The organism is Aeromonas sp. Y318-3, assembly GCF_027706185.1.
Classification (GTDB): Bacteria; Pseudomonadota; Gammaproteobacteria; order Enterobacterales; family Aeromonadaceae; genus Aeromonas; species Aeromonas veronii.
On record NZ_JAPDCN010000001.1, the window covers coordinates 111,869 to 226,535 of the forward strand.

The window sequence follows — 114,667 nt, forward strand, 5'->3', positions numbered from 1 at the left end:
CAGCTTCGAGATCTTCGAGGGTGAAACCTTCGGTCTGGTGGGGGAGTCGGGCTCCGGTAAATCGACCATTGCCCGTGCCATCACCGGTCTCTATCCGCCTGATACCGGCAAGATTTTCTTCGAGGGGATCGATCTGACCGCTCTCAAGAGCGAGCGCGAGCGTCGCCCGCTGCGTCGCCAGATGCAGATGGTGTTCCAGAACCCCTATTCGTCGATGAACCCGCGGATGAAGGTGCGCGACATCATTGCCGAGCCGATCCGCTTCCATCAGCTGGCGAGCAGCGAGAGCCAGATTGAGGGGATTGTCGGGGATCTGCTGGATCACGTGGGTCTCGGTCGTGGTGCCGGGGTCAAGTATCCCCACGAGTTCTCAGGCGGTCAGCGCCAGCGTATCTCCATTGCCCGCGCCCTGGCCACTCGCCCGCGCTTCCTCATCTGCGACGAGCCGACCTCGGCGCTGGATGTGTCGGTGCAGGCCCAGATCCTCAACCTGCTCAAGGATCTGCAGCAGGAGCTCAAGCTCACCATGCTGTTTATCAGCCACGATCTGCCGGTGATCCGCCAGATGTGCGACCGCATCGGGGTGATGCAGCACGGTCATCTGGTGGAGGTGGCCGAGACCGAGAAACTCTTTACCAATGCCGAGCATGAGTACAGCCGCAAGCTGATCTCCCTCATGCCGGAGTTCAAGGGAATGTCCCGCGAGGGGCTGGAAATCGCAAGCTAGGAGAGCGCCGGTGCGCCGGTCTGCTTGTCAAAAAAAGTGTCATAAGAAAGCCAAAAGCATGGAGAACAAGATGAAGAAAGGATTGTCCAAGATTGCCCTGGCGCTGTTTGCCGCCGGTTTCGCCTTCAGTGTCTCAGCCGCTGATATCAAGGTGGGTGTCGCTTCTGACGCCACTTCGCTGGATCCGCAGGAGCAGCTCTCCGGTCAGACCCTGGAGATGTCGCACCTGGTATTCGATCCCCTGATGCGTTACACCCAGGACCTGCAGTTCGAGCCCCGTCTGGCCGAGAAGTTCGAGCGTGTCGATGACAAGACTGTCCGCTTCCACCTGCGCAAAGGGGTCAAGTTCCACTCCGGTAACGACTTCACCGCAGACGACGTGGTGTGGACCGTCAACCGCCTGAAATCCTCCGTCGACTTCAAGGCGATCTTCGATCCCATCAGCGAAGTGAAGAAAGTCGATGACTACACTGTCGATCTGATTACCGCCAAGCCGTTCCCGCTGGTGCTGCAGACCGTCACCTACATCTTCCCGATGGACTCCAAGTTCTACACCGGCAAAACCGAAGCGGGCAAAGACAAGGCCGAGATCGTCAAAAACGGCGACTCCTATGCCTCTACCCACGTCTCCGGTACTGGCCCGTTCACCGTCAAGTTCCGCGAGCAGGGCGTGAAGCTGGATTATGCCCGCAACGCCAACTACTGGGATAAAGCTTCCAAGGGTAACGTCGAGAACCTGACCGTGGTGCCGATCAAGGAAGATGCGACCCGTGTTGCAGCCCTGTTGGGTGGCGACGTGGACATGATCTATCCGGTTGCGCCGAACGATCTGGAGCGTGTGAAGAATGGCAAGGACTCCCAGCTGGTTACCCTGTCCGGTACCCGCGCCATCATCATCGAGCTGAACCAGAACACCAACCCGGCGCTGAAAGACAAGCGTGTACGTCAGGCCATCAACTACGCCATCAACCAGGTGGGTATCGTCGAGAAGATCAACAAGGGCTTCGGTACCCCTGCTGGTCAGCTGAGCCCGAAAGGCTATGCCGGTCACAACGAGGCGCTGGTGCCCCAGTATGATCTGGCCAAGGCCAAGGAGCTGATGAAAGAGGCCGGTTACGAGAAAGGCTTCAAGATGACCTTCATCTCCCCGGCTGCCCGCTACGTCAACGACGTCAAGATTGCCCAGGCGGTCTCCGCCATGCTGGCCAAGATCAACATCAAGGTGGATCTGAAAACCATGCCGGTGGCCCAGTACTGGCCCGAGTTTGACAAGTGCGCCGCGGACATGCAGCTGATCGGCTGGCACTCCGACACCGAAGATACCGCGAACTTCTTCGAGTTCCTGACCTTCACCAAGGACGCCAAGACCGGTATGGGTCAGTACAACTGCGCCGGTTACGCCAACGCTGAAGCTGACAAGCTGGTGATGGATGCCAACGCCGAGACCGATCCGGCCAAGCGTGCCGAGATGCTGAAGAAGGTGGAAGCCATGCTGATCGAAGATGCTGCCTACGTGCCGTTGCACTGGGAAGATCTGGCCTATGGCGCCAAGAAGAACGTCGACATCAAGCCGGTGGTCAACGTGATGAACTTCCCTTACCTGGGTGACCTGGTGGTCAGCAAGTAAGAGAACGTCGCAAGGAAGGACGGGGCGGGGTGGTCAGCTGGCCACTCCGCCCACTAACAGAAGCCTGTGCCACGACACAGGCCACGTAGAAGGACAAGCATGTTTACATTCCTGCTGAAACGGTTCTATCAGGCCGTGATAGTGATGTTCGTCATCAGCCTGGTCGCCTTCTCCATCCAGGACAACCTGGGTGACCCGTTGCGCGAGCTGGTGGGACAATCCGTCTCCGAAGCCCAGCGTCACGAGTTGCGCGAGAAGATGGGCCTTAACGATCCCTTCCTCATCAAATACAGCCGCTTTCTGAAAAATGCGGTGCATGGGGATTTGGGCACCTCCTATTTCTTCAAGCGACCCGCTCTCGAGGTGATCCTCGACAAGCTGGTGGCTACCCTTGAGCTGGTGTTTGCTGCCGCGCTCATCATCGTGGTGGTCTCCATTCCACTCGGTGTCTATTCGGCGATCCGCCCACGCAGCATTCCCACCAAGATCATCATGGCGGGGAGCAGTATCGGCATTTCGATCCCGGTATTTTTGACCGCCATCATGCTGATGTACCTCTTCTCCATCCAGCTGGGCTGGCTGCCGGCCTATGGCCGCGGCGAGACTCGTAACCTGCTTGGCTGGGAGTCGGGCTTCTTCACCTGGGATGGCATCCTGCATCTGATCCTGCCGGCGGTGTCCCTCTCTTCCATCATGCTGCCGCTGTTTATCCGGCTGGTGCGCTCCGAGATGCTGGAGCAGCTCTCCTCCGAGTATGTCAAATTCGCCCGTGCCAAGGGGCTGGATAACAACAAGGTCTACTATCAGCACGCCCTCAAAAACACCATGCTGCCGGTCATTACCGTCGGCGGGGTGCAGATCGGCACCATGGTGGCTTACACCATCCTGACCGAGAGCGTGTTCCAGTGGCCGGGCACAGGCTTCCTGTTCCTTGAGGCGATCCACCGGGTCGATACGCCCCTCATCACCGCCTACGTCATCTTCGTGGGACTGATCTTCGTGGTGACCAATACCCTGGTCGACCTGCTCTACGGGTTGATTAACCCGACCGTTAACCTGACTGCCAAGGGGTAAGCATGAGTAACGCTGTAACTGCAAGCCCAAGCCGTTGGGCACGATTCAAGAACTCTGACATCGTCTACTACTTCCTGCGGGACAAGGTAGCAATGTTCAGCTTTGCGGTGTTCGTGGTATTTGTGCTGGCGGCGCTGCTGGCGCCCTGGCTCGCCCCGCACAACGTCTATGACCAGACCAGTTTTGATCTGATGGATGCCGAGTTGCCCCCCTCCTGGCTCGAAGGCGGCGAGGAGCGTTTCTGGCTCGGTACCGACAACCAGGGGCGGGATATCTGGAGCACCATTCTCTATGGCGCCCGTATCTCCCTCACCATCGGCCTGTTTGCGGTGGCGTTGCAGCTGGTGCTCGGTATCGTCATCGGTCTGATTGCCGGTTATTTCGGTGGTCGTATCGACAACCTGCTGATGCGCTTTGCCGATGTGCAGCTGTCGTTCTCCACCATGATGGTGGCGATCATCATCTCCGCCATCTTTCAGGCAACCTTTGGCTCCGAGTTCTACTCGAAGTTCGCCATCATGATGCTGGTGGTGATCATCGGTATCGCCGAGTGGCCGCAGTATGCCCGTACCGTGCGCGCCTCTGTGCTGGCGGAGAAGAAGAAGGAGTATGTGGAAGCGGCCAAGGTGATGGGGTTCCGCGCCCCGCGCATCATGTTCCGCCACATTCTGCCCAACTGCCTGTCGCCCATTCTGGTGATCTCCACCGTGCAGGTGGCCAACGCCATCATGAGCGAGGCGGCGCTCTCCTTCCTCGGGCTGGGAATGCCGGTTGATCAGCCCTCGCTCGGTTCGCTTATCAGCGTCGGCTTCAACTACATCTTCTCCGGCTCCTGGTGGATCACCGCCTTCCCGGGTATCTGTCTGGTGGTGCTGGTGCTGGTCATCAACCTGCTGGGTGACTGGCTGCGGGATGTGTTTAACCCCAAGATCTACAAAGGTTAACGCGGGCCGACTCTGAGGCGCCGAGTCGCAGCTGTCAGGCCATTTGGATGAAAAAAATCCGAAACCGGTTTTGCCGGTTTCGGATTTTTATTGGTCTTGAGCAGACAGCTTGTTGATTGCACACCCATCAATAGTGCGGCGGCGGGGTCTCTTCGGCCATGCTGGCAATCTGGCTGGGCTGTACGCTTTGCAGTTTGTCGATCAGCAGCTGGATCTGGTATTTGAGTCGATCGAGTTCACGGCCCTGGGTGGTTACCTCGTCGTTGAGCTGCTCTATGGTGTATTCCGCATAGGCGAGACGGGTTTCCAGGGTTTCGATGCGATCGTTAAGTTGCTGACTCATGGGCCTTCGGGTCCTTACTTGATTGTCCAGATTTCGGCCAGACCACTGGAGCTGGCACTGACAAGGTGGCTATTGTCGCGCAAAGCGACGCCGTAGACCACTGCGCTGGGCGGTTTCACCTTGGGTTGCGGCGAGACGCGCCAGCTCTGCAGCAGGGCACCATCGCTCACTTGCCACAGGGAGAGCTGACGGGAAGGGGCGCCGGTGATGAGCCACTTGCCATCGTTGGCAAAGCGGGCGCTGGTGTAGACCTCGAAGCGGTGATCATATTGCAGCTGACTCACCTCCTTGCCGGTTTTCAGATCCCAGATGCTGGCCCGGCTGCTGTCGGCGGTGAAGGCGTAGCGGCCGCTCGGCTCCAGTCTGGCCATGATCACCCGGCCACCATGGTTGAAGCGCCAGATCACCTGCCCGCTACGGGTATCCCACAGATAGGCGCTGTAGTCGTTGCCGCCGGTCAGGGCGTAGCGACCGTTGGCGGAGAGATCGACCGTATTGACCTGTTCGGTGTGCCCCAGAAACTGCAGACGACGACCGCTTAGGGTATCGAGCCACTCGGCCTTGCCATCTTCCCGACCTATCAGCACATAACGACCGTCGGCAGAGAGCGCGATGTCCCTCAGCCTGGATTCAGGAAGTGAGTAGTAGCCTTGTGATTGCCCGTCGTTCAGCCGCCAGGTAGCAAAGGTGTCTGGGGTGGCGGTGACGGCATGGCTGTTGCCTTCGGAAAAGCGGGTAATGAATACCAGATCATCCGCCGAGTCGGATTGCTTCCAGCGCCAGCGTTGACGGTTCTGTTCCAGATCCCAGACGATGATGCCCTGGCTGATGCTGGAGACGATGGCCTGCTTGCCATCACTGGAGAGATCTGCGGTCAGCAGACCCGTGCTGGCGAGGGTCATTTGCTGGCTGGGTTGGGAGCTCTGCTCGCAACCGGTGAGCATTAAACAGAGGCTCACCAGATAAATGGCACTTTTTATCATTTTTGCGGTCTCACGCTTTTGTTACCTGCGATCACGGCGTTAGTATAAGGCGCTTATCACGATAAACCTCTCATTTCACGATGGAACCGAGAGCGGTATTTGGAGTTTGGAGAAACTGATGAACAAATTTCTGAAGGTGTCCCTGTTGGCGGCGGCCGTTGCCGTCGGTCTGACTGCTTGCCAAAAAGACGAGAAGCCTGCTGCGGCCAATACCGCCGAAGTGAAGGCAGAAGCCAGCAAGCCGGCAGAGGCGACCAAGGCCGAAGCCAAGAGCTTTGAAGAGCAATCTGGCTACGCAATTGGCCTCTCCATGGGTCGTTACATCGCCAATACCCTGGAGCGTCAGCAGGAACTGGGCATCAAACTGGACAACGCCGTGATCCTGAAAGGGGTGACTGACGGTCTGGGCAAAGAAGCCAAGATGACTGATGAAGAGATCCAGAAGGTACTGCAGGATTACGACGCCAAGATCAACGAGCTGACCAAGGCCAAGGCCGAGAAAGACGCCGTTGAGAATCTGAAGAAGGGCGAAGAGTTCCTGGCTGCCAACGCCAAGAAAGAGGGTGTTAAGAGCACTGAATCCGGCTTGCAATACGTGGTCGAGAAGATGGGCACTGGCGCCAAGCCGAAATCTACCGATATCGTCAAGGTTCACTACACCGGTACCCTGACCGACGGCACCAAGTTCGACAGCTCCGTCGATCGCGGCGAGCCGGCTACCTTCCCGCTCAACCAGGTTATCCCGGGTTGGACCGAAGGCGTTCAGCTGATGCCGGTTGGCTCCAAGTTCAAGTTCTTCCTGCCGTCCAAGCTTGCCTATGGCGAGCATGGTGCAGGCTCCATCCCGGCGAACGCCGTGCTGGTGTTTGACGTTGAGCTGCTGGCTATCGAGAAGCCGACTGCTGACGACGCCAAGAAGTAATCCCTTCTTGTAGTTAAAAACGGCTCCTTAAGGAGCCGTTTTTACTTGTGTATTCCCTGCAATCGCGGGATAACAGATCTGTCTTGGCGTTGGGTTTGCGCGCGAAAATAAGGCAAAATAGATTGCAGAATCAAATACAAGGATGAGTCCAGTGGCTGAAAATAAATCGCGTGTCCTGCTGGTGGAAGATACCCGTAGTCTGGCGGTGGTCTATGAACAGTACCTGCGCCAGGAGGGGTATGAGGTGGTGCTGGCCGACTGTGGCCAGCGAGCGTTGGCGCAGTTGCTGGCAAGTCCTCCCCCCGTGGTGCTGCTGGATCTGGAGCTGCCGGATATGTCCGGTATGGATATTCTGCAGATGATCACCGAACAGCAGTTGCCCTGCTCGGTGGTGGTGATTACCGCCCACGGCTCGGTGGATGTGGCGGTGGAGGCGATGCGCCTCGGTGCCTTCGATTTTCTGACCAAGCCGTTTGACAGCAAGCGGCTCTGCGCCACCGTTCGCAATGCCTTGAAACACCAGCAGTTGAGCTCGCTGGTTGCCCACTATCGGGAGAATTTCGAACGCAGCTCCTTCTTCGGTTTTATCGGTGCCTCCATGTCGATGCAGGCGGTCTATCGCATCATCGAGAGCGCTGCGCCCAGCAAGGCGACCGTCTTTATCACTGGCGAGAGCGGCACCGGCAAAGAGGTGTGTGCCGAGGCGATTCACCAGTGTAGTCCCCGCAGCGAACAGCCCTTTATTGCCCTCAACTGCGCCGCCATTCCCCATGATTTGATGGAGAGCGAGATCTTCGGTCATGTGAAGGGCTCTTTTACCGGTGCCCAGGGGGATCGCAAAGGGGCGGCCAGTCTGGCCGATGGCGGTACCCTCTTTCTCGACGAGATCTGCGAGATGGACCTGGATCTGCAGAGCAAGCTGCTGCGCTTTATCCAGACCGGGACCGTGCAGCGGGTCGGCAGCGGCAAGCTCGAGACGGTGGATGTGCGCTTTATCTGCGCCACCAACCGGGATCCGCTGGTCGAGGTGAAAGCGGGCCGTTTTCGCGAGGATCTCTACTATCGGCTCCACGTCATTCCGCTTACCCTGCCGCCGTTGCGGGAGCGGGGTGAGGATATCCTGCTGCTAGCGCGTACCCTGCTGCAGAGCTACGCCAAGGAGGAGAACAAACGCTTCAAGGATTTTGATGTCGAGGCGGCGCGAGTGCTGCTCGACTACCCCTGGCCCGGCAACGTACGCGAGTTGCAAAACGTGGTACGCAATATCGTGGTGCTCAATGACAAGGAGCTGGTGAGCCCGGATATTCTGCCGCCACCGCTCAATGGGGTTCGTCCCCAGCTACCGACTGCGATTGCGGCAGCGGTGGCATCGGCTCCGGCAGCCACCGGGGTGGCCAACGGGCCAATTCGTCCGCTCTGGCTGGTGGAGAAAGAGGTGATCGAACAGGCCATCGCCAGCTGTGACGGCAACATTCCCAAGGCGGCGGCCCTGCTAGAGATCAGCCCCTCCACCATTTACCGTAAAAAGCAGGGGTGGGAGGAGTCCAATCGGGCCTGAACCATCTTGCCAGCAGAAAGGGCGGCTAGCGTGCCGCCCTTGCTATTTTGGGGATCAGAGTTTGGCGAGGCGCTTGAGGCGGGCCAGTCGCTCCCCCTCGTTGGCGCTGAACCAGCGGTCCTGTGACAGCAGAAACCAGGCGCGGGAGAAGTATTCCGCGGCCAGCGGATCGTTCAGCACCAAGGCATTCTCCCCCAGCTCCTCGAACAGATAACCATCCTCAGGTTCGCCAGCCTCGGCCATATCGGCCTTGAGCTGGTGCAGCTCTGCCAGCGCCTGCTGGTGCTGACCCTGGGCCCGGGTCAGGCGAGCCAGACTCCAGCGAGCGATAAACGCCTTGGCCGGCTGGTTATGTTGCAGATGCCAGGCCAGACACTTCTGCTGCTGGATTTTCGCCTCATCAAAGCGGCCCAGTTCGAACAGGGTCCAGCCCTGATTGTTGTAAAGGGGGGCAAGCCAGCCACGCACCTTCTCGTCACTGCTGCGTTCCGCCAGCTCCATCGCCAGTTGATGCCAGCGGCTCTGCTCTTCCAGTGGTGCGGCGATGGCGATCATGTGAGCGGCGTCGATGGCGAGATAGGTTTCTTTCTCCTTGAGCCCCCACTGCCAGGCTTGTTCAAACAGCGGTTTGGCACTGGCTTTGTCGCCCGCCGAGTTAAAGGTGCGGCCTCGTTCCAGCAGGGCCCTGATCCGCGCTCTGGGGGTTTTATCGGTGAGGCGGGGCTCTATCTCGTCGAGCAGCTGATGGGCTTCGGCAAACTGGCGCTGCAGCGAGTGGGTGCGGGCAATTTGGGTCAGCAACTCCAGTTCGAGTTGCAGGTCGGCGGCGGCACGCGCTTCGGGAAGAAGGGTGTGAAAACGCAGGGCGCTGGCGGCGGGATCCTGATAATCCCACAGCGCCATGAAATCGGGCGGATTGTCCATCTGGCCTCCTTGCTGGTTATCCTGTTACCAAGATGCCTGCAGGCCATTGTTTGTACAAGGGGCGCCCGTCACAGAGCGCCCCTTGCATCATGCTAACTGCTGTGGCCGGTTGGTCAGTAGACCATGGCCAGGCTCATCAGCATCAGACCGAGGGCGGCAAAGGCCCCCTCTTTGATGGCGAGCCGTGGCACCAGCGCCTTGGGCAGGGCCGGAAACAGGCTCAGGGCAAAGCCAAGGCCCGGCATCAACCAGTGGAATGCCGGATCGCGCAGGGCGGGATCGGCGGCTCCATTGATGATGATCAGCAAAATAAACAGGGTGAAGGCGGGGAGGATAAACCAGCGTACCCCACCGGCGGCGACCGCCCGCAGCGGCGAAATGCGATAGAGCAGCATGGTCACAAGGAACAGTACAAAAGGGGCCAGCAGATAGAGCGGAGCGGGGTTCATAACATCTTTCCTGAAAACTGATCGTCAAAAAACAGGGAGTCCGGTGCAAGAGGCGCGGGATTTAATCACTCTTCGCAGGTAATCACCAGCAGCCCGGGCCCGGGCTGTGAAGAGGATCCCGGATAAAGGTTTGCTAGCGCATCTTAGTGCAACCAGAACCAGGCTGCTGCAAATCCCAGCCAGCTCACCACCAGCAAGATCCAGGGCAGGGGATGCTGATGGCTTACTTCAATCACTTCAAGCTGATCGTCTTGCTCTTCGGTTTGTGGCGCGCCCTGTGGCTGCCTGGCTTTGGCCTGCATTTTTTTCTGGCGGCTCGCTTCGCGGGCTCGCGCCTTCATCTGTTTCTTGTATTCGTCGATGCCTTTCTGGATCCCTTGCGCGATAAGCTGGGTCTGTTCCTTGGTCTGCCCCGGCTTCTGGTTGGCACGGGCAATTTTCATCGCCTCCTGCTGGGTCTCGGGGGAAATCTTGTCGTACTTGGCCATCAAATCATCTCCTCGGGCATGGCTGGCTGGGGAGTATGCCACAAAGGCGCGTCCGGGTGGCGCCTCCTTGGTGCGGGAGGGGAGCAAGTGAGTGACTGCTCAACAAAAAACCTGATAAATCAGCAGGAAGCCGGATGTTGGGCCGAAGATCACAATTAGCAGAATTTGTGAGTCATCGATGAAAAACGGTCATCTGTTGTTTGTTATATTGGCGCCCGACCCGCTGGACAGGGTTGATAAATAACAAAACAATCAAGGTGATATGGAAATGAATAATAACTTTATCAAAGGCGGCGTGGCACTGGCCGTGCTTGCTGCACTGACTGGCTGTAATACCTCGAGCAATGACACCGTTGCACCCTGCACCGAAAATGTCTGCAAACTGACCATCCTGCACACCAACGATACCCACGGCCGTTTCTGGCACAACGCTGAAAATGAGTACGGTATGGCTGCCCAGAAGACTCTGGTCGAACAGCTGCGAGCCGATGCCAAGGCTGCTGGCAGTGACGTACTGGTTCTCTCCGGTGGTGATGTGAATACCGGCGTGCCGGAGTCCGATCTGCAGGACGCCGAGCCTGACTTCATGGCGATGAACAACATTCGCTACGATGCCATGGCAGTGGGCAACCATGAATTCGACAACCCCCTCAGCGTGCTGGAGAAGCAGCGCAAGTGGGCCCAGTTCCCCATGCTTTCGGCCAACATCTATGACAAGGCGAGCGGCAAACACTACTTTGACCCCTACAAGGTGTTCAAGCTGGAGAGCGGTCTCAAAGTCGCCGTACTGGGTCTGACCACCGAGGATACCGCCCAGCTGGTTGATCCCAACAACGTGCAGACCCTGGAGTTCCGCGATCCGACCAGCGAGGCGGCCAAACTGGGCCAGCAGATCCGCAGCAACAAGGAGGCCAATCTGGTCTTCGCCATCACTCACATGGGCCATTACGAGAATGGTCAGCACGGCAGCAATGCGCCGGGCGATGTAGAGATGGCTCGTGCACTGCCGGCAGGGACTCTGGATGCCATCATTGGTGGCCACTCCCAGAATCCGGTCTGTATGGAACCGGGTACCACCAACAAGTACGCCAATTTCAAACCGGGTGATAACTGCCAACCGGACCAGCAAAACGGCACCTGGATCATGCAGGCCCACGAGTGGGGCAAGTATGTGGGCCGTGCCCAGTTTGAGTACCAGAATGGCAAGTTGACCCTGACCAGCTATGACCTGATCCCGGTCAACCTGATCAAGCGCAACGCCAAGGGCGAGGCGATCGATGCCAACGGCGCCGTAACCAAGGATCCGGCCAAGATGCAGTTCGTACAGGACGAGATCACCAAGGATCCCGAGCTGTATAACACCCTGCTGGGTTATCAGGAGAAAGGTCAGCAAGAGCTGAATGTTGTCATTGGCTCGGCAGATGGCTTGCTGGTTGGTGATCGCAACTCGGTTCGCAACAAGCAGACCAACCTGGGTCGCCTCATCACCACGGCGACCAGCAGCAAGCTGGGTGTCGACTTTGGTATCGTCAACTCAGGCGGCGTGCGTGACAGCATCCCGGCCGGTGATATCACTTACCGCAGCGTGCTGCTGGTGCACCCGTTTGGCAACACGGTCAACAAGGCTGTCATGAAGGGAAGCGAGCTGGCGACCTATCTGGGCCAGGTGGCAAGCAAGACCCGCAATACCGGTGGTTATGCCCAGTTTGGCGGTATCAACATGGCGGTGGATTGCCAAGCCAAGAGCGTCAATATCACCAGTATCGGTGGCAAGGCGTTTGATCCGGCAGCAACTTACAGCTTCGCGATCCCGAGCTTCAGCGCCTCCGGTGGTGATGGCTATCCGAAGATCGATACCATCAACGCCGGTTTGGTGGATGCTGCCGTGCTGAAGGAGTACATCGAGATCAAGAAGACCATCAACGTGGCCGATTATCAGCCAGGCAATGAGGTGAGCTATCTGAACTCAGCCTCTACCGAAGGGTGTAACTAAGCGCTGTCGATCCGGTATCGTCACAACAGTAGTCACACTCTGCTGTCTTCTTAAAAAAATCCCCAGGCATTACCTGGGGATTTTTTCGAACCGTTACTGAATTTTCCTGTCTATTGCATCACATCGTGTCTCGTCAGGCTTGCAGCCAGCTTTCGATACTGCGCTGGATGCCTGCATCGTCCAGACCGAGCAGGGCATAGATCTCCTGCTGGGTACCCTGTTCCACGAAGCGGTCCGGTAAGCCAAGGTTGAGCACCGGCTTGCACTGTTTGCTGCGCATCAGCAGTTCGTTCACCGCCGAACCGGCGCCGCCCATGATGGCGTTGTCTTCGATGGTGACGAAGTGATCGTGGCTGGCCGCCAGCGACAGCACCAGCGCCTCATCCATCGGTTTGACAAAGCGCATGTCCACCAGGGTGGCATCCAGTGCTTCGGCGGCCGCTTTGGCGTGGTGCAGCAAGGTGCCAAACGCCAGAATGGCAGTGCCCTTGCCCTCTCGCAGGATTCGTCCCTTGCCGAGCTCCAGTGCCTGCATTTCTGACGAGATGGGGGCGTCGCTCAGGCTGCTGCCGCGGGGGTAGCGCACTGCGGCAGGGCCCTGATGGAGATAGCCGGTATAGAGCATCTGGCGGCACTCATTCTCATCAGATGGCGTCATCACTACCATGTTGGGCACGGTGCGCAGGAAGCTGATGTCGAACGCCCCTTGATGGGTCGGGCCATCGGCGCCCACCAGACCGGCCCGGTCGATGGCGAATAGCACCGGCAGATCTTGCAGCGCTACGTCGTGGATCACCTGATCGTAGGCGCGCTGCAGGAAGCTCGAATAGATGGCCACCACAGGCTTCTTGTCGGCGATGGCAAGACCCGCGGCGAACGTGACCGCATGCTGCTCTGCAATGGCCACATCGAAGTAGCGATCCGGATATTGCTGGCTGAATTTTACCAGCCCCGAGCCTTCGCGCATGGCGGGGGTGATGCCGACCAGCTTTTCGTCTTTGGCGGCCATGTCGCACAGCCATTGGCCAAAGATGGCGGAGAAGGTGGGTTTGGCGCTGCTCGCCTTGGGCAGGGCGCACTCGTCCGGATTGAACTTGGGCACGGCGTGATAACCGATGGGGTCTTTCTCCGCCGGCTCGTAACCCTTGCCCTTCTTGGTTTTGACGTGCAGCAGCTGCGGGCCCTTGAGGTTGCGCATGTTGCGCAGGGTTTCGACCAGCGCCTCGATATCGTGACCGTCGATGGGGCCGATATAGTTGAAGCCGAACTCCTCGAACAGGGTGCCGGGCACCACCATCCCCTTGAGGTGCTCTTCGGCCCGCTTGGCCAGCTCCTTGACCGGTGGCAAACCCGCCAGCACCTTCTTGCCGCCTTCGCGGATGGTGGTGTAGAGCTTGCCGGACATGACCCGGGCCAGATGGTTGTTCAGCGCCCCGACATTCTCGGAGATGGACATCTCGTTGTCGTTGAGGATCACCAGCATGTCCTTGTGAACATCGCCGGCGTGGTTGAGCGCTTCAAAAGCCATCCCTGCGGTAATTGCGCCGTCACCGATCACGGCAACGACCTTGCGACCCAGCCCTTCACTCTCGGCGGCGACCGCCATACCGAGCGCCGCACCGATGGAGGTGCTGGAGTGGCCGACGGAGAGCACGTCGTACTCGCTCTCGCCACGCCAGGGGAAGGGGTGCAGGCCATCCTTCTGCCGGATGGTGTGGATCTGGTCACGGCGCCCGGTCAGGATCTTGTGGGGATAGGCCTGATGGCCCACATCCCAGATCAGCCGATCGAACGGGGTGTTGTAGACGTAGTGCAGGGCCACGGTCAGTTCGACCGTACCGAGACCGGAGGCAAAGTGTCCGCTGGAGCGGCTGACAGAGCGCAGCAGATATTCGCGCAGCTCGTTGCACAGCACCGGCAGCCGATCTTTGGGCAAGGAACGCAGCTCGACCGGAGTGTCCGCGAGGGCCAGGTTGGGGAAATTGCTAATATCAACGCTCATATTGTTACTGTTATCCAGCGTTTAGTGGGTTCGCTCGATGATGTAATCGGCAAACGCTTCCAGAATGTCGGTATTGTAGGGCAAGGATTGCAGGGCTGTTAAGGCTTTCCCATGCAGTTCGCGAGCCAGCTCACGGGCATTTTCGAGTCCGAGCAGGGCCGGATAGGTACTTTTCTCCAGCGCCAGGTCAGAACCTTGTGGCTTGCCCAGGGTGGCGGTATCGCCTGTGATGTCGAGGATGTCATCCTGCACCTGGAAGGCGAGGCCGATGGCGGATGCATAGGTTTGCAGTGCAGCCAGCGTGGCGTCATCGACATCGGCTTTGCACAGGGCGCCGAGTGCCACGGCACATTCAATTAGTGCACCGGTCTTGTGGCGGTGTACCTGCTCCAGCTCGGCTAGCGAGATCTGGCGCCCTTCGGCCTGCAGATCCAGCGCCTGACCGCCACACATACCCAGATAGCCGGAGGCGCGGGCGAGGGTACTCAGCATCCGCACCCGGTTGGCCATCAAGGTATCGGGCATGGGGTGATCGGCCAGAATGGAGAACGCCAGGGTCTGCAGCGCATCACCGGCCAGAATGGCGGTTCCTTCGTCAAACGCCTTGTGAACGGTTGGCTGACCACGACGCAGGTCGTCGTTATCCATGGCGGGCAGGTCATCGTGCAGCAGGGAGTAGGCGTGGATGCACTCCACTGCAGCCGCAGGGCCATCCAGCAGTTCGCTCTTGACGCCCAGCATCTCGCCGACCGCGTAGACCAGAAACGGGCGAACCCGCTTGCCGCCCAGCAGCAAGCCATAACTCATGGCATCGCGCAGGCGCGGCGCCATGGCGGGCAAGGATTCAAGTTGTGCTGACAGACAGTCGTCAATACGCTGACGATGCAGACGGGAAAAATGGTCCAGCGCCACTCACTCCTCTCCTTGTTCTGGCTGGAAGGGGGCGAGCTGGTCACTGCCATCGGCTTGACTGAGCAGGATCTGGATCTTCTGTTCGGCCAGTTCCAGCTTCTGCTGACCGGCCCGAACCAGATGAACGCCCTGCTCGAACTGCTTGAGTGCCTCTTCCAGGGGTAGGGAACCTTGTTCCAGCTGATGAACGATGGTTTCCAGCTCTTCCAGAGTGGCATCAAAACTCAGACGGTCGATTTTTTTACTGGCCATGTCCATCCTCGGGGATTGAAAAAAACGGCTTATATTAACATCGACCGTCCACAGGGGGGAGGCAGAAAAGCATTGCCCCCTCAAACTCTCGCTAAACTGGCCGATAATGAGCCATCATTCTCAGTGGATGCATGCTTGCCGCTAGGGTCGCAATAGCAGAAAATTCAACAAACTATAATTAGGCATAAGAACCGGTGACAGGAGTAGGGACGTGGATCTAGGGAGCTTGTTAGGTATCGTTTTAGGATTCGGTGTCGTGATTTACGGCATGATCCTCGGTGGCTCGTTGAGCATGTTTATCGATATGCCATCGGTCTATATCACTATTCTTGGCTCAATTTTCATTGCCATGATGAAGTTCAATATCGGGCAGTTTTTTCTGGCTTTCAAGGTGGCGGGCAAAGCCTTTATGTATAAGGGCGACAAGCTCGACGACCTGATCGCCAAAGCCGTTGAACTGGCTGACGCGGCTCGCAAAGGTGGCTTTCTGGCGCTGGAGGCCGCAGAGATCCCCAATGCATTTATGAAAAAAGGGATCGACATGCTGGTGGATGGTCACGATGCCGAAGTGGTGCGTGCCGTGATGGAAAAGGATATCGACCTGACAGCCGAGCGCCATGTCATTGCCATCAAGGTCTTCCGTACCCTTGGGGATCTGGGCCCAGCCATGGGGATGATAGGTACGTTGGTGGGCCTGGTGGCCATGTTGTCAAATATGAGTGACCCCAAATCGATCGGTCCGGCAATGGCGGTGGCCTTGCTTACCACCCTGTACGGAGCGATTGAGGCCAACATGATCGCTATTCCTATTGCTGACAAGCTGGAGCTGCGCAGCGGGGAGGAGAAGCTCAGTCGTACCCTGATCCTTGATGCCATTATGGGGATTCAGGATGGCCAGAACCCGCGGGTGATCCAGTCCATGCTGCAGAACTATCTGAGTCAGTCCAAACGCAATACCGGCGCGGAGTAGGCACCATGTCTGATTGCAAATGCCCCCCCCCCGGTCTTCCTGCCTATATGGGCACCTTTGCCGACTTGATGTCGCTGCTGATGTGCTTCTTCGTGCTGCTGCTCTCTTTTGCCGAGATGGACGTACTCAAGTTCAAGCAGATCGCGGGCTCTATGAAGAATGCCTTTGGAGTGCAGAACATCCTTGAGGTGAAAGATATTCCCAAGGGAACCTCGGTGATTGCCCAGGAGTTCAGGCCCGGTCGCCCTGAGCCCACGCCGATTGATACCGTGATGCAGCAGACCATCGATCTGACCCAGACCGAACTGGAGTTTCTGCCCGGTGAGGCGGATCAGGCCGGTGGTCAGGACAAGAGTGATGGGAAACAGACGGGGGGCGATACCGCGCAGGATGCGAAGAAGGCGCAAGAACAATCCAATACCCTGGCCAAAGCCCTCGCCGAGCAGATGAAAGATCAGATCCAGGACGGTGCCATCGAAATTGAGGCGCTGGGCCAGCAGATCATCATCCGGATCAGGGAAAAAGCGTCTTTCCCGGCCGGTTCGGCATTTCTGCAGCCCCAGTTTTGGCCGGTCATTCGCAAGGTCGCGACCCTGCTCAAGGATGTGCCGGGTGAAATCACCATCTCCGGTCACACCGACAACGTGGCGACCGAAGATGAGCTGTTCCAGTCCAACTGGGAGTTGTCGTCGCAACGGGCGGTGGCGGTGGCGCACCAGATGCTGAAGGTCCCCGGTTTTGATCAGGGGCGACTGGTGGTGCAGGGGATGGCGGATTCCCAGCCATTGGTGCCCAATACGACCCCGGAAAATCGTCGGATGAACCGGCGGGTGGAGATCGCCATCATGCAGGGCAAACCGACCGTTTCGGCCCCCATTTCCGTACCGGAAGGGAAGTAAGCGAGGGGAATGTCGATGACGCAAGTGGGATCTGCATCAGGGGGCTGACGTGGATTTTGTGTTGGCTTCATATTAAGATGCCTCATCCGAACCGATTGCTGCGGCCTCCTTGCAGATGGCCGCAGTTTCTATTTTCAAGCAACCCAGGTTTCGACTATGAATCATACTCCGATGACTGTTCGCGGCGCTGAGAAGCTGCGCGAAGAGCTCGATTATCTCAAGACCGAGCTTCGTCCCCAGATTATCGAAGCGATTGCCGATGCCCGTGAGCACGGTGATCTGAAGGAAAACGCCGAATACCATGCCGCTCGCGAGCAGCAGGGGTTCTGTGAAGGCCGCATTCAGGAGATTGAAGCCAAGCTCTCCAATGCGCAGGTGATCGATGTCACCAAGATGACCAACAACGGCCGCGTGATTTTTGGCGCGACTGTGACTCTGCTCAAGAGCGAGACAGAGGAAGAGGTGGTTTACCGCATCGTGGGTGACGATGAGGCTGATATCAAACAGAACCTCATCTCTGTCAACTCCCCCATTGCCCGCGCCCTGATTGGCAAGGAAGTGGACGATGTTGCAATCGTCAAGACCCCTGCTGGCGATGTGGAATACGAAGTACTGGAAGTCGCTTATATCTAAGCGAATGCTACAGACGATGAAACAGGGGGGCTGGTGCTCCCCTGTTTGTCTTTATCTATATGATTATTGATAAAAATCAGGACAGATACGCCTCGGTAAAGGCGTCCTGATGACGCTGAAACAGCCAGTGGCGCAGCCGTTCGATGTTGCTCTCGCTCATCTGAAAGCTCAGTGCCCAGGTTGCATGGTCGGCATTGGCTTTGATGCGCCTTACCAGTCGTCCCTGCAGTGGAAGAGGGGCCTCTTGCTCGATGCAGAGCTCGCCGTTGATGGGGGTATCGGCCACCATGTCGGTTGGCAAATTTTCCACGATGAGGCCGTTGAGGGAGAGGCTGAGTACCTGAAACAGGCCCAGTTCGCTGCATAGCTTGGCTTTTTGGGTGAGACGCCAGGCGCGCGGTTGGGCAAACCCCAGCTCCCTGATGACCGGTGCAGATAAGCGGGGCTCGACGAAGCCATCTTCCCCTTGGGTAAAGCTCAGGGGAAAACGCAGCTGATGGTCTGCGAAGCGGGCTTCGAGTACAAGGTGTTCGGCTTTTTGCAGCAAGCCAAGCATGGGGGTATCGAGGTGACCACTCAGAACATGGGTGTCCTGATTGCTCCCCAAGTCCCGCAGCATGGCCAGCTCATCGTCGGTCAGAATAGGATGGTGAGCCATAATGCGTGTCCGGAAGTATTCATCGCAGGTTAAGGGCTTTGCGACTACTTTGGCAAGCGACTCGGGAAGAAGTGGAATAAGGAAAGAGCGATGCTCTTTCCTTTTACTTGCGGGGCAGCTGGATTTTGGGTTCGTTGGCTTGACGATAAATGGTCAGCACATGACCCATGCTTTGCACCTTGATTGAACCGGTTTCACGGACGATAGCATCCATAACCAGTTGTTTCATTTCGCGATCTTCAGAGGCAACCTTAACCTTGATCAGCTCGTGATGGTTCAGTGCCAGATCGATCTCGGCCAGTACACCTTCGGTCAGACCATGCTGACCCAGCAGGACGACAGGCTTGAGGCTATGGGCAAGGCCCTTGAGGTACTGTTTCTGTTTATTGTTGAGAATCATCGCAATTTCTTCATAAGTCAGGGTTGAAAGGGGCGTATTCTACCCCCACTTAGCCCTTAATACTAATAACCCTTGTGGTTTTTTAAAGTCGATTATCATGACCCAGAAAAAACGTTCCGCCAGCTCCACCCGCTGGTTAAAAGAACATTTCGACGATCAATACGTCAAAAAAGCCCAGAAATTGGGGCTGCGTTCCCGTGCTGTTTTCAAGATCGACGAGATCCAGGGCAAAGACCGCCTGTTGAAAAATGGCATGACGGTAGTGGATTTGGGGGCTGCCCCCGGCGGCTGGTCCCAATTCGCGGTCGAGCAGGTTGGCGAATCGGGTCGGGTCATCGCCTGCGATATTCTGCCTATGGATCCCATTGCCGGTGTCGATTTCCTGCAGGGGGACTTTCGGGAGGAAACTGTACTCGGTGCCTTGCTGGAGCGAGTCGGACCCGACAAGGTCGATGTCGTGATGTCCGACATGGCCCCCAACATGAGCGGCACCCAGCAGGTGGATCAGGCTCGTGCCATGTATCTGGTCGAGTTGGCTCTGGACATGTGTCATCAGGTATTGCGCAGTGACGGCAGTTTTGTGGTGAAGGTGTTTCAGGGGGAGGGCTTTGATGCCTATCTGAATGAAATTCGGAAACTTTTCTCCGCCGTTAAAATTCGTAAACCAGACTCATCCCGCGCCAGATCACGGGAAGTCTACATTGTGGCTACCGGTTTTAAACTGTAGTACCCTAACCTTCATCGTTAACTGTCAGTCTGCGAGGTTACTGATTTGAGTGACATGGCGAAAAACTTAATCCTGTGGCTGGTCATCGCCGTCGTATTGATGTCGGTGTTCAATAGCTTCAGCCCCAGCGATACCACCAGTCGCCAGCTGGACTATTCCAGCTTCGTTAAAGAGGTGACCCAAGAGCAGATCCGTGAAGTGCGGATGGACGGTAAGGTCATTAATGGCGTCAAGCGTACTGGTGAACGATTCACCACCATCATCCCGGCGCCGGATCCCCAGCTGCTCAACGATATGCTCAATCACAACGTCAAGGTGATGGGCGAGAAGCCGGAAGAGCCGTCTTTGCTGACCTCTATCTTCATCTCCTGGTTCCCGATGTTGCTGCTGATCGGTGTCTGGGTCTTCTTCATGCGTCAGATGCAGGGCGGCGGTGGCAAAGGCGCCATGTCGTTTGGCAAGAGCAAGGCTCGCCTGATGAGTGAAGATCAGATCAAGACTACCTTTGCCGATGTAGCTGGTTGCGATGAAGCCAAGGAAGAGGTGAAGGAGCTGGTCGACTATCTGCGCGACCCGAGCAAATTCCAGAAACTGGGTGGCAAGATCCCGACTGGCGTACTGCTGGTAGGTCCTCCCGGTACCGGTAAAACCCTGCTGGCCAAGGCCATTGCGGGTGAGGCCAAGGTGCCCTTCTTCACCATCTCAGGTTCTGATTTCGTGGAGATGTTCGTGGGTGTCGGTGCCTCCCGGGTACGTGACATGTTCGAGCAGGCCAAGAAATCCTCCCCCTGCATCATCTTCATCGATGAAATTGATGCGGTCGGTCGCCAGCGTGGCGCCGGTCTGGGCGGTGGTCACGATGAGCGTGAGCAGACCCTTAACCAGATGCTGGTCGAGATGGATGGCTTTGAAGGCAATGAAGGGATCATCGTCATCGCTGCCACCAACCGTCCTGATGTACTGGATCCGGCACTACTGCGTCCGGGCCGTTTCGACCGTCAGGTTGTGGTCGGTCTGCCGGATGTCCGTGGTCGCGAGCAGATCCTGAAAGTGCACATGCGCAAAGTTCCGTTGGCGGATGACGTCAATCCGGCGCTGATTGCCCGTGGTACACCCGGTTTCTCCGGTGCGGACTTGGCCAACCTGGTCAACGAAGCAGCCCTCTTCTCTGCCCGTGAGAGCCGCCGAGTGGTCTCCATGGCCGAGTTCGAGAAGGCCAAGGACAAGATCATGATGGGTGCGGAACGCCGCTCCATGGTGATGAAAGAGTCCGAAAAAGAGATGACTGCATATCATGAAGCCGGTCACGCCATCATTGGTCGTCTGGTCCCGGATCATGACCCGGTTTACAAGGTCTCCATCATTCCGCGCGGTCGTGCGCTGGGTGTGACCATGTATCTGCCGGAGCAGGATCGCTGGAGCCACTCCAAGCAGCATCTGGAGTCAATGATCTCCAGTCTGTATGGCGGTCGTCTGGCAGAAGAGCTGATCTATGGTGCCGAGAAGGTATCGACCGGTGCTTCCAACGACATCGAGCGAGCGACCGACATTGCACGCAAGATGGTGACCCAGTGGGGTATGTCCGAGCGTCTCGGCCCAATGCTCTACGCGGAAGAAGATGGTGAGGTGTTCCTCGGTCGCAGCATGGCCAAGGCCAAGCACATGTCCGACGATACCGCTCGCGTTATCGATGCCGAAGTCAAGCAGGTCATCGACCGCAACTACGCCCGTTCCAAGCAGATCCTGCTGGATAATATGGACGTGTTGCACAGCATGAAAGATGCGCTGATGAAGTACGAGACCATCGACGCCAAACAGATCGATGATCTGATGGCGCGTCGCGAGGTTCGTGCTCCGAGCAACTGGCATGACGAGCACGGTGATACCCCGCAAGGCGGTTCCACCGTAGCTGCCGAGGCCAAGCCTGCCGATGAGGCTGCACCGGTGGCGGATGTCACTATCGACAAAGCCAACGACGCTCCGGCCAAATAATTGTGACTCTCCAAACCCCGGGCTTGCCCGGGGTTTTTCTTTATCAGATGGACGTGAAAATGCAGTTAACCAGCAAGGGGCTCAGCCTCTCCCTCGATCGTCCCCATGTGATGGGGATCCTCAATGTGACGCCCGACTCCTTCTCCGATGGCGGTAATTTCAACCAATTTGAACGGGCAATGGGCCATGCGCGCCAGATGGTCTCTGACGGTGCGACCCTCATCGACATCGGTGGCGAGTCTACCCGCCCTGGCGCACCCGATGTGAGCGAGCAGGAGGAGCTGGACAGGGTCATTCCTGTCGTGGAACAGATGGTCCGTGAGCTGGATGTGATGATCTCCCTCGATACCTCCAAAGCTGCGGTGATGCGGGAGGGTTGCAAGGCGGGTGCCCATCTGATCAACGATGTGCGGGCACTGCAAGCACCTGGAGCACTGCAAGCCGCGGCTGAGGCTGCTGTCCCTGTCTGTCTGATGCATATGCAGGGGCAGCCGCGAACCATGCAGGTCGAGCCGCACTATGACGACCTGATCGGGGAGGTACGTGCCTTTTTTGATGAACGCATTGCGGCTTGTCTGGCGGTCGGGATACGTCGTGAAGAGCTGTTGCTGGATCCGGGATATGGCTTTGGCAAGACCCTTGCACACAACTATCAGCTGTTGGCGGCTCAAAAGGAACTGCTTGATTATGACTTGCCGCTATTGGTGGGGATGTCGCGAAAGTCTATGATAGGCAACCTGCTGGGCCGTCCGGTGGATGAGCGTCTGGCGGGCAGTCTGGCATGCGCCCTTATCGGCATGCAGCATGGGGCCCGCATCATCAGGGTACACGATGTACGGGAGACCATGGACGCATTGCGCGTCGGTTGGCTGGCAATGACGGGACAAGATTTTATTTCCAGATAATAAAGAGAACAGACAATGGCAAGAAAGTATTTCGGTACCGATGGTGTGCGCGGCAAGGTTGGCGAATACCCGATCACCCCTGATTTTGTAATGAAATTGGGTTGGGCTGCCGGCAAAGTGCTCTCCAAGAAGGGCACCAAAAAGGTGCTGATTGGCAAAGATACCCGCATCTCCGGTTACATGCTGGAATCCGCGCTGGAAGCGGGGCTCTCTGCGGCAGGCCTCAAGGCCATTCTGATGGGACCCATGCCCACGCCAGCGGTTGCCTACCTGACTCGCACTTTCCGTGCCGAAGCTGGCATCGTCATCAGCGCTTCCCACAACCCCTTCTATGACAACGGCATCAAGTTTTTCTCCGCCGATGGCACCAAGCTGCCCGATGATGTCGAGCTGGCTATCGAAGCCGAGCTGGATCACGAGCTCAAGTGTGTCGAGTCTGCCGAACTTGGCAAAGCGGTGCGCATTGATGATGCCGCCGGTCGCTATATCGAATTCTGCAAGAGCACCTTCCCCTCCCACATGAATCTGGATGGGGTGAAAATGGTGGTCGACTGTGGCCACGGGGCGACTTATCACATTGCGCCTTCGGTTTTCCGCGAGCTGGGTGCTGAAGTGATCACCATGGGCTGCGCCCCGGATGGCCTCAACATCAACGATGGTGTCGGTTCGACTGCGCCTGACGCTCTGGTTGCCAAGGTGCTGGAGTGCAAGGCCGACCTGGGGGTTGCCTTTGATGGTGATGGTGACCGTCTGATCATGGTTGACCATACCGGCTATCTCATCGACGGTGATGAAGTGCTCTATATCATCGCACGCGATGCTCTGCGCAATGGTCGCCTCAAAGGCGGTGTCGTCGGTACCCTGATGGCCAACATGGGTCTGGAGCTGGCGCTGCAAACCCTGGGCATCCCGTTTGCCCGTGCCAAGGTGGGTGACCGCTATGTGCTGGAGATGATGGAAGAGAAGGGCTGGCGCATCGGTGGCGAGAACTCCGGCCACATTATCTGTCTGGATCAGACCACTACGGGTGATGGCATCGTAGCCGCCTTGCAGGTGCTTACCGCCATGCGCAGTGCCGAGATGCCGCTGGCCAAGCTGCGCTCCGGCATGAGCAAGTTCCCGCAGGTTCTGGTGAATGTTCGTTTTGCCGAAGGCAAGGATCCGCTGGCCGCTGATGCTGTCATGGCTGAGGTTGCCAAGGTGGAACAGGAGCTGGCTGGTCGTGGTCGCGTACTGTTGCGTAAATCAGGTACCGAACCGCTGATCCGGGTCATGGTCGAAGGGGAGCATGAACAGCAGGTACGTGACATGGCTCAGCGCATCGCCAAGCAGGTTGAATCGGCGTTTTAATGAACAACCGGGGCGGCTTTTTAGCCGTCCTGGTTGTATCTTGTTCAAACGATTCAAAAATTTAAAAATAGCACTTGTCAGCTGAGCATCCTCTGGATATTATCAGCCCCGCTTTCGCAAGGGAGTTGCCGATGGGACATCGCAAGCCGTTTGTAGCAGCCAACTGGAAGTTGCACGGTAGTAGGTCGCAGTTAGAGCAGTTTACGAGTCAGTGCCTAAACGGCGTTGACGGAAAAGTAGATGTGGTTCTCTGTCCTTCCCATGTGCATCTCGACTTTAGCGCTTCACTGCTCAATGAGCAGAAGGTAATAAAGTTGGGGGCTCAGAATGTGAGTCAGCACGCGACTGGCGCTTACACTGGAGAAATCTCGTGTCGGATGCTGGTAGAGGCAGGGTGTCGTTACGTATTGGTAGGGCACTCCGAGCGTAGGCGTCTCTTTGGTGAGACCAGTTTTATCGTCGCAGAGAAGTTTGCGGCAGCCAGAGCGGCAGGCTTGATTCCCATCCTCTGTTTAGGTGAATCAGGTGCGGCTAGGCAGGCGAGAAGAGCCTTCGAGGTGATCGCTGAAGAGCTGGATATCGTCATAGAGAAAAATGGCGCGATGGCTTTCGATAATGCTATCATCGCCTACGAGCCGATTTGGGCTGTAGGTACAGGTAAATGCGCCACACCCGAGCAGGCACAAGAGGTTCATTCCTTTATACGTGGTCGCTTGGCGGAGGATACTCCGGTAATAGGTGAGAAAGTTAGAATCATCTATGGTGGGAGCGTAACGCCGAGCAACGCGAGAGACTTGTTTGCACAGCCCGACATTGATGGCGGACTGATTGGCGGAGCAAGCCTCGATAGCGATGCGTTTTTAGGAATTGTTGAAGCGGCAAAGGGTGCAAGTTAAATGTACGAGATTCTTTTAGTCGTTTATCTGCTGGTTTCACTGGCTCTGATTGGTCTGGTGATGATTCAGCAAGGTAAAGGGGCTGATATGGGCGCCTCCTTCGGCGCAGGGGCATCGAACACAGTATTCGGCTCCGGTGGTTCAGGCAGCTTCCTGACCCGAACAACAGCAATTTTGGCTACTCTGTTTTTCGTTATCAGCCTAGTGCTCGGTTCTATGTCCAGCAACAAGGTCAAGCAGGGTAGTGAGTGGGAAAATCTGCAACAAACCCAACAGGTTGAGCAGACCAAAGCGCCAGTGAAGAAAGATACTGACGTTCCCGAGTAAGAGTTTTGCCGTGGTGGTGGAATTGGTAGACACGCTATCTTGAGGGGGTAGTGCTCTAGGGTGTGCGGGTTCGAGTCCCGCCCACGGCACCAATTAAGCAGTGAGCTCGGGAAACCGAGTGTATTATAGCCAGTCAGTCTTGTATCGAGAGAGTGAAGTGGCTATAATCTCGCACGATTTCGGACGCGGGGTGGAGCAGCATGGTAGCTCGTCGGGCTCATAACCCGAAGGTCGTCGGTTCAAATCCGGCCCCCGCAACCAAATTTCACGCATTTCCTACGCTCAGGAAGGCGGTCGCTGCGAGGCGACAATCAGGGTAAAGCGCCAAGCCCCGATTTGACATCGGGGCTTTTTGTTATGTGCAATTTACTCTGAATCGATATCTATCTGGGCTTTATGCCCTTTTTTTGTTTTTCGGAGGGTGACTTTGGCTACGTTGGAACAACGTTTGACCGATCTGCTCGAGGCTCCGGTCGTTGCCTTGGGTTTTGAACTTTGGGGTATTGAGTTTATCCGTGCGGGTAAACACTCCACCTTGCGTGTCTATATCGACGGCGAGCAGGGTGTGACTGTCGAGAACTGTGCTGAGGTCAGCCATCAGGTTGGCGCCATCATGGACGTCGAAGATCCCATCACCGAGGAGTATTACCTCGAGGTATCCTCCCCCGGCCTGGATCGTCCCCTGTTCAAGGTTGCCCATTTCGAAAAATACGTTGGCCAAGAGGCGGCGGTAACGCTTCGGATGGCAACAAACAACCGCCGCAAGTTCAAAGGCGTAATCAAAGCTGTGCAAGGCGACATGATCACCCTGACAGTAGATGGTAAGGACGACGTGTTGGCTTTCACCAATATCCAAAAAGCGAACATAGTGCCGAACTTTGGTTAACGAGGCTATCGGATATGAATAAAGAGATTTTGCTGGTCGTTGACGCAGTATCCAACGAGAAAGCGGTACCCCGCGAGAAGATCTTCCAGGCTCTGGAAACCGCGCTGGCGACTGCGACCAAGAAGAAATATGAAGGCGAGATTGAGGTTCGGGTCGAAATCGATCGCAAGACCGGTGACTACGACACTTATCGCCGCTGGGTAGTCATTGCGGATCAAGCCGCGATGGAGAACCCCTATGCTGAAATCACCCTGGAAGCGGCACAAATTGATCAGCCGGAAATCCAGATCGGTGAGTATGTTGAAGACCAGATCGACTCTGTGACCTTCGACCGTATCACTACCCAGACCGCCAAGCAGGTTATCGTGCAGAAAGTGCGCGAAGCCGAGCGTTCACAAGTAGTTGATCAGTTTAAAGATAAAGAAGGCACCATCATCAGTGGTGTGGTCAAGAAGAGTAACCGCGACAACGTCATCCTGGATCTGGGCAGCAATGCTGAAGCCGTGATCTTCCGTGATGACATGCTGCCGCGTGAAACCTTCCGCCCGGGCGATCGTGTCCGTGGTCTGCTGTATGCAGTGCGTCCGGAAGCCCGTGGTTCCCAGCTGTTTGTCAGCCGTTCTAGCCCGGACTTCCTGAAAGAGCTGTTCCGTATCGAAGTACCGGAGATCGGTGAAGAGATGATCGAAATCATGGGCGCTGCCCGTGATCCGGGTTCCCGCGCCAAGATCGCGGTGAAGACCAACGATCGTCGTATCGACCCGATCGGTGCCTGTATCGGTATGCGTGGTGCCCGTGTGCAAGCAGTCTCCGCCGAGCTGAGCGGTGAGCGTGCCGACATCGTGCTGTACGATGACAACCCGGCCCAGTACGTGATCAATGCCATGGCACCTGCCGATGTGGCCTCCATTATCGTTGATGAAGACAACCACACCATGGATATCGCCGTGGAAGCTGCCAACCTGGCTCAAGCCATCGGTCGCAATGGTCAGAACGTGCGTTTGGCCTCCCAGCTGACCGGTTGGGAGCTGAACGTGATGACCGTTGAGGACATGCGTGCCAAGCACCAGGCCGAAAACGACCGCATCATGAACCTGTTCACCAGCACCCTGGACATCGACGACGATTTCGCCGGTCTGCTGATGGAAGAGGGCTTCTCTACCCTGGAAGAGATCGCCTTTGTACCGGTCAACGAGCTGCTGGCTATCGACGGTCTGGATGAAGACATGGTCGAAGAGCTGCGCAAGCGCGCGAAAGATGCCCTGACTACCAAGGCACTGGCCAAAGAAGAGTCTTTCGATGGCGTTGAGCCGTCCGAAGAGCTGCTCAATCTGAACGGTCTGAGCCGCGAACTGGCTTACGCTCTGGCGGGCCGTGGCGTGGGCACCCTGGAAGATTTGGCTGAGCAAGGTATCGATGACCTTGCTGATATTGAAGGGCTGACTGCCGAGAAGGCAGGTGAGCTCATTATGGCTGCTCGTAATATCTGTTGGTTCGGAGAAGAGCAGTCCGAGTAAGATCAAACGGAGGAAAATGAATGGCAGAAGTATCAGTCAAACAACTTGCCACTGACATCGACACACCGGTTGATCGTCTTCTCCAGCAGTTTGTCGATGCCGGTATCAGCAAGAGCAAGGCCGACGACATGGTCAGCGAGTCTGAGAAACAGGCTCTGCTGGCACACCTGAAGAAACAGCATGGAGGTGACGAGGTCGCCGCTCCTGCCCGCATGACCTTGCAGCGCAAGACCAAGAGCACCATCAGTGTTCAGGGTACTGGCGGCAAGAACAAGGAAGTGCAGGTAGAAGTGCGCAAGTCTCGTACCTATGTAAGACGCTCGGCGCTGGAAGATGAACAGCGTCAGGCGGAAGCCGAGGAAACAGCGCGTTTGGAAGCAGAAGAAAAAGCTCGTCGCGAGGCCGAAGAGAAGGCTCGCCTCGAAGCTGAAGAGAAGGCTCGCCGTGAGGCTGAGCAAGCTCGTCGTGAAGCTGAGGAAAAGGCGCGGATCGAGGCACAATCAAAGGCTCGACAGGCTTCACAGCCCGCCAAAGCAGCCAGTAGCACAGCTCAGCAAGAGGCAGAAAAGATGGCCAAGCGCGAAGCAGAAGAACTGAAGCGCCAACAGGAACAAACAGCTTTGAAAAAAGCTGAAGAACTCGCCGCGAAGAAAGCCGAAGAGGCTCGTCTCATGGCGGAACAGAACGCAGCCCGCTGGGCTGAAGAAGAGGCCGCTCGCGCCAAAGAGAGCAGCGACTACCATCTGACCACCAACAAGCATGCGCAAGCCGCAGAAGACGAGTTGGATCGGAAAGAAGAGACCAGCCGCCGCACTGCCGCAGCTGCCAAGGCACCGAAGAAAGCCGGTCGTCGTGAAGATGATCGCGACTCTCGCAACCCGCGTGCCCGCAAAGGCAAGCGCGGCAAGGTCGCCATGCCGAACGCCATGAAGCACGGCTTCAACAAGCCGGCTGCCGTGGTGAACCGCGACGTCGTCATCGGCGAGACCATCACTGTGGCCGAGCTGGCCAACAAGATGGCCGTCAAGGGCGTTGAAGTCATCAAGGTGATGATGAAGATGGGTGCCATGGCCACCATCAACCAGGTGATCGACCAGGAGACCGCTCAGCTGGTCGCCGAGGAGATGGGTCACAAGGTTGTGCTGCGTCGTGAGAACGAGCTGGAAGAGGCGGTACTGTCCGATCGTGACGAGACCTCCGAAGCCAAGCCGCGCGCACCGGTCGTGACCATCATGGGTCACGTTGACCACGGTAAGACCTCGCTGCTCGACTACATTCGTAAAGCCAAGGTTGCTGCTGGCGAAGCCGGTGGTATTACCCAGCATATCGGTGCTTACCACGTCCAGACCGACAGTGGCATGATCACCTTCCTGGATACTCCGGGTCACGCGGCGTTTACCTCCATGCGTGCTCGTGGTGCCAAGGCGACCGATATCGTTGTTCTGGTTGTTGCAGCTGACGACGGCGTGATGCCGCAAACCATCGAAGCTATCCAGCACGCCAAGGCTGCCGGTGTGCCGCTGGTTGTTGCGGTCAACAAGATCGACAAGCCTGAAGCGGATCCGGATCGCGTCAAGACCGAACTGGCCCGTTACAACGTCATGTCCGAAGATTGGGGTGGAGACTGCCAGTTCGTGCACGTGTCCGCCAAGTCTGGCGAAGGCATCGACGACCTGCTGGAGGCCATCCTGATCCAGGCTGAAGTACTGGAGCTGAAAGCGGTGGTTGATGGCATGGCCAACGGCGTCGTGATCGAATCCTTCCTGGATAAAGGTCGTGGTCCGGTTGCGACCGTACTGGTTCAAGAAGGTACTCTGCGTCAGGGCGACATCGTTCTGTGTGGTCTCGAGTACGGCCGTGTTCGCGCCATGCGTGACGAACTGGGTCGCGAGATCAAGGAAGCGGGTCCGTCCCTGCCGGTGGAAATCCTGGGTCTGTCCGGCGTTCCCTCTGCCGGTGACGAAGCCACCGTTGTCCGTGACGAGAAGAAAGCCCGTGAAGTGGCGCTCTATCGTCAGGGCAAGTTCCGCGAAGTCAAGCTGGCTCGCCAGCAGAAGGCCAAGCTGGAAAACATGTTCGCCAACATGACCGAGGGCGAAGTGTCCGAAGTGAACGTGGTGATCAAGGCCGACGTACAAGGTTCTGTGGAAGCGATCTGCGATGCGCTGGTAAAACTCTCCACCGACGAAGTGAAGGTGAAGATCGTGGGTTCCGGCGTAGGTGGTATCACCGAAACCGACGCGACCCTGGCTGCTGCTTCCAGCGCCATCCTGGTTGGTTTCAACGTCCGTGCCGACGCATCTGCGCGCAAGGTCATCGAATCCGAGAGCCTGGATCTGCGTTACTACTCCGTCATCTATGACCTGATCGACGAAGTGAAGCAGGCCATGAGCGGCAAGCTGGCCCCTGAGTATCGTCAGGAAATCATCGGTCTGGCTGAAGTGCGTAGCGTCTTCAAGTCTCCGAAGTTCGGCGCAGTTGCCGGCTGTATGGTTACCGAAGGTGTGGTCAAGCGTTCCAACCGTATCCGCGTTCTGCGTGACAACGTGGTTATCTATGAAGGCGAGCTGGAATCCCTGCGCCGCTTCAAGGATGACGTCAACGAAGTTCGCAACGGCTACGAGTGTGGTATCGCGGTCAAGAACTACAACGACGTGCGCGAAGGCGACCAGATCGAAGTTTACGAGACTGTTGAAATCCAACGGACTCTGTAAGCCGAGAGTTAGACAAAATAGGGGGCCGCGGCCCCCTTTTATCGCAGGATAGAATATGGCCAGAGAATTCAGCCGGACCCGTCGGGTCGGACAGCAGATCCAGCGTGAAATCGCGCTGATCCTGCAGCGCGAGGTGAAAGACCCGCGCATCGGCATGGTGACTGTTTCCGATGTGGAAGTGTCCCGTGACCTCAACTATGCCAAGATTTACGTCACCTTCTTGCAGCTGGAAAATGATGCCGAGCGCATCAAGGAAGGCTTGCAGGGTCTGACCGAAGCAGCCGGATATATCCGTAGTCTGCTGGGCAGTGCCATGCGTCTGCGCGTGGTGCCCGAGCTGCGTTTCTACTACGACCAGACCCTGGTCGAGGGGATGCGTCTCTCCAACCTGGTGACCAACACTGTGCGTGAAGACAAGCGTCGCATGGCCGAATCTGGCCGTGACGAAGAAGCTGAATCCGCACCGGATGACACGACTGAGGATAAAGCCTGAGATGACCCGAAGACGTCGTTTCAAGGGCCGTGATGTGCACGGCATTCTGCTGCTGGACAAGCCGACCGGCCTGACCTCCAACGATGTGTTGCAGAAGGTCAAGCGCATCTACAACGCCGCCAAGGCCGGTCACACCGGCGCACTGGATCCGCTGGCGACCGGCATGCTGCCGATCTGCCTCGGCGAGGCCACCAAGTTCTCCCAGTATCTGCTGGAAGCGGACAAACGCTATGAGGTGACCGCCAAACTGGGCGAACGCACCAACACCAGCGACTCCGACGGTGAGGTGGTCTCCACCCGTCCGGTGAACGTGGCTGTCGGTACCCTGATCGAGGCGCTGGACCAGTTCCGCGGCCCCATCATGCAGGTGCCGTCCATGTACTCCGCGCTCAAGCACAACGGCCGTCCGCTCTACGAGTATGCCCGCGAAGGCATCGAGATCGAGCGTGAAGCCCGTCCCATCACCGTATTCGAGCTCAAACTGCTGAGCTTTGAAGGTGATGAGGTGCGCCTTGAAGTGCACTGCAGCAAGGGCACCTACATCCGCTCTCTGGTGGATGATCTGGGTGAAGTGCTGGGTTGTGGCGCCCACGTGACCCAGTTGCGTCGTACCCAGGTGGCCAGCTATCCGTACGAGCGGATGCTGACTCTGGAGCAACTCGAGTGCATCTTCGAGCAGGCCAAGGCCGAGAGCATCCCGCCGCGCGAGCAGCTGGATCCGCTGTTGCTGCCGATGGACACCGCCGTAGCAAGCTTGCCCGAGGTGAACATGCTGGCGGTTGTGGCTGCCTATGTGAATCAGGGCCAGGCCGTGCAGGTGGCAGGTGCGCCGCAAAGCGGTCAGGTTCGCATGACGGTCGGCCCGGAGCGCGAGTTCATCGGGGTTGGCGAGATTGATGATGATGGCCGCGTAGCTCCCAAGCGACTGGTGCGTTATCACGACGAGGAGTGATCCTCAGGCGGTATCAGCGCGTCTTTCCCGTTTCGCCTCTTTATCGTTGCGAAAAGGGGCGGGGACGATTATGATACCGCCCTCATTTCACGGCTGAATTAGAGATTGGCTGTGAACCTTTAAACACTCTACTGGAGTATTACCATGTCTCTAAATGCTGAGATCAAAGCTCAAATCGTTGCTGACAACGCTCGTTGCGCCAACGACACCGGTTCCCCCGAAGTGCAAGTTGCCCTGCTGACTGCCCAGATCAACCATCTGCAAGGTCACTTCAAAGAGCACTCCAAGGACCACCACGGTCGTCGCGGTCTGCTGCGCATGGTTTCCCAGCGTCGTAAGCTGCTGGACTACCTGAAGCGTAAAGATTCCGAGCGTTATGCTGCTCTGATCGCCAAGCTGGGTCTGCGTCGTTAATCGACCATCAGATTTCGCGAAAAAGGGGAACCGTCAGGTTCCCCTTTTTTATTGCTCTTCAAGCCGTTGCCTGCCTCACAGAATTCGCGTCGCCGCTTACCTTTTGCATCGAATCAAGTATACTTGTGCGCGAATTTAAAGAGCCAAATTGTAAAAAGGAAATTCACGTGAATCCTATTGTAAAGTCATTCCAGTACGGTCAACACACCGTCACTCTGGAAACCGGTGTGATGGCCCGTCAAGCCACTGCGGCCGTTATGGTCAGCATGGACGATACCTGCGTATTTGTGACCGTAGTCGGCAAGAAAGAGGCCGATCATGGCCGTGATTTCTTCCCGCTGACCGTCAACTACCAGGAGCGTACCTATGCTGCTGGTCGTATCCCGGGTGGTTTCTTCCGTCGTGAAGGCCGTCCGAGCGAAGGCGAGACCCTCATCTCCCGTCTGATCGACCGTCCTATTCGTCCGCTGTTCCCGGAAGGCTTCCTCAATGAGGTTCAGGTCGTTGCGACCGTAATGTCCGTGAATCCGGCCGTATCCCCCGACATCGTTGCCATGATCGGTGCCTCTGCTGCACTGGCCATCTCCGGTATCCCGTTTGGCGGCCCGATCGGCGCTGCTCGCGTGGGTTACATGAACGGTCAGTATGTGCTGAACCCGACCACCACCGAACTGCCGCAGAGCGATCTGGATCTGGTGGTTGCCGGTACTGCCAACGCGGTACTGATGGTTGAGTCCGAAGCGGCCATCCTCTCCGAAGAGGTAATGCTGGGTGCCGTGGTGTACGGTCACGAGCAGATGCAGACCGTGATCAATGCGATCAACGAGTTTGCCGCTGCCGTCGGCACCAAGCCGTGGGATTGGACTCCGCCTGCCGTCAACGAAGCGCTGAAAGCCAAGGTTGCCGAGCTGGCGAGCGCCGAACTGGGTGAAGCCTACCGCATCACCGAGAAGGCTGTTCGTTACGAAACCATCGCTGCCATCAAGGGTCGTGTGGTTGAGCAAGTTATCGCTTCTGGTGTGGAAGAAGATGCCAAGAAGATCGGCGAAGAGTTCCACAGCCTGGAAAGCCGCATCGTTCGTGGTCGCGTAGTACGTGGTGAGCCGCGTATCGATGGTCGCGATCCGGAAATGATCCGCGCCCTGAGCGTAGGTACCGGTATTCTGCCCCGTGCCCACGGTTCTGCCCTGTTCACCCGTGGTGAAACTCAGGCCATCGTGGTCGCCACTCTGGGGACCGAGCGTGATGCCCAGAACATCGACGAGCTGACCGGCAACCGTGCCGATCGCTTCATGCTGCACTACAACTTCCCGCCATACTGTGTCGGTGAGACCGGCATGATGGGTAGCCCGAAGCGTCGTGAAATCGGTCACGGCCGTCTGGCCAAGCGCGGCGTTGCCGCCGTGATGCCGAGCGCCGCCGAGTTCCCGTACGTGGTGCGCGTGGTCTCTGAAATCACCGAATCCAACGGCTCCTCCTCCATGGCGTCTGTTTGTGGTTCCTCTCTGGCGCTGATGGATGCCGGTGTGCCGATCAAGGCCTCCGTTGCCGGTATCGCCATGGGTCTGGTGAAGGAAGAAGAAGGTTTCGTCGTGCTGTCCGACATCCTGGGTGACGAAGATCACCTGGGCGACATGGACTTCAAAGTAGCCGGTACCACCGAAGGTGTGACCGCGCTGCAGATGGACATCAAGATCGAAGGCATCACCAAAGAGATCATGGAGATTGCGCTGAAGCAAGCTCGTGGCGCTCGTCTGCACATCCTGAAAGTGATGGATGAAGCTATCCAGGCTCCGCGTGCCCAGATCTCCGATTTTGCACCGCGTATCCACACCATCAAGATCAATCCTGAGAAGATCAAGGACGTGATCGGTAAGGGTGGTTCCGTGATCCGTGCGCTGACCGAAGAGACCGGCACCAACATCGAGCTGGATGATGACGGTACTGTACGTATCTCCGCCGTGGCCAACGAAGCCGCCATGGAAGCGATCCGTCGCATCGAGGCTATCACCGCCGAGATCGAAGTGAACCGCATCTATGAAGGTAAAGTTGTTCGTCTGGCCGATTTCGGTGCATTCGTCAACATTCTGCCGGGCAAAGATGGTCTGGTACACATCTCCCAGATCACCGATGCTCGCGTGCAGAACGTGGCTGACCACCTGACAATCGGTGACGTGGTCAAGGTGAAGGTACTGGAAGTGGACCGTCAGGGCCGTGTACGTCTCTCCATCAAGGAAGCGAACGCCCCGACCGAAGCAGCTGCACCTGCTGCTGACGCCGCTCCGGCCGCTGAAGAAGCGCCTGCTGCAGAGTAATCTACTCGCCTGATACCGGATTGGTTCCGGTTGATGTAAAAAGTCCGGCTCCCCAATGGGAGCCGGACTTTTTTATGGGCAAAACGCGCGATAAGGGATTACTTGCCGAGGATGGCGTACTGCATCTCTTGTAAGGGGAGCACATGGCGGGCGGCTCCCAGCTTGATCGCCTCCTTGGGCATGCCAAAGACCACGCAGGATGCCTCATCCTGGGCATACGTGTTGGCACCCGCATCCAGCATCTCGCGCAATCCCCGGGCTCCGTCATCCCCCATGCCGGTCATGATGATGCCGGTGGCATTCTTGCCGGCATATTTTGCAACGGAGCGAAACAGCACATCCACCGAGGGGCGATGGCGGTTGATAAGCGGCCCGTCGACTACCTCGACGTGATAGTAGGCACCGCTGCGTTTGAGCAGCATATGCTTGCCGCCGGGGGCAATCAGCGCCAACCCCGGTATCACCCGGTCATTGTTTCTCGCCTCCCGTACTTCTATCTGGCAGACCCCGTTCAGGCGTTCGGCAAACATGGCGGTAAATTTTTCCGGCATGTGCTGCACGATGACAATGCCGGGGCTGACCCGGGGCAAGGCAGTCAGCACGGCTTCCAGCGCCTGGGTGCCGCCGGTCGAGGTGCCGATGGCGATGAGCCGCTCTGTGGTTTGTGCCATGGCGTGCTGGTTGGGCGCCAGCATGGCATCCGCGTTGAGTTTGGTGCTGACCGGCACAGATGAGGGCTTGCCCACGCGCTTGAGGTTGGCCTGGGCCGCAGCACGTACCGCCATCGCCAGGTCGTGGGCAGATTCTTGCAGAAAGCTTTTTATCCCCATGGTCGGTTTGGTGATGATGTCCACCGCGCCGGCAGCCATTGCCTGCAGGGTGGTCTCGGCCCCCTTTTCGGTGAGGGAGGAGCAGATCACCACCGGGGTGGGATGCTCTGCCATGATCTTGGTGAGAAAAGTGATGCCATCCATACGGGGCATCTCCACATCGAGCACGATAACGTCAGGCCACTCTTTCTTCAGTTTTTCCTGTGCAAACAGGGGATCCGATGCCGTGGCGATCACCCGGATATCAGGCTCCTGCTCCAGCACTGCTTGCAATACCTGTCTGACCACGGCGGAATCATCCACCAGCATGACCCGGATCTGCTTCATTCTCGCGACTCCCGTTGATGTGGCAGACGATGATGGCGGAGCCAGACACTGCCGTTGCTGAGCTCAAAGAGCAAGCTTCGGTGGCCGCTATGGCCAAGATGATGAGCCTTGATATCAAGGCCAAGGTGTCGGGTCAGCTGCCAGGCTGCCTGAATATTTTTGGCGGCGACATTGTTGTCGCTCTGTGCGTATTGAGGCTCGGTAAACATGTTGCCACCCCCGAACAACTTGGCCTCATATTCATGGATAGGGGCGGGATAGTGACTGGCCGCTTGCAGCAGCAAGGCGAGGGCCTCATCGGCATAGCGCCCATCCAGCTTGGTTGAGGGATTGCGCCGACTTGGCAGCATGTAGTGACACATTCCTCCCTGTTTCTGCTCCGGATGCCACAATGTGATGGCAATACAGGAGCCCAGTACGGTTCTGACCACCACATCCTCCTTGCCAAAGAAGAGCTCTCCTGGTTGCAGGATCACCTCCCGTGCCATGACTTATCTCTTCTGATAGATGGAAGGAGAGACAAGCTGCAGGCCGTGGTGCAGGCCATGTAGGCTCTCGGCGTGGCTCACCAGCAGGTAGCCACCGGGTTTGAGTCTGGGTACCAGCCGCTGCAAAACTTGCCCTTTGGTCTCCTTGTTGAAGTAGATCATCACGTTTCTGATGAAGATGACGTCAAACATGCCGATGTCTGGCAGATCCTGATTGAGGTTGATCTGCATGAACTGCACCTTGTCCCGCAACTTGCGATCGATGATGAAGATGCCCTCCTGCAGGCCCACACCCTTGAGGCAATATTTCATCAAAAAGGGCAGTGGAATATTTTGCGCCCGCTCGATGGGGTAGCGACCGCTCATCGCCTGTTCCAGTACCCGGGACGAGATATCGGAGGCCAGGATCTCCCAGTTGAAGGTGCTGCGTTTTTCCGCGAGGGTCATGGCCAGACTGTAGGGCTCCTCGCCAGATGAACTGGCGGCACTCCAGACTCGCAGCGATTGCTCTGGCGGGAGGGTTGAGACTATCTCCCGCGTCAGAAACTCGAAGTGTTTGGGCTCCCTGAAAAAGTAGGTTTCGTTGGTGGTAAGGAGATCGAGCGCCAGCTGCAGTTCGCTGCTGCGATCGTTCATGATGAGCTGGAAGTAGTCGTCATAACTATCCAGCTCATAGTGGCAGAGTCGCTTCGCCAGGCGGCTGGCTACCAGCGCCTTCTTGGCCGGAGACAGCTCTATCCCCGCCGTTTGATGAAGCCAGCGTTGGAAACGGGAGAACTCATCATCATGCAGCTGGGTTTGATACAAAAACTATCCCTCTACCTGTGTTGTCGGAGATGGGAGAGGCAACGCCTCTCCCGTGACTAGAACCGGACAAAATCGCCATCGCCCGTGGGGCGTTGGACTGTGGTGGCTCGTTCCCGACTGTTGGCCGTGCTCTCGTTCATAAAGCGACCTCGGGTATTGGGGTGAAGATGCGAGGTGGCTGCTTTACCTTCTTTGGTGTGGGCCTCCAGGGTAAAGAACTCCATGGCCAGCTGCAGCTGTTCAGCCTGGCTGCTCATCTCTTCTGCTGTGGCAGCCAGCTCTTCGCTGCAAGAGGCATTCTGCTGGGTAACCTGACTCAGCTGGTTCATGGCCTGATTGATCTGGCTGACACCGGTGGATTGCTCAACCGAAGCGGCACTGATCTCCTGAACCAGATCCGAGGTCTTGTTGATTGAGGGCACCATTTGATCGAGCAGGCGACCTGCTTTTTCCGCCATCTCGACACTGCTGGAGGCCAGCTCGCCAATCTCCTGTGCTGCCACCTGGCTGCGTTCGGCCAGTTTGCGCACTTCTGCCGCCACTACGGCAAAGCCTTTGCCGTGATCGCCTGCCCGCGCCGCTTCGATAGCTGCGTTGAGTGCCAACAGATTGGTCTGGTAGGCGATGTCATCGATGATGCCAATCCGTCTGGCGATCTGCTTCATGGCATCCACAGTCAGTTTGACCGCTTCTCCTCCCTCTACGGCCTCTTTGGCTGCCTTGCTGGCCATGCCATCGGTGACCTGGGCATTGTCGGTATTCTGGTTGATGCTGGCGCTCATCTGCTCGATGGAAGCGCTGGTCTCCTCCATGCTGGAAGCTTGTTCACTGCTGGATTGGCTGATCGACTGGGCGGTCGCGCTTACCTGCTCGGCGGCACTGGAGAGGTTGTCAGAGGCGCCGCGCACTTCGGTGACGATGTTGGTGAGCGAAGCGATGGTCTTGTTGAGCGCATCCTTGGTGGTGCCAAACACGCCAGGGTAGTCCGCCTCAATCTGTTGGGTCAGATCACCTTTTGCCAAACATTGCACGACCCGGATGACGTCGTTGAGGGTGCTGTCGATCACTTCGGCAATCTGGTTGATCCCTTCTCCCATCGCCTGAAAGAAGCCGCTCTTGCCAGCAAGTTCCATCCTGCGGTGCAGCTCGCCATTGATCACGGCCTGCACAATGTCGGACATCTCTTTCTCTATCATCACCTCCTTGGTTCTGTCGGCCCATTCGACCACGGATCCCAACCGTTCTCCGGTATCGTTGAAGACCGGATTGGCGATCAGGGAGAAGGTGCGCCCCCCCAGCTGTATCTGGGTGCGGTAGGTGCTGTTGAGTTTGGCCAGCATGGCGCGCTGATGGCCGGGATTTTTATGAAAGCTGTCGATGTTGGCGCCCATCAGCTGATTGGCGTTGAAGCTGTATAGCTCTTTCTTGATGTCGGTCTCGGCCTGATTGAGCATGCCGGTCACTGCCTCGTTCATATAGATAATGTCGAGGTTGGTATCGGCAATCATCACGTTGGTGCTGGCGCAGTCGAGTGCTTTGCGAACCAGCTGGTTCTCATGGAGCAGCACCTGGTTCTTTTTAATGTCGTTGCGGCTCTGTTCCAGCTTGTCGCTGAGCAAGGTGACCACCTCGTTGATGGCATGTCCTACTTCACGCAAGGGGCTATCCATACCGGAAAGATCGAGTGGTGCTGGAACCTGCTCTGCCAGGACTGCGTGTTGCAGCTGGCCGATTGCGTCGAGTAACTGGGTCCGCTGCCTCACTTCGGTGGCATTGTCTCCGAAGAGTTTTCCTAAGAGTGATTGGGTCATGAGCGTTTCCTTATGCTGCATGTCGTGGAGTATGGAGGCCTGTTCAGGAGGGTTGCAGGTTGCCTTGTGGCAACCTTGCCTGTGGCTGGGCCAGTTCGTTGAGTTGAGCCATCTCATCGAGTGACAACACTTTCCCGGTATCGATGAGGATGACGAATTTTCCGTTGACCTTGCCCATGCCGCTGATGAAATCGGCCCGGATGCGGGCACCAAAACTGGGTGGGGGTTCGATATCTGCTTGTGGGATACCCAGTACTTCCGATACGGAATCCACCACAACGCCAATATCCTGACCTACAGGTTCATCGCCCTGCGGGGCCATCCCCTCAATAATGACGATGCAACTGCGGCGAGTGATGACCGAAGGTGCATTGCCAAAGCGGGCATTCAAGTCTACGACCGACACTACCGCTCCTCTGAGGTTGATTACGCCGCGAATAAAACCCGGCATCATTGGAACCGGAGTGATATTGCCGTATTCGATGATCTCTTTGACCCCCAGAATATTGATGGCGAACATCTCGTTGTTGATCAGAAATGTCAGGTACTGGGCATCGCCACTGCTCTCGTCAGCGGCCGCTGATGGCACCGTGATGTCGGTGGATGTATGCATGGTCGCCTCCGGTTAAAAGCGGACAAAATCCGCGTCATCAATGGAATGGGATGATGGTTGATTGGGCTGGCTGGCCCGTTGTGGAGGGGCGATGAAACTGCCTCTGGGAGGCATGCCCTTGTGGCCGGTTTCATGGGGCCTGGTGTTGAGCTGCGCACTTTTCTCCAGAGCAAAAAAGGCCATGGTTTGCTGCAGTTCGCTGGCTTGTGAACTCATCTCTTCGGCCGTGGCTGCCAGCTCCTCGCTGCTGGCTGCATTCTGCTGTGTCACCTGATTAAGCTGGTTCATGGCCAGACTGATCTGGTTGGCTGCACTGGCCTGTTCGCCTGAGGCGGCATTGATCTCTTGTACCAGGTCAGAGGTCTTGCGAATGGAGGGGACGATCCTCTCCAGCAGGTTGCCAGCCCGCTCTGCCTTGCTGACGCTGTCGGAGGAGAGCTCGCCAATCTCTTGTGCTGCGATCTGGCTGCGCTCTGCCAGTTTTCTCACCTCGGCAGCAACCACCGCGAAGCCTTTGCCATGCTCTCCGGCGCGAGCCGCCTCAATGGCGGCGTTGAGGGCAAGCAGGTTGGTCTGGTAGGCAATGTCGTCGATGATGCTGACTTTCTTGGCGATTTGCTGCATGGCGGTCACCGTCTGTTGAACGGATTGGCCCCCTTCGGTGGCCTCCAGCACCGAGTTGCTGGCCATGCTGTCGGTGATCTTGGCGTTCTCGGTGTTCTGATTGATGCTGGCGCTCATCTGCTCGATAGAGGCGCTGGTCTCTTCAACGCTGGCTGCTTGCTCGCTGGTGGCCTGGCTCAATGCCTGCGCCGTATTGCTCACCTGATTGGAGGCATTGGTCAGGTTGTCGGCGGCGTTGCGTACCTCTTCGATGATATTGGTCAGTGCAGTGATGGTCCGATTTAGGCCGTCTTTGGTCTGGCCGAAAATTCCTGGATAGGGCTCATCGATCCGTTGGGTCAGGTCACCCTTGGAGAGCGCGGTGGCAATGCGCATCACATCTTCCAGGCTGGTATCTGTCACATGGGAGAGGCGATTCAGCAGCTCGGATACCCGCTTGATGTAGCCCTGACGATCCTCCAGCGCAATCTTGTGGCTGAAGTCGCCTTGTTCGACAGCGGCAGTAACCAGCGTTTCGATATCCGTGATCAAGGCACCGAGTTTCTTGACCATGTTATCCATCGCCATCAAGAGCTGACCCGCTTCATCGTTGGACTCTATCTGGATCGATACATCCAGATTGCCCTCAGCCAGACTATTGGCCACGCGTAGAGCCTGTTCGATGGGGGTGATGATGCTTTTGATCAGCAGGGTGCCAAACCAGGCTGCGAGTGCGATGCCGACCGCGATAACCACCGCCATGGTTATCAGCATCACGTCATACCAGGATTGCGCTGCGGTATATTCCGACTTGGCCACATTGAGCTGCAGGTTGACCAGCTCGGTGATTTTGTTGCCTATCGGGTCGATGGAGCCATAGAGGGCACCGTCAAAAGTGTTCAGCATGCCAGTAATCATGCCGTGCTGGGTGGCGAGGTATTTCTCCAGCTTGCCAATATCGGTATCGGCCGCGTTGAACAGGGTTGTCGCCTCGGCTGACAAGCGTTGTTCATCCGGTGTGAGGGTGGTGGACTGGTAGTGATGCCACTCGTTTTTAATTGTCTGCTGTGCCTGTTGTATCTGCTTCAAAGCCTCTTCTGCCGGGATCAGCCCCGCATTGGCCTTGTTGAGGTTGTCGATGATCGAGACGGCATAGCTGTCGGAGATGGTCTTCAGCTGCTTAAGGGGAACCACCCTGTCGTTGTAAACGCGCTGCAACCCGGTATTGCTGCTCTGCATGTTGTATAACCCGAGGCTGCCAACGGCTAGCAGCAGTAGGCAGAGCATGCAGAGCAGTACAATAAGACGCAATTTGATGGTGGAATTTTTTAACATGATGGTCCCCTCAGTTGATGCTGGATTGAGGCAGGTTGCGCGACACTGTCAACCTGTTGAGCTGACAGGATTCCTGAGTGATTGCGTGCTGGATCAGCGAAGGAATGTCGAGGATCAGGGCGACCTCTCCCCCCCCCAGAATGGTTGAACCACTAATGCCCTGCAGGCGCTGGAACAATTTCCCCAACGGTTTGATGACGGTCTGGAATTCTCCCAGCAGTTCATCCACCACCAGTCCGGATTTTTTGCCTGCGTGGCTGACCACGACAATGTTCTCGCGCCGCCCCTTGCTGCCATTGGTATCGAAGTAGTGTTGCAGGCGGATAAAGGGCAGCACCTCGCCACGCAAATTGATGTAATTACGACCCTGGGTATCGGCCAGTGCACTCTGGGTCAATTCAACGCACTCGATCACCATATCGAGGGGAATGACGTAGTGGGTGTCGCAGACTCGCACTAGGAAGCCGTCGATGATGGCAAGGGTAAGCGGCAGGCGGATCTGCACACGGGTTCCTTTTCCCGGGATGCTGTCCAGATCGACCGTGCCGCGTAGGGCAGTGATGTTACGTTTGACGACATCCATGCCCACCCCGCGACCGGAGAGGTTGGTTATCGCCTCGGCGGTAGAGAACCCCGGCTCGAAGATCAGGTTGTATATCTCCTGATCCGTCAGCGTGGTGGTTGGGCTGATCAGACCGCGCTCGATGGCTTTTTGCTGGATCCTGGCTTTGTTGAGACCTGCACCGTCATCCCGAATTTCGATGACGATACTGTTGGAGTCGTGATAGGCATTGAGATTCAGGGTGCCACGGGGGGATTTGCCTGCCAGCAGCCGTTGCTCTGCCGATTCGATGCCGTGATCCATCGAGTTTCTGACCAGATGCATCAGCGGATCGCCGATCTTCTCTACCACCGACTTGTCCAGTTCGGTCTCAGCTCCGGAGATCACCAGAGTGATATCCTTGTTCAGTTCCTGACTGACATCGCGCACTACCCGTTGGAAGCGGTTGAAGGTATCACCGATAGGCACCATTCGCAGGCGCAGTGCACTGTCGCGGATCTCTTCCACCAGCATGGCAATGACCGAGGTGGCTTCCTGTAGCTGGCTTTCGCGGGTGCGTTGGGCCAGCAGATTGGCTCCTGAACTGGCGACTACCAACTCCCCGACCAGATTGATCAGATCGTCCAGCTTGTCGGCATGCACCCTGACGTAACGACCCTCTTTGCTCTTGCTCTCCTTGGTCTGGTTCTGTTTTTTCAGGGCGGCATCGACGACGGCTTCGTTGACGGCACCCTGCGCAATCAGGATTTCTCCGAGTCTGGGCGCTTGTTCTGCCGGGGTCGCTTGTTGTGCCTGCAGACCGCTGGCTAACTCCTCTGCAGTCAGGGCGCCGGTGTTGACCAGCAACTGCCCCAGCATGGCGCTATCTTCCGGCAGTGACTCGATCAGGTTGATGAACTCGGCGATCTTGCTGTGGGGCGGCAAGATGGTGATCTGGCAGTCATCTCTGACAAATTCAAAGACATCGCTGATGGCTGCCTTATCTGCCTGCGAGTCGAAGTCTATCTCGTAGCCGAGATAGCAATTCTCCGGATCGAACTGTTCCCAATCTGGTAGCGCCTGATGGATGGTCTCCACTGAACATATGGTTCCGAGGGTGCCGAGATAGCGCAGAAATGCGGCCGGATCCATGCCATTGCGCAGCACATCGGGGCCAAAACGCAGGGAGATATGCCACAGGGAGGCGGAGCTGGTAATTCCTCCCTCTTTTTCGATCTTGGGTTCCGGCGTATGCACAGTATCTGGCAGCGTGGCATGGGGGACGCACTGATGGCGGGTGAGGGTGAGCCTCAGCCGTTCATCCTGGTTGGCATCGCCCTCGCTTAACGTGCTGCCCTGCTCTGCAACGACACTGATGAGCGTCTGGATGTGGTCACAGCTCTCCAGCAGATCCTTGATCAGAGGAGAGGTGACGGTGAGCTGCTGATTGCGGATCTGGTCGAGCAGATCCTCGACGATATGGGTAAACCCGACGATTGGTTGCAGACCAAACAGGCCAGCCGACCCCTTGATGGTATGAGCAGCACGGAAGATGGCACCAATCAGCTCGCTATTGTCAGGGTCAGATTCCAGTGATAGAAGGGCTGACTCCATCTCTTCAAGCAACTCGCGTGCCTCGGCGATATAGGTTTGTAAAGCCTGATCAAGATCGATGCTCACGGTGACTCCTTGTCATGGTGGCTCAGGGCCGTTCGCCATGGGTGATGAGGGTGGGGTCGCCAAAAAAGGCCGAGAGCTGGCAGAGCTCCAGCAGTTCAAGCACAACATGGCTGTGCCAGACCAGTGCCAGGGAGGTGCCCTGCTGCAGAGCGGTTTTCTTCGCTGCCAGCAGCAGTTGCAGCCCGGCGCTGTCTATCTCGGATACCGTTGCCAGATTCAGCTCCAGTTCGTTCCCCTGATGCAATAAGGGTGAGAGAGCATCTTTCAGCTCGCTGACTGTATAAATGGTGATCTCGTCCGGCATGGTCACCACTACCTTGTTGTCGAGTAGCTCGCTCTGTAGTTGCATGATGCGCTCCGGATCACGGCATGATGAGCTTGGCGACTGCGGCAAGCATCTGTTCGGGCTGGAAGGGTTTGACCACCCAGGCTTTGGCTCCTGCGGCTTGTCCCTCCTGCTTCTTGCTGTCCTGAGATTCGGTGGTCAGCATGATGACAGGGGTAAATTTGTAGTTGGCCAGCTTTTTGGCCTCCTTGACGAAGGTGATGCCATCCATGTTCGGCATGTTGACGTCACTGATGATCAGGTTGATCTTCTTGCCATCAAGTTTGTTGAGCGCATCTTTGCCGTCAGAGGCTTCCATGACCTCATAACCGGCGCCCTTGAGGGTCATGCCCACGACTTGGCGAATAGTTGCCGAGTCATCCACGATCAGGATCGTTTTGCCCATATCTCTCTCCTAGAAAAATGTGATGTCGGCGCTGCTTGGCTGCGCGTTGACAGAACGGGTGGTGCGACCATGGTGAATATTGCGCTGTTCGTCGGTGGCGTATGAGAGCTCCATCTCTGCCAGCCAGCGATTGGCATCGATCTGGATTGGCCCTGTCGCATTGCTGCTCTGCTCCGAAGCAACCAGATGGCTGGAGAGGCTCTCCATGTTTTGTCTGACGTGGCTGAGGATCTGGCTGACCCTGTCTTGAAATTGCAGCGAGACAATGACGCTGGAAATTTCGCGATGGATATCGGTGCTCTCGTTTTGCAGCAGGGAGGCGGATTCCGCCAGGCTGTCAGTGGCATGGCGAAAACGGGCCAGTACCTGCTCAATTGTCTGCTCCGAATTGAGCGCCGAGGCGTGATCCCGTGCGGCAGCATTTTCGGCAATCTGGAAGGCGCGGCCGATAGCAGTATTGATGGTGTCTACCTTGTCGGTCATCTTTTGGGCGGTTTCGCTGGAGAGGCGGGAGAGGTTGCGCACTTCATCAGCGACCACAGCAAAGCCACGACCAGCTTCCCCAGCGCGAGCCGCTTCAATGGCGGCGTTGAGGGCCAGCAGGTTGGTCTGTGAGGCGATTTTGGCCACATCCATGGCCATGGTGTTGAGCTCTATGGTGTAGGTGGTCAGGCTTTTTATCTCACCCAGCATGGCGTCCCGATTGGCCTGGGCGGAGTGCAGGATGGCCACTACCTCATTGAGCTGCTGCTGGCTCTCGCTCAAGACTCCTGCCATGCCACGGGAATTGGCATCACCCAGTTCTCCGGCTGCCAGATGAGAAGCATTGACTGCTTCCTCCAGCTTGTTGGCCAAGCCGCTGAAGCGTTGGGTCAGGTCAATCATCGCGGCTTCGGTTTGTTGACGAGAGCTTTCAATTTGCTGGGACCAGATAGGTAGAGCCTTCTCGCACACCTGTTCGAGCCCGATGATGGAGTGGGCGAGAGGATCGGTCGCGACGGTTTGTTCCTCTCCTGCACGATGTCGGTGTGTGTGCTGGTGGAAGTGATTTGATGTCCAGAGCGCGGCGGCAATGGCAACCAGCACATTGAGCAGCAGGTAGAGAGGTGACAGCGCATCGGCAAGCTGCAGCAACAGGCAGCTCAGCAGAGCAAGCCCGATGCAGCAAATCCAGCAAACCGGTTCCCAAAGCGGTGTGTTCACGCCACTTTTGTGTTGTGCCATACGTAGCTTATCCCTGTGCAATTATTTGGTAAGAGGTAAAGGCGCAGGACCGAAACAGTCATGGTGCCCCTTGACGCTCTTTTCTTTATTTATAGTTGGCACAATAAGGTTAGCGGAAAAAAATTAATTGGCTGCAAATCGGAGTTGTTTGTATCAGCGATTGCCGTATCAAGCGGCTTGCGAAGTGGGGGAAGAGCCAGGTGGGGATGAAAAGGAGAGAAGGAGCCTGAGGATTCAGGCTCCTGATGAGGATCAAGCCTCGTTGGCGTGAGCCTTCTGGCAACCTTCTACGGCGTGGGCAATCAGTTCCAGCGCGCTCTGGTCGCACGGTGGCAGTTCAGCCTCGCACTTACTGATAGGGGTAACACGATCGCCCCACTTGATGATGGCGGCACCCCAGGTCAGGCCGGCACCGAAAGCGGCGGTCAGTAGATAGGAGTTCGGCTTGACGCGCCCCTGCTCCAGCGCTTCACACAGGGCGATGGGCACAGTGGCGGCGGAGGTGTTGCCGTAATTTTCGATGTTGACCATCACCTTCTCCATCGGCGCATTCATCCGTTTGGCGAGGGTCTCGATGATGCGGATATTGGCCTGATGGGGAACGATCAGGTCGACCTGCTCCGGTGCAATACCGGCCTGCGCCAGCACAGTACTGGTGGCTTCACCCATGCCGCGCACGGCGCGTTTGAAGATCTCCGGCCCTTCGAAGTTGAAGGTGAACAGCCCATCGATATCGGCAAAACGCACCCGATCGGTACCGAAGTTTGGTACGTGCAGGATCTCCCGCGCTTCGCTGTCACAGCCCAGCTTGTTGGCGATCAGGCCACACTCCTGCTCGCTCGCCTCGATTACCACGGCACCGGCACCATCGCCAAACAGCACGGCAGTATCGCGGCGCGCCCAGTCCAGCAGGTAGGTGAGGCGCTCGGCGCCGATCACCAGCACCTTCTTCATCATGCCGGTCTGCACCAGCGAGGTTGCGACGGAGAGGGAATAGACGAAACCGGTGCAGGCAGCATTGAGATCAAACACGGCGGCATTGACGGCACCGAGCTTCTTCTGCACCGCAGAGGCGGCACTTGGCAGCAGGTTGTCCGGGGTGGCGGTGGCCAGGATGATGCCATCGAGGTCGCTCGCTTCCAGACCTGCGCAGGCCAGTGCACGGCGACCGGCCAGGGTGGCGAGATCCGAGGTGCTGACATGGGAGATCCGGCGGGCCTTGATGCCGGTGCGCGGATAGATCCACTCGTCTGACGTATCCATGATGGTGCTGAGGTCGTCGTTGGTCAGCACGGAGGGAGGCAGGCATTTGCCCCAGCCGGTGATATTGGCGTATTTCATCTTGTTACCGCTTCTCAAAGTGGATCGCCCGCGGGCGGAAAATCGTGCAATTATGCCGTACGAGACAACCACTGTCATCTTGTGGTCATGGTTATGTGCGGGGGGCTCAGCTGTGCCATCTGGTCGCAAAGGGCTGCAACGTGCTGAGCATGGCTGGAAATTTTGCTTAAAACGCGGGACTCCTCTGCCCTAAGATAAGCGTTTCACCACCGATGAGGGGATCTCCTTGCTCAGAGCCAATCTCAACTTGTTGCCGACCCTCAAGGTGCTGCTGGAGACCCGTAATATCAGCCGCGCCGCCGAGCTGCTGCACCTGAGTCAGCCCTCCATCAGCAAGCAGCTTGCCCAGTTGCGCAACGAGTTTGATGACGAGTTGCTGGTGCGGGAGGGGCAACGCTGGCTGCTGACGCCGCGTGCCGAAGCGCTGGCCGCCCAGCTGGCGGATTCTCTCGGTGCGCTGGAGCGGCTCTACGAGGCCCCCGGGTTTGACCCTAGCCGCTGCGAGCGGGTATTTCGGCTCGCCTCCTCCGATTATGTGGCCCAGCATATCCTGCCCGATATCTGTGCCGCGCTCGCCAAAGAGGCGCCGTTGGCGGCGCTGGAGTACAGCCTGTGGGACAAGCGTCAGCTGCCGCAGTTGTGGCAGTCCGAGCTGGATCTGGTCTCTACCATCACCGAGCAGGTACCGGAGCAGATCCGAGGTCTGCATCAGGGGGAAGATCGGCTGGCGGTGCTGATGGGATGTCATCACCCGCTGGCAGGCAAGACGCTTAATCTCGATGACTATCTCGCCTGGCCTCACCTGCAGGTGAGTGGCGGTGGCGACAAGGACAGCCCGGTGGAGCAGGTATTGGCGCCGCAGGGACTGAGTCGGCGCTGGTTTGCCAGAGTCCCCTTCTTTCAGGCGGCAGTGGAGGTGTTGCTGCGCACCGATTGCCTGATGACCACCCCGGCCCATATCGCCTGGCAGCTTTCCTGCGACCATGAGCTCACCTTTGTCGATCTGCCCTTTGCTACCCGCGACCAGCAGTATCATCTGCTGTGGCATCAGCGCCACCATCAGGATCCGGCCCACCGCTGGTTTCGCGAGCTGGCCTACCCCTTCCTGCGGGATCATCTGCAACGCACCGTTGGCGAGAGTCACAAGCTGCTCGATCTCGGCGGTTAGCCCAGTCAGTTGTGTGGCACCATAGCCATTGGTTATGGAATCTATTCATAACTTTCACTACTGGCATAATGGCTCAGCCCGTACCCTGAGTGCAGGTCATCATATCGAACACAAAAGAGGAAAAGCATGGAACTGACGAGTTGGCTGGCACTGGCCGCAATCTGCGTGATGGGGGCCATCAGCCCGGGGCCGAGTCTGGCGCTGATCATCCGCAACACGGTGCAGGGCGGGCAGGGGCACGGCGTCGCCACTGCGCTCGGTCATGGCTTCGGGGTTGGTATCTATGCGCTGGTTACCGCACTGGGCCTCTCCATTTTGATCACCCAGACCCCGATCTTGTTTGATCTTATCCGCTACGGCGGTGCAGCGTTTCTTGCCTGGCTCGGGGTGAAAGCCCTGCTGGCAAAACCAGCCAGTGGTGAAGCGAGTGAAGAGGTGCACCAGCTGCGTGGTCGGCAAGGGGCCTTTGAAGGTTTTATGGTGGCCTTCCTCAATCCCCAGCTGGCGGTCTTCTTCATCGCCCTGTTCAGCCAGTTTGTGCGGGCCGATACCGGTTGGAGCGAAGGGGGCATCATGATGCTCACCGCTGGCGGGATCGATGCCGTCTGGTACGTGCTGGTGGCGCTGGTGCTCTCGCGCGGGCCTGTGCTGGCGTGGCTTAAAGCCAAATCCTTTGTCATCGACAAGGTGAGCGGCTTGGTGCTGCTGGGACTGGCACTCAAGGTGGTTATCTAATCCTGCATTTTGCGGATACCTTAAGCGGGATCAAGGCACGCAGGCGGTGAATGGGCTAGAGTAGCGCCCATTTGCTGTCCGCCCTGATCCCGAGACCATGCACCAGAACAAGCACCCGTTAAGCCACAACAACCGGTTGGAGCTGCTGGCTCCGGCCAAGAACCTCGCCTACGGCATCGAAGCCATCAACCATGGTGCCGATGCCGTCTACATGGGCGGTCCTGCCTTTGGCGCCCGCAGTGCGGCGGGCAACTCCATCGAGGATATCGAAGCGCTGGCACGTCACGCCCACCGTTTCGGCGCCCAGGTCTTTGTCGCCTTCAACACCCTGCTGCACGATCATGAGCTGGAGCAGGCCCGGCGGCTGACCCACCAAATTTACGAAGCCGGTGCCGATGCGCTTATCGTGCAGGATATGGGGCTGCTGGCGCTGGATTTGCCTCCCATCGCGCTCCATGCCAGTACCCAGACCGACAACCGCACGCCGGAGAAGGTGAAGTTTCTGCAGGATGTGGGTTTCTCTCAGGTGGTGCTGGCGCGCGAACTGTCTCTTGCGCAGATCCGCGAGATCAGTGCAGCGACCAATGTGCAGCTGGAGTTCTTTATCCACGGCGCGCTCTGTGTCTCCTACAGCGGCCAGTGCAACATCAGCCATGCCCGTACCGGTCGCAGTGCCAACCGAGGTGAGTGTGCCCAGCTCTGCCGTCTGCCCTGCTCGCTGCAAAAGCCGGATGGCGAAGTGCTGGTGGCCGACAGCCACCTGTTGTCGCTCAAGGATATGGATCAGACCGACAACCTGGAGGCCTTGATCGAGGCGGGGATCCGCTCCTTCAAGATTGAAGGGCGACTCAAGGGGCTCGACTACGTCAAGAACGTTACCGCCTGGTATCGCCAGAAGCTGGACGCCATTCTGGATAGCCGCTCCGATCTGGTGGCCGCCTCGGCAGGTCGTTGCAGCTACAGCTTCACGCCTGACCCCAAGAAAAGTTTCAACCGCGGCAGCACCGATTATTTCCTCCATGGTCGCCAGCAGGGTATCGACTCCACCAAAAGCCCGAAATATGTGGGCGAACCGCTGGGGCGTGTCACCAAGGTGACCCGTGACGGTATCGAGATTGATGGCAAACCGGTCACCCTCAACAACGGCGACGGTTTGGGCTTCTTCAAGCCGAACAACGAGCTGGTGGGGATGCGTCTCAACAAGGTCGAAGGTAAGCAGTTACTCCTGTCAGAACGCATGCCGGGGCTAAAGGTGGGCACCGAAATCTACCGCAACCACGATCAGGCGTTCAGCAAGATGCTGGAGAAGGCCAGCGCGGATCGCCGCATCCGGGTCGATATGGTGCTGGCAGAGTGTGATGAGGGATTGCGCCTCACGCTCACCGACGAGCAGGGCATCAGCGCCGCGGTGACCCTGCCTTGCGACAAACAGCCTGCCGACAACCCGGAGCGGGCGCTGCAACAGGCGCGTGATCAGCTTGGCAAACTCGGCAATACCCTGTTTGTGGCGCGCAAGATTGAGTTGGCAGTAACGAGGCCGCTATTTATCGCCGCATCACAGCTCAACGGTTTGCGCCGGGATGGCATCGCTGCGCTGGAGGCGGCGCGGGTGGCCAGCTACCAGCGCCCCGAGCGACGTATCGCCCTGCGGGATATCAACTATCCCCAGCACCGTCTCTCCTACCTTGGCAATGTGCTGAACAGCGCGGCCGAACAGTTCTTCCGTGAGCACGGGGTAGAGCGCATTGCTCCCGCCTATGAGGCGAACAAGGAGGAGCGGGAAGTGGTGCTGATGATCACCAAGCATTGCATCCGCTATAGCCAGAACCTTTGCCCGAACGAGGTGCCAGGTCTCAAGGCCGAGCCGCTGGAACTCAAGATGGGTAAAGACACCTTCCGCCTGCGTTTTGACTGTAACCGCTGCGAAATGCATGTGATGGGCAGCCTGAAACGCTGATCAATGAGCCCCTTTCTCCATCTGGAAAAGGGGCATTTTTTATCGCAGGTGCTCTACTCAGACTCCTTTAATTGCCCCTCTCCAGCGCCCGCAGTGCTTTTTTAATCTCCAATCCCCCCGCATAGCCGGTCAGGCTGCCGTTTTGGCCGATCACCCGATGGCAGGGGACGATGATCGAGAGCGGATTGCGGCCATTCGCCGCACCCACCGCCCGCACCGCATCGGGTTTGCCGATGGCGCGGGCAATATCGCTGTAGCTGCGGGTCTCGCCGTAGGGGATGTCGCACAACGCTTGCCATACCGCCTGCTGAAAGGCTGTGCCACGGGCGGCAAGGGGCAGGGAGAAGCGCTGCAAGCGACCGGCAAAATAGGCGTCAAATTCGGCGAGGAAGGGAGCCAGCGCTTCGTGATCTTGCTGCCAGCCACTCATATCGGGCAGTGCCCGCAGGCCCGCCACAAAGTCCACGTGCACCAAGCCATACTCGTTGATGGCAACCAGCAGATTGCCGCAGCGGGTCGGCAGGATATCGTAGCGGATCATGGGGTTATCTCCTGTGGTTGGTTATCTGGCTGTTGTTCGTTGCCGGTGGCATGGAGCAGCAAATTGGGCGCTTCACTCATGGCGTGCCACAGCCAGCTTGCCGCATAGCTGCGCCACGGCTGCCAGGCGGCGCTTTGCGCCAACACCTCCTTCACCGGCAGCTTGGTGCCACCCCCCAGCGCTTTTTGCAGCACCAGATCAGAGGCGGGGAAGGCATCGGTATCGAGCCCGCAGCGCAGCCGCCAGTACGAGACCGTCCAGGGGCCTATACCCGGTAGCGCCAGCAACTGCTCGTCACTGGCCGTAGTGAGGGTCAGCTCACCGCTGGCCAGTGCTTGTGCCACTCCCCGCAGAGTGCGAATGCGGCTGCCGGGCATGCCGATACCGTCGAGATCGAGTTCGCACAGCTGGGCGGGGGTCGGCAATTGCGTTACCCCGAATTGTGCCTCGGTGCGTGCCACCAGTCGCCCGAGTATGGTAATTGCTCCCTTGACCGAGACCTGCTGGCCGACGATGGCGCGCAGCATCACCTCGTATTCGTCCCAGCCTCCCGGCAGCCGTACGCCGGGCCAGCGTGTCTGCAAACGGCCCAGTAGCGGATCCTGACCGAGCCGATCGCCGATCCGCTGCATGTCGGCATCGAGGTCCCACATCCGGCGCACCCGGTAGAGCAGATCGGGCAGCGCTGCGAGCGGCAGATCATGGACTGTGAGTTGCAGGCTGTGCCCCTTGCCCTGCGCGATACGCACCAGCGCGACCTGATCGCCTACCCGGTAGCGCCGCTCGTACACCTCGCCATCTACCCGCTCCAGCCCGGGGATCGCCCGCAGCCGATAGAACGCCAGCATGGCCGCCACATCATACGGGGGGCGGTAGGGCAGCTGCAGCGTCAGGGTTGCGCCGCGCGGCTGCGCACTCATGTGCTCTGGCGCGTCATCGTGCTGCTCCTGTTGGCGCAGGGTGCGCGGGGCCAGTCCGTAGGCGTTGAGCCAGGCGTCATTGAAGCGACGGATGCTGGCAAATCCGGCGGCAAACGCAATGTCGGTGATGGGCAGCCCGGTTTCGGTCAGCAGCCTTTTTGCAAGCAGCAGGCGGCGTGTTTGCTCCACCTGTTTTGGCGAGGCGCCTAGATGTTGCTCGAACTGGCGGCGCAGGGTGCGTTCGCTGATCCCTGCCTCAGCGGCGAGTTCAGCGAGCGTGCCCTCAGCCAGCTCGCCGCGATCGATGCGCGCCAGCAGACGTGCCAGTTCAACCGGCAGATCGCCACGGGCGGCGGGGGCCAGCTCTGGGCGGCAGCGCAGGCAGGGTCGCAGCCCATACTGCTCAGCGGCCGCGGCGCTTTGGAAGTAGCGCACATTGTGCTCGTGCGGTGGCCGTGCCGGGCAGACTGGCCGGCAGTAGATGCCGGTCGAGAGCACGCCGGTAAAGAAGCGGCCATCGAAGCGAGCATCGCGGGCGAGCCGTGCGGCGTGACACTGCTCACGGCTGAGGGTGTTGATCACCTCATCTTGTGACGACTCTGGGCTTGGCTTTGCATTCATGGTGTTGGCGGCTTTGCTGGAATAGATGGCAAGAGAGTAAGGGGGCTCAGGGGCTGTGACTAGCCAGAAACGGACAGGGATAGCAAAAATTGGCCGAAGTTTTTTTTACTCTTTCATTGCACGGCCGGGTTTCACTCTTCGTCACGCTGTTATTCATATGTCTCGGCTCGACAGAAGGGATCATAACGGACGGTTCGTAGGCACGATTGGCCTAGCTTTATTTGCTTAGCGAGATTAGTGGCGGCGAAAACTGCTTAAAAATTAATAACAGATCACATAACTATCTTTTTTACATTGAGTGTGGCGATTTTGTGTTGTTCAATCGAGTCAGTTAATTTTTGATGATTATTAAGTCATCGCATTTGCGGCCCAGGGCCGACCAATAACAACACTTGCCAAGGATGATAAGTGAACGACTGTAAGGCATGGCCCCATTGCCGGGGGTTTAGTCTGATCGAGTTGTTGATCGCCATGACGGTTGTCAGCATTCTCGCGGCCATCGCGTTGCCAGCGTATCAGGGTTATCTGCAACAGGGACGTCGTTACGAAGCGCAACAGCAATTGCTGGAGCAGGCGCTCGCCCTCGAACGTATCTATACCCAACAGGGCCGTTATCCCGACACGTTTGCCACCCCTTCCAACACGGATTTCTACCAGTTCAGCTACAGCCAGCAAGATGCTGGCGACTACCTGCTCAAAGCCATTCCAACGACGCGTCAACAGGATGAGTGCGGCACACTGACCCTCGATCAGACCGGTTATCGCGCGGCCAATCGCCATGACTGCTGGGGATCATAAGATGAATGTGCGCGGATTTACTCTGATTGAGTTGATGATCACGGTCGGCATCGCCGCCATCTTGCTATTGGTCGGGTTGCCCTCCATGAGTCAGCGCCTCGCGGCTGAACGGCTCGATCGTAGTGCGACCGAACTCGCTTCAGCCTACCGCTTTGCCCGCAGCGAAGCGGTCAAGCTGACCCTGCCGGTGGTACTGCAGGGCACCGAGAACGGTGGCTGGGAGGTGATGGCTGACAGCAAGTTGCTGCGTCAGGCGGCAGCACCTGCTGGCGGTGTGGTGATCAAGCCGTTTGACCCTATCCAGATCGCGCCAACCGGCAGCAGCAGCCACGCCGAGATCACTCTGGCCAATCGCCTAGGTGAGCAGCGGGTGCTCTGCGTGGCCCCGAGCGGCCAGCTGCTGCAAGGGAGCTGCTCATGAGACACGCCGCACTTGCCCGCCAGCAGGGCTTCAATCTGGTGGAGATCATGGTCTCCATGGTGTTAGCGGTGATGGTGTTTCTCGGTCTCGCCAAGGGGCAGGTAGTCTCGTTGCAGCAGGCGCATTACAGCTTGCAGAGCACGCTGGCCACGATCGAGGCGAGCAACAGCGTGGAGCAGATCTGGAGCTCGCTGTGTGAAGTGCAGCGCAAGCCCGAGCGGTTCACCCAGGCCGATTTTCTTGCCCGCTTCACCCTGCAGGATGGCCACCGGCTGGTGCTACCGAACCGTTATAGCGACAATTTTGTGGTCGCTATCGAGTGGCAGGATGAGCGGGTCTCCGGCGCCAAGCGGGTGGAGCTGAACGCAGGATTTCCGCCTTTATGCTGAACGTCCCCTCACGGCAACGAGGCGTCAGTCTCGTCGAGCTGATGATCTCCATGGTGCTCGGTCTTATGTTGATGCTGGCGATTTTTGCCGGTTACGCCCCGATCAAGAGCACGGTCGAGCAGAGCAAGGCGCTGGAGCAGGCGAACGAGGTGTTGCGCTTTGCCACTCTCACCTTTACCAACAGCATCAAGCAGGCGGATCAGCTGATAGCCGTCACCCCTGATCGCCTGACGCTGGCCTTCAAGGTAGAGGGGGGCAGTCAGGTGCTCTCCTGCCTTGGCAACCAGAAAACCGCCGATTTTACCGAGCAGTACCGCTTCACGCCGCCGGTACTCAGTTGCGATGACGGAGATGGCCCGCGCCTGTTGCTGGCCCATCTTCAGGATCTTGAATTCGGCCAGCAGGGTGCACTGGTCAATATCCGCATCTTGCCCGAAGGGCTGCCCAGCTATCTGGCACCGGGAGTAGAGGTGCAGGTGGCCCGCCGCAAGGCGGTCTGGGCGGCAGCGTTGTCCACATCCGGTGCCAACGCCACAGCAGGGGGAGCGGGATGAACAAGGGATTGCAGGGGCAGCGGGGAGCCGTACTGCTGGTGGTGCTGGTGGTGAGCCTGTTGTCGAGTCTGCTGGTGTTTACCAGCATTCAGGAGAACCAGTTGCAGACTCGCCTGAGCGGCAATTTTCACAAGAAGATCAATGCACAGCTCAGTGCCGAACAGGGGATGAACGAGAGTTATCGAGCCCTGCATCAGGCCCTTGGCGCTGAACCACGGATAGAGTGGGCTCAACTGGTGCAGAAGGTGCCAAGCAAGGGCGAAGGGGCCATGGCGGGCAGCCGCTTCAGCATAGATCAGCTGGATGCCTCCGCCGGGAGCAAGCTGGCGTTGCAGAGCCATGGCCGCTATCTGGAGGGAAATGCCAGCCTTAATGCGCTGTTTGCCCTCAAGCGCGAGCCCGGCAATCTCATCTTTCAGGATTCGGTGGTGGCATGCGAAGGGCTCAGCCTCTCCGGTAGCGGTTTTATCGACAGCTACGATTCGCGCAAGGGCAAATATGGCGGCACCAACATTAAGCAGAATGCCAAGGTGGCGACCGTCAGTGACAAGGCCAATGTAGTGCTCGACGGCAATTCGCCAATTTGGGGCGATGTACGGGCGACCGGCTCCGTGACCCTGAACGGATCTTCTCCCATCTCCGGCAACGTGAATGCCGGGAGCGACGTCATTATCTCCCCCTCTTCGGACAAGATTGTCCGGGTTTCCGGCAATGTGAAAGGGAGCGGCAGTTTGACCCTGAAAGGGGGGCGCATCGGTGGTCAGGTGGCGGTCAATGGCAATGTCTCCATGGACTGGGGTACCAGTATCGACAGCGGCAAACTCAGTTATGGTGGTGCTGGCTTTTTTAAAGATCAGGAGAACCAGAAGTATCTGGATCCCGAGTATCGCAACGATCCCAAGCTGCCACCCGTGGCCGGGCAGGTGTGTGACCCGCTCAATGTGACCGCGCTGCCGAACTCTCCCAAGCTGGCCAATCTGCCGCTGAATGGCCCGTTGACGCTGGGCGCCACCCAGCAGATGGTGCTGACCACGGATCCTGCCACTGGCTCGGTCACCAGCAGCAACCAGCACAAGCCCGACCTGCCGCTACCCGGCAAGGGGGAGCTGTTTGGCAAGGAGCAGACCGTTTACAAGCTCGACAGCCTCAATATGGGGGCCGATGCCAGTCTCACCATCAAGGGGGATGTGGTGCTGCTGATCGACAAGGATTTCACCATGACTGGCAGCAACAAGTTGACGGTGAGCGAGGGGAGCAGCCTGACCCTGATCGTCAGCGGCAAGGTCGATCTCGGGGCCGGTGCCGAGGTGACGGCAGCCAAGCAGGGGCTGACCACTGGCGGTACGCCTGCTATCTCCCTCTATTCCGCGTATAGCGGCAAGGATGGGATCAAGCTGTCGGGCAATACCCCGCTCTATGCCGCCCTCTATGCCCCGCTGACCGAGATGAAGATCAGCGGTAGTGGCGGGCTGTACGGGGCGGTGCGGGCAAAACACCTGACCGAGAGCGGTGCTGGCGGTGTGCACTACGACGAGGCGCTGGGCATGGCAGATCTGGGGGACGATCAGGGGCCGCCTCCGACGCTGGCACTGCGGCAGTGGCACTTTGTGCAATGAGGCTGGTGAGCCGCTAAAAAGGATCGAATGGGGCGTGCAACTGTGAGAAGGTGGAGATCTGTCCACCCAGCCGTTCACTGTTGAGGAGTGCTCCATGCCAGGCCCCGCTCGCGCCGGTGCCCTGATCTATGCCAAGGATCCGGGCCTGCTGACCCACTTTTACCGTACCCTGCTGCAGATGGTGGTCTGCAATCAGGATGAGCAGCTGGTAGTGCTGGAAAACAGCGATATCCAGCTGCTGATCCATGCCATTCCTGAGCCTTATGCCGGGCAAGTCGTTATCAAGCGGCCGCCAGCACTGCGGGAAGAGGGGGCCATCAAGCTGTTCTTCACCGTATCCAGCCTCGCCTGGGCGGAAGCGAAGGCGGCGGATCTCGGCGGCGGTTTGCTGCCACAGCAGTGGACAGGGCCCGGCTTTGTGGTGCGCAACGCCTTCGACCCAGAGGGCAATATCCTGCAACTGCGCGAGTTGCTGGGTTCCCCGGACCCCCTCTGAACCCTCTCTTTTTACAGCATTGCCGTGACGGCGTGCTGTGCCATGCATCGCCATAAAAATGAACCGCCATAAAAAAGGGGGCCCTGTAGTGGTCAACTAAAAAGGGCCCCGTTCTGCTGTTAGCTTACTGCGCTCATTACTTCAGGTAGCGCTGTTCCAGATGTTGGCGCAGCCAGTGCGGGTTGAGCGCTTCACCGGTGGCGCGGCGCACCAGCTCGTCGGTGCTGTGCAGGCTCCCCTGTGACCAGATGTTGCGTCCGAGCCAGCCGAAGATCTCCGGCAGGCGGCCCGCCGCGATCACCTCACCCATGCTGCCCAGCTCTTTTTCGAGGGCAAAACGCAGCTGGGCGGCATACATGGCACCCAGGGTGTAGCTCGGGAAGTAGCCAAACGAGCCGTCGGTCCAGTGAATATCCTGCATGCAGCCATTGCGGTAGTTGCCCTTGGTGGAGAGCCCCAGCCACTGCTGCATCTTGGTGTCCCACAGCTCGGGGATATCGGCCACCTCGATCTTCCCTTCCACCAGATCGCGCTCCAGCTCGTAGCGCAGGATAACGTGGGCCGGATAGGTCACCTCGTCCGCATCAACCCGGATAAAGCCCGGCTCGACCCGGCTGTAGAGCTTGGCCAGATTGTCCGGCGCAAACGCTGCCTGTTCGCCGAAGTGGTGACGAATGCGTGGTGCCAGCAGTGCGAGGAAGGCCGGATGATGGCCCAGCTGCATCTCGCAAAACAGGCTCTGACTCTCGTGGATTGCCATGGAGCGCGCTTCGGCCACCGGCTGACCCAGCAGATGGCGCGGCAGCCCCTGTTCGTAACGGGCGTGACCGGTTTCGTGCACTATGCCCATGAGGCTGGAGACAAACTCCTGCTCGTTGTAGCGGGTGGTGATCCGCACATCGGTCGGCACGCCGCCACAGAAGGGGTGACTGCTCACATCGAGGCGGCCGTGAGCGAAATCAAAGCCGAGCAGTCCCATTACCTCCTGACCGAGCGCTTGCTGGGTCGGTATGGGGAAGGGGCCTTGCGGCAGCAGCAGGGCATCGCCCTTCTGCTGTTCACTCACGGTCTGGATAAGAGCCGGCAGCCAGCTGGCGAGATCGCCGAAGATCTGATCGAGCCGTGCGCTGGTCATGCCCGGCTCATAGAGGGCAAGCATGGCGTCGTAGGGGCGCACGCCAAGCGCATCGGCCCGCAGCTGCGCTACTTCACGGGAGAGTTTCACCACCTCCTCGAGATTGGGGGCAAAACCGGCCCAGTCGTTGTTCTTGCGCTGGCTGCGCCAGGCGTGCTCGCACTTGCTGCCAGCGAGCGACAGCGCTTCGACCAGCTCACCGGGCAGCAGGCTGGCATCTTGCCACTGGCGCTTGATCTCGCCGAGGTTGGCACGTTGCACTTCATCGAGCGGTTCGCTCTCGGCCCTGGCAATCCAGTCACCCAGCTCGGGAGCGGTACGCTTCTGGTGGATTAGCAGACCGAGTTCGGCCATCGCTTCGGCGCGGGCATCGTTGCCCCCTTCCGGCATCATGGCCGCCTGATCCCAGCCGCAGATGGCGGCGAGGTGGCTAAAGCGGTGGATCTGCTGCTGATGTTGTTCAAGCTTTTGATATGACATGGGATTGTCCTTGTTATCGTCCCTGATGGTATGCCGCCCCGTACCTGGCATGATCGGGGCCGTTCGATGCTAACACTGCCGCTGTATAGTTGACCACCTTCATGCTGGCGGGCAAAAGACGTGGGAGCGAAACGCGGATTAGCCGAGCCGCTTCTGGTGCCGTTCGCGGTTTTCCGCTTTTTTGCGTTCGCTTTTACGCAGCAGCACGTATAGAGCACCGCTGCCGCCGTGGCGACGCTCGGCGCTGTGGATCGCCATGACGGCGGGCAGTTGCGGCAACCAGGCGCTGACATAGCTTTTCAGCAGGGCGCGCGGTGTGCTGCGCTCCCCCTTGCCGTGCAGGATCAGCAGACAGCGGATATCCCGGACTTCACAATCCGCAATGAACTGCACCAGCGTCTGGCGCGCCTCATTGAGGGTTTTCTGGTGCAAGTCCAGACTTGCCTGCAGCTCATATTTGCCGAGCCGCAGCTTCTTGTAGACCCCCTCCTGCACCCCATCGCGTTTGAAGCCGACGATTTCGTGCGGATCGCGCATCTCTATGGCCTCCATGGTGAGGTGGTCGAGGGCGAGTTGTTCGGCAGTGGCAGCCTGGCGGCGAGCGAGCTGCGCCTCGGTCGGGGCGGATTTGGCCGCATGGGGATGGATGTTGTCGCTGCGAATGGGCCGCACGTCGGCCACTTCATTCATGAATAGCGAGAGTTCGTCGTTATGAGACACGGCAGGCTCCCCATAAGAAAAAGTGGGGGCCATTATAACGGCCGCAACCGGCACAGAAAACGGGGAAAGGGGGAGGGGATAAGGGGCGCCCAGCATGGACGCTGGTGCAGCCTGGCCCGGGAATCACAGTCGCGAACCATAAAACAGCACAGGCGGTCAGTGTGAACTGCCGCCTGTGGTCAGAGGATTATTTGCCCTCTTTGGGTTGTTGAGAATGGGGTTGCTGTGAATGAGGCGGTTGCGAGTGCATCACCTTGTAGATGAAGTAGGCCGCGTAAGAGCTGATGAGCAAGAAGGTGCCGATAATCACCAGCATCGACATCAATCCCACGCTGTTGCCAAACATCAGGTCCAGCCAAAAGTCCATTTTATTGCTCCTGTCACCCGGTTGATGACAGGCATGATAAATACCTCTTTGCCCTGTCCGGGATGATCCCGATCAACTCCCTTGCAGGTTGTTTAATAACCAGCGCGTTCTGTGATCGTTCTCACTGGACTCCTTGCTACCGAGCCTGCACCGGGCCCGGTGTGGTGAGCGGGGTAATGCGCCACCCTTGCTGCTCCAGAAGCGCCAGCAACCCCTGTTCGCCGTAAAGGTGCAGGGCGCCTACCACGATAAAGCTCTCGTTGGGCAGGGTGGACCATTTCTTCAGCCAGTTGTGGTTGCGCTCGGCCAGCAGGGTCTGCTTCATCCAGCTTTGTAGCGCGGGCGGGGCCATCTCCTCCTTGAGCAGATTGATGAGCGTCGCCTCATCTCCCTGCTGCCACGCTTTCATTACGGCGGCGAAACCTGTCTCCAGCATCGGCAGCTCATCCAGGGTGCTGGCGAGCATCAGGGTCTGGTTGTCACCCACGCTGGCCAGATAACCGAGTTGCTCCAGCAGGGTCTCAAAGCCCACCACCGGTTTGCTCTCTTTGGCGGCCCGGGTGGCAAAGTGCTGGTCTATCCCGAGTTCACTCTTGAAGTCGGAGCGGGCCATGGCGGCCTGGGTCAGGGTAATGGCGGCAAACCATGGGCGCAGGGTGGCGAGGGTCGCCTCGTCGATGCCATAGCGGGCCCCCGCCATCAGGGTGCGTTGATAGAGCTCGGCAGGCAGATGATCCTTGAGCGGTTTGCCATCCACCAGTCGGGTGAGGGAGCTGGTCTGTTGCCACTGATCCGGTGTGATGCTGTTCATGTCCACCTCCATCACCAGTGCGCGACTCTGGAGCCAGGCACGCTCCACCGGCTCGGGCAGAGGATAGAGGGCTGGCTTGCCCGCATGGATGGAGCCCAGCAACCAGTGTTGCTGGTTGCCCTTGCTCACCCGATAGAAGGCGGGATCGGCAAAGGCGTGCAGCGGTAGCAGCAGGCAGAGCAGGAAGGCAAAGAGGGTGCGATGAAATCTCATGGGGATCCTTAATGTGCGCCGGGTGACTTCTCTTGCTGACAATAACTCCTATGATAAGTCCTCATTTCAGATAACCAAGAGGTTTGCCATGCCCCATCTTCGTTTTCGCGCCGTGACGCTCGATACCCTGCAACAGGTGAGCGGCCCGCTGCTGGCCGAGCTTTGCGAGCTGACCGGCGGCAAGCCGGAGTTTGTCACCATGGAGCGGATTGATAGCTGCTGGATACGCAACGGTGAGCCAGAGACGGGTTTTCCGTTTGTCGAGCTGCACTGGTTCGAGCGGCCACAAGAGATGCAGGACGCCGCCGCGCGCCTTATCACGCGCCATTTGAAACGGGTGCTGGGGGAGCAGACCTATGTGGTGGTGCAGGTGATCCCTCTGGTCAAGAGCGCCTACTACAGCAATGGCGAGCACTATTGAAGAGAGGGACAAACCTGGTTGGCGGGTCGGGTGACGTCGTTACCCGGCTACTCCACCCGGGTGGCCGGATGCTTAGCGCCAATCAAGGGGTCAGGCCGATTTGGCCAGCAGTTTATCGAGCCAGCGAGTGGGCAATACCCGTCGCAGGAAGGCAAACAGCCGGGTTGGAGTGGTCACCGGATAGCGTGCCTTGGGATGGGCGTGGGTCAGCGCATGGAGCAGCGGCGGTAGGCAGGCTTCGCTCGGGAGGGTAAAGCCGCTGGTGGCCCCCTCTTTTTCCAGCCGCGTCAGGGTCTGGCGGTAGGCCGACTGATGACGGCTCTGGGCCGGATCGATGTGCCGCAAGAAGGCGCTGCGGGCATTGGCACGAAAACGGGTATCGATGGGGCCCGGTTCAATCAGGCTGATATGTACCCCGCTACCCGCCAGTTCAAGGCGCAGAGTGTCGCTATAACCTTCCAGCGCAAACTTGCTGGCGTTGTAGGCGCCGCGATACTTCATGGCAACCAGCCCCAGAACCGAGCTGTTCTGCACTATCCTCCCCTCTTTGGCCTCCAGCATCGGCGGCAGCACCTGACGGATCAGATGGTGCCAGCCAAACAGGTTGGTATTGAATTGTTCCCTGAGCGCCTCGGTGGGCAGATCTTCCAGCGCCCCGGGTTGGCCATAAGCGCCATTGTTGAACAGGCCATAGAGGCGCCCGCCCGCCAGATGGAGCGCCGCACTGGCACCCAGCTCGATGGAAGCAGGGTCCGCCAGATCCAGCTGTACCGCCAGCAATCCCTGTTGCTGCAAACGGGCCACATCTTCCGCCTTGCGTGCCGAGGCGATCACGGTAAAACCGTGCTGCCCCAGCGCCTGTGCGGCGGCGAGGCCAATACCGCTGGAACAACCGGTGATCAGAACAAAACGGGGCATGATGGCGTCCTTGTGACTGCTGACAAAAGCGTGTGGGTAGGTGAGCGGGTAAAATTCTTATCCGGCTCGCATGTTAGCTTGCCAACCGGCAAAAAGAAAACCGGGCCAAGTGACCCGGTTTGCTGACATCGTATTGCCTGATTACATGAAGGTAAGCGGCATGATGATGTGGAACTTGACGTCGTGCTCGGAGGCGAAGATGTTGGGGTAATCGGTCCAACCGCCGCCCTGGCTGATGTCGTTGTTGTAGTCGGTGTAGTGCAGTTTGAACAGGGTGCCTTTCAGCTTGCCATCCTGCACGGTATAGGTGACATCGAAGTTGGCTGCCCATTCGGTATCTTCACCGTTGGCTGCTTTCTTGCCTTGACCGGTTTCGATATCCCAACCGTAAGCACCGGATACACCGACGGACCAGCCAGGCGCACCAACCAGGTCATCCAGAGAACGGGTCACGCCGAAGAACAGCGCTTTCTCGTTGTTGGCGTTCCAGTCAGAGCGGGAGTCCCACCAAATTTCGTTGGCACCCTGGGAGTTGGCGTAGCCACGGGTCAGACGGGGCAGGTAGTTGCCTTCCGCACCTTCAGCCTTGGTCCACAGACCTTCCAGACGGAAGCCGTACGGGCCCATGCCCCAGGCAGCTGTCAGAGCTTGTTGCCATGCCAGACCGTCATAAGTCTCGATCTGGGAAGCGCCCTTGGTGTAGGTCTCGGTCTCGGAACCGTAGAACTGGTAGCTGGTGGAGAGGCCGCCCAGTACGTCAAACTTGTGAGCCAGTTTGAAGTGGTAGCTGTCCATGTAGCCTTCGGACTGACCGAAAGAACCGGTCACTGCAGTGCCATTTTCGAAGGTGTAACGGGCTGCGATACCGTGGATGTAGTCGATGACGTTTTCGTCAGCGAACGGATCCATCCACGCTTTGGCACGGGAGAAGACCTGAGTCTCTTTGTACCAGGGGGCCTTGTACTCGTCAGCGATGGCGTAGGTCAGGTAGAGGCCACCGAAGTTACCTTCAACTTGACCACCACGATAGGTACCCGGCTGATAAGACCAGTTAACACCGATTTGGCCAGGGACATACAGCTGGGTATAACCACCCTTGGCAGTGATGCCGCCGTCCAGGAATTTCAGCTTCATCGCTGCGTTGGAGAGGCTGAAACCACCTTCAGGGGAGCCATCTTTGGCGTTGTTGCCCCAAGAGCGGCCAGCGAAGGAGAATTCGTTTTCCTGGTTGACCGGGTGATTTTCGGTAACGGCCAGGTCATAGGCACCGAAGCCGCCCAGATCCAGACCTACGGTGTCCCAGGCATAACCGGAGTTGAAGTTAAGAGCGGCTTGAACGGTGGAATGGCTCAGATTGGACTGGTATTTGCCTTCTTTCTTGGCTGCAGTCGGGTCACCATCGATGCGCTGACGATCACGCTGGAAGTAGAACAGACCGCCGGTCAGTTTGGAGTCTTTAACGAAGGTTTCATAGGACTGGCCGTATTCCGGGCTCATCATATCCTGAGCTGCCAACGCCATACCGGGGGCGACCAGAGCGGCTACCACAGCGGCACTCAAAGCGGCGCGCTTGAAGATCACTTTTTCCATTTTTATTGCTCCTGATTTTATGGACTTAGCTTTTTTTCCGGCAGTTGGCATCGGGCCTACCGCTCGGTATTGGCATTGCAATCAAAACCCCGAAGGGCAAAAAATCTTGTCTTGGCTACCTGCAAACCCGGATGTCTTGGCACATCTGTAGTTGGCAGTCCTGATCATCACATGTTGTTTTTTTATGTTCCGATTCTTGGCTATCGGACAACCCCAAGAGTACGTTCGCGGTGCGAAATATCAATGAAAAGTTCCCTCAACGTTTCAAAAGTATGACCGAGTGCAAATAATCATGGGCAAGGTCGTAAACAGCCTCATGGCAGGTATCACGGTGATGAGAGCGTTTTCTTGAGGCCGCAGCCAGCGCCAGTGCGGGTTTTCATCCGGTACGGGGGAAGAGGTGTCAGTTAACCTGCCGATAACAGATAATTTTGTGCTACAAAAAAACTTTCCCTCTGGTCGAGGGAAAGTGAGCTGGCAAAGATTTGGGGCGAATAGGGTTCAGCCTTGCTGGCCGAGGATGCGGGGGATCTGCTGCGCCTGATGGTGGATATGGGAGGAGACCTGCACCGAGAGCTGACTCACCTGACGGGCATGCTGATGGATACGGGCGATCAGATCGGCAAAACTGGCCAGCTTGTGTTCCTGACTTTTGGCGTTGTCGGCGCCCTGCAGGGCGATCACTGCGGTGTTGCGGGCGATCTCCCGCACTGCCTGGGTAGTCTGGCGCAGTTGTTCCGCCTGCGCCCGCTGGCGGCTTGATTCGCTGGTGATCCGGTTCAGTACAGTGCCAAGTTGTTCGCCGGATTGGGTCAGGCGCCCCAGAATATCGGTGATCTGGTTGAGGGATTGCTGGGTATTGGCCGAGAGGTGGCGTACTTCATCGGCGACCACCGCAAAGCCCCGTCCCTGTTCCCCTGCGCGGGCCGCTTCGATGGCGGCGTTGAGGGCCAGCAAGTTGGTCTGCTGAGCGATATGACCGATCACATCGACAATGGCCGTCACATCGGCAACCGAGCGGGTGAGGGCTTGCAGCGCCTCATCGCTTTCGTCAATCGCCAGTCCGGTCTGATGAGTGGCGTGTAGCATGCTCCCCACCAGATCTTCGCTCTGGCTCATCGCCTGTTCGTTATGGTGGGCATGCAGGGCGATGTCGGCGGCGACCTGATGGACCTCTCCGGCCAGCTGGTTCAGCTCATCCATCATCTGGCCGCTCTCGTCGACCACCTGTTCGGTGGTGCGGGTGCTGTGGTGGATCTCGTCAACCTGACTGACCATCCCTTGCAGACTGAGGGATACCGCTGACAGCTGCCCCTCTTTTTGCTGTTGGTCCAGTTGCAGACGACCGATCAGCCGATTGTAGCTGGCAACAATATCGGCCAGCTCGTTGCGATCGCGCCCGGTAGGCAACGGCTCGGCCTGCCCCGTCTGATCGAGTTGCATAAAAGCTCCACGCAGTCGCAACAAGGGGGTGAGCAGCCAACGTCGTTGCACCAGCGCAAACAGCAGGGCGACTATCACCAGACAGAGCGCCAGCGTGCCGAGGATGGTGGCCAGCTCCTGATTGAAGGCTTGCCGTTCGCGGGCAAGTTGTTCCCCCATCTGTCTGGTCGCTTGCAACATCGCCATGATGTCTTGCTGCACGGTCTGGCGGCCAGCCTGTCGCTGTTGCAGCGCCGCACGGCTGTTGGCCAGCTCCTGTGGATAGCGGCCCAGCAGCGAGCGTAATTCGCTGCGCGGTTGATCTCCCAGCTCCTTGCGTACCGGCTCCCCCAGCGTGAACTCATCGGCGGGCGCCTCTTCATACAGGCCGAGCAGCGGTAAGGCTTGCAGCGCTTGGGCCTGTTTTTGCAGTGCCTCCAGCTCGAAGCGGATCCCTTCGAGCAGCTTCTCATTGCCCTGTTCCATATAACTTTGGCGCAAATGGGCGAGGCGCGGCAGGCTCGCCAGGATCTCGGTTGCACCGCGGCGATATTGCTGTGCTGCGGCAGATTGTTCCGTGCTGGCGCCTTGCTCCCCATAGCGGATCAGCGCCATGGCCTGGCTGCCCAGCTCACTCTCCGCATTTTGCAGTAGCAGCTGGCTGTTGCCCGAGAGCTTGCCTGCGGCCTGATAGTCGTGCGCGATGCGCTGCGCCATCTGCTCGAGTTGCTGCCTGAGCGGGGCCGCCACGGTATCATCCTGAGCGGCCAGCGAGGAGAGCGCTTGCTGACGGATCTTCTCCGCAGCTGTCAGTTGTTGCGGATCGCCGCTGTTGAGGTAGTCACGCAGGCTGTTTTGCAGGCTCACTGTCACCAGTTGTTGCAGCGTCTCGTGCTGATGCTGGGCCTGATTGGTATGGGCAAGCTGCTGCCAGCCGTGGTAGAGGGCCAGCGCCTGTCCTCCCGCAACCAGTAACAAAACAAGGGAGGATAGGGTGGCGTAATGGGCGATTTTCACGGGGTAATTCCTGTCAGCACAGACCATGGGGGAGCGTGGCCCGAGCCTAAACAGGGATGATGGCGTTTTTATGACAGCATGGTCAGGTAACCCTATCTTGCCAGCTTAACTGGCTGGGGATACCTGAGCACGGTTGCGTTGGCCAAGCATACCGAGCAGGGCGCCTCCCATGATAAGTGCACCGGCCAGCAGATGGCGCGAGGTCAGTGCTTCTCCATTGAGCAACACCAGCAGCAAGGTGCTCAGCAGCGGTGTCAGGTAGGCAAGGGCACCGATCCGGCGTGGATCGCCGTTTCGCAGTGCCAGATACCAGGTCACAAAGGCCGCCCCCATCGGGCCCAGCGCCAGCCCGATTATGAGACTCCAGTCACTGGTGGGGATCTGTGCGAGCGGCAGAGGCCCTTCGAGCAGACGAGCGAGCAGCAGCGCCAGCAAACCTGCGGGCAGGCAGGCTGCCGCAGTGACCACGGCAGGGGCTGGTGGCAGACGGCGTGATAGCACCGAATAGGCCCCCCAGACGACAGCTGCACCGAGCGCCAACAGGTATCCCGGCAGATAGGTCTGTTGCAGTTGCAGCTCGCCATTGACCATCACCAGCATGGAACCCGCCAGACCAAAGGCGCCAGCCAGCAGGTGACGGGCATGGAGTGGATGGCTGGGCAACAACAGCGGGGTGAACAGAATGATGCAGAGCGGCCAGAGGTAGTTGATGAGGTTGGCCTCGAGCACCGGGGCATGGCGAAAACTCATAAAGAGCAGCAGATGGTAGAGCAGCAATGCCGCAACCGTCACCAGCCAGGTAATAGGGCGAGCACGCCACTGGCGCCAGAACGGCAAGGCCCCGACCCCGCAGAAAAACAGCACCAGCCCGACCAGCACCAGTGGTGACACGCTGGTGACCCGTGACGTCAGCGCCGCCAGCGAGGCCCACAGCACAATGGTCAGCAAGGCAAAACCGGTGGATCTATCCCACCAGGAACATCCGGACATCCAACACTCCTTTGCAAGATGAAACAGGGCTTGGCCTCAAAGACAAGCCAAAGAGAAGCAGTCTATCAGAGAGCGCATGCTCTGAACGCAGAAAGGAGAGGGTAATTACGGTTGGATGGTCGGATTCATTGTCGCCAAAAACGACCAAGGGGTTAGCATCGTGAAGATGCTAATCCCTTGTTTTATATGGCGCTCCCGACTGGAGTCGAACCATTATGTACTATAGGTGTGATTTTTAGAGGTTTTATTTTTTTATAACAACTTAAAAATCAGCATCTTGATGTCACACCATGGCGCCAAATACTATTGCTCTAAGTGCAATAGTTGGTGCGAACCCCATAAATGCATACTTCTAATAGCTATGCCAATGAGCTGACGATAACGCTTTACCATTAAGGCAAGCAGCGGGCCGTTTGGGTTTATGCATTATTGTATGCACACTTGAGTCAGGCCACACGTAGTGTGTGGCCTGACTTGACTGGGACGTTGCCCCCAAGAGTGACTGCATACCATTGTCCGAGCCCGCATCGAGAAAACGGATTACCCCATTCCCTCCGAACTGTGTGCATCAATCCCCTGACGCTGAACGATTACATCAAGAGGCGCTTCTAAACGCAATTAACCCCCTCAAAAGCCTCTCCACGGCTTCCAGCCTGCCCCGCAAATCGCGACTCTCTGCAACGGTATTGTTGATGGCCCTGTCAATCGCTGGATCCAATATGGAGAAGTCCGCTTTTAACTCCTGGTACTCAGCGAGCATTGAATCACATTCCTGCAACCCCTTACGGTAGTGCTGTGCTCTCGCGATCAGTCCTTCCAGAACGGATTCATACGTTTCCGGCTCACGCTCCTTACCTGATTCCGTTACATGCGCACTCGGCCCAATAAATTCCTCCTTGAAATGCACTTCATCGAACTTGGGAGTCTTGATGAAATGAGAAAAGCGCTTCCCATCATCAACGTGCTTTCTCTTTAGGAGCCCCAAACGGACTAGCTTGATGAGATTCAAATAAATAATGCTATAACGCTTCCTATGTACCTTCGGTTCAGCCTTGGCACCAAAAACAGCACTTACGCACCCAGTCGCAGTGAAATCGTCCAACTGCAATCGAATTAGTGCGGTGTAGAGTGCGGTTGGTAGCCACACAGTCTGGGAGCCCATAAGTAATCCTCAGTCTCGAACGACAATAATTAGTGGAAATTAAAATCAAGTTGCGGATTATAGTCCGTGGCTGTAAGTCAGACAACCAGAGATAGTGCTCGCCAGAGAGAGGCGAGACATGCAAGATTTAGCAAAAAAGTTTGGTGATGCGGTACGTGAAAGACGGCTTCAATTGGGCGTATCACAAGATGCACTCGCACACGTTGCCGAGATTGATAGAAGCTATGTAGGAAGGATTGAACGTGGTGAGGTCAATATCACCCTGGAGAAAGCTTATTGCCTTGCTAGGGTACTGGGGTGTGACATTAGGGACTTACTTCCCTAATGAAGCATCCAAGAAGAACATTGTAGCCATGATAATCACTCCATAGTTTTCTCTAAACCACCTCGTCTTTCTTATACACCCAACGTATTCAAACAACCTGTAGAACGCACGGTATCAAAGACCAGACTACATCTATATATATCTCGATATTCGTTTGAAAATCATAGCAATCTTGGTAGTATCTTTTCTATCACTGGCTGATAGGCACTGTTATGGAAGCTTACCTTCAACCACAATTAAAAAACCATCAAGAAATAAAAAATATTTTAAAACAAGTAAATGTAACGCATGTTCTGAGTGATGGGCGAAAAGTTAAAACATTATTAGTCTACCTACCAATTAAAAATGGTGTTAGTAGTCATGACGAGTTTTTTGAAAAAATAAAAAATGGCATATTATATAATTTTGTGTTTTCTTGTCGTGAAATTGAGAGGAAGCTTGGTATTGAGGACACAAATAGCGCAAAGCGATTATTTGATCGTGCGATAAGAAAAATAAGCCAGAAAACAGCAAAAGGTGAATTAGGAGAGCTAATCCTGTTTACTCTTTTGGATGTTTACTTTAAAGCACCAAAGATACTAAGTAAGATATCCTTAAAAACAAATCCTAGAATGCCAGTTTTCGGTGCTGATGCCGTACATGGCCAGTATATAAATGGCGAATTCAGATTATATCTAGGTGAGTCAAAGCTTTATAAAAGTTTTAAAAGTGCAGCATCAGAGGCAGCTAAATCTATAAAGACTGCCAAAGATAAATATAGTGATGAGTTTGACTTATTGGAAAGTTACATGGACTTTCCTAATATAGATTCTGAACTAGAAGAAAAGCTTCTAAATCTGCTAGATCCGTTCTCTGAAAATGACATTTCAGAACTTATTCACTCCCCCTGCTTCATTGGATTTGCTGAGCCGGAGATCATTGGTCAAGCGGTTACAGAGGATGATTTTGTTGTAAAATATAGTGAGCTGGCTCTTGCCTATATTGGTGATTTTTATCATCAAGTTGAGCATCATGGCTCGAACATAGAAGAGGTAGCATTAATCATGCTTCCATTTTCTTGTGTCGATGTATTGGTCGATGATTTTAAAGCATATCTCGGGATAAAAAAATGAGTGACTTCTCTACTAAGCTTGCAGCTAAAATAAAAGGAAGTAATGGATATATAGAGGCAAGCAATAGTTTGTTCGGATCATATGTTTTATGGTTAACAGGAACTACCGAACTCGTAGAAAGAGAGGAAGTAAAAAAACTTATAACATCAGCTCAAGTATTCTATAAGTCTAGTGACGAAAAAATAAGAAATGAAGGTGCAATTATACTTTCAATTTTATTAGATATTTGTGCCGACCAGTATCCAGACTTAGTCCCCATCGCACGAAATATGTTCACTAACGCTGGGGATTTTCCGAATATCAAGCTCTTGAGTAAAAGATATCCTAGTGTGAATTTTTCATACAACTTTTATTCAGAGGCTCAAATGGATTTCAGAGAGCGTTTGAATACTGTCGACGACCTCGATTTTCCTTTAACTGACTATCAGCGCTCTTTATGGGTTAATCTATCTTCAGATGAAGATAGATTAACTGTTGCACCAACATCTGCTGGTAAGACTCATATTATTCTGAGCTATCTATTAAAGAGGCTCGCTGAGTCTGATGGCGCATTTGCAGCTATAGTCGTACCGACTAGGGCATTGATTTCGGAAGTTGCTGGGAAACTTTATAAATTAGCCCAAGATAACAATGTAGAGAACGATATTGAAATCTGTTCCGTACCTAAAGAAGGTGATTTTGGGAGCAAGACTTTCTTTGTCATGACTCAAGAAAGGCTATATGAGCTTCTACAGCGTGGTGATATATATTTCAACTATCTATTTATAGATGAAGCACACAATATCTCAGATAAAAGCAGGGGGGTACTACTCCACCTTGCGATAGAGAGGTTGCTTGAAGATAGCTTCCCCCAAGTAATCATCAGCATGCCAGCTGAAAACTACCAAGATGCATTTTCTACAATATTTGGAGAGATTGAATTCAAAAAAGAAATAACAAACCACTCACCAGTGTCGAAGATTTTAATATCGGTTATGCCGAAGGGGAAGTCTTTAGTTATATCTAGGCATAATTCAAATAATGTTAAAACAATACCCAAAGGATTCAAGGATAAAAACTTGGCGGATATTGTATTTAAGTTGGGGCATGGACATAGCAATATAATATACAGAAGCAGAACTGCTGATTGTGAGAAAATTGCAGATGACATTGCCAAACTGATTCCTCAAAATCTTGATAATGAATTGTTGAGTGAGGCTGCTGACTACGTAGAAAAGTTTATTCATAGTGACTTTTCACTTGCTAATAATCTAAGGAAGGGGGTTGCGTTTCACTATGGCCCATTACCTAGCTCTATTCGAATTATGGTAGAGAACCTAGCTAAAGATGATCATATAAAATATATAGCATGTACGAGTACCCTTGCTGAGGGTGTTAATCTGCCAGCTAAAAATCTTTTCATGAAGAATCCAATACAGCCAATAATGAATCAGAAATCAGAGCGAGTTGAAGATGTAAAAATTAACAATATCACGGGCCGAGCAGGAAGAATGCTGCAACACTTTTCTGGCAATGTATTTATGGTTCAGCCTGACGTTTGGCAGTTTGACGATTATTTTGATGATGAGCAAGGCAAAGAGGAAAAGATACCAACATATTTTAAAACTCTGAACGAAGACTTATCTAATGTCATTAGCGCTCTTCAGGGTAGGTATCCTCATGATGAAGAAAACCAATATCGTTACTACATGATATCTAATAAACTAATCAAAGAGTATGCTCGGGATGAATTGGATAAAACATTCAGTGCTAATGAACTTCAGTTAAGTCGGCAAGATTTATCCCTTCTTGAGCGAGAGATCAAGATGGCGTATGGTAAGTTACGAATCACTCCATTTACGCTTGAGGCTAGCCCTACTGTTGGCTATATTCAACAAAATAAGCTATTTGATTATCTAAACGCATTGTCGTCTTATGATGACTGGATTTTACCGCATCCAAAATCAGCAGAGTTATATGAAACATTACTTAGGGTTAGCAGTAAACTACAGCAGTTTGGCATCTACATCCCAACTGAAAACTATCCACTCGATTATATATGCCTAATAACAAAGAAGTGGATTAAGGGAAAAAGATTAAAGGATATTATAACAGAACAAATCAATTGGAATAGAGCCAATATAGAGCAAGCAACGAGCGTTAACACATCAGTTAGAAATGTAATAAGGGTTATCAATAACGACATAACCTTTCGTCTTTCAAATGCACTACGCTGCTATCAAGTATTGCTTTCAACAGTATTGTTGAAGAAAGGGGTAGACTTATCAAGCGTAAAACTTCACTCATTCATAGAGGTCGGTGCCAGTGATGACAGAATAATAAGTCTAATTAACTTTGGTTTATCTAGAGAGGCGGCAATTGAAATTCATCAAGTGCTTCCAAGAGATATTGAGTTACATTCAGCGAATGCTCTTCTAGAGCTTTATCATACTAACCAGATGTCAACCATTCATCCAATAATAAAGAAGGAATTACTTAAGTTGCTAGCTTCTGAATGACTTTCGATAGTCGAGCATGGCGGCATCTAACACTTTTATTGATGATTCTTCATCAATAAATTTTTGTCGTGTTTGAATTTCTGTCCGGTAGTTATAAAATGCGTTTCCAAAGTCTAAGCTTATTGGGGAGCCATCGCTACTGACACCTTTAACTTTTAGTACGGTACATCCATCATGCTCGGATAGATAGCTGACAATCTCAAGCAAGTTATCCTTTGAAAAGGCAGAATTTGATGACTCATCAAACACAAGGTCTAATGCCAACTGCATATTGCTCTCGATATAAGGAGCAGAACTTAAATCTCTGATAAGTTTTGGGGCGTCATCAGGCACATCGGATAATGATGAGGAATTTATTTTGAAGTGAAGACTGCTATATTCAGGTAACTCCTTCAGTGTGGAGAACTCTTTCTCCTTTGGAATGAAATTCAGCCTTATACTATTTCCTCGGTCATAATTGAACTGCTCTAATAAAGCCTTTCCGACCCCCTTTAGGCTGCCATTAGGGCCAGACGTAAATCCAAGTAGAATTTTTGCCTTTGGGGCGATAAAGAAAAAATACGGGTCACCAATTATACCCTGGTTTGATGCAGTGCCTGAAATTTTACCATCTCTACTTGCTTTAACTTGCCAAGTGTTTCTCTCTCTTACTACAGTTATAAAATATTCATCCCTTCCTGATGAGCCTGGGAGCATGGATGTTTTAAGCAGATACTTTTTATCCCTAACATTGAATACCCTTGTAGGAAGGGCGTTGTCCACATTCGCAATCACATTCGAAATGAAATCATTAAAAAAAGAGTCTTTGGCCTCTATGGAAAAGAAAAGAACACTTATAGCCTTCTTCATTTTACTCATAATTTTAACCTCGGACATATATCTTTCTAAAAAGATGAATTACTCAACAAGCGAGAGCTGTATAAATACACAGTGAATAGTAGCATGGGTATAGCTGATTGTAAAACATATAAGAACTATTTTTATAGTTTCATGTATTATGCAAATAACGCCTCTAATTTTACTCAAGACTTTTTGCTAGAATGAAAACATGAATGCACTTACATCCATCTATTTTAATCAAGTGCTTTTGTAGTTTCTATGAATATACTCTCAATTTACATCGAAATGTGTAAATATGTATGTAGCCAGAAGAGGCCAGCTATACGGCCTAGCGTCCGGTTTCAGAAGCTGGTTTGTTCTTCAACACTACAAACGCTTTGCCTACAAGCCATTTTTGACCGTCATTGAACTCAGCTATCCATTCCAAGGGGAACTAAAGTGAGCGCAGCAGTGAAGACAGAGAGAACATGGGTATTCGTGTTGTTCATGCTCTATCACCTCTTGAATGCATCGATCCTGTTCATTCAGCCTGTCTATGACTGGTTTAATGATGAATACTCACTGACTGGCCTATATGTACTGCTCATGCCCTATCTCTGGGGTTTGATAACGATACTGGGGGCGATTTTGTTCTTGTCAGATCGCTCTTGGAAATACCTGGCAGGCAATCTACTCGGTGGTTCTATCCTTCTCTTCTGGTGGCTTAGACTGGCATCTCAATATTAGTGAGTATCGTCAGGTATATGAATGAGTAGACCTAATGGCATCTTCTTGGGGGTGGCTTCATGCAGCGCAAGCTGCAAGCTCACAAGAACCATTAGAAACGAAAACGAGCTCCCGCCTTGTCTATCTACTGGTTGCTGTAGCGCCACACAGCAGCAATACATCCAGTTTTTCATTAGCTCCGGTCTGAGATTTTCAGCCTGTATCTCCATCCTCATTACCAGCTCTGCTGTTCTGCTGCATGTGTTATATTCGGCTCAAACATTGAGCTGAATGATGGGCAGGGTCGGCTCATTATTGAGACCCTAGCACGTTGGATGAGGAAATAATGGAACCATTTTGGATTTGGCAACAAGCTGACTGGCCCCATTTTCGTTGGCGGGATAGCGAGATATTGCCCAGATTACGGCGTGTTCAACGCAGGCTGGGAATTTTACTAGGTAGTCATTCCAGGTTGGGGAACCCCGACCAAACGTTAGATATGTTACTTGCTAACATCATCGCCTCATCCGCTATCGAAGGCGAACGCCTCAATGCACAATCCGTGCGTTCCTCTCTGGATAGGCGGTTAGGAGGTTCACAAACTCAGTCCTATCCAGTATCGGAGCGCTCAGAGGGGCTCGCGGCCATGATGCTGGATGCCATCGACAACCATGAACAACCACTGACAATTGAACGACTTTACCAATGGCATCGTTGGCTGTTCCCCGCCAACGAATGGTCGGTGCAGCGACTGAACGTAGGGCAGTTGCGAGGAGATGAGCCGATGCAGGTTGTCTCTGGGCGTGTTGATCGCCCCACAGTGCATTTTGAGGCACCACCCAGAGCAACTCTGGACGATCAACTGGCCGAGTTCATCCCCTGGTTTAACCAGACTCGGCATGACCCCACGATGGATCCCCTCCTTCGTGCGGCAATCAGCCATCTCTGGTTTCTGACCCTGCATCCCGTTGATGATGGCAATGGGCGGTTAGCGCGGGCACTGACCGATCTCGCGCTGTCACAGGCTGACAGCCACAGCATCCAGCTGTATGCCATGTCAGTTGCCATTCTAGAACTGCGGGGTGACTACTATCGAGCGCTTGAGTCAACACAGAAGGGCACGCTGGATATTACCTCCTGGCTATGTTGGTTCCTCGACACACTGGATTACTCCATAGAGCTGGCGTTACAGGTTATTGACCGTTCTCTTGCCAAAAAACATTTCTGGTTGCAGCACTGTCATGATGGTCTGAGTCCAGAGCAAACCAAGGTTATTAACCGTTTATTGGATGGCGGCCAACAAGGTTTTGAAAATGGCATCAACGCCAGCCAATATCAAAAAGTCGCCGGAGTCAGCAAGGCGACGGCTACACGCCATCTGGCCGAATTGGTGGGTAGGGGGTGCATTGAGAAATTACCTGGTGGCGGACGCAATACACGCTATCAGATCCGCTTGCACACCGAGGGAGTTTGAAAAAGCATCGCCATGGGGTGTTATTTTTATTTGGTAGATAAAATCTGCGATTAACGTACCAATGACGCTATTTAGTTAAATGTTGACGCCATGATGTGTGCCGTCAGGCATATGAACGAATAGACTTAACCGACAGTCATGGCTCTCAACTAATCTTTTGAGTGATAACAAACTATCGAGAACATCGGGATCTATTGTAGGAACATCACCAGGCCCGAGATTTGAAAGCAGTTTGGTCACACTGAGACGTACCAGTTGCTCTTCGGCCAGAGCCTTGGCTCTCTGGACAACCTCGGGTGATTCGGATGAAATCATATCCTCCAATGTCCTCCCCATACGGTGCTCCTACTACAGATAGAATTAAAGGCCCACGCCGAGCTGGCATGGGCTCTCAGCACTAGATCAAAAACTCTTCCAATGCACGACCATTAGCCACTGCTTCTGCGATGGTCTTGGGCATGCGACCTTGGCCAGTCCAGGTTTTCTCCTGACCGTCTTCGGTGTATTTGTATTTTGCAGGACGAGGAGCGCGCTTGCTCTTTACTGTACCCTCTGCTTTTGCAGTGGTTGCAGTACCAACAAGCTCACTCGGATCTATGCCCGCTTGTTTCAGCAGCTCGGTAAACTCAGCCAGTTTTTGCAGGCGTTCAGCGGACTCTTCTCTCAATTTGCTCTCTTGCTGCTCACGCTCAGCAAAAATCTCTTCGAATTTTTCTCTGATTTCGACCAGCTGCTCGAAAGAGAGCTCGCGCAATGCAGCTCGCAGACTACGAATATTCATCAGTATTTTCAAAAAATCGTTCATTTTTATCCTCATGTATCACATTTTTATATCAGGAAAATTATCTCTCAATCCCAGCATCAGCTCCACTGTTTTTGGCACCAAGATGATTCGAAAAAGCATCATTTAAAAATCCTGAGCTAAATTGCGTTTGGATCTACTTATTGGCCTAGCTCCAATCTGCTATGAAAATATGTAGCTAAAAATTAAATCCAAGTGGTAGTGAGCGTTGAGACCACCTCACCAGATGAGCCGATGAAGGATCTTGTTCGGCTCACGAAATGAGCCGATAGGACAATATCATTGGCTCACAGAATGAGTCGATGATAAGAAATTTTAGATTTGCCCCTTGAGGATCCAGACACTTCGCCCCTCTTAACTTAAGAGGAAGTCTTGGATGACTAGGCCACTACACATCCATGTCTCCAGAAAGCAAAAAACCCCGCAACGAGGCAGGGTTTCAGCATTTTTTCAACTTCGCACTCAGGGTAGCGACTCTCCCTTGTTTCAACTTCGCACTTAGGGTAGCGAATCTCCCTGTGCCTTGATTCTATGAAAGGTGAAGCCGCTAGTCAACATTATTACTGGCATAACCAGCATTGAGCACTTATTTGATATGTTATTTTTGGATGCCTTTGCACTCAAATTTTGGAGGTGTTTTCCAACCTGTAACGCGCCCGCTGCGTTTGTTGATCCTGCGGTATTCATTCCCCAACAGGATTTCCCATTCAGAGCCGTTCTCCGATAGAACCTGAAAAGTAGTCCCCAGCTCAATGCCTAAACCTGGTTCAGTACAGACCAACTCGGTCATCAGCCCTCCTCAATGCAGGGGCATTTGGTTGTTAATTTTCCACTCAAAACGACAGTTTGGGGTAGGATAGCTCATGAGAGGTCGTGTTTGTACAATGAGGAGTGCTACATGATGCCCTATGCAACCTATCATCCTAGTAGTGACGCAGTTACTCCGAACCGTCTCCTAGAAGGTCTTGGTATTCCTCGTGACCCACTAGGAGCACATCTATGGATCGTGGCTGGCGTTGCTCCTGGCATCATTCATCGACTGGCTGAATTGATGAGTGCAGACATAGGTTTGATATGCCGCTTAGCAGGCATTAGCCGCCACACTGTTGCTCGCAAGCTGAGGATTGGGGCTCCCCTATCAATCTCTCAGGGTGCCAGGGTATACGGCGTTGTACAGGCCCTCAATGCGGCACTATCCCTCAACAAGAACGATACTGCCAAGGCGTTGTCATGGCTAAACAGACCAGCCTGGGGCCTCGGTGGCGTGGCTCCAGCCACATTGCTGAATACACCGATGGGGGTTCAGGCTGTTGTGAATTTGGTGGGACGGATTCAGCATGGGGTGTGCAACTAAATCGAGGGTTCTGATAGGCGAATCCCCACAGAATGCTTCAAAAACAACCAATCTCATCATTTTTTGAAATTTATTTCATTTACCCCACTTGAAAAATTCGGAAAACTGTCCATTTACTAATTATGAGAGCTTCAATGAAATTTAAGCCGCTCACCATTATTCCGCTGCTACGCAGCGAAGATAAACCAGTTTTGTACACCCACGGCTATTATTTCATCAATAAACACTCATAATTGAAGGTCATAACAATCTAATAACGAATTCTATCGAAGGAGATACCCTTACAATAACTGGTTAAATTAGTGCCTAAGGCACTGAATAGTAAAACTTCAATTTATTTCTTGCATATATATCAATCATATGGGATTCACGCTACATGGTGTCATGAAGAGTAGTTATTGATATGCACTCGTAAATTCGATTCTTACCATCGCGTTTAGCGTTGTAAACCTGAATGTCAGCTGCATTTATAAGCTCTTTTGCACTAATATCTTTTTTACTAACAGCAACCCCACCACTGAGTGTTACTCGAAGAGCATCTTCACGCCAGTCCAGATGCTCAACACCATGCCTTAATGCCTCCAGTAAAGATATCGCCAAGTTCCCAGAGCCCACTTCAAACAATACAGCTAATTCTTCTCCACCATATCGACAGAACCAGCCATGCTCATAAAAAATTGAATTGCCAAGTTTCGCTACTCTTTTTAATACAGAGTCACCAGTTTGGTGTCCGAACGTATCGTTCACTTTTTTAAAGTCATCTAAATCTAACAGTGCTAAATAAAATGGCTCTTGCTTTTTTAATAGCTGAGAAAGCTTTATGTCAAAAAATCTACGGTTGTATAAACCTGTCAGTTGGTCAACATTAGCCTGTAAGCGAGCTTCTGATAATTCATGTGTCGATTTTGCCACTTCGTCATACACATGTGATAACTCAACCATTCTATTCTTAGGTGATTTTAATGAATTGTTACGACTTGACCTTATAACATTGTATAGCTCATTGAGCATGCGTTGAAAATAACGAGACCATGACAATGCGAGTAACAAATAAAGGATGCATGTTAGCGCGATGACACCTTGAACATTAAGCGACACACTCTCAATGACACCTTGTAATGTAGATTCTGGAACAACACTAACCAAGATCCAGTCTTGACCATCGACTTTGTTATATGCCACAAACATCCCAGATTCTTTATCATGGAATACGCCTTTTTCTTTTGTGAACTTTGAAAGCCAGGTCATATCTTTCATGGGAGTAAACATTAGTTCTTTATCAGGATGAACTAGCATCTTACCAGCCCCATTCACCAACATCTGATACCCAGCATCTTGCTTATAATTAAGCCACTTTGATATAGGTTGAAGTAATGTATCAATTGAAAAGACACCAACTAACTTCCCTGTCGGGTCTTCAATTGTTTTAGCTAATGAGAGGGATAGCGTTCCGTAAATGTAGTCATAATATGGTTCAGTCCAAACCATCTTGCCTTTATTTTTAACGGCAAGTTGATACCATGGCCTTATGCGTGGGTTAAAATTTGAGTCTGGTTGCCATTCAGGATGAACAAGCAATTGTCGATGCTCTGTGCCAACATAGATGTATTGTAGCCCAGCAGTTTCCTGATAACGCCGCCAGTCCTTTAAGTATTCAGACTGATGTTTGATCTTGTTATCTATAAAGTCTTTATAATCAACATTGCGATAGATAAGCTCAAACTGTGTTGTGAGGGTATCAATATATGGCTTAATCAAAACATTATGAAGTTGATCATTCTTGGATACTAACTGTTGCTGTAAATCACGTTGCAGAGTGACGGTCATATGATAGTAATAAATGGCCCCGAGAATTAATATGGGGACGAAAAGCAGAACTAACCCAAGACGCATGCGGGAAATCAATGACCATGTTTTCCACTGGGTTTTATCACTCATTACACAGACATCCTGTCTGAAAAAATCTGATGGGCTAACCATACCAGAAAGCTTTAAATGAGCCCATCATTGTGATCACCCTCCTCGAACCTGAACGAGCCCCCTCAGGACGACTTGCTCGATAACTACTTACTACCGTTCATACAATCTGAACGTTAAGGTTTGTCTACGATGAAGACGATGGCCTGAGCTTTAAAGTCATAAGTGTCTGAATATATTATATTTTCAATGGTATGTGTCACACTGCATCAAATTTATAGTAACAATAGCCAAAGCCCCGAACACATCTACAGAGACACCTTCAGGCACAGTGTTCAGATCTAATCGCCTGGCCTCCCCAAACAACCTAGTGGTGTGCTGTTCGAGAATCTCATCCAGCTCTAAAGATGAGATGGATCTTCTCCAGCGAGGGTGAGCCTTAAAGTCCTCTATAACGCAGTGTTGCAAGCATAAATGTGGGACTTCGACCCACCCGCCTGAGTCAACGGAGGTATGTACCTTGGCTTGAAAAATGACTCTGACCATCGTGAAACATCCAGATGCAAAAACTGGGAGACTTGATGATATGAGGTTAGTTCATTAATGACAAACAAGTTAACTGCGGAATGGCTTTTTGCTAGGATGGTCGAATAAAACTAGGGGGATTCTAGGCGAGCTCTTGTTTGTCGAGCGAGCGACAACCACGCTACCAAGAGTGCAAACACTGCTCCTGTCATCAAAGATGAGATGGCTCGAAATCATAGGTCTACCTACTGTAATATACTGTCAGTACATCAGATCTACAGATGCACAGTATATGTTGGCAGCGTACAGTGCCCACACAACAAGGAGATGTTGATGCAAAGCCCTGTAGTACCGGATAACGAACCGCTTCGCTTAGACGCATTGCGCCGTTTAGCGATACTTGATAGCCCCGCAGAGGAGCGTTTTGACCGGATTACCAGGATGGCTCGCAACATGTTTGATGTGCCCATCGCATTGGTTTCATTGGTGGATGAAAACAGACAGTGGTTCAAGTCATGTTGTGGGTTGCCGGTATTGGAGACACCGCGAGACATTTCTTTTTGTGGTCATGCAATTCTCGGTGAAGAACTGTTTGTAGTTGAAGACGCGGCCCAAGATCCACGATTTTCTGACAACCCCTTAGTCACGGGGGAACCACACATTCGCTTCTATGCAGGCCATCCACTAGAAGTTGGGAACGGTTTGAAGCTGGGTACATTGTGCATCATAGACTCTAAACCCAGGGGTTTTAGCCCACGAGACCAAGCGCTGTTAGCTGATTTGGCATCCATGGTTGAGAGTGAGTTACAAGCCGTTCAGAGAGCAACCATAGATGAATTGACGGGGATAACTAACCGTAGAGGATTCATGCTGCTCGCCGAAAAAAGTTTGAAATATGCATTTCGTGTAAAACACCCAGCGGCCTTACTTTTTTTAGATCTAAATCACTTCAAACTAATTAACGATAAGTTTGGTCATGACATTGGCGATGACGCGTTGCGACATATTGCCGAGTTGTTATGCCGAGTATTCCGCGATGCTGATATATTCGCTCGCCTTGGTGGGGATGAATTCGTTGTCCTTTTACCTGGCACTGGTAGTGAACATTGTCAGAGAATTAAAGAGCGGCTGAATCATGCAATAGATGACTTCAATAGTCATAGTGGTAAGCCATACCAGTTGTCATGCTCCTTAGGAATTGTTATTTACGATGCTAGTATTCCACCTGATTTAGATCAACTACTCCGGCAAGCAGATGAGGAGATGTATGTATGCAAAGGGCTGCGTTCATAATAGGCATCGATTCATTCTATGTCGTTCGGCGTTGTAACTCTAGATACAGGGCGTGCGAGTAATCTTTAAAGTTAAATATGTAAATATTACAAAGCAATCCAGTAGTCATCATATATTTTTCATTTAAAAATGAAGAAAGTTTAATTTTGAGCTATATTGAGCGTATGATATGTCAATGTGAGATCTATATGTTTTCACAAAACCTTATAAAAAACATATTTTATATTTTTTTCATTATATTCTCGCTAGGTGTAAGTGCTGTTGAAAACACTATAGTTTTGGTGAGTTCAGATGACACCTTCAAATCAAGGTATGGATGTTGGCTTCATAATATTTACAGCGAGGCATTCTCCAGACTAGGATATAAACTAATTTATCGTGGCGTTCCTGGTGGACGAGCCCCAATTCTGGCTGAGAATGGAAGTGTCGATGGAGAGATACATCGACCATTAGAATATCAGCAACAAACAAAAAATATGATTAGAGTGAACGAGTCACATTTTTATGTGACTATCGAGGCATATGTATATGATAAAAAGTTAGAATTTAATTCTTGGGATGACTTAAACAAAGATGGTTTAAAGATTGAGTTTAGAAGAGGTTCTAAGCGCGCAGGAGAGGTTCTCTCAAAGTTGATTAAACCATCTTTACTTACTGATGTGAATACGACAGAACAGGGATTGAAAAAACTGATAAAAGGGCGTACAGATATATTTATTGAGCAAACCCTTGTATTTGATAAAAACAAAAAAGACCTACTTGAAAGCTCACCAGAATACGAAAAAGTACATTCGGCTGGCGTTGTAGATAAATTAGAAGGCTATGCCTATCTTAATAATAGGCATTTTACGCTAGCACAAAGATTAGCCTCTACGCTAAACATGATGAAAGTGGAAAATAAGATTGAACAGTTGAAAGATAAATATTGCTACCATGATTAACTAGAAATATTTTTTGCCGCGCATTGTAATATCATCCTCCATGGTCTCCCCTTAGCCGCAAGGCTTCCATTGAGGCCGCTCATGATGTGATGCTGGCTTGGTCTCCTGTCGAGTTGAATCCCATGCGAGAAGCTAATGTGTTAACGATCACACTACAACTAAAATCCGTCATATGTAATGCTACATTCCATTCTGTTGCATCTCAAAGAATGCCATACTATTTGCGTTTAAAACCGATATGAAAAAAGGAAGCAAGGATGCAACCTCTTCATGAAACCTCAGATCCCGACTTTCTACGCCTAGATGCGTTACGCCGTCTTCAAGCACTTGATTCCCCTACAGAGGAACGTTTCATTCGTATAACAAGGATGGCTCGTAATATTTTTGACGTGCCTATTGCCCTAATATCCTTTGAAGATAATGAGCATGGATGGGCTAAACCTTGTTATGGTTTAAACATGCATGAACCACTTCCGAATATCTCCTTTTGTAAAAAAGGGTTTCTCACAAAGAGCATGCTTGTTATAGAGGATACAACTCAAGATCCCCTATATGCTGAGAATCCGATGGTTATTGGGGAGCCATATATTCGCTTCTATGCTGGACACTCATTAGTCATAACGAATGGACTGCACATTGGTTCCTTGTGCATTATAGATCGGAAGCCAAGGGTTTTTGGTGACAAAGAGAGACGTTTATTTACTGACTTAGCATCTACAGTTGAGAGCGAGTTACGTGCTGTACAAATGGCTACAATAGATGAACTTACTGGGATCACTAATAGACGAGGGTTTATTCTTTTAGCTGAGAAATATTTGCAGCATGCATTTAGAACAAAGAGAAGTCTTTCATTATTGTTTATCGATTTGAATAATTTTAAATCGATAAACGATCGCTTTGGTCATGATGTGGGAGATGATGCATTGTGCCAAGCTGCCAGACTAATAAATATGGTTTTTAGAAACTCTGATATTTGTGCAAGATTAGGTGGTGATGAATATGTAGTTTTAGTTCCTGAGACAAACTATGAGTATTTACAATATATGCGTAGTAGGATAAATATCTCATTTGATGAATTCAACTTACACAGCGGTAAAGCCTACACCCTATCTTGCTCAGTAGGTATAGTGAGCTATAATCCCACGACTCCACCAGATCTAAACATGTTACTTCGATTAGCAGATGACGAAATGTATCGTTGCAAGCAAGATGGATAAATTAGATGCTAGCCATGGGTAAATTAATTATGTGTTCTCAGCAGGAGATTAATGAGTTACAATGATAAGAGCAACATGAACTTTTTATCTGTGCTCATTCAGATTATTAAATCTACTTAATAGTTCTGTTGTGCGCCCATATAGTGACGGCGACTCTTGATTTTAGATTAAGTTTTCTTAAAATATTTTTCACATGTATTTTTACAGTCCCTGGTGATATGAATAAAAGTTTGGATATAACTTTATTCGAGTGGCCCTCAGCAAGAAGCTTTACTACATCAATTTCCCTATGGCTTAATGATTCGATAATGCCAACATTTATTTCTGATGATAAACTTAACATGAGTTTATTTTTTGGCTGAGGGCTTTCAACTGATGCATCTGCACATATACTCTTAATGCAGCTGATTAAATCAAGCGGTTCAATATCTTTTAAAAGATATCCATTTGCTCCGAACCTAAACGCTTCTACAACATCAATTTCCAAATCTGACTCGGTGAAGATAACGACCTTGCTTTTTATTTTCTTTGCTCTGATTCTCTTCAGCGTTTCTAATCCATTAAGCACTGGCATTTGAAGGTCAAGCAATATTAAATCTGGTTCATATTCTACTGCCAGATCTAATCCTTCTTTACCATTGCCAGCCTCTGCAATCACCTTCATAAGGTGATCTGTTGAGAGTGTAGCTTTGACTCCTGCCCGCAATATAGCGTGGTCATCTACAAGCAATACTTTTAATGCTTGCATTTCTTCGATTGAAACTTTGTTATCCATAACTACATTCTCAATACCATGCTAGCGTCACATTACACCATACTTGCATAAAAAAACACTATAAATCAACACGTTAACCAATATTCAGGATGCAACTCTATAATGGCCCATAGCTATGTATCTTTATCATTTTAACCCCAGTCGTTTGGCTAGACGATGTAAGTTACCACAATCAATGTCTAAGGCTCGTGCTGTTGCAGCCCAATTATCATTATGATCTGCTAGTACCTTTTTAATTAACGCAGACTGAAATGCATCAGTTGATGCTCTCAAACCCATTTGGTTACTAGCGAAGTCATCCATATTTTCGGTAGGACTTATGCCAGATTGAGGCATTGGTGGTATAGCTATACTGAAATGATGGGTTGCAAGCGTCAGAACCGGACTTCGTTGCTCTGCTCTAGCCAATACGGCACCACGATGAATGGCATGCTCCAGTTCGCGCACATTACCAGGCCAGTCATAGCCCTTCAAAAGATGCAGTGCTTGAGGTTGGATCCGCAGTTGCTCTAACCCCATACTCACTCGACAGCACTCGCAAAAGTAACCAGCCAGCAAGGAGATATCATCCTCTCTGTCTCTCAAGGCTGGTACATGTATAGGGAAAACACTCAGGCGATGATAGAGGTCTGCTCGAAACTCGCCATCGATGACCGCTTTCTTCAAGTCTCGATTCGTTGCAGCAAGCACACGTACATTGACTTTTAGTGGAGTGTCATCACCAATCCGCTGCAAGTCTCCATATTGAATGACACGTAGCAATTTTGCCTGCAATGATAAGGATAATTCACCAATTTCATCCAGGAACAATGTGCCCTTATCCGCTAGTTCAAATTTACCCGCACGGTTATGAATAGCGCCTGTAAACGCTCCCTTCACATGTCCAAATAGTTCACTCTCTGCTACGGATTCCGGTAGAGCTGCGCAATTGAGATATACCAATTTGCGATCTGCCCGTGGCGAGCCAAGATGTACAGCTTTTGCTATTAACTCCTTACCTACACCCGTTTCGCCCAAAATTAGGACGTTTAAATCAGTATTAGCAACTATATCTACTTCATGCTTTAGCTGCTGCATCGCCCGAGAATGCCCGATTATCTCGAATCTATCTGCACCTGTTGGTGTTGAAGGTATTAATGGCTCACTGCTCTGGCGAGCTAAACGCTCTAGTAGTAATGAGTTACTTAACGCCGCTGCCGCTAGTGCACCAACTAAACGCAACTCTTCATCGCTAATGTCATCAAACTGGGCAGGATTCATTCCATCGATGGTCAATGCACCAATCAAGACTTGATCGGAGAACAGAGGTAAACCAACACAAGCATGCACCTTAAATTCTGCATGATCAGGGATCAAGCCATCATAGGGGTCTGGCAAGTTACTATCTGCCGGAAAGCGTACTACGTCACCAGCACGAGCAATTGCCTCCATGCGTGGGTGCTCCTTGATGGCGAAACGGCGTCCTAATACGTCCTGCATTAAGCCATCGATGGCGAGCGGGATGAACTGGCCTCCTTCGTACCGTAGCAAGGCTGACGCATCTGAGTTCAGTAGGCTGCGAATACTCTGGATAAGGCGGTGGAATCTGTCTTGATGTGAAATCCCCAGCTGTATGTCTATAGCAATACGAGCCAAACTGTCTGTCGAAATCATCGTTAGTGTCCAAATGACATTAATGCTGTCATTTAAACAATATCAATGCTATGTCATTTTAACAAATAAATAAATTAAATCTCATAAAAACAATAAGTTATGGGTTGGCATGTTAGCTGCAATAGTTGATATCAAGAAATACCAACTATTACATACTGAGGAATTGCCAGATGACCATTCATGTCAAAAACAACATTCACTGGGTCGGCCAACGGGACTGGGAAGTTCGAGATTTTCATGGTACTGAGTACAAGACAAACAAGGGGACGAGCTACAACAGCTATCTCATCCGTGAAGGGAAGAACGTGCTGATTGATACAGTCGATCATAAGTTCAGCCGAGAGTTCGTTCAAAACCTTGCAGCAGAGATCGACCTTAACCTTATCGATTATGTGGTGATCAACCATGCTGAGGAAGATCACGCAGGGGCACTGACCGAATTGATGGCTCGTATCCCAGGCACTCCGATTTACTGCACTCACAACGCTATCGACTCAATCACGGGACACCATCATCATCCTGAATGGAACTTCCATCCAGTCAAAACAGGCGACAGTCTCGACATCGGTAATGGCAAGCAGCTGGTGTTCATTGAAACACCTATGCTGCACTGGCCCGACAGCATGATGACCTACATGACTGAGGACGCAGTGTTGTTTTCTAACGATGCCTTCGGTCAACACTATTGTGATGAGCATCTGTTCAATGACGAAGTAGATCAAACCGAATTGATGGAGCAGTGCCAACGGTACTACGCAAATATCCTCACCCCATTCAGCCCACTTGTGACAGCTAAAATCAAAGAGGTGCTTGGATTCAACCTGCCAGTAAGCATGGTGGCAACCTCCCACGGTATTGTCTGGCGTGAGGATCCGACCCAAATTATTCTCAAGTATCTGGAGTGGGCAGACCACTACCAAGAAGATCGTATCACCCTGTTCTATGACTCGATGTCAAACAACACCCGTATGATGGCCGATGCCATCGCACAGGGTATTCACGAAGTTGACCCTGGGGTCGCAGTCAAGATCTACAACGTAGCCCGCCACGATAAGAACGAGATCCTGACACAAGTGTTCCGCTCCAAGGGAATACTCGTGGGCTCATCCACAATGAACAACGTCATGATGCCTAAGGTGGCAGGCATGCTGGAGGAGATAACTGGCCTGCGCTTTAGAAACAAGCGTGCTTCTGCATTCGGCAGTTACGGCTGGACTGGTGGTGCAGTAGATCGTATCCAGACCCGATTGATGGATGCAGGCTTTGATATCAGCATTTCTCTGAAAGCCAAATGGCGACCAGATGGTTCTGCACTGGCAGAGTGCCGAGAGCATGGACGCCAGCTCGCTCGTCAATGGGCGTTACATCCTATTGAGGTGCCTCGCCCAGAAAAAGCAGCCCATCAAGTGCCATTCACTGTTGATATCTCCCCTGTAGAGGAGACCACCCAGTCAGTTGTAGCCGGAGTAGACGATGAGCAAGCAATGCTTTGCACAGTCTGCCAGTGGGTTTATGACCCCGCCTTAGGTGAACCGGATCAATTGGTTGCGGTTGGCACTCCCTGGAGCCTTGTACCGGAGAGTTTCCTTTGCCCTGGCTGCGGCATCGGCAAGGAGGTATTCGAACCATGCGCAGTGGAGGCATGTGTATGAGCGCATTAAATGAGCATTATGCTGGTTCCAGCCAGGATATAGTCATCATCGGTAGCGGCTTTGCCGCTCAGCAGTTGGTAAAAAGCTTGCGTAAATTAGATGGTGAAAGACCGATCCGTCTTATTACCGCTGATAATGGCAATGAATATAACAAACCGGACTTGAGTCATGTGGTCAGTCGTGGTTACACCGCCAGCGCAATGACAAAGTTGACGGGGGCTCAATTTGCTGAACAGCAACGTATCATTCTGTCACCTAATACGATTGTGCATAGCATTAGTCCGAATAACAAAATGGTACACACAAATAATGGCGATTTTTCTTATGGCCAGCTAGTGCTGGCAACTGGGGCCAGTTCTATACTGCCTCCCGTTCCCAACTCGGATAAAATGGTAACCCTCAATAGCCAAAATGATTATGCCAATGCCGAACAATTAATTAAGAATGCAAAACGCATTATGGTACTCGGAGCAGGTTTGATCGGCTGTGAGTTGGCTATGGATATGGTGGGCCAAGACCGAATTGTGACGCTTGTAGATCTGGCGGACAGCCCCCTAAGTACATTAATGCCAGCTGCATTGAGTCAACCGTTACTGCAAGCCTTACGGGAGCAGGGGGTTGACCTAAAACTTGGTCGAGGTATCAAGTCGATACAAAGAGGAGATGCCAACGAATCCTTTACGATAGAGCTCACTGACAGCAGTTTCAGTGAACAGGATCTTGTCATTTCAGCTATAGGTCTACAACCGAATCTATCCTTAGCGATGAATGCGGGACTGGCTGTAAGGCGTGGAATTGTAGTGGATGAATACCTGAGAACATCGAGTGAGCACATTTATGCGCTTGGCGATTGCGTTGAGTGGAAAGGTGAATTACGCCCCTTTTTGCAGCCAATTGTTCTCGGTGCCAATGCATTATCTAAAACTCTGATTGGTAAGCCAACACCACTAACGCTTCCTCCAATGCTAGTGAAGGTAAAAACACTTCAATATCCTTTGCAGTTAGCTGGTAGAACAAAAGGTACAGACCTTTCATGGCAGTTTAAGTGGAATAAAAATGGAATGGTCGCAGAAGCTCGCAGCGAGGATGGTGAAATGTGCGGCTTTGTCGTAGGTGGAGACCAAATGGGAGCTGCATTCCCACTTCTACGCCTTCTTTCTAGATGAATAATTGCTGGCTGAGCATATGCTCAGCCTTACTTAATTTCATAGATTATTAAGGATAAAACATGTCGCTACTGCATAGTATACCAGCTCATTGGGTTGTTCGCCGTTCAACCCCATTCTTTACAAATGAAAACGTACCACAGGCTCTATTAACCCATCACAATACAGCTGCTGGCGTATTCGGTCAGTTATGTGTAATGGAGGGGACGGTAACATATTACGGTTTTGCTGATGAAACAGCGGAGATACCTGAAATTACGCTTGTAATCCGAGCCGGAGAGTTTGCAACCAGCCCACCTCAGTATTGGCACAGGGTTGAACTGTCTGAAGATGCTAGATTCAATATCCATTTTTGGGCTGAAAACGTAAGCTCAGACACCCCACTCATTAAGACAAGAGAATAAATTACAATCTGGTCATCGCCACAAACTAGGCCAACTGCCCATCCAGATCAAAATGAATAACTGTAATGTTGTTTATGATTGGCTGTTTTTGCGATGGGAGTTGGCTAGATGAGTGGGATTGAAACCATAACCATGCTGAGTGGCTTGGTGTATCTGTTGTTGTTCCAGTGGCATGAGCGTTCAGGTTGGTCTTGGCAGCTGTTCCTGATGCTAACCGCCGCTGTATGGTTGACGGTAGCAGCCAAGCCACCACTAAGTAGTTTAATCGTGCTTGCTGTCGCTATTGTCATGCTTTATAGATATAAATTAATATCCGCATTTTATGATTCAAGAGATCAACAACTTCGTAGTTTAGTTAGATATTTCTTAGTTACATCGTGGGGATTTGTAACAATACAGTATGGTGTTTATATTTTTCAACTCCACCAGGGTGACCTACCTTGGCTGTCTAGACCTGATATCGTAGATGGCTTTCTACCTATAGCGGGCGGTCTTGGCTTGCGGGCGTTGTTGAGTTTGGGCATTACTGATTACCACCATCCAGCTGCAACAATCACAGTCTTGGTTATTTCCTTATCTGGACTCATTTTAGGTCGTGCCTTCTGCTCATGGTTTTGCCCTCTTGGGGTTGTCGGTGAATGGCTGCATCATTTTCGAAATTTGCTGCTACCAGGTGAGTGGGCTCCGCCAAAATGGCTAGACCTACTGCTCAAATCTCAAAAATTTCTAGTTCTATCATTTCTGATGTTCATAGTTATTCTTGCTGTTCCAAATGTTGCACTGCCAGGGTACTTGATGAGCCAGTATCACCAAGCTGCTGACATGAAAATGGGAGCCTTCTTTTTCAACTTGAACTTTATATCAGGTATTTTTTTTGTTTGGGTATTAAGTATCACGATGTTTTTCAAGCAAGGCTTCTGTAGATACCTATGCCCTTATGGTGGATGGCTTTCCTTGCTGGGGCTTCTGACACCATTGCGTATTCGCAGGTCTTCCAGCAGCTGTTTACGAAGCAAGGGATACGATTGTGATAAATGCAGTAGAGCATGTCCATCAAGAATACAGGTTCATGAACTTATATCAGTCAGAAATCTTGAGTGTACAAACTGTTTAACTTGTATCTCTGCATGCCCAAAACAAGCTAATGCTATTCATTTTGGCACTGCGAATAAAAAGGTTTCAGCAAAGAAACTGCTTGCAATGTTGTGTGTTTTACTTCTCTTAATGCCATTGCTAGCTCATGTGATTTTCGATTTTTGGACAAGCAAAACACTATTAGAACAACGCCGCTACCTATTGGATATTCTGTCGAGTCTTTCACATTAGAGTTGATGTCTTATCTCACAAAAGCATAAATAATCAACATTGATGAAATAAGGTGTATCCAGGTTAGGTTGTGATAGTTGGTATATGAACTTAGATAGCGTTAGGGTATATGTATTCAATGGATAGAATCACTATATACCTAACGCATATCATGGTTAGGTAAGTCACGCCACATATAGCCTTCGTTAATATATGCTGGATTGGATTTTAACTTTGATAGCGCTTCATTGATATCAGATATAACTTTATAACCCCACTCAGTTTTCGGTGCGGCAACATAAGTTGATATTTCTTTTGGCTGTCCAGCTATCGGAAGAACTTTGAACTTCCCTAGATAAGCCTTTTTATTTAAATCAGATACTGTTGATGAGCCATACCCAAACTTACTTTCTGTGTAATAGATAATTTCCTCTGGGTATGCAACGGTAAAACCATTTACATCTTTTAATAGCATATCCAGGACATTACCCATCGGAGCATTGAGAGAGTAGTTAACTCTCTTATTTGTTTTATCTTTAATTGCGAGGTCAAATTTACTTCCATATGAACGAGATGCTATGAAATAGCCAAGTTTATCCTTCGATTGAATCAACCGAAGCAAATCAACACCGTCTCCATCAATTATATACTGCTTATAAGTGTTAAGCTCACTGGATGGTATGATTACATGTGGTGCAGTTGATAGTGTTTTATGAAAAGTAGAAAATTTTTGATACTTCTCTCTTTCAGGTGTCTTTATCATATTTCCACAAACAACTTTCTGTCCTTGCTCCATAATATGCCGGATCCTGGCGATGTTAGCCCATATGATCACATGGTTATACTGGGGCAATTCAGCTCTGATCATAGCGTCAGTAACATCAACCACACCTCTACCTGAATAGCTACCATCCTTAATATAAAATGGAGGGATATCATATTGAACCCAATGGATTGTCTCTTTTGCAGTTACATCGACAGATATAATAAAAGAGATGAGTATTAGAAGAATCCTTTTCATGGCAATTTCACCTCTCTATTATACTGATATAAACCATAGTGCGGCGATTAGTCAGCAACACTAACATCTTCACAAGAAAATATTGGCATACGTATGCGCTTTCGTAAACCTACTAACGTAGAAATTTCTGGTTTTCTGTATCGTCAAGGATGGTGCTGAACGTTGATACGCCGAACTCTCCCGCTTGTCGCCATACACGGCAGCATGAGGCTTGATTGTTGCTGTCCCATAGAGCCCATAGAGCTTGTACGCTATGTGGCGTGCTCTTGAGACCAAGTGCTGTCAGTCAATGGTTAGATAAAAAATGGTTTTCAGGTGAGAACCACACCTACACAATCAGTATTTGAAAATCATGGAATTTTGATATATGAACTATATTTTCGCCTTAAATCATCAATATCTTTTTTTGCTTTCCTTTCTTTTTCCTCTAGTGCTTTTATCTCATTTGATTTTTCTTTCAACAACTGCTCAAACATTACTTTAGCCAGCTCTCTTGCTTTAATATCAATGATGCTTGCCAAGTCTTTTGATTTTTCTGTTAGAGCCTCTTCTCGTTCTTGCAGCGAGATGAGGCTATCATTTAAATTTTTCTGTATTAGATCTAAGGAAGCTGAACGCCTACGTATTTCGACTTCATTAGCATCAAGCTGAGCCTCTTTGGCTTTAATGGTTCTATTTATATCATCAACCTGTGAATAAAACTCAGCCTTAAGTTCATCTAAATTGAGAAGATCGCGTAGTAAGTCTTGCTTTTGATCAACTTCATCTTGTATATGATAGAGACGGTCTTTCAATTCCATTTCAAAGCTTCTGTATTGATCTTCCAATAGGATTATTTTTTCCTGTGCCTCTAAAATAGACAACTCTTTTTCTTTTAATACTCTCTCCCATCTTCTCAGAATTGCGTTAGCCTTGCCTTCTGCATGCCGAGACTGTTGAATTACTCGCTGCATATCACTTAGCTCAGATTGACTCGTATTTTTTATCGCGTTGTATTCTGCATTAAGCCTTTTAACCTCTGCATCATGTTTTGAACTCAATGATGAATACTGATGCTGTAAAGATAATAACTGCTGCCTATTATGGGAGTACATCATTTCGGAGAAGTTGCCAATAGGAGCCACAGACACCCATTTTTTAGGGCATTTTTTAAGATAATCTCTAATCTCTTCTTTTGAGATTATCTCTCCTTTCACACGAAATAGACTAAGGTCAAGTTCAACGCAGGTTGCATTCACCATTTTTAATTCTTTAATTTTTTCTCGACCACAAAAGTGCGTAACTGCAACTTCGATGAGAACCTTCTCTCCATCGATGAACCCAATTACATCCGGGATAACTCGGCCCTCATAAACCTCACATACCATCTCATCAAAAACTATGTTTTTATGGATTGGGTTTATAGTTCCAATCGGCAGTATCAACTGCCTATCCGTTGCTAAAACCTCTTTAGCCAAGATATGTATTTCGGTTTCTGGCCTCCAGGTACAGGAATTCTGCTCGATTGAATTAGGCTCATGAGCAAAATAATGGGCTTTAACTTGCCCTTTCATAGCCCAGACAGCGCCCTGACAACCGATGCATGTGCAATTGCATGCTTTTCCACTCACAACGTCTTTGACATCAACTATATGGCCGTTGTCATCAAGAGCACGAGTCATCAGGATTCTTGCCATCTCTATCCTACCCACAAGTGGATCTATGTATAAAAGCACATCAGTTTATTCAGTTAAATTGGATGCTTTAACTAAATCAGTAGTTACAACACTTTCATGAAAAATCATACACTTACATTTGATTGTTTTGAACTTCATCAAGTTCCAATTGGATTTAGACGTATGACCACTCCCCAGGTGAGCTTATTGGACTTTAGAGGATGCGCAGGAGTTGGCTGACCATCAGGGAAAGAGGATTTTATGGAAGACCCTACAGCGCGTTGAGTTGAAAAGGAGCTAACCTTGATACAAATGGCAGTACGTACTAAAAGTAGCTTAAAAAAGACACCAGCTTGAGGCCGGTGTCTGGCGATAGAGAGGACTGTAGACTATATTTTCTTCGCTAACCATTTAAAGAATTTTGGGAACTTTGATTTGCTAATAATGGCTTCATCACTCTCCCAGTCATAAATAACGCCATCTTTTAATTCAAATTTTATATATTCAAGCTTTAAAATTAACTTATAAAGTTCATTGAATAAGTCCTCGTAGGTTTCCCCTCCTGAAACTTCTATCTTTTCTACTCTGGATTTTTGCATCGAATATTTTTCTGAATATTCAAGTGCTAAACGTTTTTCAAGTAGAGCATCAGCCTCATTAAGCTTCCTTGTTAGCTCTTTTATTATGAGTTCCTTCTCCTCAACTTGTTTTTGTAAGCTACGTTGGACAAGATTAAACTCAATTGCAAGGTCTTTTTTTTGGGCAACCGTTTCAGGGCTGACTTTCACAAGATATTTAATTAATAAATCGTCATATTTTTTATTTCTACGTATAGTTGAGCTAGCAACAGGTTGCCCTTCCTCTTCGCTAAGTTTTTTAGCAACATATTCACTTAGTTTTGTCCTGTTAGGGAACTTTACTTTAAGAGGGATTAGCTCCATTAATATTTTTGAGATTCTTTCTGCCCGAGCATCAGTGGTCTCGGAATAATATGCTTGTAGTGATTTAGCCTTGTCTTTATTCGATATTTTCATTTGAACTCACCAATTTTGATGCTTGAGGTAATCAAAGCTGGATTTGTTAGCTTTTTAGCCAGTTGAGTTTCATTTATTCTATTCGTATCACATATAATTTTAATTAACCGAAGGGCTACTTCTGCTTCGCTATTTGAGTTATCTTCCAGTATTTCAATAGCTTCAATGTTCTTATTCATAAGAGCAGTAAGTTGGCGATTAAGCTTGCTCGCTTCTCGCTCAAGCTTGGGGGAGGTCATGGTACTAACACCATCTGACTCTATGAGTCTATCAATGATGTTTTGCCCCGAAAAAGAACCTGATATATGTTTCACCAATTTATCATTTTTTGAACCAGTATAGAAATTACGAGAGTTAATATGGATGGACAAAAACTGATGCCGCGCATACCACCCACTAACTGATTTTATAATTAATTGCCTGTCCCTTTTTAGGCTCTCTTTTTCTGCATCCAAGAGATTTGATCCATTTTTTATTTGCTTAGTTAAATCTACTGCAATATCTCCGAGCCTTTTCAATTCAACGCCAATAGCAACCGCATGGTCACAGCAGATGATAGCGTAAGGACAGATGGCACAACACTTTTCACCAGCTAGAGCTGCTATGACATCTTTAGGGCATTCATTATTAAATGGACATATGTGTGTTCTGTTGAATGATATTTCGTTTGCTGATGCTTGAGATAGTGTCTCAATAGGTGAGCGCATACCGCTAACTGCGATTGAAGACATACTGTGGCAACCGAAGTCGTTGATGGCTGTACCTTGTTCATGCCTTTTTAGGTATTCATTTTCATCAACTCGAATTTCATTGATAGACGCAATTCTGGCAGTTTCATTGCGATTCTGATCTAGAATTGATGGGGGGAATTGCTTTTTAAGACCACTTGCATCATGAATTGATCTGATTAAAGCTGATTCCTCATGTGTGTTTATTGTGTAATATCCTACAACTTTTTCTGATTGTCCGGTACAAATCTCACCTACCGCTTTTGGACTCGCCAGCACGGAACAAACACTGTCAAAAGTGACCCTGAGAGAATGTGGAGTCCATACTACTGCACGCTTAAGTGGAGTGAATGCATGTCCTACTCCGGTGGACTTGTTTCTCAATGTTGCTGTGTAGTCTTGTTCCGCATGAACAAAGTTCTTCGTGTTTCTAAATGTTGTTTGGTTTGCATACAATGGAAGCCAATATAGAGAAGATTCAAAATCTATTTGTTCTCGATTTTCCAGCATCATTTTTTTGTTATGTGCTAGTAGGCACTTTTCAAACTCAAGCAGTAAATGCAACAAAAAACTGCTCTCGCGGCCTCTTTGGGTGTTATGATAATGTGAGGTATTTAGCGGAGTTCTTTGTAACAATGGGAGGATCGTAGGCCACTTTGAAGAGCTCTCTCCATTGTAATGGATTGGTTCGTTAAAACCGACTCTATTAACTTTCATTCTTAGCCGTGCTGCTCGATCTAAGAGGCGCATAACATGACCTGGAATTTGACTTGTATATGGCTCTGTTTTTGCCTTGTCGGTGTTGACGTATAAGTCTACAAAATCGTCATCTGTATATTCATTCTTGCAGCATTGAGAATAGTTTCTGACATCCAACCATAGGATATTTGAGTCTCTCAAGCCGCTCCATGCCATTACAGTCATGTTTACCAGACCATGATACTGAGTAAACTTAACAGGATCCCTCCAGTCTTCAATATTGAAATCTAGCAACCACGAAGCATTAAATTCTTCTATATGAACCTTGTGTTCTAACCACTCGATAGTTTTATTTACCTTGAAGGTATGTTTGTTTTTTCCTTTGTTGAAAATGACATTCTCTGCATTATCGAGAACTACTTTCGTTACTTCACAGAGATACATGCGAAGCAATATCCAATAGTCTAAACTAATCTTTTCTTTTACTGTATGCTTATATGAATAACCCTTATGTGAATCTTTATCGAAATCCGAAATCGGGTTTGATTCTAATTTACATGCAGGAACCCCTGAAAACTTAGAAATTATATAGTCAAAATATCTCTGAATACAAGCTATTGTATCTCGTCCGGCATTGGTTTTTAAATAACCTTTAGATGCGCTCTTTTCTTCTGTGATTGCGTAGATGTAATCCAATAGTCCAACTGGATAGATTGTGCCTTCATGCTCACCAAAATGTACATGCTCCATTGTCTGTGATTGTGATACGAAAACAAAACTTAGGAATTCTGCCGGCGAGGAAGGGTATTTAATCGGTGTGTTTGGATGACTCCTAAAAAATGTAGGAAGGTAGTCAAAGAGATAAGAATTTAGGTATGCCAATCTAGATTCGTGTGTTTTTTTTGTTCCTGATTCGGTTGCTGATGCCACGAAATCTAGTTGAGTCTTCTTCCAATAATTATCCTGTGATAATTCAGATGGCCGAAAGCTCAACAAACTATCTCGAACCGAAAATGTATATTCACCAAATGAAATAAAAGAAATTTCTCGAAGGGTTGTTTCAATTTCATATTCTTGTGCATTAATATGATGGTTAGTCAGCTTTTTTACATCACTGGCGGTTGATGTAACTTTGATGAGATTTTTTTCCTTGTTTTTATCCAAAGGTGATTCTATGACAAATGAGTTCTTGGCTAGTGCTTTTTCATACCCAGCTCTCAATGTGGATCCGTTTGCTAAATCCAACATCTCCAAAATAATTAAGTACGTGATAGTGCTTATTTTGTTTTGAAGGTCATTGGTTGATATGTAGTACCTAGCAGCCTCTTCATTAGCATTATAATATTCGATTAGAATATCTACGGAAACGTTATCCAATGAACTGGTTTTAGAGTATGTTAACGCCTCTATCATATTCATTGACGCACGCTGCCTAGTTGAGCGCTTATCATTGCTTAAATCATCTATGAAAGGTCTATATTTTTCAGGTAAAAACTCTCTTAGCTCTGCATATCTAGGAGGCGTGGATGCCATGTAAACATGAGCCACACTGCTAACAATTAAACCTCGCACATAGAACCATCTAAATACATTTGGTGTCGCAGGGAGGTGTATTTGATGCCCGAAGCGTAGAGAAATATGCCCTTCAAATGAAAGATGGATAAACAGAAAGCTAATGATCAGGTAGATCATCGAGTCTGCTTTTTGACCATGAGTATGGTTCACTCCAATGAACCTGACCATATTTATTTTGTTTTCTATTGAGCTATCATTCTTTTTGAAATACAGTGATACGTCTTCAATGTGTTTAAGCCAGTTATATCTTCTAAGGCTTGCCAATACTAACTTTGTAAGGTATTCACTACGACAGTTATTCCAGTCATATTCATAATCTTCATCAAACGCTTGCTGCAACCATTTTTCAGCACAAGCGGTTGCATCATTAATATTTGTTATGATTTTTGTATCAACTCTCATGACTTAGTTCCCGCAATCAGATCTGAAATGATTTTTTGTTTATGCTCCAAAAGCATATTTTTGTCACTGTTAATTGATTTGTTTTGCAAAACAAGATTGGCTAATCTCATTTTTTCTTGAGCTACTATTTTGTCTGTAACCGCATATTTTTTTGTTGATTCAATATTTGCATGCCCCATCATATTTTGGACTTCGAGAAGACTAAAAGAGTGTCCATCTGCTGTTCTATGAAAATTTAATAGCCAGTATCCGTAGAAGTGGCGGAGTGAATGTAATGTATATCTTTTATCTATGTTGTTTTTTAATGGACATTCTATAGTCTCTTGAATCTTTTTAAACGAACTACCTCTATTAGATCTAGACGTTGCGAAAAGCGGTCTGCCACGGCTGCGGTTTGAATTAGTAACAAATAGATAGTTATGTTCGAGACCTTTTGGTCTTTCAAGTCGAAGGTATTTTGTGATGGACTCAAAAAATATTTTATTGAATGGATAAATAAAGTAAGCTTCTTCTGTCTCTCTTCCCTTAAAGGATAATCTATTTATATCTTCATCCTTTATGCCTTCGAAGCACTCGATTCGATTGCGATAAGAGAAAACGTTGAGAGTTTCATTCACAATATCGACATCTGTAACAAGAAGCTGTGTCGCCTCACTGACCCGCAGACCAGTTCCAAACATCAGTGCCCATAGAGCTCTATCTCGGTAGGTCGGGGCTGCATCAAGGAGCGGCTCTATATGTGATACAGGGAAGTATTTGTATTCAGCCGTATGTCCGCCTTTTGGCAAGGCTTTAATGCTAAATAAACGAGTTTTTGTGTACTTTGCTCCACCGCGCATTACCTGGCAAAGAACGGATTGCTGTTGTAATCGCTTTCGTTCTGAAAGGCTTAATTTTCTTCGTGTAAGCAATTCTGCATGGATGTTCTCTGAGGGAACATCTATGTCAATGAGACCTAGCATTTTGGCCTCTTTGAGTTTTTGGTGAGCGTTAGCAGATGCGTCAATAAAGCCGTTCACAGAGCTCAGATTGCGATTGGCACTCTGTGGCTTGATTGGGGTATGGCCTGTAGCTGTAGCCGTGTCTCGCGCGATTGGTGCTGACGAATTGCTGCCGAGTGTCAGGTAATCAGGGTAGGACAGTATGATCTCTGCAAGTAGTGTGCTGTCGGTCTTCGCTCTTTGCTCAAAGAACAACTCCTGAGCGTTGATTACGTATTCAAGGAAAACCTTAAGGTCAGCAGCAATTGCATCAATTGTGTTCTGGGAACGCTTCTGATTGGCTACTTGCTCAGAAATTATTGTATGCAAATAGTCTGCATAGAAAGGGATGCTCTCTCCAGTCTCTGTGTCTAGAAGGTCATACCCCTTCATTCCAAGAGAGCCAATGCCAATTGCGACCTTTGCAAGTTTGCGCACCAAATCACCTTTGCACGTATCATTATGGAGTGCAATAGTAGTTTGCTTGTGCTCTTAGTGCAATAGATGAGCTGATAGATAAAAAAAAGGTGATACGCGTTTAAGCGAATCACCTTTACTTTTTCCATACAACACATTGTTTTATGGAGGAAAATTCCGAGACGGTGGGGCACGATCCCACAACCTTCCCCTTAGGAGGGGGATGCTCTATCCAATTGAGCTACGCCTCGATAACAACCTACTCTATCATGTTTTCTATTGCACTAAAACCTATAGTACATAAGAACCAGTGGCCTGTCCCTTAGGAGGGGACCGCTCTATCCTGCTGAGCTACGGGAGCTGTGTGGCGGGCATTATACAAGAAGCAACTCCCTTTTAAACCCTTGATTCTTATTCCAATACTGCCAAATCCCCGTTCTGGATGTTAAACGGCGAATATTTGTTCTGGCTGCTGATGATGGCGCCATCGTCGAACACCTGCACCACTTCGAACAGGCCGTCGGCCGGGTTGCGCATCATGCGCGATTTGCCGTAGGGGTCGATAAAGTCGGCGTTGTGCTGGATGCGGAACTGGTCGCCGAGCTTGACACCGTTGCGCCGTCCCAGATTGATGTAGGGGCCGCGTTCGTTCTGGCCGACCACTCTTGCGGTGACCGGGGCACAGGTGAGCTGGGCTACCAGATCCTGAGCCGCCTGTTGCAACTGGTAGTTGACCTCCTGGCCATAACTTGACTGCCAGAACTGGCCGCTGCTGCTGCCCACTTGCTCCCGCTTGCCAAAGGTCCAGGTGGCGCGCCCTTCGTAGACCTTGCGGTTGACCAGACTGCCGTTGATGCCATCGAACAGGTAGAGCTGCATGCGAAAGTTGCGTACGGGATCCTCATACCAGCTGGTCAGCTGGTTGCCCTGCGGCTCGATGGAGAGATCATCGATGCTGCCGAGCACCAGATACTGACTGTCGGTGCGCAGGCTGAGCGCCTTGATCTCTTCGAGGGCACTGCGATCCCCCTGTTGCAGATGCAGCGGATCGATGCGCAGGTTTTCATCCAGCCACTGGCGCACCGCGACCCCTTGCGGCGCGTTGGCGAGGGTTTCGAATAGCCGGCGCGAGAGGTTTTTCGGCATGTCGTCCATGGCGCCGTAGCTGGCTTGGTCCGGATAGCGCATCCGCAGCCTGACCAGTGTCAAATCCTTGGCGAAGTGCTGGGTCTGGCAGATCTGGCGCTCGGCCTGAATGTCGGCCACTAGCGTGATATACATGCGGCCGTTGCGCACCTCTTCCCGCTTGAGCCGGTACTGGCGAATGTCACCGCCGGAGCGGATCTGGATCTGCTCGGATCGCAGGCTGCCATTTTCCAGACGCTGGACGCTGGAAACAGCCGCGCCGCTGGCCAGCAGCGCCTGACGCAGGGCGTCGCGGGTCGCCTGCTCGCGGGCATAGACTTCATCGCCCCCCAGAATGGCGGCGCTGCCCTGCGCTTCGATAAGCTCTGCGCGGGCGCTCAGGCTGGCCAGCAGCAGGGTCAACAGCAGCGGTAATTTCATAGCAGATACCTTGAGTTGGCGGGCAGCCGAGCCATTTTGAGGAAATGACGCCTGCTGGCCGACATGGATCACAACACGTTCCAAGTGGCAGCGCACGTTGGCGCTGACGATGACTATTAAAAAGCAAGAATCATGCCTCATTCCCGGCTCAAGCTTTGTCCGGCGCGTCCGATAATAAGTCAGGTGCAGATACAGGAAAGGTATCCATGAACAAACTCATCACGGCGTTGGCGCTTGCCCTGGCATTGACCGGGTGTGGCTCCGACCCTATCAATCGGGATCAGGGTGACCCCCGCCAGGCGGCGCAGGGGATGGAGCTCAACTGGCTGGTGGCGCGCATGACCGATCAGCTGATGGAGCGCAAATCGCTGACCACTCTGACCGAACCCATCGCGGTGGCCTCTTTCGTCGATCTCGATACCCTGCAGGATACCAACTGGATGGGGCAGCAGATTGAGGAGAGCTTTATCTACGAGCTCAACCGCCGCGGCGAGGTGGTGGTGGACTTCAAGCTGACCGGCAGTATCAAGGTGACGCCGCAGGGGGACTTCGTGCTGAGCCGCAACTATAAGGAGCTCTCCTCCCGTTTGCCGATCTCCCGCATTCTGGTCGGCACCTTCAGCCGCAACAGCAAGGGGATCCTGGTCAACGCCCGCGTTATCGACATGCGCACCAAGATGGTGGAGACCACTGCCCAGAGCCTGATCCCGCAAAAATATCTGTTCGGTGCCAACAACTCGTTTGGTCGGGCATCGATCAATCGCGGTTATCTGATGCGTGACAGTCAGGCCCGGCCGGGCGGTCATCTGGTCAACCTGACCCCGTGAGGAGCGAGTCATGAAGATCCTGTTTGGTTGCCTGTTGGCACTCTTGCTCACCGGTTGCAGCTACAACCGGGTGGTGGATTACACCCAGGGTGGTAAGCCCGATGATTTTCCGGTGCTCAAGGCGGTGGGCTATGCGGTGATCGACATCCAGCCTGGCCCCTCCCAGTCGGAGAAGATGCTGCAAGCCATTCGCGCTTCCAAGATGGATGCATATCGCGAGCTGGCCGAGCAGCTCAATGGTCAGCAGGTGCGCGGCCAGAGCAGCTATCGTGACCTGACCCAGACCTCCAACTCGCTGGATGTGTCGGTCGCCGGTGTGGTGCGTGGTGCCCGGGTGGTTGCCTCTTATCCGCGCGGCAATACCTATGCCACCGAGATGGAGCTCGATACCCGTGCCCTCTACAACATCAACCAGCTGATGGCGGGTCAGTTCTGAGTTGATTGCCTGAGCTGAAAACAGGCATCAAAACAAAAGGCGAGCAGGGTGCTCGCCTTTTGTCGTTGTGGGCTGGTTAGCTCCCCATCAGCACCGGCGGCACTGCGGTGGGTTTCACATCCTCGCTCGGGTAGCAGCCAAGCACCTTGATATAGCGGGTGATCTTGGTCAGCTCCACCAGTGCGGCCTGCATCGCCGGGGTCTGCAGGTTGGCGGAGACATCCAGATAGAACATCTCTTCCCACGGGTTGCCCTGCACCGGACGGGATTCTAGCTTGGTCATGTTGATCTCGTGGCTGCGCAGTACCAGCAACGCCTCGACCAGCGAACCCGGCTTCTGGGAGGTGGACATGATGAGAGTGGTCTTGGCCGGGATCTGCGGTGCCACATCGATGGGCTTGCGTGCCACCACGATGAAGCGGCTGTAGTTCTCTTTCTGGTTGGCGAGCTGCTCGGCCAGCACGTCCAGACCATACAGTTCACCACCGGCGGCGCTGCCGATGGCGGCGGCCTCCGGGCTTGCCAGTTCTTTCACCTTCATCATGGCGCTGGAGGAGGAGTCGCAGATCTCGTGGCGCGCCCCTTCCAATTTGCTCAGATAGTGGGAGCACTGCTGGAACACCTGCGGGTGGGCATAGAAGGTCTTGATACGGCCAAGCTCGGTCGGTACGGCAGTGAGGATGCAGTGCTCAATGGGGTAGGTGAGCTCGCCGACGATGGAGAGGCTGGTGTGCTGCATCACATCATAGACTTCGTTGATGGAGCCCGAGCTGGTGTTTTCGATGGGCAGCACGCCAAAGGCGGCGCGGCCCGACTCCACCGCATCCAGTACTTCACGGAAGTTCTGGCAGTTCACCTCGATCACCTGATCCTTGTAGCGCGCCAGATATTTGCGGGCGGCCAGGCTGGAGTAGGAACCGCGCGGCCCCAGATAGGCGACGCTGGTCATCGGCTCCTGTTGCTCCGGGTTGAGCAGGCTCTGCAGATAGGCCTGCTGGGAGAGCACAGAGTCTTCGATGATGGTGTGATAGATGCGAGTGATGTACTGGGCATCCAACCCAAGCACGCGCCCTTTCTGGATCAGGGCGACCAGCAGCTCCTGCTCCCGCTGGTGGTCACGAATGGGGCGCGGGTTGGCTTGCTTGGCACGGGCCACCTCGATGCTGAGGGTCTTGCGTTTCGCCAGCAGGGCAAGCAGCTCCTGATCCAACCGGGTGATGTCTTGTCTGATCTCGTCGAGCGTTGCCATGATTGTTCCCTATCAAAGTAATCGATTGATATTAATGCAAAAAAAAGCCTCCGCTAGGGGAGGCTCGATTCGTCTTTGCTTTCTGTTCACACGACGACAGGCCTTCCCTCAAGCGGGCCGGATAAACGAGAAAGCAAAGAAGAATGGTGCGTGCATAGGTGTGTCCTTGAAGTAACGTCATAACCATTAAGGGATTTGCCGGTCTGATGCAAGTAAAACTTGCCCGCGGGCGGGGATGGGGGCAGGGTATCCGGTTAAGAAAATGGCGTATGAGCGATGCTCTATTGACTCTGTTTTGATGACTGAAACCCAGTGGGGGAGGTAAAGACGATGGCGATTATTTTCGATCTGGGGCGGGTGGTGGTGAGCTGGGATCCGGTAGGCATAGTGCGTTCGGTGCGTGGCCCGCAAGGGGCCGAACAGTTGGCTGAGCAGCTCTTTAACCACCCGGATTGGCTGGAGGTAGACAGAGGCACCATGTCGCTCCACACCATGGCCCGGGAAGCGCAAGCGCGCACCGGCCTCTCGACGGCGGAGAATCTGGCCATTTTACAGGCAGTTCCCGCTTCCCTGCTGCCAGATCCCGCTATGCTAACCCTGATAGCCGAGCTGCACGGGGCGGGGCACACTCTGTATGCCCTCTCCAACATGGGTCATGCCAGCATCGACTGGTTGGAGCAGCATCAGGATTTCTGGCGCTTCTTCAGCGGCAAGGTGGTCTCGGCGCGGGTGCGGATGATGAAGCCGGAGCCGGATATCTACCGCTATCTGCTGGTGTCGTTCGATCTGAAACCGGCAGAGTGCATCTTCATCGATGACAGTCCCGCCAACATTGCGGCCGCCGAGGCCCTCGGTATCAGGGGGATCGTCTTTACCGACGCGGCGAGTTGTCGTCAGCAACTGGGTGAGCTGGGCTGTTTGCCCGCCACCGGCAAGGGGTGATGCCCCTCTAGGAGCACTATGGAGCATGGCCGGTTTCGCAATTGGCTCAGTCACTATCCCGAGGCGACCCTGATCATCGCCTGCAAGGATGGCAGCGGTTATCAGCTCTGTGTTGAGGCAGAAGGAGAGTGCCTCTGCCTGACCGACAGTGAGGGAGGGCGCCTGACCTTCACCTCGCTGGATCAGGCGCAGGGTTTCTTGCGAGCCCATCGGGTTCACCAAGCAAGATTACGAATTTATGACGCCCAAAATGAAGATTTAGCAGCAGAATCACAGGAAATAATCATCAAGTTTTAATTTTAACCAGACTCTTTAAGGGTCTATTCAGTTTGTTTGCCGCACAATACTGCACCTGTTCATCATCCGGAGCTGTTTAATGGGTGCCAATGTAGTTGTACTGAATCAGGGATATGATCACTCTTTTCAAGCCAGGGAACAGCTGCTGATTGAGCGACTGGCTAGTTTTGACGAGCTGGTTGTCTCTTTTTCGGGACGGTTGGAATCCTGCTACAGCATCGAGCTGTGCCGCGCTGCCGGTGTGAAAATCCACGCAATTACCCTCGATAATCCGACCCGCAGTCGCAGCGAAGTGGCCCGAGCCCGCCGTTATTGCCAGCGTTATGGCATCGATCACTGGGTCATCAAGAGTGACGAGATCGTCTTTTGCGATCGCCTGCCAAATATTGAAGGGCTGATCGACCCGGTTCGCCGCATTGGTGAGTATGTGCAGACTCGTCCGGAATGGGCTCATCTGCCGTTGCTGGTTCCGGCAGCGGTGGAGGAGCGTGATGATTATCTTGCCCAGTTCGGGTCTCTGCCTGCCAACTCAATCTGGTTTTTTGCCGACAACGGATTGATGCGCCGCGATTATCGTTACGGCTTCAACAAGCGTCAGCTCGGTCGTTGGGGCAAGGGGAGCAACGGTTGCCTCAGCAATCGCTTCACCAATCCACGGCAGCTTGAGCAGCGTTATCTGCGAATGGTGGATCAGGCCGAGCAGATGCTGGCCGACATGGGGCTGGACGAGGCACAGGTCTTTTTCCATACCCTGTGTGACTGCTCCACCACCCTGGCCCGGGTGCGTCTGCCCGAACACCAGCGTGCGCAGGCCTTTGATATGCAATCGGATATTTTGTCTGCCCTCAAGGGGAGCAAGTTCGATCTGGTGACCCTGGATATGGCACAGAAAGAGCGACACGATCTCGCCATCTAGCCTGCGGGCAAGCGATGCGGGTGCCAGAACGTGAGTGCCGTCATAGGCAAGGGGCGACGGGACTGTTTATACTGTCGCCCTTTCACCCGTTACCGAGCTTCGCCCAATGAAACCCTTCTCCCGTCTGCTGATTGCCCTGTGCCTCTCCCCCGTACTGGCGCAGGCTGCCCCTCTTTCTCAGGTGACGCTGCCCGATGGTCGGCAGGTTCAGCTCAACGACGACTTCACCTGGGAGTATCTGGTGGTCAAACCGGCCGAGTCCGTACAGGGCGTGGCTGCTGATGGGAAGGCCGGGGCCGTGGTGGCCGTCGCTGCTCCGGTGCTGACAGATCAGGCCAAGGCCAATCCGGAACTGCTTGCCCAGATGGCGCGTGACGGTGTGGTGGTCAAGCTGGACAAGATCGAGGGATCTGACCCGCTGGTGCTGACCTTTATGGTGAGCAATACCGGCACCCGCAATGTGGTCGGGGTGCGTGGCATGGTGACCCTGTTCAGTGCTGACGGAGTGCAGCTGAGCCGTCAGGAGGCCCGCTTCTGGGTTGCCGAGAACCGCCTGCCGGAAACCTATCTGCGCAAGGGGCAAGCCCGTCCGTCGCTGGCCCTCGAGATCCCCCGTCCTGCCGGATTGACCGGTCAGCCGCTGGTGCGTGTCGAAATTGACGAGGTGGTCTTCCGCTGATTTGGCGTTGTTCCGGCCCATGCAAACCGTGTGGGCCGGCAACTTGTTGCCGCTGACACCCCCTGCAATATCTGCTTACATCTGACATGGTTCTGCAACAGCTTGCAGCTCGGCAAGCCGGGAACCTGATCGCACAATGACTCCATACCAGCTCGCTAGCAACGGGCCCAATCACATGGAGTTATCATCATGAAAAAAGCAACTGTCTCTCTTCTGGTTCTGGCCGGGTTTGCCTCTACTTCCGTCCTGGCGCAGGATGCCTTCAGCTACGCCAAGGGCGCGGCTACCTGGGCGCACACCAAATCCGACTATCTGAACAACAACCCGCTGTTCCCACGTGATGCCAGCAATCAGGGCACTCGCGATTTTGGCGGTGTGACGCTGGATCTCTCCAAATCGTTCTCCAACAACTTCTACGGTCGTCTGCTCTCCGAGGGCACCTCTGCCCAGCACGGCAATGACAGCATGGGTATCGGCAGCCTGGGTATCGGTGTTTTCACCCCGCTTAGCACCGGCTTGAACCTCTACGGTGAAACCGGTCTGATGGGTTACACCATGGAGCGCGAGCAGGCGTATGACGTCAAGGGTTGGGATCTGGTGAGCCGCAAGAGCAGTGGCAGCATGTACGGTGAAGTGGGTCTGCGCTACGACATCGGCAATGTCGAGCTCTCCACTGCCTACCGCTACGCCAACATGACCGACGATATGCACGACTTCAAGGTGGGCGGTGCCTACAAGCTCAACCAGAATTGGGCGCTGACTGCCGATTACACCTATCGCAACTGGGATCTGCAAAAAGGTTCCATCTCCAGCCTGGGTGTGAAGTACAGCTTCTAATTCTCCTTCCCGTAGTCCGTAGTGTCTTGTTTTTTACCCATGGCGTTCGCCATGGGTTTTTTCTTTTTCCGGTGATCCTCTTTTTCTCCTTGTGTCGTATTGGTCGCAAATAGTTATACAACTTTCATTTTTTTGTATAACTGCTATAACTGAATCAATGCTTATACAAGGAGCGTCATCATGTACAAGATTAAAGTCGGTATCAGTGCCTGCCTGCTGGGACAAGAGGTACGTTTCGATGGGGGCCACAAGCGCTCCAGCTTCTGCCAACGGGATCTTGGCGCTCACTTTGACTATCACCCCGTCTGTCCCGAGATGGCCATTGGTCTCGGGGCGCCTCGCGCCGCCATCCGGCTGGTCAAGCGCAACGGCGAGATCCGCGCCGAGGCGAGCAACGGTAGCTTCGATGTCACCGAAAAGCTGATTGCCTTTAGCGAGCAGAAAGCGCGCCAGCTCGACTTTATCTCCGGTTATATCCTCTGTGCCAAATCACCCAGCTGCGGTATGGAGCGGGTCAAGGTCTATGGCGCCAACAACGAGGGGAGCGCCAAGGAGGGGATTGGCCTCTTTGCCAAGGCGTTGATGGAGGCCAACCCCCTGCTGCCGGTGGAAGAGGATGGCCGTCTGTGCGACCCCATCCTGCGGGAGAACTTCGTGCTGCGGGTCTTTGCTTACCACGACTGGCAGCAACTCTGCGCCCGCGGTATCACCGCCTCTGCGCTGATCCGCTTCCACTCCCGCTACAAGTATCTGGTGCTCTCCCACGCCACCACCCACTACCGGGCGCTTGGCAAGCTGCTCGGCAATCTGGGCAAGTCCGCCAACCTGCAGGAGGTGGCCGACAACTATATCAAGGGATTGATGACGGCGCTGACCCTGCGAGCCAACCGCCGCAGCCACACCAATGTGCTGATGCACCTGCAGGGCTATTTCAAGCGGGTGCTGACCCCGGCCCAGAAGCAGGAGCTTGCCGATACCATCGACAAGTACCGCACCGGCATATTCCCCTTGCTGGTGCCGCTCACCCTGATCCGTCACTACCTGCGCGAGTACCCCAATCCCTATCTCGCCGAGCAGGTTTATCTCAATCCGCACCCCGATACGCTCAAGTTGCGTTACGGGCTCTGAATCCGTGCTGTTGCCCCGGCGCATGGTTTGCGCCGGGGAGCCTTACCCCTCTGTTTGATGGACGTTGTCATGCCTGATTTATCGCAAGAAGTTGCTCCTCTCGCTGATGAGGGGATCTACCCCATTCGCGAGGTCTCCCGTCTCACCGGCGTCAACGCCGTGACCCTGCGCGCCTGGCAGCGCCGCTACGGGTTGGTACAACCGGCTCGCACCGAAAAGGGCCACCGCCTCTACAGCGAGCAGGATATTCGCCAGATCGGCGAGATCCTGAGCTGGCTGGAGCGGGGAGTGAGTATCGGGCAGGTGAAGGGGCTCTTGAGCGAACCCTATTCCGCGCCGGTGAGCGATCACTGGCAGCAAACTCTGGAGCAGTTCAGTCAGGCGTTGCTCGCCTTCAACCAGCGCAAGGCGGAGGCTGAGCTCAACGATCTGCTGGCGAGCTACCCGTTCGAGCTGGTGCGCAGCCGGATACTGCAACCGCTGGTGGAGCGGCTGCTGGGGCTGTGGCGTGAACGGCCCGATGGCGAGCTACTGCAACAGGTGTGGCTGGGCTGGCTCCATACCCGCTTCGCCCGCCACCTGATCGAGCAGGAGAAGGGCGTGCCGATCACGCTGGCGAGTTGGGGGCAAGTCGGCCCCCTCGATCTGGTCTGGGCCGCCTACGAGTTGATCGGTCAGGGTTATGAGGTGCAACTGCTAGGGGCGGTCGAGCCGCGCCATGCCAGCTTGCTTGAGGGGCGTGCTGTTACCCCCTGGCTGGTGCTGCTGGGGGCAGGGCTCGGTAAGCAGGAGCTGGCTACCGGCTGGCCCGCCGGCACGCGCCTGTTTGGTGAGCTGGGGCGCCTCTACGACGATGAGTGGCTTAAAGCCCACGGCTGGCAGGCGAGCCTTGCCGAGCTGATGGTGGACGCACCTGCTGCGGCTGGCGCCAGCGGACGCGGGAGGAAAAAATCATGAAGCTGGTCTGGTTGCGCAATGATCTGCGCCTTGCCGACAACCCTGCGCTACGCCATGCCTGCGCCGGTGATGAACCGGTCGCCGCGCTCTTTATCATCTCCCCCACCCAGTGGCGGCAGCATAAAATGGCACCCGTCCGTCAGCGCTTTATGTTGGCGCAGGTTGATGAGTTGGGGCGCGAGCTGGCGGCCCTCGGCATCCCGCTCCATCTGCTGCGAGTGGAGACCTTTGCCGAGGCGCCCGCAGCGTTGGCAGACCTCTGCCGCGAGCTGGGGGTGACCCAGCTCTATGCCAATCAGGCTATCGAGCTCGATGAGCAGCGCCGCGACCATGCCGTCAGCGCTGCGCTGGCAGAGCAGGGGGTGAGTTGTCACTGGCTCAACGGCTGTTGCGTATTGCCACCGGGGCGGGTGCTGACCGGCTCGGGGGAGATGTTCAAGGTGTTCACTCCCTTCAGCCGAGCCTGGCTCAAGGCCCTCGACGAGGATGGCTTTGTTATTCATCGCGCCCCAGCGCGCCGTGGCGAGCCCTTGCCTTGGCTACCGCTGGCCGAGCGGGACTTCGTCGATGCCGCCCTTGGCGAACTGACGGCAGATCCCCGCTGGCCAGTGGGGGAGGCGGAAGCTCTGCGCCGTTTGAACATTTTTTTGGAGCAGGCGGTGCTCGACTATGGCGAGACCCGGGATTTTCCTGCCATCGCGGGCACCTCTGTGCTTTCCCCCTATCTGGCGGCGGGCATCATCAGTCCTCGTCAGTGTGTGGCGGCGCTTCAGCAGCGGCTTGGCTATCGGCCCCAGTCCAAGGCCCAGCCCGGCTTTGTCTGGCTCAATGAGCTGGTCTGGCGCGAGTTCTATCGCCACCTGCTGGTGCTGATCCCGACTCTTTCCATGAATCTCCCCTTCAAGCCCGAGACGGCGGCCTTGCCGTGGAGCTGGGATCCGGATGCCTTCGCCGCCTGGTGCGAGGGACGGACCGGCTACCCCATCGTCGATGCGGCGATGCGCTGCCTCAACGCTACCGGCTGGATGCACAACCGGCTGCGGATGATAGTGGCGAGCTTTCTCACCAAGGATCTCCATATCCACTGGCGGCTCGGGGAGGATTACTTCATGAGTCGGCTCATCGATGGGGATCTGGCGGCCAACAATGGTGGCTGGCAGTGGGCTGCAGGCACCGGCGCCGACGCTGCGCCCTATTTTCGGGTCTTCAACCCCACCACTCAGGGGCAACGATTTGATCCACAAGGGGAGTTTATCCGTACCTGGGTAACTGAACTAGCCGATACTCCTGCCGCTTATGTGCATCAGCCCCACGACTGGCTGCGACTCAAGGGACGACAGGATTATCCGGCACCCATGGTGGATCACACCGTTGCCCGGGTGAGAGCCATCGAGATGTTTCGCTCTCTGGAGAAATAGGATGAACGAGCCGCTGGCCCGCTTTATTGGCCTCTATCAGCAACTGGACAAACAGCAGTTGCACCGCTTGCCCGAGGTCTATGCCGAACAGGTGGTCTTTACCGATCCGGCCCACCGTATCGAGGGACTGGCGGCCCTTGGCGACTATTTTACCGCCCTCTATCAGCGCCTCGCCTACTGCCGTTTCGTCATCACCAGTCAGCAGCAACAAGAGCAGCAGGCCTGGCTCGGCTGGACCATGACCTTTTCTCACCCCAGATTGCGTGGTGGTGAGCCGGTGACGGTGGAGGGGGCCACCCGCCTCGAATTCGACGAGGCGGGCAAGGTGTGCCAGCACCGGGACTATTTTGACCTGGGCGCCATGCTCTACGAGCAGTTGCCGCTGCTCGGGCCCGTGGTACGCGCCATCAAGGGGAGGCTCGGCGCATGAGCGGCCGGGTGCTCATCACAGGGGCGACCTCCGGTATAGGTCGTCAACTGGCGCTGGATTACCGGCGGGCAGGCTGGCAGGTGTGGGGTTGTGGCCGCGATGGTGAACGGCTGCAGGCGCTGGGGTTGGATGGCGTCACGCCGCTGCAGTTCGATGCTCGTGATCTGGCCGCTATGAGCGGGGTGGCTGCTACGCTGCCATCCCTCGATCTGCTGATCCTCAACGCAGGCAACTGCGAGTACATGGATGTGGCGGAGGGGTTTGACAGCGAGCTGTTTGCCCGGGTGATCGACACCAATCTGACCGCCACCGGCCATGCTTTGGCCGCCTTCTTGCCGTTGCTCGGGGCTGGGTCACGGCTGGCCATCGTCAGCTCGTCGGTGAGCTGGCTGCCGCTGCCACGAGCCGAGGCCTATGGCGCCTCCAAGGCAGCCCTCGACTATCTGGCGGATACCTTGCGCCTCGATTTGGCCAGCAAAGGGATCGGGGTGACCCTGATCCGCCCCGGCTTTGTCCAGACGCCGCTCACCGCCAAAAATGATTTTCCCATGCCCTGTCTGGTGACGGTGGAAGAGGCCTCCCGCGCCATCATGGACGGGCTGACCGCTGGTCGTCACCAGATCCACTTTCCCCGCCGTTTCATCTGGTTGCTGCGCCTGCTTGGTGCGCTGCCGGTGGGTCTCTGGCTGCGCCTTGGCCGCGCACTCGTATCGAAAGGAAGCCATTCATGAAGAAAAAGATCGCCATCATAGGTTCAGGGATCTCGGGGCTCACCGCCGGTTTTCTGCTCCACAAACTCCATGACATCACCCTGTTCGAGGCGGCGCCGACCCTGGGTGGCCATACTGCGACCGTCGATGTGAATCAGGCTGGCCGCAGCTATGCCATCGACACCGGTTTTATCGTCTTCAACGATCGCACCTACCCCAACTTCTTGAGGTTGCTGGCAAGGATCGGCATGGCGCGGCAACCGGCCGAGATGAGCTTCTCGGTGAAGAGCCCGGAGGGGCTGGAGTATAACGGCCACAACCTGGATACCCTGTTTGCCCAGCGCAGCAATCTTCTGAGTCCGCGCTTCTACGGCTTTGTCGCCGAGATTTTGCGCTTCAACCGGGAGGCACGGGCCTGGCTGGCGGATGGTCAGCATCAGGGGGCTGGCCCCGAGCTGACCCTGGGGGACTTTCTGCTGGCGGGGGAGTTTAGCGACTACTTCGCCCGCCACTACATCTTGCCGATGGGAGCGGCGATCTGGTCATCGACGCTGGCCGATATGCGCGCCTTCCCCCTTGGCTTCTTCCTGCGCTTTTTTGCCAACCACGGTCTGCTGGATGTGGCCAATCGCCCCCAGTGGTACGTGATTCCGGGCGGCTCGCGGGAATATATCGGACCACTCACCGCCGGATGGCAGTCGCAGATCCGCCTCGCCTGTCCGGTGCAGAGCGTACGGCGGGACGCGGATGGCGTGGTGATCCAGAGCAGTTACGGCGAGGAGCGGTTTGACGAGGTGATCTTTGCCTGCCACAGCGATCAGGCGCTGGCGCTGCTGGCGGACCCCGGCGAGCGGGAGCAGGCTATTCTCGGCGACATGCCCTATCAGGCCAACGATGTCTGGCTCCATACCGATGCTCGCTGCCTGCCCACCCGCCGCAAGGCATGGGCCAGCTGGAACTATCAGCTCGATGGCAACGATGAGGCGCGGCCGCTGGTGAGCTACAACATGAACATCCTGCAGGGGGTGAACTCGCCGGAGCCCTTCTGCGTCAGCCTCAATCCCAAGGGCAAGGTGGATGAGAGCAAGGTGTTGCGCCGCTTCATCTACCACCATCCGGTGTTCAATCAGGCCTCTATTGCCGCCCAGCAGCGGCGCGCGGAGATCTGCGGCCAGCAACACACCCACTTCTGTGGTGCCTACTGGTACAACGGCTTCCATGAGGATGGGGTGCGCAGCGCGCTGGATGTCGCCAGGCGCTTCGGAGCCGAGCTATGAACGGCGCCACCGTGGTCACCGCACATGAGGGTGCCGACGAACTGGCTGGCGTCACCAGCGCCATCTGGCAGGGCTCGGTACGCCACCGCCGTTTCGCACCGCGGGCTCACGCCTTCTCCTACAGCCTCTTTATGCTGGGACTGGATCTCGACGAGCTGCCGCAGCTCGATCAGGGGCGCTGGTTCGGTGTGGAGCGCTCGGGGCTGCTCTCGTTTCACCGCCATGACTATCTCAAGGGGAGTGAGGGAAGCCTCAAGCAGGCGGTGTGGCAGAAGGTGAGCGAGCTGGGTGGCGATGCCGACCCCGAGGGACGGGTGCTGCTGCTCGGCAATGTGCGCTGTCTGGGGTTCTACTTCAGCCCGGTCAACTTCTACTTCTGCTACCGGCAGGGCGAGGCGCGCTATCTGCTGGCAGAGGTGTCGAATACCCCCTGGAACGAGCGTCACTACTACCTGCTGGATTTGGCGGCGCTGGCACCCCATGACAAGGATTTTCACGTCTCCCCCTTTATGGGGCTGGCGATGCGTTATCACTGGCGGATCAGGCCGCCTGAGCAGGAGACTCTGATCCATATCGAGAGTCACCCCGTATCCGGTGAAGCCAAGCTGTTTGACGCAACCCTGGCGCTCACTCGCGAACCGCTGTCGCGCAAGGGGCTGGTGGCTCTGCTGGCCCGCTGGCCATGGATGACCATGAAGGTGCTGCTCGGGATCTACTGGCAGGCCCTGCGTCTATTTATCAAACGAACCCCGATATTTACCCATCCGGAGAGCCGCTAATGGAACTTGCTCAATCAACCCTCTCTGCCTCTTTCATCGACAAGGGGGCAAGACAACTGCTGCTCAATCTGCTGGGTCGCCTCGAACATGGCCAGCTGCTGCTGCGGGATGGCGGTGAGCGCCACAGCTTTGGCGTTGCGGGTACCGATCTGCATGCCGAACTGGTGGTGCTGGATCCTGCCTTCTATCGTCGCCTGTTGCTGGGGGGCAGCATTGCCGCTGGGGAAACCTGGGTGGAGGGGCTCTGGACCAGCCCGGATCCGGTAGTACTGGTGCGGCTGCTGGCCCGCAACCTGACCCTGCTCGACTCCCTCGAGCGGCGCCTCGGCTGGCTCAGTTTCCCCTTCAACAAGGTGCGCCACTGGCTCAACCGCAATACCCTGACCGGTTCGCGCTCCAACATCGCCGCCCACTACGATCTCGGCAATACCCTCTATCAGGGGTTTCTCGACAGCCATATGCAGTACTCGAGCGCCATTTATCCGAGCGCTGAGGCCACTCTGGAAGAGGGTCAGCAAGCCAAGTTGCGCACCATCTGCGAGCGGCTGGAGCTGGGACCTGACGATCATCTGCTGGAGATCGGTACCGGCTGGGGTGGCCTCGCCGTCTATGCCGCCCGCCACTACGGCTGCCGGGTGACCACCACGACTATCTCCCGGGCCCAGCATGACTATGCCAAGGAGTGGATTGCGCGGGAGGGGCTGGGGGATCGCATCACCTTGCTGCTGGAGGATTACCGCAAGCTGGAAGGCACCTATGACAAGCTGGTCTCCATCGAAATGATTGAGGCGGTGGGCCATGCCTTCCTGCCCGACTATTTCCGCCAGCTGTCGCGGCTGCTCAAGCCCGGTGGCCGTCTGCTCATTCAGGCTATCACCATCGCCGATCAGCGCCACGCCCAGTATCTGCGCGGGGTCGATTTTATCCAGCGCTACATCTTCCCCGGTGGCTGTCTGCCGAGCGTCTCCCAGATGGCGGGGTTGCTGGCGCGGGAGACCGACATGCAGCTGGTGCGGCTGCATGATCACGGCCATCACTATGCCCGCACCCTGGCTCACTGGTGCGATCGCTTTCTGGCGCTGGCGCCCGAGCTGCCCAAGCTCGGTTACAGCCAGGATTTCATCCGGCTGTGGCACTTCTACTTTGCCTATTGCGAGGGGGGATTCTGGGAGCGCACCATCAGTCTGGTGCAGCTGGAGGCCGCCAAGCCGGGGCCCGCTGGCTGGTCGGGTGATGTGCCAGTAAGCGGTCACTGACCATGTGGCAGTGGGCTCACCTGCTGGGGTTCAACCTCTACTGGTTGCTGGCGGTGAAGTGGCAGCAGCCGGGCCCGCTGCTGGCAATGTTGCTGTTGCACTTTCTCTTCTCACCCAGCCGCCAGTGTGACTGGCGGCTGCTTCCCATCGCGGTGGCCGGCTGTCTGCTGGATGTGCTGCTCTGGCAGCTCGGCCTGTTCCGGTTCCCGTCCGGTTTTCCCCTCTGGCTGGTGCTGCTCTGGCTCGGTTTTGCCCTGACGCTGGCCCACGGTATGCGCTGGCTGCTGCGCTTGCCTCGCTGGCAGCAGGCGCTGTTTGGCGTATTTGGCGGTGCCTCCTCCTATGTGGCGGGGGCTGCCATGGGGGCAGTAAACTTACCTTGGGGCATCTGGATCAGTTCGGCGCTGCTGGCAGTGATCTGGATGTGGTGGTTACCCGTACTCCTGTGGGTAATG

At 53.8% G+C, this 114,667-nt stretch carries 107 protein-coding genes, 3 tRNA genes, 1 pseudogene and 1 other annotated feature (2 of these 112 cut by a window edge); of the genes and pseudogenes, 65 read left to right on the top strand and 46 right to left on the bottom strand.

The window, feature by feature from the left end:
• From OKB77_RS00585 to OKB77_RS00600, 4 genes are all read left to right on the top strand, one after another.
• Window positions 1-727, top strand: the 3' end of a protein-coding gene (locus OKB77_RS00585) for a dipeptide ABC transporter ATP-binding protein (RefSeq protein ID WP_042060080.1). 998 nt of this gene lie to the left of the window's left edge; only the last 727 of its 1,725 coding nucleotides appear in the window; the start codon falls outside the window, past its left edge; its stop codon occupies window positions 725-727.
• A gap of 70 nt (window positions 728-797) precedes the next feature.
• Window positions 798-2,354 carry an ABC transporter substrate-binding protein gene (locus OKB77_RS00590; RefSeq protein ID WP_042054176.1) on the top strand — a complete coding sequence of 519 codons (1,557 nt, stop codon included), beginning with the start codon at window positions 798-800 and terminating at the stop codon, window positions 2,352-2,354.
• Window positions 2,355-2,453: 99 nt separating this feature from the next.
• Complete coding sequence (locus tag OKB77_RS00595) at window positions 2,454-3,428, top strand: ABC transporter permease (RefSeq protein ID WP_005349514.1); 975 nt, start codon at window positions 2,454-2,456, stop codon at window positions 3,426-3,428.
• Between the two features lie 2 nt (window positions 3,429-3,430).
• Window positions 3,431-4,372, top strand: a complete 942-nt coding sequence (locus OKB77_RS00600; protein ID WP_040068611.1) for an ABC transporter permease — start codon at window positions 3,431-3,433, stop codon at window positions 4,370-4,372.
• Window positions 4,373-4,499: 127 nt separating this feature from the next.
• Here the strand turns inward: OKB77_RS00600 and OKB77_RS00605 are convergent, their stop codons facing one another.
• Window positions 4,500-4,715 (bottom strand): SlyX family protein, encoded by a 216-nt coding sequence (locus OKB77_RS00605; protein WP_005335285.1) that lies wholly within the window; start codon window positions 4,713-4,715, stop codon window positions 4,500-4,502.
• Between the two features lie 14 nt (window positions 4,716-4,729).
• On the bottom strand, window positions 4,730-5,698 hold the full coding sequence (locus OKB77_RS00610; protein ID WP_201938304.1) for a WD40 repeat domain-containing protein: 969 nt from the start codon (window positions 5,696-5,698) through the stop codon (window positions 4,730-4,732).
• Window positions 5,699-5,816: 118 nt separating this feature from the next.
• Here OKB77_RS00610 and fkpA point away from each other — a divergent pair, with 118 nt between their 5' ends.
• Together fkpA and OKB77_RS00620 are read left to right on the top strand one after the other, a co-directional pair.
• Window positions 5,817-6,620 carry an FKBP-type peptidyl-prolyl cis-trans isomerase gene (gene fkpA / locus OKB77_RS00615; RefSeq protein ID WP_005335283.1) on the top strand — a complete coding sequence of 268 codons (804 nt, stop codon included), beginning with the start codon at window positions 5,817-5,819 and terminating at the stop codon, window positions 6,618-6,620.
• Window positions 6,621-6,771: 151 nt separating this feature from the next.
• Complete coding sequence (locus OKB77_RS00620) at window positions 6,772-8,178, top strand: sigma-54-dependent transcriptional regulator (protein ID WP_270816806.1); 1,407 nt, start codon at window positions 6,772-6,774, stop codon at window positions 8,176-8,178.
• 54 nt (window positions 8,179-8,232) lie between these two features.
• Here the strand turns inward: OKB77_RS00620 and OKB77_RS00625 are convergent, their stop codons facing one another.
• From OKB77_RS00625 to OKB77_RS00635, 3 genes are all read right to left on the bottom strand, one after another.
• A complete protein-coding gene (locus OKB77_RS00625; RefSeq protein WP_270816807.1) occupies window positions 8,233-9,102 on the bottom strand; it encodes a hypothetical protein in 870 nt (289 codons plus the stop codon).
• A gap of 113 nt (window positions 9,103-9,215) precedes the next feature.
• On the bottom strand, window positions 9,216-9,551 hold the full coding sequence (locus OKB77_RS00630; RefSeq protein ID WP_005358483.1) for a hypothetical protein: 336 nt from the start codon (window positions 9,549-9,551) through the stop codon (window positions 9,216-9,218).
• Window positions 9,552-9,694: 143 nt separating this feature from the next.
• A complete protein-coding gene (locus tag OKB77_RS00635) occupies window positions 9,695-10,039 on the bottom strand; it encodes a DUF2956 domain-containing protein (protein ID WP_193859634.1) in 345 nt (114 codons plus the stop codon).
• A 268-nt stretch (window positions 10,040-10,307) separates the two neighbouring features.
• On the opposite strand from OKB77_RS00635, the gene ushA reads away from it, so the two are divergent.
• Window positions 10,308-12,032, top strand: coding sequence for a bifunctional UDP-sugar hydrolase/5'-nucleotidase UshA (ushA, locus tag OKB77_RS00640; RefSeq protein WP_108542609.1), 1,725 nt, complete (start codon window positions 10,308-10,310; stop codon window positions 12,030-12,032).
• A gap of 133 nt (window positions 12,033-12,165) precedes the next feature.
• On the opposite strand, the gene dxs is transcribed toward ushA, so the two are convergent.
• From dxs to xseB, 3 genes are read right to left on the bottom strand one after another with little or no spacing between them, the layout of a single operon-like run.
• Entirely contained in the window at window positions 12,166-14,034 is a 1,869-nt protein-coding gene (gene dxs, locus OKB77_RS00645; protein WP_150995891.1) for a 1-deoxy-D-xylulose-5-phosphate synthase, read from the bottom strand.
• Window positions 14,035-14,055: 21 nt separating this feature from the next.
• The gene (gene ispA / locus OKB77_RS00650) at window positions 14,056-14,946 is read right to left on the bottom strand and encodes a (2E,6E)-farnesyl diphosphate synthase (protein ID WP_047438128.1); all 891 of its coding nucleotides are present in this window, start codon (window positions 14,944-14,946) and stop codon (window positions 14,056-14,058) included.
• Window positions 14,947-15,198, bottom strand: coding sequence for an exodeoxyribonuclease VII small subunit (xseB, locus tag OKB77_RS00655; RefSeq protein WP_005338838.1), 252 nt, complete (start codon window positions 15,196-15,198; stop codon window positions 14,947-14,949).
• A 211-nt stretch (window positions 15,199-15,409) separates the two neighbouring features.
• On the opposite strand from xseB, the gene pomA reads away from it, so the two are divergent.
• From pomA to greA, 3 genes are all read left to right on the top strand, one after another.
• On the top strand, window positions 15,410-16,168 hold the full coding sequence (pomA, locus tag OKB77_RS00660; protein ID WP_005338837.1) for a flagellar motor protein PomA: 759 nt from the start codon (window positions 15,410-15,412) through the stop codon (window positions 16,166-16,168).
• A gap of 5 nt (window positions 16,169-16,173) precedes the next feature.
• Window positions 16,174-17,067 (top strand): flagellar motor protein MotB, encoded by an 894-nt coding sequence (locus OKB77_RS00665; protein ID WP_270816808.1) that lies wholly within the window; start codon window positions 16,174-16,176, stop codon window positions 17,065-17,067.
• A 156-nt stretch (window positions 17,068-17,223) separates the two neighbouring features.
• Window positions 17,224-17,700 (top strand): transcription elongation factor GreA, encoded by a 477-nt coding sequence (gene greA / locus OKB77_RS00670; protein WP_005343528.1) that lies wholly within the window; start codon window positions 17,224-17,226, stop codon window positions 17,698-17,700.
• A gap of 76 nt (window positions 17,701-17,776) precedes the next feature.
• Here the strand turns inward: greA and OKB77_RS00675 are convergent, their stop codons facing one another.
• Complete coding sequence (locus OKB77_RS00675) at window positions 17,777-18,358, bottom strand: PilZ domain-containing protein (RefSeq protein ID WP_265776122.1); 582 nt, start codon at window positions 18,356-18,358, stop codon at window positions 17,777-17,779.
• A gap of 103 nt (window positions 18,359-18,461) precedes the next feature.
• Entirely contained in the window at window positions 18,462-18,758 is a 297-nt protein-coding gene (yhbY, locus tag OKB77_RS00680) for a ribosome assembly RNA-binding protein YhbY (protein ID WP_005338829.1), read from the bottom strand.
• Between the two features lie 97 nt (window positions 18,759-18,855).
• On the opposite strand from yhbY, the gene rlmE reads away from it, so the two are divergent.
• The 15 genes from rlmE (at window position 18,856) to pnp (ending at window position 34,246) form a co-directional block, all read left to right on the top strand.
• Window positions 18,856-19,485, top strand: coding sequence for a 23S rRNA (uridine(2552)-2'-O)-methyltransferase RlmE (rlmE, locus tag OKB77_RS00685; protein ID WP_216951950.1), 630 nt, complete (start codon window positions 18,856-18,858; stop codon window positions 19,483-19,485).
• Window positions 19,486-19,530: 45 nt separating this feature from the next.
• Window positions 19,531-21,477, top strand: coding sequence for an ATP-dependent zinc metalloprotease FtsH (gene ftsH, locus OKB77_RS00690; RefSeq protein WP_005343537.1), 1,947 nt, complete (start codon window positions 19,531-19,533; stop codon window positions 21,475-21,477).
• Window positions 21,478-21,536: 59 nt separating this feature from the next.
• Window positions 21,537-22,382: a dihydropteroate synthase gene (gene folP / locus OKB77_RS00695; RefSeq protein ID WP_236357066.1), complete on the top strand. Its 846-nt coding sequence runs from the start codon at window positions 21,537-21,539 to the stop codon at window positions 22,380-22,382.
• A 15-nt stretch (window positions 22,383-22,397) separates the two neighbouring features.
• A complete protein-coding gene (gene glmM / locus OKB77_RS00700; RefSeq protein WP_005338823.1) occupies window positions 22,398-23,732 on the top strand; it encodes a phosphoglucosamine mutase in 1,335 nt (444 codons plus the stop codon).
• Between the two features lie 131 nt (window positions 23,733-23,863).
• Entirely contained in the window at window positions 23,864-24,628 is a 765-nt protein-coding gene (gene tpiA / locus OKB77_RS00705; protein ID WP_107682538.1) for a triose-phosphate isomerase, read from the top strand.
• Window positions 24,629-24,955, top strand: a complete 327-nt coding sequence (gene secG, locus OKB77_RS00710) for a preprotein translocase subunit SecG (RefSeq protein ID WP_005338811.1) — start codon at window positions 24,629-24,631, stop codon at window positions 24,953-24,955.
• A 7-nt stretch (window positions 24,956-24,962) separates the two neighbouring features.
• Window positions 24,963-25,047: transfer RNA gene (locus tag OKB77_RS00715), tRNA-Leu, on the top strand.
• Window positions 25,048-25,139: 92 nt separating this feature from the next.
• A tRNA-Met gene (locus OKB77_RS00720) sits at window positions 25,140-25,216 on the top strand.
• Between the two features lie 166 nt (window positions 25,217-25,382).
• Complete coding sequence (gene rimP / locus OKB77_RS00725) at window positions 25,383-25,841, top strand: ribosome maturation factor RimP (protein WP_005338809.1); 459 nt, start codon at window positions 25,383-25,385, stop codon at window positions 25,839-25,841.
• Between the two features lie 14 nt (window positions 25,842-25,855).
• Entirely contained in the window at window positions 25,856-27,358 is a 1,503-nt protein-coding gene (gene nusA, locus OKB77_RS00730; protein WP_005338808.1) for a transcription termination factor NusA, read from the top strand.
• Window positions 27,359-27,378: 20 nt separating this feature from the next.
• Complete coding sequence (gene infB / locus OKB77_RS00735) at window positions 27,379-30,072, top strand: translation initiation factor IF-2 (protein WP_005338806.1); 2,694 nt, start codon at window positions 27,379-27,381, stop codon at window positions 30,070-30,072.
• Between the two features lie 55 nt (window positions 30,073-30,127).
• Window positions 30,128-30,565 carry a 30S ribosome-binding factor RbfA gene (gene rbfA / locus OKB77_RS00740; RefSeq protein ID WP_005338799.1) on the top strand — a complete coding sequence of 146 codons (438 nt, stop codon included), beginning with the start codon at window positions 30,128-30,130 and terminating at the stop codon, window positions 30,563-30,565.
• A 1-nt stretch (window position 30,566) separates the two neighbouring features.
• The gene (gene truB / locus OKB77_RS00745; RefSeq protein ID WP_005338798.1) at window positions 30,567-31,517 is read left to right on the top strand and encodes a tRNA pseudouridine(55) synthase TruB; all 951 of its coding nucleotides are present in this window, start codon (window positions 30,567-30,569) and stop codon (window positions 31,515-31,517) included.
• 144 nt (window positions 31,518-31,661) lie between these two features.
• The gene (rpsO, locus tag OKB77_RS00750; protein ID WP_005338797.1) at window positions 31,662-31,931 is read left to right on the top strand and encodes a 30S ribosomal protein S15; all 270 of its coding nucleotides are present in this window, start codon (window positions 31,662-31,664) and stop codon (window positions 31,929-31,931) included.
• Window positions 31,932-32,098: 167 nt separating this feature from the next.
• The gene (gene pnp / locus OKB77_RS00755) at window positions 32,099-34,246 is read left to right on the top strand and encodes a polyribonucleotide nucleotidyltransferase (RefSeq protein ID WP_005338796.1); all 2,148 of its coding nucleotides are present in this window, start codon (window positions 32,099-32,101) and stop codon (window positions 34,244-34,246) included.
• A gap of 98 nt (window positions 34,247-34,344) precedes the next feature.
• On the opposite strand, the gene OKB77_RS00760 is transcribed toward pnp, so the two are convergent.
• The 11 genes from OKB77_RS00760 to OKB77_RS00810 form a co-directional block, all read right to left on the bottom strand.
• Complete coding sequence (locus tag OKB77_RS00760; RefSeq protein WP_005338795.1) at window positions 34,345-35,403, bottom strand: protein-glutamate methylesterase/protein-glutamine glutaminase; 1,059 nt, start codon at window positions 35,401-35,403, stop codon at window positions 34,345-34,347.
• Window positions 35,400-35,891: a chemoreceptor glutamine deamidase CheD gene (gene cheD, locus OKB77_RS00765; RefSeq protein ID WP_064338650.1), complete on the bottom strand. Its 492-nt coding sequence runs from the start codon at window positions 35,889-35,891 to the stop codon at window positions 35,400-35,402. Before cheD ends, OKB77_RS00760 begins: the two co-directional genes overlap by 4 nt.
• Before the next feature lie 3 nt (window positions 35,892-35,894).
• Entirely contained in the window at window positions 35,895-36,698 is an 804-nt protein-coding gene (locus OKB77_RS00770) for a CheR family methyltransferase (RefSeq protein WP_064338649.1), read from the bottom strand.
• Window positions 36,699-36,754: 56 nt separating this feature from the next.
• Complete coding sequence (locus OKB77_RS00775; protein WP_064338648.1) at window positions 36,755-38,509, bottom strand: methyl-accepting chemotaxis protein; 1,755 nt, start codon at window positions 38,507-38,509, stop codon at window positions 36,755-36,757.
• A 43-nt stretch (window positions 38,510-38,552) separates the two neighbouring features.
• The gene (locus OKB77_RS00780; RefSeq protein WP_043822812.1) at window positions 38,553-39,122 is read right to left on the bottom strand and encodes a chemotaxis protein CheW; all 570 of its coding nucleotides are present in this window, start codon (window positions 39,120-39,122) and stop codon (window positions 38,553-38,555) included.
• Between the two features lie 12 nt (window positions 39,123-39,134).
• A complete protein-coding gene (locus OKB77_RS00785) occupies window positions 39,135-41,060 on the bottom strand; it encodes a HAMP domain-containing methyl-accepting chemotaxis protein (RefSeq protein WP_265776120.1) in 1,926 nt (641 codons plus the stop codon).
• Between the two features lie 10 nt (window positions 41,061-41,070).
• Window positions 41,071-43,281 (bottom strand): chemotaxis protein CheA, encoded by a 2,211-nt coding sequence (locus tag OKB77_RS00790; RefSeq protein WP_150390342.1) that lies wholly within the window; start codon window positions 43,279-43,281, stop codon window positions 41,071-41,073.
• 22 nt (window positions 43,282-43,303) lie between these two features.
• Window positions 43,304-43,630 carry an STAS domain-containing protein gene (locus OKB77_RS00795; RefSeq protein WP_064338645.1) on the bottom strand — a complete coding sequence of 109 codons (327 nt, stop codon included), beginning with the start codon at window positions 43,628-43,630 and terminating at the stop codon, window positions 43,304-43,306.
• A 13-nt stretch (window positions 43,631-43,643) separates the two neighbouring features.
• The gene (locus tag OKB77_RS00800) at window positions 43,644-44,012 is read right to left on the bottom strand and encodes a response regulator (protein WP_005338778.1); all 369 of its coding nucleotides are present in this window, start codon (window positions 44,010-44,012) and stop codon (window positions 43,644-43,646) included.
• Between the two features lie 9 nt (window positions 44,013-44,021).
• On the bottom strand, window positions 44,022-45,236 hold the full coding sequence (locus OKB77_RS24030) for a methyl-accepting chemotaxis protein (protein WP_201932885.1): 1,215 nt from the start codon (window positions 45,234-45,236) through the stop codon (window positions 44,022-44,024).
• Window positions 45,237-45,488: 252 nt separating this feature from the next.
• A complete protein-coding gene (locus OKB77_RS00810; protein WP_139461889.1) occupies window positions 45,489-46,577 on the bottom strand; it encodes a ketoacyl-ACP synthase III in 1,089 nt (362 codons plus the stop codon).
• Between the two features lie 226 nt (window positions 46,578-46,803).
• Here OKB77_RS00810 and OKB77_RS00815 point away from each other — a divergent pair, with 226 nt between their 5' ends.
• The 3 genes from OKB77_RS00815 (at window position 46,804) to OKB77_RS00825 (ending at window position 50,437) form a co-directional block, all read left to right on the top strand.
• Window positions 46,804-47,745: a LysR family transcriptional regulator gene (locus tag OKB77_RS00815; protein WP_199427594.1), complete on the top strand. Its 942-nt coding sequence runs from the start codon at window positions 46,804-46,806 to the stop codon at window positions 47,743-47,745.
• Window positions 47,746-47,871: 126 nt separating this feature from the next.
• On the top strand, window positions 47,872-48,480 hold the full coding sequence (locus OKB77_RS00820; protein ID WP_139428824.1) for a LysE family translocator: 609 nt from the start codon (window positions 47,872-47,874) through the stop codon (window positions 48,478-48,480).
• Window positions 48,481-48,577: 97 nt separating this feature from the next.
• A complete protein-coding gene (locus OKB77_RS00825; RefSeq protein ID WP_199427595.1) occupies window positions 48,578-50,437 on the top strand; it encodes a peptidase U32 family protein in 1,860 nt (619 codons plus the stop codon).
• A gap of 67 nt (window positions 50,438-50,504) precedes the next feature.
• Here the strand turns inward: OKB77_RS00825 and OKB77_RS00830 are convergent, their stop codons facing one another.
• Together OKB77_RS00830 and OKB77_RS00835 are read right to left on the bottom strand one after the other, a co-directional pair.
• Window positions 50,505-50,978 carry a methylated-DNA--[protein]-cysteine S-methyltransferase gene (locus OKB77_RS00830; RefSeq protein ID WP_199427596.1) on the bottom strand — a complete coding sequence of 158 codons (474 nt, stop codon included), beginning with the start codon at window positions 50,976-50,978 and terminating at the stop codon, window positions 50,505-50,507.
• Window positions 50,975-52,519: a DNA-3-methyladenine glycosylase 2 gene (locus OKB77_RS00835; RefSeq protein ID WP_199427604.1), complete on the bottom strand. Its 1,545-nt coding sequence runs from the start codon at window positions 52,517-52,519 to the stop codon at window positions 50,975-50,977. Before OKB77_RS00835 ends, OKB77_RS00830 begins: the two co-directional genes overlap by 4 nt.
• Window positions 52,520-52,927: 408 nt before the next feature.
• Between OKB77_RS00835 and OKB77_RS00840 the strand changes: the two genes are divergently transcribed.
• The 6 genes from OKB77_RS00840 to OKB77_RS00865 all read left to right on the top strand — a co-directional run bounded on the left by OKB77_RS00840 (window position 52,928) and on the right by OKB77_RS00865 (window position 56,793).
• Window positions 52,928-53,317, top strand: coding sequence for a type IV pilin protein (locus OKB77_RS00840; RefSeq protein WP_005343572.1), 390 nt, complete (start codon window positions 52,928-52,930; stop codon window positions 53,315-53,317).
• 1 nt (window position 53,318) lies between these two features.
• Window positions 53,319-53,738 (top strand): GspH/FimT family pseudopilin, encoded by a 420-nt coding sequence (locus tag OKB77_RS00845; protein WP_058059418.1) that lies wholly within the window; start codon window positions 53,319-53,321, stop codon window positions 53,736-53,738.
• Window positions 53,735-54,127 (top strand): type IV pilus modification PilV family protein, encoded by a 393-nt coding sequence (locus tag OKB77_RS00850; protein ID WP_005358533.1) that lies wholly within the window; start codon window positions 53,735-53,737, stop codon window positions 54,125-54,127. The genes OKB77_RS00845 and OKB77_RS00850 overlap by 4 nt, the downstream gene beginning before the upstream one ends.
• Window positions 54,121-54,681: a PilW family protein gene (locus OKB77_RS00855; protein WP_265776118.1), complete on the top strand. Its 561-nt coding sequence runs from the start codon at window positions 54,121-54,123 to the stop codon at window positions 54,679-54,681. Before OKB77_RS00850 ends, OKB77_RS00855 begins: the two co-directional genes overlap by 7 nt.
• The gene (locus tag OKB77_RS00860) at window positions 54,678-56,297 is read left to right on the top strand and encodes a DUF7305 domain-containing protein (protein WP_064338638.1); all 1,620 of its coding nucleotides are present in this window, start codon (window positions 54,678-54,680) and stop codon (window positions 56,295-56,297) included. Before OKB77_RS00855 ends, OKB77_RS00860 begins: the two co-directional genes overlap by 4 nt.
• Window positions 56,298-56,391: 94 nt before the next feature.
• The gene (locus OKB77_RS00865; RefSeq protein WP_139405739.1) at window positions 56,392-56,793 is read left to right on the top strand and encodes a VOC family protein; all 402 of its coding nucleotides are present in this window, start codon (window positions 56,392-56,394) and stop codon (window positions 56,791-56,793) included.
• A 136-nt stretch (window positions 56,794-56,929) separates the two neighbouring features.
• Here OKB77_RS00865 and OKB77_RS00870 read toward each other — a convergent pair whose 3' ends face one another.
• The 4 genes from OKB77_RS00870 to OKB77_RS00885 all read right to left on the bottom strand — a co-directional run bounded on the left by OKB77_RS00870 (window position 56,930) and on the right by OKB77_RS00885 (window position 60,519).
• The gene (locus OKB77_RS00870) at window positions 56,930-58,408 is read right to left on the bottom strand and encodes a carboxypeptidase M32 (protein WP_216959026.1); all 1,479 of its coding nucleotides are present in this window, start codon (window positions 58,406-58,408) and stop codon (window positions 56,930-56,932) included.
• A 138-nt stretch (window positions 58,409-58,546) separates the two neighbouring features.
• A complete protein-coding gene (gene smrA / locus OKB77_RS00875; protein WP_005338734.1) occupies window positions 58,547-59,128 on the bottom strand; it encodes a DNA endonuclease SmrA in 582 nt (193 codons plus the stop codon).
• Between the two features lie 187 nt (window positions 59,129-59,315).
• Complete coding sequence (locus OKB77_RS00880; protein ID WP_005338733.1) at window positions 59,316-59,495, bottom strand: DUF3149 domain-containing protein; 180 nt, start codon at window positions 59,493-59,495, stop codon at window positions 59,316-59,318.
• Window positions 59,496-59,631: 136 nt separating this feature from the next.
• On the bottom strand, window positions 59,632-60,519 hold the full coding sequence (locus OKB77_RS00885; protein ID WP_265776116.1) for a TraB/GumN family protein: 888 nt from the start codon (window positions 60,517-60,519) through the stop codon (window positions 59,632-59,634).
• A gap of 88 nt (window positions 60,520-60,607) precedes the next feature.
• Here OKB77_RS00885 and OKB77_RS00890 point away from each other — a divergent pair, with 88 nt between their 5' ends.
• Window positions 60,608-60,940: a DUF1904 family protein gene (locus OKB77_RS00890; protein WP_201952443.1), complete on the top strand. Its 333-nt coding sequence runs from the start codon at window positions 60,608-60,610 to the stop codon at window positions 60,938-60,940.
• Between the two features lie 90 nt (window positions 60,941-61,030).
• Here OKB77_RS00890 and OKB77_RS00895 read toward each other — a convergent pair whose 3' ends face one another.
• The 5 genes from OKB77_RS00895 to OKB77_RS00915 all read right to left on the bottom strand — a co-directional run bounded on the left by OKB77_RS00895 (window position 61,031) and on the right by OKB77_RS00915 (window position 68,039).
• Window positions 61,031-61,858 (bottom strand): SDR family oxidoreductase, encoded by an 828-nt coding sequence (locus tag OKB77_RS00895; protein ID WP_064338633.1) that lies wholly within the window; start codon window positions 61,856-61,858, stop codon window positions 61,031-61,033.
• A 141-nt stretch (window positions 61,859-61,999) separates the two neighbouring features.
• Window positions 62,000-63,448 carry an OprD family outer membrane porin gene (locus OKB77_RS00900; protein ID WP_005338723.1) on the bottom strand — a complete coding sequence of 483 codons (1,449 nt, stop codon included), beginning with the start codon at window positions 63,446-63,448 and terminating at the stop codon, window positions 62,000-62,002.
• A 501-nt stretch (window positions 63,449-63,949) separates the two neighbouring features.
• Entirely contained in the window at window positions 63,950-65,887 is a 1,938-nt protein-coding gene (locus OKB77_RS00905) for a methyl-accepting chemotaxis protein (protein ID WP_270816809.1), read from the bottom strand.
• A gap of 105 nt (window positions 65,888-65,992) precedes the next feature.
• Complete coding sequence (locus OKB77_RS00910) at window positions 65,993-66,877, bottom strand: DMT family transporter (protein WP_150390351.1); 885 nt, start codon at window positions 66,875-66,877, stop codon at window positions 65,993-65,995.
• Window positions 66,878-67,472: 595 nt separating this feature from the next.
• Window positions 67,473-68,039, bottom strand: a complete 567-nt coding sequence (locus OKB77_RS00915; RefSeq protein WP_017408693.1) for a hypothetical protein — start codon at window positions 68,037-68,039, stop codon at window positions 67,473-67,475.
• 118 nt (window positions 68,040-68,157) lie between these two features.
• Here OKB77_RS00915 and OKB77_RS00920 point away from each other — a divergent pair, with 118 nt between their 5' ends.
• The 3 genes from OKB77_RS00920 to OKB77_RS00930 all read left to right on the top strand — a co-directional run bounded on the left by OKB77_RS00920 (window position 68,158) and on the right by OKB77_RS00930 (window position 71,974).
• The gene (locus tag OKB77_RS00920) at window positions 68,158-68,364 is read left to right on the top strand and encodes a helix-turn-helix domain-containing protein (protein WP_080602645.1); all 207 of its coding nucleotides are present in this window, start codon (window positions 68,158-68,160) and stop codon (window positions 68,362-68,364) included.
• A gap of 212 nt (window positions 68,365-68,576) precedes the next feature.
• Window positions 68,577-69,476, top strand: a complete 900-nt coding sequence (locus OKB77_RS00925) for a HamA C-terminal domain-containing protein (protein WP_080602644.1) — start codon at window positions 68,577-68,579, stop codon at window positions 69,474-69,476.
• Entirely contained in the window at window positions 69,473-71,974 is a 2,502-nt protein-coding gene (locus tag OKB77_RS00930; protein WP_270816810.1) for a DEAD/DEAH box helicase, read from the top strand. Before OKB77_RS00925 ends, OKB77_RS00930 begins: the two co-directional genes overlap by 4 nt.
• On the opposite strand, the gene OKB77_RS00935 is transcribed toward OKB77_RS00930, so the two are convergent.
• On the bottom strand, window positions 71,960-72,832 hold the full coding sequence (locus tag OKB77_RS00935; RefSeq protein WP_270816811.1) for a hypothetical protein: 873 nt from the start codon (window positions 72,830-72,832) through the stop codon (window positions 71,960-71,962). The genes OKB77_RS00930 and OKB77_RS00935 overlap by 15 nt on opposite strands.
• 277 nt (window positions 72,833-73,109) lie before the next feature.
• Here OKB77_RS00935 and OKB77_RS00940 point away from each other — a divergent pair, with 277 nt between their 5' ends.
• The 3 genes and pseudogenes from OKB77_RS00940 to OKB77_RS00950 all read left to right on the top strand — a co-directional run bounded on the left by OKB77_RS00940 (window position 73,110) and on the right by OKB77_RS00950 (window position 74,993).
• Window positions 73,110-73,256 carry a DUF3289 family protein gene (locus tag OKB77_RS00940; protein ID WP_270816812.1) on the top strand — a complete coding sequence of 49 codons (147 nt, stop codon included), beginning with the start codon at window positions 73,110-73,112 and terminating at the stop codon, window positions 73,254-73,256.
• A gap of 609 nt (window positions 73,257-73,865) precedes the next feature.
• Window positions 73,866-74,099: pseudogene (locus OKB77_RS00945) on the top strand (DUF4172 domain-containing protein); the annotation flags it as partial.
• A 66-nt stretch (window positions 74,100-74,165) separates the two neighbouring features.
• Window positions 74,166-74,993, top strand: a complete 828-nt coding sequence (locus OKB77_RS00950) for a Fic family protein (protein WP_270816860.1) — start codon at window positions 74,166-74,168, stop codon at window positions 74,991-74,993.
• A gap of 397 nt (window positions 74,994-75,390) precedes the next feature.
• On the opposite strand, the gene OKB77_RS00955 is transcribed toward OKB77_RS00950, so the two are convergent.
• Both OKB77_RS00955 and OKB77_RS00960 read right to left on the bottom strand, forming a co-directional pair.
• Window positions 75,391-75,798, bottom strand: a complete 408-nt coding sequence (locus tag OKB77_RS00955) for an H-NS family histone-like protein (protein ID WP_042024860.1) — start codon at window positions 75,796-75,798, stop codon at window positions 75,391-75,393.
• A gap of 595 nt (window positions 75,799-76,393) precedes the next feature.
• A complete protein-coding gene (locus tag OKB77_RS00960; protein WP_058059819.1) occupies window positions 76,394-76,585 on the bottom strand; it encodes a hypothetical protein in 192 nt (63 codons plus the stop codon).
• 111 nt (window positions 76,586-76,696) lie between these two features.
• Here OKB77_RS00960 and OKB77_RS00965 point away from each other — a divergent pair, with 111 nt between their 5' ends.
• Window positions 76,697-77,149, top strand: a complete 453-nt coding sequence (locus OKB77_RS00965) for an antitoxin Xre/MbcA/ParS toxin-binding domain-containing protein (protein ID WP_223849330.1) — start codon at window positions 76,697-76,699, stop codon at window positions 77,147-77,149.
• A 372-nt stretch (window positions 77,150-77,521) separates the two neighbouring features.
• Here the strand turns inward: OKB77_RS00965 and OKB77_RS00970 are convergent, their stop codons facing one another.
• Complete coding sequence (locus OKB77_RS00970; protein WP_270816813.1) at window positions 77,522-79,087, bottom strand: sensor domain-containing diguanylate cyclase; 1,566 nt, start codon at window positions 79,085-79,087, stop codon at window positions 77,522-77,524.
• Window positions 79,088-79,924: 837 nt separating this feature from the next.
• On the opposite strand from OKB77_RS00970, the gene OKB77_RS00975 reads away from it, so the two are divergent.
• The 3 genes from OKB77_RS00975 (at window position 79,925) to OKB77_RS00985 (ending at window position 83,042) form a co-directional block, all read left to right on the top strand.
• Window positions 79,925-80,884, top strand: a complete 960-nt coding sequence (locus OKB77_RS00975) for a GGDEF domain-containing protein (protein WP_058055680.1) — start codon at window positions 79,925-79,927, stop codon at window positions 80,882-80,884.
• A 188-nt stretch (window positions 80,885-81,072) separates the two neighbouring features.
• On the top strand, window positions 81,073-81,825 hold the full coding sequence (locus OKB77_RS00980) for a hypothetical protein (protein WP_107683372.1): 753 nt from the start codon (window positions 81,073-81,075) through the stop codon (window positions 81,823-81,825).
• Window positions 81,826-82,082: 257 nt separating this feature from the next.
• Window positions 82,083-83,042: a sensor domain-containing diguanylate cyclase gene (locus tag OKB77_RS00985; RefSeq protein ID WP_081043421.1), complete on the top strand. Its 960-nt coding sequence runs from the start codon at window positions 82,083-82,085 to the stop codon at window positions 83,040-83,042.
• Between the two features lie 112 nt (window positions 83,043-83,154).
• On the opposite strand, the gene OKB77_RS00990 is transcribed toward OKB77_RS00985, so the two are convergent.
• Window positions 83,155-83,817, bottom strand: coding sequence for a response regulator (locus tag OKB77_RS00990; RefSeq protein ID WP_058055682.1), 663 nt, complete (start codon window positions 83,815-83,817; stop codon window positions 83,155-83,157).
• 126 nt (window positions 83,818-83,943) lie between these two features.
• On the bottom strand, window positions 83,944-85,470 hold the full coding sequence (norR, locus tag OKB77_RS00995) for a nitric oxide reductase transcriptional regulator NorR (RefSeq protein ID WP_058053329.1): 1,527 nt from the start codon (window positions 85,468-85,470) through the stop codon (window positions 83,944-83,946).
• A 170-nt stretch (window positions 85,471-85,640) separates the two neighbouring features.
• Between norR and norV the strand changes: the two genes are divergently transcribed.
• From norV to OKB77_RS01015, 4 genes are all read left to right on the top strand, one after another.
• On the top strand, window positions 85,641-87,122 hold the full coding sequence (norV, locus tag OKB77_RS01000) for an anaerobic nitric oxide reductase flavorubredoxin (protein WP_017408675.1): 1,482 nt from the start codon (window positions 85,641-85,643) through the stop codon (window positions 87,120-87,122).
• On the top strand, window positions 87,119-88,288 hold the full coding sequence (gene norW / locus OKB77_RS01005) for an NADH:flavorubredoxin reductase NorW (RefSeq protein ID WP_042024864.1): 1,170 nt from the start codon (window positions 87,119-87,121) through the stop codon (window positions 88,286-88,288). Before norV ends, norW begins: the two co-directional genes overlap by 4 nt.
• 62 nt (window positions 88,289-88,350) lie before the next feature.
• Window positions 88,351-88,692 (top strand): DUF1971 domain-containing protein, encoded by a 342-nt coding sequence (locus tag OKB77_RS01010; protein ID WP_017408673.1) that lies wholly within the window; start codon window positions 88,351-88,353, stop codon window positions 88,690-88,692.
• Between the two features lie 108 nt (window positions 88,693-88,800).
• Window positions 88,801-90,018, top strand: coding sequence for a 4Fe-4S binding protein (locus OKB77_RS01015; RefSeq protein WP_270816814.1), 1,218 nt, complete (start codon window positions 88,801-88,803; stop codon window positions 90,016-90,018).
• 139 nt (window positions 90,019-90,157) lie between these two features.
• Here the strand turns inward: OKB77_RS01015 and OKB77_RS01020 are convergent, their stop codons facing one another.
• The 7 genes from OKB77_RS01020 to OKB77_RS01050 form a co-directional block, all read right to left on the bottom strand.
• Complete coding sequence (locus OKB77_RS01020; protein WP_270816815.1) at window positions 90,158-91,018, bottom strand: TIGR02285 family protein; 861 nt, start codon at window positions 91,016-91,018, stop codon at window positions 90,158-90,160.
• Between the two features lie 350 nt (window positions 91,019-91,368).
• Window positions 91,369-92,694, bottom strand: a complete 1,326-nt coding sequence (locus OKB77_RS01025) for a hypothetical protein (protein ID WP_270816816.1) — start codon at window positions 92,692-92,694, stop codon at window positions 91,369-91,371.
• 368 nt (window positions 92,695-93,062) lie between these two features.
• A complete protein-coding gene (locus tag OKB77_RS01030; protein WP_270816817.1) occupies window positions 93,063-93,707 on the bottom strand; it encodes a hypothetical protein in 645 nt (214 codons plus the stop codon).
• Window positions 93,704-97,111, bottom strand: coding sequence for a hypothetical protein (locus OKB77_RS01035; RefSeq protein ID WP_270816818.1), 3,408 nt, complete (start codon window positions 97,109-97,111; stop codon window positions 93,704-93,706). Before OKB77_RS01035 ends, OKB77_RS01030 begins: the two co-directional genes overlap by 4 nt.
• Window positions 97,108-98,529, bottom strand: a complete 1,422-nt coding sequence (locus OKB77_RS01040) for a tyrosine-type recombinase/integrase (protein WP_270816819.1) — start codon at window positions 98,527-98,529, stop codon at window positions 97,108-97,110. Before OKB77_RS01040 ends, OKB77_RS01035 begins: the two co-directional genes overlap by 4 nt.
• A 156-nt stretch (window positions 98,530-98,685) precedes the next feature.
• Window positions 98,686-98,759 (bottom strand) — tRNA-Arg (locus tag OKB77_RS01045).
• Between the two features lie 160 nt (window positions 98,760-98,919).
• Window positions 98,920-100,074: a flagellar assembly protein FlgT gene (locus OKB77_RS01050; RefSeq protein WP_265775717.1), complete on the bottom strand. Its 1,155-nt coding sequence runs from the start codon at window positions 100,072-100,074 to the stop codon at window positions 98,920-98,922.
• Window positions 100,075-100,280: 206 nt separating this feature from the next.
• Here OKB77_RS01050 and OKB77_RS01055 point away from each other — a divergent pair, with 206 nt between their 5' ends.
• Window positions 100,281-100,901, top strand: a complete 621-nt coding sequence (locus tag OKB77_RS01055; RefSeq protein ID WP_005338718.1) for a FlgO family outer membrane protein — start codon at window positions 100,281-100,283, stop codon at window positions 100,899-100,901.
• A gap of 10 nt (window positions 100,902-100,911) precedes the next feature.
• Window positions 100,912-101,337 (top strand): LPP20 family lipoprotein, encoded by a 426-nt coding sequence (locus OKB77_RS01060; protein WP_005349622.1) that lies wholly within the window; start codon window positions 100,912-100,914, stop codon window positions 101,335-101,337.
• A 76-nt stretch (window positions 101,338-101,413) separates the two neighbouring features.
• Here OKB77_RS01060 and pheA read toward each other — a convergent pair whose 3' ends face one another.
• Entirely contained in the window at window positions 101,414-102,586 is a 1,173-nt protein-coding gene (gene pheA, locus OKB77_RS01065; protein WP_005338715.1) for a prephenate dehydratase, read from the bottom strand.
• A 38-nt stretch (window positions 102,587-102,624) separates the two neighbouring features.
• Window positions 102,625-102,746 (bottom strand) — a sequence feature (Phe leader region).
• 170 nt (window positions 102,747-102,916) lie between these two features.
• Here pheA and OKB77_RS01070 point away from each other — a divergent pair.
• The 14 genes from OKB77_RS01070 to OKB77_RS01135 all read left to right on the top strand — a co-directional run.
• A complete protein-coding gene (locus OKB77_RS01070; protein ID WP_005338702.1) occupies window positions 102,917-103,528 on the top strand; it encodes an HAD family hydrolase in 612 nt (203 codons plus the stop codon).
• Between the two features lie 18 nt (window positions 103,529-103,546).
• A complete protein-coding gene (locus tag OKB77_RS01075; protein WP_005338699.1) occupies window positions 103,547-103,825 on the top strand; it encodes a DUF6482 family protein in 279 nt (92 codons plus the stop codon).
• A gap of 79 nt (window positions 103,826-103,904) precedes the next feature.
• Window positions 103,905-104,741: a hypothetical protein gene (locus tag OKB77_RS01080; RefSeq protein ID WP_019445107.1), complete on the top strand. Its 837-nt coding sequence runs from the start codon at window positions 103,905-103,907 to the stop codon at window positions 104,739-104,741.
• Window positions 104,742-104,847: 106 nt separating this feature from the next.
• Complete coding sequence (locus tag OKB77_RS01085; protein WP_058057847.1) at window positions 104,848-105,420, top strand: DUF3157 family protein; 573 nt, start codon at window positions 104,848-104,850, stop codon at window positions 105,418-105,420.
• A 189-nt stretch (window positions 105,421-105,609) separates the two neighbouring features.
• Window positions 105,610-106,257 (top strand): hypothetical protein, encoded by a 648-nt coding sequence (locus tag OKB77_RS01090; RefSeq protein ID WP_064338601.1) that lies wholly within the window; start codon window positions 105,610-105,612, stop codon window positions 106,255-106,257.
• Between the two features lie 180 nt (window positions 106,258-106,437).
• Window positions 106,438-107,385 carry a YbgA family protein gene (locus tag OKB77_RS01095; RefSeq protein WP_064338600.1) on the top strand — a complete coding sequence of 316 codons (948 nt, stop codon included), beginning with the start codon at window positions 106,438-106,440 and terminating at the stop codon, window positions 107,383-107,385.
• Window positions 107,386-107,454: 69 nt separating this feature from the next.
• Window positions 107,455-108,342: a MerR family transcriptional regulator gene (locus OKB77_RS01100; RefSeq protein ID WP_150390354.1), complete on the top strand. Its 888-nt coding sequence runs from the start codon at window positions 107,455-107,457 to the stop codon at window positions 108,340-108,342.
• The gene (gene phrB / locus OKB77_RS01105) at window positions 108,339-109,760 is read left to right on the top strand and encodes a deoxyribodipyrimidine photo-lyase (RefSeq protein WP_064338598.1); all 1,422 of its coding nucleotides are present in this window, start codon (window positions 108,339-108,341) and stop codon (window positions 109,758-109,760) included. The genes OKB77_RS01100 and phrB overlap by 4 nt, the downstream gene beginning before the upstream one ends.
• 1 nt (window position 109,761) lies before the next feature.
• Complete coding sequence (locus OKB77_RS01110; protein WP_064338597.1) at window positions 109,762-110,190, top strand: nuclear transport factor 2 family protein; 429 nt, start codon at window positions 109,762-109,764, stop codon at window positions 110,188-110,190.
• A complete protein-coding gene (locus OKB77_RS01115) occupies window positions 110,187-110,921 on the top strand; it encodes an SDR family NAD(P)-dependent oxidoreductase (protein ID WP_064338596.1) in 735 nt (244 codons plus the stop codon). Before OKB77_RS01110 ends, OKB77_RS01115 begins: the two co-directional genes overlap by 4 nt.
• Window positions 110,918-112,177, top strand: a complete 1,260-nt coding sequence (locus OKB77_RS01120; protein ID WP_064338595.1) for an NAD(P)/FAD-dependent oxidoreductase — start codon at window positions 110,918-110,920, stop codon at window positions 112,175-112,177. The genes OKB77_RS01115 and OKB77_RS01120 overlap by 4 nt, the downstream gene beginning before the upstream one ends.
• Window positions 112,174-112,956 carry a DUF1365 domain-containing protein gene (locus OKB77_RS01125; protein WP_150390356.1) on the top strand — a complete coding sequence of 261 codons (783 nt, stop codon included), beginning with the start codon at window positions 112,174-112,176 and terminating at the stop codon, window positions 112,954-112,956. Before OKB77_RS01120 ends, OKB77_RS01125 begins: the two co-directional genes overlap by 4 nt.
• Window positions 112,956-114,212, top strand: a complete 1,257-nt coding sequence (locus tag OKB77_RS01130; RefSeq protein ID WP_150390357.1) for an SAM-dependent methyltransferase — start codon at window positions 112,956-112,958, stop codon at window positions 114,210-114,212. Before OKB77_RS01125 ends, OKB77_RS01130 begins: the two co-directional genes overlap by 1 nt.
• 2 nt (window positions 114,213-114,214) lie before the next feature.
• Window positions 114,215-114,667 carry the 5' portion of a DUF2878 domain-containing protein gene (locus OKB77_RS01135; protein WP_150390358.1) on the top strand. It continues 21 nt past the right edge of the window, so the window shows 453 of its 474 coding nt (coding positions 1-453); its start codon is at window positions 114,215-114,217; its stop codon lies beyond the right edge, outside the window.

Bases quoted from the DNA above. Each gene is read 5' to 3' on its own strand.
- OKB77_RS00590 (WP_042054176.1), top strand. From the start codon at position 798: ATGAAGAAAGGATTGTCCAAGATTGCCCTGGCGCTGTTTGCCGCCGGT.
- OKB77_RS00595 (WP_005349514.1), top strand. From the start codon at position 2,454: ATGTTTACATTCCTGCTGAAACGGTTCTATCAGGCCGTGATAGTGATG.
- OKB77_RS00600 (WP_040068611.1), top strand. From the start codon at position 3,431: ATGAGTAACGCTGTAACTGCAAGCCCAAGCCGTTGGGCACGATTCAAG.
- OKB77_RS00605 (WP_005335285.1), bottom strand. From the start codon at position 4,715: ATGAGTCAGCAACTTAACGATCGCATCGAAACCCTGGAAACCCGTCTC.
- OKB77_RS00610 (WP_201938304.1), bottom strand. From the start codon at position 5,698: ATGATAAAAAGTGCCATTTATCTGGTGAGCCTCTGTTTAATGCTCACC.
- fkpA (WP_005335283.1), top strand. From the start codon at position 5,817: ATGAACAAATTTCTGAAGGTGTCCCTGTTGGCGGCGGCCGTTGCCGTC.
- OKB77_RS00625 (WP_270816807.1), bottom strand. From the start codon at position 9,102: ATGGACAATCCGCCCGATTTCATGGCGCTGTGGGATTATCAGGATCCC.
- OKB77_RS00630 (WP_005358483.1), bottom strand. From the start codon at position 9,551: ATGAACCCCGCTCCGCTCTATCTGCTGGCCCCTTTTGTACTGTTCCTT.
- OKB77_RS00635 (WP_193859634.1), bottom strand. From the start codon at position 10,039: ATGGCCAAGTACGACAAGATTTCCCCCGAGACCCAGCAGGAGGCGATG.
- ushA (WP_108542609.1), top strand. From the start codon at position 10,308: ATGAATAATAACTTTATCAAAGGCGGCGTGGCACTGGCCGTGCTTGCT.
- dxs (WP_150995891.1), bottom strand. From the start codon at position 14,034: ATGAGCGTTGATATTAGCAATTTCCCCAACCTGGCCCTCGCGGACACT.
- xseB (WP_005338838.1), bottom strand. From the start codon at position 15,198: ATGGCCAGTAAAAAAATCGACCGTCTGAGTTTTGATGCCACTCTGGAA.
- OKB77_RS00665 (WP_270816808.1), top strand. From the start codon at position 16,174: ATGTCTGATTGCAAATGCCCCCCCCCCGGTCTTCCTGCCTATATGGGC.
- greA (WP_005343528.1), top strand. From the start codon at position 17,224: ATGAATCATACTCCGATGACTGTTCGCGGCGCTGAGAAGCTGCGCGAA.
- OKB77_RS00675 (WP_265776122.1), bottom strand. From the start codon at position 18,358: ATGGCTCACCATCCTATTCTGACCGACGATGAGCTGGCCATGCTGCGG.
- yhbY (WP_005338829.1), bottom strand. From the start codon at position 18,758: ATGATTCTCAACAATAAACAGAAACAGTACCTCAAGGGCCTTGCCCAT.
- rlmE (WP_216951950.1), top strand. From the start codon at position 18,856: ATGACCCAGAAAAAACGTTCCGCCAGCTCCACCCGCTGGTTAAAAGAA.
- folP (WP_236357066.1), top strand. From the start codon at position 21,537: ATGCAGTTAACCAGCAAGGGGCTCAGCCTCTCCCTCGATCGTCCCCAT.
- glmM (WP_005338823.1), top strand. From the start codon at position 22,398: ATGGCAAGAAAGTATTTCGGTACCGATGGTGTGCGCGGCAAGGTTGGC.
- tpiA (WP_107682538.1), top strand. From the start codon at position 23,864: ATGGGACATCGCAAGCCGTTTGTAGCAGCCAACTGGAAGTTGCACGGT.
- secG (WP_005338811.1), top strand. From the start codon at position 24,629: ATGTACGAGATTCTTTTAGTCGTTTATCTGCTGGTTTCACTGGCTCTG.
- nusA (WP_005338808.1), top strand. From the start codon at position 25,856: ATGAATAAAGAGATTTTGCTGGTCGTTGACGCAGTATCCAACGAGAAA.
- infB (WP_005338806.1), top strand. From the start codon at position 27,379: ATGGCAGAAGTATCAGTCAAACAACTTGCCACTGACATCGACACACCG.
- rbfA (WP_005338799.1), top strand. From the start codon at position 30,128: ATGGCCAGAGAATTCAGCCGGACCCGTCGGGTCGGACAGCAGATCCAG.
- truB (WP_005338798.1), top strand. From the start codon at position 30,567: ATGACCCGAAGACGTCGTTTCAAGGGCCGTGATGTGCACGGCATTCTG.
- rpsO (WP_005338797.1), top strand. From the start codon at position 31,662: ATGTCTCTAAATGCTGAGATCAAAGCTCAAATCGTTGCTGACAACGCT.
- OKB77_RS00760 (WP_005338795.1), bottom strand. From the start codon at position 35,403: ATGAAGCAGATCCGGGTCATGCTGGTGGATGATTCCGCCGTGGTCAGA.
- cheD (WP_064338650.1), bottom strand. From the start codon at position 35,891: ATGGCACGGGAGGTGATCCTGCAACCAGGAGAGCTCTTCTTTGGCAAG.
- OKB77_RS00775 (WP_064338648.1), bottom strand. From the start codon at position 38,509: ATGACCCAATCACTCTTAGGAAAACTCTTCGGAGACAATGCCACCGAA.
- OKB77_RS00780 (WP_043822812.1), bottom strand. From the start codon at position 39,122: ATGCATACATCCACCGACATCACGGTGCCATCAGCGGCCGCTGACGAG.
- OKB77_RS00785 (WP_265776120.1), bottom strand. From the start codon at position 41,060: ATGTTAAAAAATTCCACCATCAAATTGCGTCTTATTGTACTGCTCTGC.
- OKB77_RS00795 (WP_064338645.1), bottom strand. From the start codon at position 43,630: ATGCAACTACAGAGCGAGCTACTCGACAACAAGGTAGTGGTGACCATG.
- OKB77_RS00800 (WP_005338778.1), bottom strand. From the start codon at position 44,012: ATGGGCAAAACGATCCTGATCGTGGATGACTCGGCAACTATTCGCCAA.
- OKB77_RS24030 (WP_201932885.1), bottom strand. From the start codon at position 45,236: ATGGCACAACACAAAAGTGGCGTGAACACACCGCTTTGGGAACCGGTT.
- OKB77_RS00810 (WP_139461889.1), bottom strand. From the start codon at position 46,577: ATGAAATACGCCAATATCACCGGCTGGGGCAAATGCCTGCCTCCCTCC.
- OKB77_RS00820 (WP_139428824.1), top strand. From the start codon at position 47,872: ATGGAACTGACGAGTTGGCTGGCACTGGCCGCAATCTGCGTGATGGGG.
- OKB77_RS00825 (WP_199427595.1), top strand. From the start codon at position 48,578: ATGCACCAGAACAAGCACCCGTTAAGCCACAACAACCGGTTGGAGCTG.
- OKB77_RS00830 (WP_199427596.1), bottom strand. From the start codon at position 50,978: ATGATCCGCTACGATATCCTGCCGACCCGCTGCGGCAATCTGCTGGTT.
- OKB77_RS00835 (WP_199427604.1), bottom strand. From the start codon at position 52,519: ATGAATGCAAAGCCAAGCCCAGAGTCGTCACAAGATGAGGTGATCAAC.
- OKB77_RS00845 (WP_058059418.1), top strand. From the start codon at position 53,319: ATGAATGTGCGCGGATTTACTCTGATTGAGTTGATGATCACGGTCGGC.
- OKB77_RS00850 (WP_005358533.1), top strand. From the start codon at position 53,735: ATGAGACACGCCGCACTTGCCCGCCAGCAGGGCTTCAATCTGGTGGAG.
- OKB77_RS00855 (WP_265776118.1), top strand. From the start codon at position 54,121: ATGCTGAACGTCCCCTCACGGCAACGAGGCGTCAGTCTCGTCGAGCTG.
- OKB77_RS00860 (WP_064338638.1), top strand. From the start codon at position 54,678: ATGAACAAGGGATTGCAGGGGCAGCGGGGAGCCGTACTGCTGGTGGTG.
- OKB77_RS00865 (WP_139405739.1), top strand. From the start codon at position 56,392: ATGCCAGGCCCCGCTCGCGCCGGTGCCCTGATCTATGCCAAGGATCCG.
- OKB77_RS00870 (WP_216959026.1), bottom strand. From the start codon at position 58,408: ATGTCATATCAAAAGCTTGAACAACATCAGCAGCAGATCCACCGCTTT.
- OKB77_RS00880 (WP_005338733.1), bottom strand. From the start codon at position 59,495: ATGGACTTTTGGCTGGACCTGATGTTTGGCAACAGCGTGGGATTGATG.
- OKB77_RS00885 (WP_265776116.1), bottom strand. From the start codon at position 60,519: ATGAGATTTCATCGCACCCTCTTTGCCTTCCTGCTCTGCCTGCTGCTA.
- OKB77_RS00890 (WP_201952443.1), top strand. From the start codon at position 60,608: ATGCCCCATCTTCGTTTTCGCGCCGTGACGCTCGATACCCTGCAACAG.
- OKB77_RS00895 (WP_064338633.1), bottom strand. From the start codon at position 61,858: ATGCCCCGTTTTGTTCTGATCACCGGTTGTTCCAGCGGTATTGGCCTC.
- OKB77_RS00900 (WP_005338723.1), bottom strand. From the start codon at position 63,448: ATGGAAAAAGTGATCTTCAAGCGCGCCGCTTTGAGTGCCGCTGTGGTA.
- OKB77_RS00910 (WP_150390351.1), bottom strand. From the start codon at position 66,877: ATGTCCGGATGTTCCTGGTGGGATAGATCCACCGGTTTTGCCTTGCTG.
- OKB77_RS00915 (WP_017408693.1), bottom strand. From the start codon at position 68,039: ATGGGCTCCCAGACTGTGTGGCTACCAACCGCACTCTACACCGCACTA.
- OKB77_RS00920 (WP_080602645.1), top strand. From the start codon at position 68,158: ATGCAAGATTTAGCAAAAAAGTTTGGTGATGCGGTACGTGAAAGACGG.
- OKB77_RS00925 (WP_080602644.1), top strand. From the start codon at position 68,577: ATGGAAGCTTACCTTCAACCACAATTAAAAAACCATCAAGAAATAAAA.
- OKB77_RS00930 (WP_270816810.1), top strand. From the start codon at position 69,473: ATGAGTGACTTCTCTACTAAGCTTGCAGCTAAAATAAAAGGAAGTAAT.
- OKB77_RS00935 (WP_270816811.1), bottom strand. From the start codon at position 72,832: ATGAGTAAAATGAAGAAGGCTATAAGTGTTCTTTTCTTTTCCATAGAG.
- OKB77_RS00940 (WP_270816812.1), top strand. From the start codon at position 73,110: ATGTATGTAGCCAGAAGAGGCCAGCTATACGGCCTAGCGTCCGGTTTC.
- OKB77_RS00950 (WP_270816860.1), top strand. From the start codon at position 74,166: ATGATGCTGGATGCCATCGACAACCATGAACAACCACTGACAATTGAA.
- OKB77_RS00955 (WP_042024860.1), bottom strand. From the start codon at position 75,798: ATGAACGATTTTTTGAAAATACTGATGAATATTCGTAGTCTGCGAGCT.
- OKB77_RS00960 (WP_058059819.1), bottom strand. From the start codon at position 76,585: ATGACCGAGTTGGTCTGTACTGAACCAGGTTTAGGCATTGAGCTGGGG.
- OKB77_RS00965 (WP_223849330.1), top strand. From the start codon at position 76,697: ATGCCCTATGCAACCTATCATCCTAGTAGTGACGCAGTTACTCCGAAC.
- OKB77_RS00970 (WP_270816813.1), bottom strand. From the start codon at position 79,087: ATGAGTGATAAAACCCAGTGGAAAACATGGTCATTGATTTCCCGCATG.
- OKB77_RS00975 (WP_058055680.1), top strand. From the start codon at position 79,925: ATGCAAAGCCCTGTAGTACCGGATAACGAACCGCTTCGCTTAGACGCA.
- OKB77_RS00980 (WP_107683372.1), top strand. From the start codon at position 81,073: ATGTTTTCACAAAACCTTATAAAAAACATATTTTATATTTTTTTCATT.
- OKB77_RS00985 (WP_081043421.1), top strand. From the start codon at position 82,083: ATGCAACCTCTTCATGAAACCTCAGATCCCGACTTTCTACGCCTAGAT.
- OKB77_RS00990 (WP_058055682.1), bottom strand. From the start codon at position 83,817: ATGGATAACAAAGTTTCAATCGAAGAAATGCAAGCATTAAAAGTATTG.
- norR (WP_058053329.1), bottom strand. From the start codon at position 85,470: ATGATTTCGACAGACAGTTTGGCTCGTATTGCTATAGACATACAGCTG.
- norV (WP_017408675.1), top strand. From the start codon at position 85,641: ATGACCATTCATGTCAAAAACAACATTCACTGGGTCGGCCAACGGGAC.
- norW (WP_042024864.1), top strand. From the start codon at position 87,119: ATGAGCGCATTAAATGAGCATTATGCTGGTTCCAGCCAGGATATAGTC.
- OKB77_RS01010 (WP_017408673.1), top strand. From the start codon at position 88,351: ATGTCGCTACTGCATAGTATACCAGCTCATTGGGTTGTTCGCCGTTCA.
- OKB77_RS01015 (WP_270816814.1), top strand. From the start codon at position 88,801: ATGAGTGGGATTGAAACCATAACCATGCTGAGTGGCTTGGTGTATCTG.
- OKB77_RS01020 (WP_270816815.1), bottom strand. From the start codon at position 91,018: ATGAAAAGGATTCTTCTAATACTCATCTCTTTTATTATATCTGTCGAT.
- OKB77_RS01025 (WP_270816816.1), bottom strand. From the start codon at position 92,694: ATGGCAAGAATCCTGATGACTCGTGCTCTTGATGACAACGGCCATATA.
- OKB77_RS01030 (WP_270816817.1), bottom strand. From the start codon at position 93,707: ATGAAAATATCGAATAAAGACAAGGCTAAATCACTACAAGCATATTAT.
- OKB77_RS01035 (WP_270816818.1), bottom strand. From the start codon at position 97,111: ATGAGAGTTGATACAAAAATCATAACAAATATTAATGATGCAACCGCT.
- OKB77_RS01050 (WP_265775717.1), bottom strand. From the start codon at position 100,074: ATGAAATTACCGCTGCTGTTGACCCTGCTGCTGGCCAGCCTGAGCGCC.
- OKB77_RS01055 (WP_005338718.1), top strand. From the start codon at position 100,281: ATGAACAAACTCATCACGGCGTTGGCGCTTGCCCTGGCATTGACCGGG.
- OKB77_RS01060 (WP_005349622.1), top strand. From the start codon at position 100,912: ATGAAGATCCTGTTTGGTTGCCTGTTGGCACTCTTGCTCACCGGTTGC.
- pheA (WP_005338715.1), bottom strand. From the start codon at position 102,586: ATGGCAACGCTCGACGAGATCAGACAAGACATCACCCGGTTGGATCAG.
- OKB77_RS01070 (WP_005338702.1), top strand. From the start codon at position 102,917: ATGGCGATTATTTTCGATCTGGGGCGGGTGGTGGTGAGCTGGGATCCG.
- OKB77_RS01075 (WP_005338699.1), top strand. From the start codon at position 103,547: ATGGAGCATGGCCGGTTTCGCAATTGGCTCAGTCACTATCCCGAGGCG.
- OKB77_RS01080 (WP_019445107.1), top strand. From the start codon at position 103,905: ATGGGTGCCAATGTAGTTGTACTGAATCAGGGATATGATCACTCTTTT.
- OKB77_RS01085 (WP_058057847.1), top strand. From the start codon at position 104,848: ATGAAACCCTTCTCCCGTCTGCTGATTGCCCTGTGCCTCTCCCCCGTA.
- OKB77_RS01090 (WP_064338601.1), top strand. From the start codon at position 105,610: ATGAAAAAAGCAACTGTCTCTCTTCTGGTTCTGGCCGGGTTTGCCTCT.
- OKB77_RS01095 (WP_064338600.1), top strand. From the start codon at position 106,438: ATGTACAAGATTAAAGTCGGTATCAGTGCCTGCCTGCTGGGACAAGAG.
- OKB77_RS01100 (WP_150390354.1), top strand. From the start codon at position 107,455: ATGCCTGATTTATCGCAAGAAGTTGCTCCTCTCGCTGATGAGGGGATC.
- phrB (WP_064338598.1), top strand. From the start codon at position 108,339: ATGAAGCTGGTCTGGTTGCGCAATGATCTGCGCCTTGCCGACAACCCT.
- OKB77_RS01110 (WP_064338597.1), top strand. From the start codon at position 109,762: ATGAACGAGCCGCTGGCCCGCTTTATTGGCCTCTATCAGCAACTGGAC.
- OKB77_RS01115 (WP_064338596.1), top strand. From the start codon at position 110,187: ATGAGCGGCCGGGTGCTCATCACAGGGGCGACCTCCGGTATAGGTCGT.
- OKB77_RS01120 (WP_064338595.1), top strand. From the start codon at position 110,918: ATGAAGAAAAAGATCGCCATCATAGGTTCAGGGATCTCGGGGCTCACC.
- OKB77_RS01125 (WP_150390356.1), top strand. From the start codon at position 112,174: ATGAACGGCGCCACCGTGGTCACCGCACATGAGGGTGCCGACGAACTG.
- OKB77_RS01130 (WP_150390357.1), top strand. From the start codon at position 112,956: ATGGAACTTGCTCAATCAACCCTCTCTGCCTCTTTCATCGACAAGGGG.